This window comes from Pseudomonas sp. B19125, assembly GCF_044218855.1.
Taxonomy (GTDB): Bacteria; Pseudomonadota; Gammaproteobacteria; order Pseudomonadales; family Pseudomonadaceae; genus Aquipseudomonas; species Aquipseudomonas edaphica.
On sequence record NZ_CP162589.1, the window covers coordinates 5,713,624 to 5,828,966 of the forward strand.

Sequence of the window (115,343 nt, forward strand, 5' to 3'; positions counted from 1 at the left end):
TGCGCTACGGCGGCGCCGACACCACCCGCAGCAGCGCCGGTAAACTGGAAGCCGGCAACGGCACCTTCGCCTTGCACCTGGACGCGAACGCGCGGGAATTCAACGACCTCAAAATCCCAGGCCAGGCCCGCAGCCGCCATGCCCCGGAGACCGAGGATGGCCCCGGCAAAAATGGTCGACTGGGCAACAGCGACGGGCGTCAGGATGGCGGCGCGGTCGGCGGTTCCTACACCTGGGACGACGGTTATGCCGGGCTGTCCTACAGCAACTATGACAGCAACTACGGTTCACCCGCCGAGCAAGATGTGCGCATCCGCATGAAGCAGGATCACTACGCCTTTGCGTCCGAGATCCGCAACCTGCAAGGCCCGTTTAGCTCGGTGAAACTTGACGCGGGCTACACCGATTACGAGCACCGTGAAATCGAAGGCGGCGAAACCGGCACCATTTTCAAGAACAAGGGCTATGAAGCCCGCGTTGAAGCGCGCCACCAGCCGCTCGGCCCGTTCGAGGGTGTGGTCGGCGCCCAAGTGACGCGCAATGAGTTCTCGGCACTGGGTGAAGAGGCCTTTGTACCGCAGACCGACACCAACGCCGGCGCGCTGTTTATTCTCGAAGAGATGCAGGCCACCGAGCGTCTCAAGCTCAGCCTTGGCGGGCGTGTGGAACACACCAATGTCGACCCGAATGCCAAGGGTAATGCGCGCTTTGCCGGTGCCGATAAATCCAATGACTTTACCGCCGGCAGCCTGTCGTCCGGCGCGGTATACAGCCTCACGCCGGTCTGGTCGCTGGCCGCGACACTGGGCTACACCGAGCGCGCACCGACTTTCTACGAGCTGTACGCCAACGGCGCCCACGTCGCCACCGGCACTTACGAGTTGGGTGACGCCAACCTGAAGAAAGAGAAAGCCGTGTCCAGCGACCTGGCACTGCGCTTTGACAACGGCACGCACAAAGGCAGTTTCGGCGTGTTCTACAGCCGCTTCTCCAACTACATCGGCTTGCTGGGCACAGGGCGCACGCTGAACGATGAAGGCGAAGAAGACGCGGGCGGTATCCCGGAATACAAATATTCCGGTGTGCGCGCACGTTTCGCCGGCTTCGAAGCCCAGGATCACTGGAAGTTGGGCGAAAGCGCCTACGGCAAGTTCGCCCTGGAGCTGTCGGGCGATTACACCCGCGCCACCAACCTGGACACGGGCGAAGCCTTGCCGCGTATTGCGCCTCTGCGCTTGAACAGCGGCTTACTGTGGGAACTGGACCGCTGGCAGGCGCGGATCGACGTGGAACACGCAGCGGGCCAAGGGCGTGTGCCGGATAACGAAAGCGGCACCGACGGCTACACCACCTTGGGCGCCAGCGCCGGTTATCACTTCAATGTGGGTGGCAGCCAGTGGTTGGCGTTCGTCAATGGCGAAAACCTCACCAACCAGACCGTGCGCTATGCCAGTTCGATCCTGCGCGATATCGCCCCGGCGCCTGGGCGCAGCGTACAGTTCGGCGTGCGCACCACCTTCTAAACAGCAGCACAAATCCCCTGTGGCAGCCGGCTTCTGTGGGAGCCGGGCTTGCCCGCGATAGCCATAGGTATCTACACACTTTTTAAGGCTGCCAATTTCTCCTGTGGCGAGCAGGCTTGTCCTGCGTTGGGTTGCGAAGCAGCCCCCAGACCCAGACGCTGAGTTCCTTCAGGAAAGTTACAGTGCCTTTACCGGGGCCGCTTCGCGCCCCAACGCAGGACAAGCCTGCTCGCCACAACTGCTATCGCAGGCGAGCCAGCTCCCACAGACACTAGCCGCTACAAGCATTCTTGCAGCGACGTTCTGTCACTGTTACCAGATCTGAAATGATGCATCTCTCTAATTACGCTTTCTCAAAATGAGAAGGCGCTTTATCCTTGCCGCAACAAACTGAAACGTTTCACGCCTGCGGTCGATCCCATCTTGCCGAATATTCCCTGCCTTAAAGACAGCGCTGTCTTAAACCGACCCGCGCGTGGGGTTCAATCGCCCGCCTGTGGATAACCGACTTATCCCCAGAAAAACCCAATTTAACGCTGAACCAAGCCCGCGCCGAATCGTCATCTACAGTGAAGCACGGGGTTACATAATTCCAACGTCACGGAGAAACACACTATGAGCACTGATGGTGCTTCAAGCCCAAGCCGCCTGCTGCCCAGGCTGCTAGGCGTCTTGCTGCTGATCATGGGGCTGGCCTTGCTGGCTGGCGGCGTCAAGCTGAGCATGCTCGGCGGGTCGCTGTACTACCTGCTGGCCGGTATCGGCATCGCCCTCACCGGCGTGTTGCTGCTGGCCACCCGCCGCGCAGCGCTGGGCCTGTACGCACTGGTGCTGTTCGCCAGTACCGTGTGGGCACTGTGGGAAGTCGGCCTGGACTGGTGGCAATTGGTGCCGCGCCTGGCCCTGCTGTTCGCCTTGGGCATCGTCCTGCTGCTGCCGTGGTTTCGCCGTCCGTTGCTGCGTGGCCAACCTGCGCCGCTGGGCACTGGCGCGCTGAGCGTAGCCGTGGTGCTGGCGGGCGCTGCCGCCCTGGCCAGCCAATTCACCAACCCGGGTGAGATGGTCAAGACCGGCCAACTGGACCGCGACGCCGCGCCTGGCATGGCCAGCACTGCACCGGCCCAGGCTGATGGCGACTGGAATTCCTATGGCCGCTCGGCCTTCGGTGATCGTTACTCGCCTCTGGCGCAGATCACCCCGGAAAACGCCCACAAGCTGGTGCCGGCGTGGACCTATCGCACCGGTGACATCCCTGGCCCAGGCGATCCCGGTGAAACCACCGCAGAAAACACCCCGCTGAAAGTCAACGGCATGCTCTATGTGTGCACGCCGCACAGCCAGGTGATTGCCCTGGACCCGGACACCGGCAAGGAAATCTGGCGTTTCGACCCGAAGATCAGCAGCCAGGGTGCCGCGAACTTCAAAGGTTGGGCGCACATGACCTGCCGTGGCGTGTCGTATCACGATGACGCCGTCTACGCTTCCGCGCAAAGCCCTACCGGCAGCGCCAGCACTGCACCTGTCAGCGCTGTCTGCCCTAAACGCATCTTCGTGCCGACTGCCGACACCCGTCTGATCGCGCTCGACGCCGACACCGGCAAGATGTGCGAAGACTTCGGTGACAAAGGCCAGGTCGACCTGCGTGCCAACATCGGCAGCTTCGCTCCAGGCGGTTACTACTCCACCTCGCCACCGGCCGTGACCAAGAACCTGGTCGTGATCGGCGGTCACGTGACCGACAACGTCTCCACCGACGAGCCTAGCGGCGTGATCCGCGCGTTCGACGTACACACCGGCAAACTGGTGTGGAACTGGGACAGCGGCAACCCGGACGACACCACGCCGTTGGCCGAGGGCAAGACTTACACCCGCAACTCGCCGAACATGTGGTCCATGTTCAGCGTCGATGAAAAACTCGGCATGCTCTACCTGCCGATGGGCAACCAGATGCCTGACCAATACGGCGGCGACCGTACCGAAGACTCGGAAAAATACAGCGCCGGCCTGACCGCTCTGGACATCGACAGCGGCCACGTGAAGTGGACCTTCCAGTTCACTCACCATGACCTGTGGGACATGGACGTGGGCGGCCAGCCTTCGCTGATCGACATCAAGACCGCTGACGGCGTCAAGCCAGCAGTCATGGCCTCGACCAAGCAAGGCAGCATCTACGTGCTGGACCGCAGCAACGGCAAGCCGGTGGTGCCGATCAACGAAATCCCTGTACCGCAAGGCGCAGTGGCCGGTGATCACACCTCGCCGACCCAGCCGAAGTCCGACCTCAACTTCATGCCGCCGCCGTTGAAAGAACGCGACATGTGGGGCGTGACCCCGTTTGACCAGATGCTGTGCCGTATCGATTTCAAATCCATGCGCTACGACGGCCCATTCACCCCGCCATCGCTGCAAGGCTCGATCGTTTACCCGGGTAACTTCGGCGTATTCGACTGGGGCGGTATCTCGGTTGACCCGGTTCGCCAGATCGCTTTCGTGAACCCAAGCTACATGGCGTTCAAATCGAAACTGATCCCGGCGGCCGAAATTGCCAAGCAAGGCCCACGCGTCAGCGAAACCGAAGGTGTGCAGCCGAACAAAGGCGCGCCGTATGGCGTGATCCTCGAAGCACTGCTGTCGCCTTTGGGCCTGCCGTGCCAGGCGCCAGCGTGGGGTTATGTGGCGGCGGTCGATCTGACCAACCACCAGACCATCTGGATGCACAAGAACGGCACCGTGCGCGACAGCTCGCCGGTTCCGATCCCGCTGACCATGGGCGTGCCTAGCCTGGGCGGTACGTTCACCACCGCCGGTGGCGTCGCGTTCCTCAGCGGCACCCTCGACCAGTACCTGCGTGCCTATAACGTGAAAAACGGCAAGCAACTGTGGGAAGGCCGCCTGCCTGCAGGCGCGCAGACCACACCGATGACTTACACCGGCAAGGACGGCAAGCAGTACGTGCTGGTCATGGCCGGCGGTCACGGCTCGCTGGGCACCAAACAGGGTGACTATGTGATGGCGTTCAAACTGCCGGATTAAGCTGAACCGGCGGTAAAACAAAGGCGGCTACCTGATGGGTAGCCGCCTTTTTTATGCCCTGCTGGAAACCATTTTGACCGAGCACGGCTTCAACACTCAGGTCGTCTGCCCAACCGCCATCGCAGGCAAGCCAGCTCCCACAGGAATGCCTGGAGATCACGATTTACAACACCATCCGCTCGCGCCGCATCCACATTTCAAATGCCATGGCATTCAACGGCCGACTGATCAAGTACCCCTGCGCCGTGTCGCACCTCCACTGCCTGAGCAACTTCAGGCTGGGCTCAAACTCCACGCCCTCCGCCACCACCTTGAGTCCCAGGTTGTGGCTCATTTCAATGGTCGAACGCACGATCACACCGTCGCCACTGGCGCTGTCGAGGTTGCGGATAAACGACTGGTCGATCTTCAATTCCTGCACCGGCAAACGCTGCAATTGCGCCAGCGATGAATAGCCTGTGCCGAAGTCATCCACCGACAGGCTGATGCCGCAGCCACGCAGTTGCTCCAGCACACTGAGGGCCTGTTGCGGGTTATGCATGATCGCGCTTTCGGTGATCTCGAAAATCAGTTGGTCGGCCGAGACCTTGTACTGCATCAACAAGGCGGTGACGCGTATGGCCAAGTCATCATCAGCCAAATCATCCACCGAGATATTGACCGAGAGTTGCAGGTGCAACCCCCGTTGCGCCCACTCGGCCATTTGGCGGATGGCTTCCTCGATTGCCCACAAGGTCAGGCTGCCCATGCTGCCGGTGCGCTCGGCCAATGGAATGAATTCGGTGGGCGACACCTGCCCAAGGGTCGGATGCTGCCAGCGCAGCAAGGCTTCTGCCTGACGCACATGGCCGTGCCTGAGGTCGAGCTTGGGCTGGTAACACAGGAACAATTCGCCCTCGACCACCGCCCGGCGCAGGTCGCGGATCAGGGTGATCTGGCGCTGGTGTGCAAGGTCGCGGTCTTGCTGGTAGATCTGCAAATGCCCAGGCAGGCTCGCCGCATCATGCCGGGCAATGGCCGCGCGGCTGATCAACTCTTCGACCTGTTGGCCGTCGGTGGGGTACGCGGCGATGCCGATGCTGACTTCATGGCGCACTTCGTCATTGCCGATACGCTGGGGTTCGGTAAGCAGCCCGTAAAGGCGATCGGCGCGGGCCACGGCGCGGTCGATCTCGGTGTTTTCCAGCAACAGCAGGAACTCACTGCCGGCGATGCGCGCCGCGGTGTCGCTGGCCAACAGGCTCATGGACAAACACCGGCTGGCTTCACGCAGCATTTCTTCGACGCCCTGAGGGCCAAACCCTTCGTTGATCACCCGGTAGTTTTCGATCCCCACGTACAGCAACACAACTGGCCGCCGCGCACTGATCGCACTGCCCAGGCGCTCCATGGCCAAGGCGCGGTTGGGTAAGCCGGTGAGCGGATCATGCAAGGCGTTATGCGCCAGTTGCCGCTCGCGCACAGCGATGCCGCTTTGCATGGCGTTGAAGGCGCGGGCCAGCAAGCCGAATTCGTCATGACTGCGCACCCGCACTGGCGTGCGGTAGTCACCGGCGCCAATGCGTTCAGCGGCCTCCACCAAGGCAGTGAGCGGGCGCGACACACGGCGCGCCAGCAACAACGCCGCCGCCAATGACACCAGCAGCACCGCCAGGGCAATCCCGAGGAACTGCCGGTCCAGCGGCGCAAAGGATTCCAGCGCATGGTCCAGCGGGCTTTGCAGCAACACGCGTACTTGATCGCCATCGCCGGTGTTGGCCAGCGGCAGCACCTGGCTCAGTGCACGTTGCCCGTGAAACACATTGATCTGCGCCTCAGGGTTGGGAGGGCTTTCGCGCATCAGGCTGATGACGGTGTCTTGATAGGCTTCAGGCTGGGTGCTGAACAACTGGCCGACAAGGCCGTCCTGCTCACCAAGGAACGACACTTCAAGGTTGCTCATGGAGCGCAATTCATTGGCGAACAACTTGTCCATGGGGAAACCCATGACCACGCGGGCAATGGGCTCCGGGTCGAGTACTTCATCCTGCACCAGCAAATACGGCTGCCCGTCCATGGCGACGATGAACATTTGCTGGCCACTGCGCCGCGCATGGCGCAAGGCCTGCTCATAAGGAAACACCGCGCCCTGTACCAACACCGGCAAGGTGCTGATCATCACCTTGCCATCCAGGTCGAGGACAAACACCTCGGTGGAGTGGATACCGGTGCCATGCCGGCGCAGCGCAGTCAGGATCGAATCAGCCTTGGCGTCGATCACTGCGTGTTTGAAAGGGCCGTCCGCCGTCAGCCAGTCCAGGCCGTATTGCAGGCGACGCCCGCGCAGGTCCAACAGGCGCTCAAAGACCTGGATGCCGGTACTGAGCTGAACCTGGGCCTGGTTCTCCACGGCACGAGTGGTAGCAGCCTTGACCGCAAAGTAAGTGGCCGCCACCACCACCAGCAACAACAGCGCCAGCACCCCGGCGATACGGGTCTGGAACGTGTGGCGCCACTGCATGGCCGAACCCTGCGGCCGCGTTCGCCTCTCTGTGCCACTGGGTTCCTTGGTCATACGCATCCCTGACGAGGCTGATCTGGCGTCAAAAAAACATCCATTTAAACTGAATATTTGGTTTTAGCAGATTAGCTGGGACTTGGGATAAGTACACCCAATTGGAGCGGGGACTTGAATGTCATTTTATTGGCGGAAAAGGCGTGCGTAGCGTCCGGGACGGCACTCCCACGCGGAGCGTGGGAAATATCCGGCTTAAACACTGCGCGCGCGCATAAAGTCCCCCCAACGGCGCACCAGGTAGTTGTGCTCATCCATCACCGAGTTCCACACCGCGATATGCCCCATGCGTTGCTCGTAGGAACCGCCATCGCGCACGTCACCGATGTCGATCAACGGCAACCCATCGCTGCCCGGCAACTCCTCGCGGGCCGGAAGGCCCGCGTACCAGTAATCCCACTCGGCGCTGCTCAAATGGTCGCGGGTGCGCGCCGGGTTGCCGATGTAGTAACCCTGGCGCGCCATCACCGCGCCCGGCCAGCCGGACAACCACCAATTGAGATAGGCATACGCCGCATCCAACACCGGGCCTTGGGCATGGCGTGACAACGACAAGCCGCCAAACCAGGCGCGATAGCCTTCACGCGGCACCGCCAACCGGTACTTCACCCCCGCACGGTGCAGGCGCATCAAGGTCGGCGACCACAGGCTCTGGATATCGATGCTTGGGCTGAGCATCAACTGCGCGGCTTCTTCATCATCGGACCAGAACGCGGCGAAGTGCCCTTCCTTCTGCTTGCGCACCAGGATGTCGGCCAGCACATCGATCTCTTCGATGCTCATGTTGCCGATGTCCTTGAACTGCGCCAGCCCCGCGCCTTGCACGGCCAGCGCGGCATCCAGCGCGCCAATCGCCGCGTCACTTTGCAACGCGGTACGCGCGCGCCAGGCCGGGTCGAGCAGCCAGCCCCAGCTTTCATTGCCGTGGCTGAAGCCATCGGGCAAACGCTCGGGGCGGTAGGCAAAACTATCGGCGTTGTGGGTCAGCGGCAGCATGCTGATGCGCTCGGTCACCGTGCTGCCGAGGCTGCCGTCGTGCTGCACGAACAGGCGGTCGCTGGCCGACAGCCGGCCGCGCTTGGGCAGGTCATTGATCTCATGCCACAACGCAATACGCCGTGTGTCGATAGGCTGGATCGCCCGCGCCGGCCACACGAAGTCAACGTTGTGAAACCACTGGTCGTACAGGTCGTAACTCTCGGGTTGCATCACCGCAATGCGCTGGGCCTGCGCTACATCGTGTACCTGGTACACCAGGCGAATGCCCAGCTCTTGCTCGGCGCGCGCGCGCAGGCATTCCAGCAAGGTCACGGAAGTGCCGAGGACACGCAATGTGATCATGCCGCGAACCGCCGTGAGAACACGTCAAAGGAGCGCTGCAACAGCGCCGGGTCGAGACCGCGCAGGATAAACACCAGGCGTGACTGGCGGTCGGTGCCTGGCCATGCAGGCAAATGCACCGGAGCATGCAGGCAATGCTGCACGCCATGGATAACAATGGGGGCCGAGCTTGCGTTCACGTTAAGCAGTCCTTTGACGCGAAGGATTCGTTCGCCGTGGCATCTTAACAGCATCGACAACCACACCCCGAAGCCCACCCAATCCAGCGGCTGCTCAAAGGTCAGGCAGCAGACTTGGGCAGCGCCGTGGCTCGCCGTGGTGGTGTGGTGCAGTTGCCAGCGGCTGACTTCAACCGAAGGCTCGGCGCTGCGCAACCCCTCACCGAGCAACAGTTGGTCGCCGCTGTGAACCGCATGGGTATCGAGGATTGGCGTGCCGGCATTCAATGCCCGCAAGTGCGCCCGTAGCGCGGTGCAATCGCCGGCCAGGTCGGTTTTGCTCAGCAGCAAACGATCCGCCGCCGCCACCTGGGCCAGCCATTCCGGGTGCAGGCGCTCTTGCAATTGGGCGTGGCTGGCATCCACCAAGGTGATCACCAGGCCAATATGAAAACGCCCACGCAGTTGCACATCGTTATTCAGGGTGGCGAGGATCGGCGCCGGGTCGGCCAGGCCGGTGGTTTCCAGGATCACGCGCTTGAACGCCGGGATCTCACCGCGCTCACGGCGTTGCAACAGGCCGAGCAGCGCGTCTTTCAACTCGCCGCGAATCGAGCAGCACACACAGCCGCTGGGCAGCAACACGGTGTCTGGCGCGACCTCTTCCACCAACAGATGGTCGATGCCGATATCACCGAATTCATTGATCAAGAGGGCGGTATCACCGAGGCTTTCGCCTTGCAGCAAACGCTTGAGCAAGGTGGTTTTACCGCTGCCGAGAAAGCCGGTGATGACATTAAGGGCGATGCTCATGACGACTCCAGATGATCGAGCAAACGCGGGTCCAGCGGGTCCAGCGGGCGCCCGAGCATGGTCTCCGCCGCCTGCCACAGTTGATCCAGGCCACTGGCCAATGCCTGTTTGCCGGTCGCGCCCAACAACAGGTAGGACGCGCCCTGGAAGTCTTCGACCTTGAGTCGGAACACCGCCAGCACTTGATTGATCGCCGCAATGCGGCGCAGACGCTCACGGCGCCTGGGCAGCTCATCGCCCAAGGGGTCGCTCCAGTGCAAGTCTTCGCCGAGCAAGCCGCAGAGTCCGCACATGCCTACACCTCACTCATGGCATGACATCGCCGGAATTCGGGCCGAGTGTCTGGCCGACAAACAGGTTGCCACCCGGCTCGCTGGCGAGCAGTACGGCGGTCGGCGCCACTTCATCGGCCTGGCCAAAGCGGCCCAGGGGCAACTCGGCGGCTTTGGCGCGCTTCCAGTCTTCGCTGATGCCGCCCACCAACGGCGTCTCGATCGGGCCGGGCGCAATGGCATTGACCAGCACGTTGTCCTTGGCCACTTCCAGCGCCAGGGATTTGGTGAAGCCGATCACCCCAGCCTTGGCCGCGGCGTAGTGGGTCAACTCGGCGCCGCCCTTGATACCCAGTTGCGAGGCCACATTGATGATGCGGCCCCAACGCTGCGCCAGCATGTGCGGCAAGGCGCGCTGACTGGCGACAAATACACTGGTGAGGTCGACGCGCAGCATGTCGTTCCACATCTCGATGGAAAGGTCGACGCAGCGTGCCTGGGTGAGCATGCCGGCATTGTTGACCAGAATATCGATGCCGCCGAAGTGCTCGACGCAGCGGTCGACACTGGCCTGGGCGCCTTCAACGCTGCCGACATCGGCCAGGCACTCGACCACCTCGGCGCCGAGGTTGCGGCAGGTGATCGCGGTTTCAGCGAGGCTGACGGCGTTGCGGTCGGCCAGCAGCAGGCGTGCGCCTTCAGCGGCGTAGGCACGGGCGATGGCGGCACCGATGCCGCTGCCGGCACCGGTGATCACGGCACGACGGTTAACGAGTTGGGACATACAAGTCTCCTTGGACAAACACAGTTCCAATGTGGGAGCGGGCTTGCTCGCGAATACGGTGGGTCAGTAACACATGCATTGACTGACACGGCGCATTCGCGAGCAAGCCCGCTCCCACATTTGGATTGGATGCATTCAGTCGGGCCAGCGCACGGTTAAACCACCGTCGATGACGATGCTTTGGCCAGTCAAATAGCTCGACGCCTCACTGGTCAAAAACTGTACCAGCGACGCTACCTCATCCGCCCGCCCTACCCGGCCCAACGGAATTGCCCGGGCGGCCTTGGCCAAGCCTTCCGGCCCCAAAGAATTCTTCGCATCCAACGACTGCGGCGTCTCGATCAACCCCGGAATCACCGCATTGCAACGAATCCCCAACGCCGCCAACTCCACCGCCAGCGAACGGCACAACCCCGGCACGCCGGCTTTTGCCGCCGCGTAATGGCTGTGTTCCTGCCAGCCATACACACCGCCGGCAATCGATGAAATCGCCACCAGCGCGCCGCCCTCTTTCATATGCCGGCTTGCAGCGCGGAAGGTGCGCATCACCCCCGTGAGGTCGATATTGAGCATCTCGTCCCACAGCTCATCGGTCATCTCCAGCAACGGCGCGCGGCGCAGCAAACCGGCGTTGGCCACGGCGTAATCGAGGCGGCCGAAGTGCTGCACGGCGGCCTCGGCCAGGGCGTTTACCGAGGCACTATTACCCACGTCCAGCGGCAACATCAGGCATTCGCCGCCGGCTTCTTTCACCAGGGCCACGGTGGTATGCGGGTCATGGGGATCGGCCGGGAAATACCCGCCGACCACCGCCACGCCGCTGCGCGCATACGCCACGGCGAGGGCTTGGCCAATGCCGCTGGCGGCACCGGTAATCAAGGCAACTTTACGGCTCATCTAACACTCCTTACTGAACGGTTTCCGGACGCACATGGCGTGCGGCAAACATCAGCGCACCGGACAAGAAGCACGGCAGCGCGCCGAACCACAGCGCGGCGGTCTGCCAGTCACTGCCGGCGGACAACACCTGGGTGGCGCCAAACCCTGCAACCACTGCACCAATCGGGCCCATGGCATGGATGATCGCGCCGCCGGTGGCGCGGATGCTGGTGGGGAAACTCTCACTGATAAAGAACAGTGCCGCCGAGTAAGGCCCGATCAGGAAGAACAAGCCCAGGCTGTACAGCCCGACCACCATCGGCATGTTGCTTGGGCCAAACAGCATCCCGGCAAATGCCAGGCCACCGAGCATCCAGCCCAGGCCGATCACGTTGCGGCGGCCGATCTTGTCGCCCATCCAGCCGTGGGTCAGGTAGCCGCAGTAACCCACCAGGTTCGACAGCACGAGGATGATCAGCGAGTTCTCGAACGAAATATGGTGCACGCTGACGATCACCGAGGTGCCGAGCACGCTGAACACCTGGATGGCCGCCCAGTTGAGCAACAGCGCGGCGCCGATTACCAGCGTGGCGCGCCGGGCCGGGCCACGGAAGGCGGCTTTAAGGCCAGCCTTGCTGTGTTCGTCGTAGTCGACACCGTAAGTCACAGCGACGTTTTGCGCTTCTTTTACCGCGCCGCTTTTACGCAGTTCGCTGATGCGCTGATGGATCTGGAACTGCGGGCTCTCCTTGAGCTTGCGCGCCATGATCGCGATCACGATGGCCGGGATCGCTGCAAAAATGAAACACCCCTGCCAGCCGATGATCGGCAGCAACAGCGCGGTCAACCCGGCAGCGATCAACGCGCCCACCGGCCAACCGCCCTGCACCAGGCTGTAGATAAACCCGCGGCGCTTGGTCAGTCGTGGGTCTTCCGAGGCGCCATACAGCTCGCTCAGGTACGTGGCATTGACGGTTTCCTCGGCATAGCCCAGGCCGCCCAGCGAACGAATCAGAATCAGCGGCGACTTGCCCCACGCACCGCCAATCGCGGTAAGTGCCGAGCACAGCGCGGAACCTGCCACGGTAAAAATAATGCCTTTGCGTCGGCCCAACTTGTCCACTACCGGGCCAATCGCAAAGGCGACCACCGCTGTGCCCACCGCCACCCATGTTGCGATTTCAGCTTGCTCCACTTCACCCCAGCCAAAATGCCGGCCGATCTCCGGCAGCAAGGTGCCGAAGAGGATGAAGTCATACACCGCAAACACCCAGGCGAAAAACGCGATCCAGGTGGCAAAGCGCACCTCTTGCGACGTCAGTTGCCGGGGTTTCCAGCCAGTCAGGTCAAGCTTGTTGTAGATGGACATAAATCGCGCCTCGCAGGGTTGGGGCAAATGCCGACTAGCCAAGGTGGAACCTGAACCACAGGTAACGGATGACTCAGATCAGGTACGCGGTTGGCGGCGGATAAAATCGTCGGCAATTTCGTCAAAAGTGACAAAGCGCACGCCGGCATGGCTCTGGATGTGTTCGATCAGGCGCTCGAGCATCAACAGCACTTGCGGGCGGCCGGACACGTCGGGGTGGATGGTCATGGTGAACACCGCGTGTTCGTGTTCGCGGTAAACCCAGTCGAACTGGTCGCGCCACATCTCTTCCAGGTGGCGCGGGTTGACGAAGCCGTGGCTGTTGGGGGCTTTTTTGATGAACATCATCGGCGGCAGGTCGTCGAGGTACCAGTTGGCCGGGATTTCCACCAGGTCGGTTTCTTCGCCGCGCACCAAAGGTTTCATCCAGGTATCCGGGTGCTGGCTGTAATCGATCTTGGTCCAGCTGTCGCCCTTGCGCACGTAGTACGGATGGAAGTCGTTGTGCATCAGGCTGTGGTCGTACTTGATGCCTTTTTTCAGCAGCAACTCGTTAGTGACCTTGCTGAACTCCCACCAGGGCGCGACATAACCGGTCGGGCGTTTGCCGGTGACCTGGGTAATCAGCTCGATCGACTTATCGAGGACGATTTCTTCCTGCTCGGCGGTCATCGCGATCGGGTTTTCGTGGCTGTAGCCGTGCACGCCGATTTCGTGGCCGGCGTCGGCCACCGCTTTCATCTGCTCGGGGAAGGTTTCCATTGAGTGACCGGGAATAAACCAGGTGGTGCGCAGGCCGTAGCGTTCGAACAGTTTGAGCAGGCGCGGCGCGCCAATTTCACCTGCGAACAAGCCGCGGGAGATGTCGTCCGGCGAGTCTTCACCGCCGTAGGAGCCGAGCCAGCCGGCGACGGCGTCTACGTCGACGCCAAATGCACAGAGAATGTCTTTAGCCATGGTATGTCTCCTTAAAAATTCAGGGTGGTTTCGACCGACAGTGCGGCCCTGAGCAGACGTGCGTCTTCGCCGCTTGGGGCGCTGAGCAGCAGGCCGGTGGGTAAACCCAGGGCATCACGGCCGTTGGGCAGGCTGACGCCAGGCATGTCGAGCAAACTGCCGGGCATGGTCAGGCGCAGGGTGGCGAGGTTGGTTTTGACGAACAGCTCGTCATCGGCTTGCAGCGGTGCAAGGGCCGGGGCGACATGGGCGACCGTCGGGGTAATGAGAACGGCACCGTCGAGTTCATCGACCAGTTGGAGTTGCAAGCGGCGACGCGCGTCGATCAGGTGCAGTAATTGGCTGGCAGGCAATTCACGCGCGGCCTCCAGGCGGCGACGTACACGCGGGTCGAGTTGCTCGGCATCGCTGCTGTCCAACAGGCCTTCGTGCAGGGCGAAGGCTTCGAATGAGCCGAGCCAGCCGTCCTGCTTGATCAGGTTGAGGGTGGCCTGGAAGGTGGCTGACGCGCGCACCTCGATCAGCGCACCGGCAGCCTTGAGCTGGTCCACCGCGCGCAGCAGGTTATTGCGCACGGCGGGCTCGATGTCTTCCAACGTGCCCTGCTCAAGGACGAAGTGCTGGCCCTTGAGGCTACGGGCGACGTGCTGTTGCGTGCGGCCGTTGAGCAGGTCGTCGATGGCCAGCGCATCGCGCACGCTGCGGGTCAGCGGGCCGAGGCTGTCGAGGGTGTGCGCCAGCGGGAATACGCCGTCGCGGCTGTAGCGCCGACAGCTGCTGCGGTAGCCCACCACACCATTGAGCGCTGCGGGGATACGGATCGAGCCGGCGGTGTCGGTGCCCATGGCGATGGGCACTATCCCCGCCGCCACAGCGACCGCCGAGCCCGACGACGAGCCGCCGGGAATGCGCGGTTGATCGCTGCCATTGGGGTTATGGGGCGTGCCGAAATGCGGGTTCAGGCCCAGGCCGGAATACGCCAGTTCACTGAGATTGGTCTTGCCCAGGCTGACCATTCCGGCGCGGCACAACAGCCCGACACTGGGCGCATCGACCAAGGCCGGCGCAGCCTTGCGGCGATAGGCGGCGCCTGCGGTGGTGATGCTGCCGGCCACGTCGAACAAATCTTTCCAGGCCAGTGGCACGCCATCGAATGCGCTCAAAGGCTGCCCGGCACGCCAGCGCGCGGCGGCAGCCTCGGCCTCACGGCGTGCGCGCTCTGCGGTCAGGGAAATAAAGACACTGGGCGCCATGCTCGCGTGGACGAGTGCCTGCTCCAGTGCCTGCACCGGGTCGTTGCGACCGCTGGCGAACGCTTGGGCCATTGAGGTGGCGTCTGACATCAAGATGACCCTCACAAAACGTACATATTAATAAAATGTACGTTTTACAAAGGCAGATTTCGTGCCAGTCTCTTTGGACGTGTTGTGATGTTCCTAAGCCATAACGTCAACACCAGCGGGATAGAAGGTTTTGCAGGCTGCAAAAAATATCGGCGCACGTGCATGGCCTGGCCCGAATTGAAATAATGTATCTTTTATTAATAAATACATTTTGGTGCAAAAAGTAACGTTTCTCTCTTGGCGGCCCCAAAAAAGTGCCACCGCTGTAGCGCAGAGTGACAGGTGCATCTATGAGAGAATCCCCGACCACTTTCCTACACGCCCAAGAGAACACGATGAAAGCAGTGTCCGCCTCGGCCTCCCGTTACGCGATGATTCACCAACTGTTGCGTGATGCGATCGTTAACGGCACTGCGCGCCACGGGCTGGTGTTGCTGGAAGCGCCGCTGGCCGAGCTGTTCGGCACCAGCCGCGTTCCAGTCCGCAAGGCTTTGGACCTGCTGCATGACGAGGGCTTGATCTGCCGTTTCAATGGCCGAGGTTACTTGATCAACCCCAAAGGCCTGGTCATGGAGCCGCTGCGCTTGCCCCTGAGCCATGCGCACCTGGGCCTTGATGGCGAAGCTGAGTTGGTGGATACGCGGCCGCTGGGTGAGCGGATCGTCGAGGAGATCGGCGCGGCGCTGTCCACATGTATCGCTTTTGGCCACTACCGCCTGGACGAGCAAGCCGCCGCTGACCACTACAGCGTCAGCCGCGCAGTGGTGCGTGAAGCGCTGATGCGCCTGCGCGACCGTGGCCTGGTGGAAAAAGAACCCTACTCCCAGTGGCTGGCCGGGCCGTTGACCGCGCGGGAAGTCACCGAAGACTACGAACTACGCGCCTGCCTGGAACCCGAAGCGCTGCGCCAGAGTGCGCCGAACCTGGACCGCGAGATGCTCGAAGCGATGTTGCAGCGCGTGCTGGATGCCCAGCAAAGCCCACACTGCAGCCTGGAAACCATCGAACAGATCGAAGAGGACTTGCACCAACGCTGCCTGGCCGGCCTGCAAAACCGCAAGATCGCCGCGCTGATCCGCCAGGGCCAGAGCCCGATGATCATCAGTCGTATTTTTTACCGTTTACTTGGAATCGGCGCAGATCCCGCCATGCTCGCCGAACATCGCTTGATTCTGGAGTTGTTGCTGCATGGGGCATTTGATGCGGCGGCGCTGAATTTGCGCGAGCATTTGCAGCGGGCGCGGCAGCGGATGTTGCAGCGCCTGAAGGTGCTGTCGGTGTTACCGGAGCAGCCGCTGCCGGCTTACCTGCACAAAATCAGCTGACGCCACTCGGTCTGACATGTGGGAGCTGGCTTGCCTGCGATGGCGGTGTATCAGTCACCCGATGTATCAACTGGCACACCGCTATCGCAGGCAAGCCAGCTCCCACATGGACTCAGCGTCGTTTTAGAAATTTCATGCAATATGTTGCTATCTCACGCCCACCATTGAAACCACCGCTACCCCGCCCCATCTAACCTGCATACTTCCTTATGCAGGTGCCCCATGAGCGACCAGCAAGAATTCCCGGACATCGACCTGAACGATTACGCCGACCCCGAAAACGCTGAGCACGAAACCTCGTCCAACACCGGCCTGGCCCTGCCTGGGCAAAACCTGCCGGACAAGGTCTATATCATCCCGATCCACAACCGGCCGTTCTTCCCGGCGCAGGTATTGCCGGTCATCGTCAACGAAGATCCGTGGGCCGAAACCCTGGAGCTGGTGAGCAAATCCGACCATCACTCGCTTGCGCTGTTTTTCATGGACACACCACCCGAAGACCCGCGCCACTTCGACACCTCCAGCCTGCCGCTGTACGGCACGCTGGTGAAGGTGCACCACGCCAGCCGCGAGAACGGCAAGCTGCAGTTCGTCGCCCAGGGCCTGACCCGCGTGCGCATCAAGACCTGGCTCAAGCACCATCGCCCGCCATACCTGGTGGAAGTCGAATACCCGCACCAGCCCACCCAGCCGACCGACGAGGTCAAGGCCTACGGCATGGCGCTGATCAATGCGATCAAGGAACTGCTGCCACTCAACCCGCTGTACAGCGAAGAGTTGAAGAACTACCTCAACCGCTTCAGCCCCAACGACCCGTCGCCGCTCACCGACTTCGCCGCCGCGTTGACCTCGGCAACCGGTAACGAGCTGCAGGAAGTGCTGGACTGCGTCCCCATGCTCAAGCGCATGGAAAAAGTATTGCCGATGCTGCGCAAGGAAGTTGAAGTCGCGCGCCTGCAGAAGGAAATCTCCGCCGAGGTAAACCGCAAGATCGGTGAGCATCAGCGCGAGTTCTTCCTCAAGGAACAACTCAAGGTCATCCAGCAAGAGCTGGGCTTGACCAAAGATGACCGCAGCGCCGACGTCGAACAGTTCGAGCAACGCCTGGTGGGCAAAGTGCTGCCGGCCCAGGCACAAAAACGCATCGGCGAAGAGATGAACAAGCTGTCGATCCTGGAAACCGGTTCGCCGGAATACGCGGTCACACGCAACTACCTGGACTGGGCCACTTCCGTGCCGTGGGGCGTATATGGCGAGGACAAGCTCGACCTGAAACACGCGCGCAAAGTGCTGGATAAGCACCATGCGGGCCTGGACGACATCAAAAGTCGCATCCTCGAATTCCTCGCGGTCGGTGCTTACAAAGGCGAAGTCGCCGGTTCCATCGTGCTGCTGGTCGGCCCGCCGGGCGTGGGCAAGACCAGTGTGGGTAAATCCATCGCCGAATCCCTGGGCCGGCCGTTCTATCGGTTCAGCGTTGGCGGCATGCGCGACGAGGCCGAGATCAAGGGCCATCGCCGCACCTACATCGGCGCCCTGCCGGGCAAGCTGGTGCAGGCGCTTAAAGATGTGGAAGTGATGAACCCGGTGATCATGCTCGACGAGATCGACAAGATGGGCCAGAGCTTCCAGGGCGACCCGGCGTCTGCGCTGCTGGAAACCCTCGACCCTGAGCAGAACGTCGAATTCCTCGATCACTACCTGGACCTGCGCCTGGACCTGTCCAAAGTGCTGTTCGTGTGTACCGCCAACACCCTGGACTCGATCCCCGGCCCGTTGCTGGACCGTATGGAAGTGATTCGCCTGTCGGGCTATATCACCGAAGAAAAAGTCGCCATCGCCAAGCGTCACCTGTGGCCCAAGCAGCTGGAAAAAGCCGGCGTGGCGAAAACCAGCCTGAGCATCAGCGACGGCGCCCTGCGTGCGTTGATCGACGGTTATGCGCGGGAAGCCGGGGTGCGCCAGTTGGAGAAACAGCTGGGCAAACTGGTGCGCAAGGCCGTGGTCAAGTTGCTGGATGAGCCGAACTCGGTGATCAAGATCGGCAACAAGGACCTGGAAAGCTCATTGGGCATGCCGGTGTTCCGCAACGAGCAAGTGCTGTCGGGCACTGGTGTGATCACTGGCCTGGCCTGGACCAGCATGGGCGGCGCGACCTTGCCGATTGAGGCGACGCGCATCCACACGCTCAATCGCGGCTTCAAACTCACCGGGCAGTTGGGTGAAGTGATGAAAGAGTCCGCCGAGATCGCCTACAGCTACATCAGCTCGAACCTGAAGTCGTTTGGCGGCGATCCGAAGTTCTTCGATGAAGCCTTTGTACACCTGCACGTGCCGGAAGGCGCCACACCCAAAGACGGCCCGAGCGCGGGTGTCACCATGGCCAGTGCGCTGCTGTCGCTGGCACGCAACCAGCCGCCGAAAAAAGGCGTGGCCATGACCGGCGAGCTGACCTTGACCGGGCATGTGCTGCCGATTGGCGGCGTGCGCGAGAAGGTGATTGCGGCGCGCCGCCAGAAGATTCACGAGCTGATCTTGCCGGAGCCGAATCGCGGGAGCTTTGAGGAGTTGCCGGAGTACCTGAAGGAAGGCATGACGGTACACTTTGCCAAGCGCTTTGCGGATGTGGCGAAGGTGCTCTTCTAAATTTCACTCCAACCCTGTGGCGAGGGAGCTTGCTCCCGCTGGACTGCGCAGCAGTCCCAACAAAGCCGGGGCCGCTTCGCGGCCAGCGGGAGCAAGCTCCCTCGCCACAAAGGTTTCTGTCACTGTCTGCTTGTCACACCTTGTCTCATCTTCGGTTATGCTCGCCCTTCGTCGCCACACAACGGAGCCTCCATGACCGCTGCCCGCCTGCTTCTCCCCTTGAGCCTTGCCCTGCTGGCCGGATGCGCCAGTGCCCCCAAGCAAAACGTCACTGTGGACAACCAGAGCGCCTGCCCGCTGCAGCTTAAAACCGGACAAAACCTGATCCTCACCCTGCCGAGCAACCCCACCACCGGCTACCGCTGGGCCATCCAGGATTCCGCGGGCGGTGTGCTGCGTGCCTTGAGCCCGGAGGTCTACAGCAGCGCGGAATCCGGTGTGATCGGCGGTGGTGGCCACTCCACCTGGCGCTTCCAGGCCTTCGCGGCCGGCCAGGGCCGTTTGCGCCTGACATCCCAGCAACCCTGGGAGCCGGAAGCCGAACCGGCCGAAACCTTCGACTGCGCCATTACGGTGAACTGATATGCCATGGCTGATCCTTGCGTTGATGGGCGCCGGCACCTTTATCTACGGCCTGACCACCCACGCCACCTTGTTGTGCCTGCTGGTCAAACCACTGCCGGTGCTGGCACTGCTGGGCTGGCTGCATGATGCGCCGCCCACTGACTATCGACGCTGGATCAGCCTGGGGCTGATTTTTTCCCTGGTCGGTGATGTGCTGCTCGCTTGGCCGGGCGACCTGTTTATCTTTGGCCTCGGCGCGTTCCTGTTTGCGCACCTGGCGTATCTGAAAGCCTATTTCAGCGATTGCCGCCGCCTGGCGGTGTTGCCATTGGTATTGGCGCTGGGTGTGGGGGCAATCCTGCTGAGTATTTTGATTTCCCACGGCCTCGGCGACTTGCTGATTCCAGTGGTGGTTTACGCCCTGGTGATCAGCGCCATGCTCTGGCGTGCGCTCGCACGGCTGGGCAGTGAAGTGCCCAAACGCTCGGCATGGCTTGCGGCAGCGGGGGCGGTGTCGTTTGTGTTTTCCGACACGCTGATCGGCATCAACCGGTTTGTGTTGGCCTTCGATGCGGCACCGTATTTGCTGATCACCACCTATTGGCTGGGTCAGTGGGGTATTACCGCTTCGGCTTTCCATCAGACAACCCGCGCACATGAGGGCCAACTTGGCTAAAATGCCGGCCTTTCCCCCCTCGTCGCCGGAACAACCGTGAGCAAAGAACCCGATCGCCTATTCGCCCAGCCCCTGCCCCAGGTGCCGGACTTCGCCTTTAACGAGGACGTGGTGCGGGTGTTCCCGGACATGATCAAGCGCTCGGTGCCGGGTTACCCGACCATCGTCGAGAACCTCGGCGTGCTTGCGGCGCAATTTGCCCAGCCGGGCAGCGTGCTTTACGACCTCGGTTCGTCCCTAGGCGCTGTGACCCAAGCCTTGCGTCGCCACGTGCGCACCGACGGCTGCCGGGTGATTGCAGTGGATAACTCCGCCGCCATGGTCGAGCGCTGCCGCGAATACCTCAACGGTCAGGACTCGATGTTCCAGGAGTTGCTGCCGGTTGAGGTGATTGAGGGCGACATTCTCGCGCTGCAATTTAAGCCTGCTTCGGTGGTGGCGTTGAACTTCACCCTGCAATTTATCGCGCCTGACCAACGCCTGGCGTTACTCGGGCGTATCCGCCAGTCGCTGCTGCCAGGCGGGGCGTTGATCCTTTCGGAAAAGCTGCGTTTCAACGATCCCGAAGAACACGCATTGCTCACCGACCTGCATATCGCGTTCAAACGCGCCAACGGCTACAGCGAACTGGAAATTGCCCAGAAGCGCAGCGCCATCGAAAACGTCATGAAGCCCGACAGCCTCGAAGAACACCGCGAACGCCTGCTGGCGGCCGGGTTCTCGAAAGTCGTGCCGTGGTTCCAGTGTCTTAACTTTGCCTCGTTGATTGCCTTGCCATGATTGATTTGTCCCCCCTCGCCCGCCACTTGGTCGGTACTCCTCTGGCCGTATGGGCCCAGGGCCTGCAAGCGCAGCTCGACAGCAAAATGGAAAAGGGTCACGGCGACCTGGAGCGCTGGCAAAGTGCGCTGGACGCACTGCCGCAGATCCAGCCCAGCGAAGTCGATTTGCTCAATGGCCTGACGCTTGATACCGATTGCGACGAGGCTACCCGCGCACAAATGCACACCGCCCTGATGGGCCTGAGCCCGTGGCGCAAAGGCCCGTTCAACCTGTTCGGCGTGCACGTGGACACCGAATGGCGTTCGGACTGGAAGTGGTCGCGGGTTGCACCGCACCTGGACTTGAAGGGCAAGCGCATCCTCGATGTGGGTTGCGGCAACGGCTATTACATGTGGCGCATGCTCGGCGCGGGGGCCGACAGCGTCATTGGCGTGGACCCGAACTGGCTGTTCTTCTGCCAGTTCCAGGCGGTGCAGCGCTACTTGTCCGAGCCAAAGGCCTGGCACTTGCCGTTCCCGTTTGAGGACCTGCCGTCGAACCTGGAAGGCTTCGATACGGTGTTTTCCATGGGCGTGTTCTATCACCGCCGCTCGCCGATCGAGCACCTGCTGGCGCTCAAGGACACACTGGTCAAAGGTGGCGAGTTGGTGCTGGAAACCCTGGTAGTGGACGGCGATCAGCAGCAAGTACTGGTGCCGGAAGACCGCTACGCACAGATGCGCAACGTGTGGTTCCTGCCGTCGGTGCCGGCACTGATGCTGTGGCTGCGCCGCGCGGGTTTCAGTGAAGTGCGTTGTGTGGATGTGAGCGTGACCACGGTTGAAGAACAACGCGGCACCGAGTGGATGAAGTATCAGTCGCTGAGTGATTTCCTGGACCCGGATGATCACAGCAAGACCATCGAAGGGCTGCCGGCGCCGATGCGGGCGGTGATTATCGCCAAGAAATAAACACTGATTTCCCTGACTAAATGGGGATCAAAATGTGGGAGCTGGCTTGCCTGCGATGGCGGCCAGCCCGACAACTCATCAGTGACTGATGCACCGCTATCGCAGGCAAGCCAGCTCCCACATTGGCTCCTCGGTGTTCTTTAGAGTGTGGGCTTGGCTCTGCGGGCCTTGAAGAATTCACTCAGTACCGTGCCGCATTCCTCGGCCAACACCCCGCCTTCATACAGCACCCGATGGTTGAGAAAGTCCTGGGTAAAAAACTGCCCCTGGCTTTGCACAATCCCGGCCTTGGGCTCCAGCGCGCCGTACACCACCCGCGCGATACGCGAATGCACAATCAAACCAGCGCACATGCTGCACGGCTCCAGCGTCACGTACAGCGTGCTGCCCACCAGACGGTAGTTGCTGATCGCCTGCGCAGCGGCGCGAATGGCGACCATCTCGGCATGGGCGCTGGGGTCGTTGCCGCTGATCGGGCAGTTAAAGCCACGGCCGATGATTTCACCGCCTTGCACCAGCACCGCGCCCACGGGCACTTCGCCAAGTGCCGCGCCCTGGGCGGCAAGGGCCAGGGCTTCGCGCATGAAGTGCTGGTCGCGGCTGCGGTCGATAATCGCTGCGGGGCGAATCTGGCGCATCACGCCACCTCGATGGCGGCCATCAGGCCGGTTTCCATATGGTCGATCACGTGGCAGTGAAACATCCACACGCCTGGGTTATCGGCCACCAACGCCACGCGCGCACGCTCGTTCTTGCCCAGCAGGTAGGTGTCGGTGAAATACGGAATCACCTTGTGGCGGTTCGAGGCGATCACCTTGAAGCTCATGCCGTGCAGGTGAATCGGGTGCTGGTACTGGGTCATGTTCTTCAATTCAAAAATGTAGCTCTTGCCCTTCTCAAGCCTGGCAATCGGGCGGTCGGCGCAGGTCTTGTCGGTGATGTCCCAGGCCTTGCCGTTGATCTGCCACAGGCTCGGCGGTTTGCCGTCATCCACCGACACGCTGCCGACCCACTCGAAATTGAAGTTGAGTTTCTCGGCATTGGCCAGGTCCGGCTCGGCAATCGGGTTGGCGGGCAGTGCTGGCGGCCATTCGCTCGGCGCGTCGGTATTGGCGACTGAACGGAAAGTGCCGAGACGCACCGGGCCGTTACGGATCGACAGCTCTTCACCCGCCGGTGGCGCCTTGATCGCCAGGCAAATGCGCATGCCCGGGCCCAGCCAGTATTCTTTGCCCAACGGGCGCGGCTCGATGGGGTTGCCATCCAGTGCGTAGATCTGCGCTTCAACGTCGGGGATGTTGAGGCGATACGTCAGGGTGTTGTCGAGGTTGAGCAAGCGCACGCGGGTGATCTGCCCGGCAGGCAGATCGATCACCGCCTGGGGCACGCCATTGATGGTCGACAACCGCCCGGCCGTGCCACCACGCGCCGCTTCACGGGGCACGCTGAAGGCGACAAAAGCGCCCTCTTCGTCCACGTGCCAGCTTTTCAGGCTCAAGGTGCATTCGTGTTTGAAACCGGTGGGCTCGCGCTCTTCGACAATCAGCGGGCCGACCAGGCCACGGCCAAGTTCTTCGCTGCTGTTCACATGGGGGTGATACCAGTAGCTGCCGGCATCGGGCACGCGGAATTTGTAGTCGAAATATTCACCGGGCAGTACCGGCAGTTGCGAGACGTAGGGCACGCCGTCCATTTCCAGCGGCAGGCGGATGCCGTGCCAGTGAATGGTGGTGGCGACCGGCAGGTGGTTGATAAAACGTACCCGCAGCCACTCGCCTTGGCGCACACGCAACTCGGTGCCTGGCGCCGAGGGGCCGAACGCCCAGGCTTCGGTCTTGTGGCCGGGCACCAGTTCCACGTCCAACGGTGCGGCAATCAGCTCGTAATCGTGGCCCGCGTTGGCCTCGGCGACTTTCCCCAGCCAGTAGCGATAGGCGCCACCGGCACCGACGCCCACGACGGCCAGGCCTGCCAGGCCACCCAGGATTTGTCGACGGGAAAAGGATCGGGACACAACAACCTCACGTATCTGCCGCAGGCCAGAGGCCCGCAAAGGGCAGATACGATACACCTGCATCGGCTAAACAGTAAGGCTTCGCATTGCCGCATGGCGAAAACGCCGATGAAGACTCTGAAGATTTCCTGTAGGAGCTGGCTTGTGTGGGAGCCGGGCTTGCCCGCGATACAGGCGCCTCGGTTTTTCAGTTTTACCGAGGTGATGCTATCGCAGGCAAGCCAGCTCCCACACAAGCCCGCTCCACAGGAGATTTCCAGTGTCTGATCAGTGCTTGGCAGCCGCCAGAATCAGGGCTTTCATTTCGGCAACCGCGCCTTTGAAACCGACGAACAGCGCATGCGCCACCAGCGCATGGCCGATGTTCAGCTCGTTGATGCCCTTGATTGCGGCCACGGCTTCGACGTTGTGGTAGTGCAAGCCATGGCCGGCGTTGACGATCAGGCCTTCGTTGAGGCCGCACTTGACGCCGTCGATGATGCGCTGCAGTTCCTCAGCCACTTCGGTGGGCGTGGTGGCATCGGCGTAACGGCCGGTGTGCAGTTCGATCGCCGGCGCGCCGACGCGACGCGACGCTTCGATCTGGCGCTCGTCGGCGTCGATGAACAGTGACACTTCGCTGCCGATCTTCGACAGGCGCTCCACCGCCGCCTTGATCCGCGCTTCCTGGCCGGCCACGTCGAGGCCGCCTTCGGTGGTGAGTTCCTGGCGGGTTTCCGGCACCAGGCAGATATGCGCCGGGCGGATGCGTTCGGCGAACGCCATCATTTCTTCGGTGACGCCCATCTCGAAGTTCATGCGGGTTTGCAGCACGTCCTTGAGCACCAGTACATCGCGCTCCTGAATGTGGCGACGGTCTTCGCGCAGGTGCACGGTGATGCCGTCGGCGCCCGCTTCTTCGGCGTCCAGCGCGGCCTTGACCGGGTCGGGGTAACGGGTGCCCCGGGCCTGGCGCAGGGTGGCGACGTGGTCGATGTTGACGCCAAGAAGAATGCGATTGCTGGTGGTCACGGAAGCGCTCCTGAAAAGGGAAAGAAACGCTGCACAGCATACACGGGCTTGTCAGGGCTTTCGAAACAACTCGCGACTGACCAGCGGGCGCCCGCCCAAATGCACGGCCAGCGCCTGGCGCATCAAGCGCTTGGCGGCGGACAAGGCGCCAGGCGCGGTCCAGTCCGCTTCGCTCATGGCCAACAGCTCGGTGCCCTGGAACAGGCCCGGTTGCAGCAGGTATACGCGCTCAAGGCCGGCGTCGACTTGCAGGCGGTACATACCGTCGGCGGCGATGGGGTCGCCGTGCAGGTCGTTGCTCAGTTCGAAGCCGTAGCCCAGATCGTCAAGCAAACGCCATTCGAAGGCGCGCAGCAGTGGTTCCAGCGGGCGACCTTCGGCCAGGGCCACAAGCGTGGCGGCATAGTGATCGAAGACGGCGGGGTGCGGGTCTTCGGCGGGCAGCAGGCGGATCAGCAGCTCGTTAAGGTAAAGCCCGCTGAACAGCGCTTCGCCATTGAGCCAGGCCGAGGTGCCGACGCTTTCCAGGCGGCCGACGTTTTTCAGCTCGCCCTTGCCACGAAACTCCACGTCCAGCGCCACAAACGGCCGTGCCAACGTACCCGCTTTGCCCCGCGCACTGCGCAACACCGCGCGCAAGCGGCCTTGGGGCGTGAGGAAATCCACCAAAGCGCTGGTCTCGCGGTAGGCGCGGCTGTGCAGGACGTAGGCGAGTTGGCTGGGGGGTGGGGTTTGGGACATGAGACGGGGAATCTCTAAAGAAGGAGAGCGCTTTTGTGGCGAGGGAGCTTGCTCCCGCTGGGCTGCGAAGCAGCCCCTATACCAGCCATAGAGTTACGTCAGGTAAAACGCGCCGACCTTGTTGGGGCCGCTTCGCGGCCCAGCGGGAGCAAGCTCCCTCGCCACAACAAGCCCACCCGCCATCAGGCGGAGGGTTACAGGTCGCCGTAGCCCAGGGAACGCAGCGCGCGCTCATCATCGGACCAACCACCTTTAACCTTCACCCACAGGTTAAGCATGATCTTGGAATCAAACAGCAATTCCATGTCCTTGCGCGCTTCGGTGCCGATGCGCTTGATGCGCTCGCCCTTGTCGCCAATGATGATTTTTTTCTGGCCGTCGCGTTCGACGAGGATCAGCGCGTGGATATGCAGGGTTTTGCCCTGCTGCTTGAACTCTTCGATTTCAACGGTGATCTGGTACGGCAGCTCGGCGCCCATCTGGCGCATGATTTTCTCGCGTACCAGTTCGGCGGCCAGGAAACGGCTGCTGCGGTCGGTGATCTGGTCTTCCGGGAAGAAGTGCTCGTTCTCCGGCAGGTGCTCGGCGATCACACGTTCCAGAGCGTCGAGGTTGTGGCCGTGCTGGGCCGAGATCGGGATGATCTGGGCGTTCGGCAGTTGCTCCTGCAACCAGCTGAGGTGCGGCATCAGCTCAGCCTTGTCTTCGATACGGTCGGTCTTGTTCAGCGCGACGATCAACGGGCCAGTGACGTACTGCACGCGCTCCAGAACCATTTGGTCTTCGTCGGTCCACTTGGTGCGGTCGACCACGAAGATCACCACGTCGACGTCTTTCAACGCCGCCGAAGCGGTTTTGTTCATGTAGCGGTTCAGCGCCTTCTCGCCACCTTTGTGCATGCCTGGGGTGTCGACGTAGACCGCTTGCACATTGCCTTCGGTCTTGATGCCCAGCATGTTGTGGCGGGTGGTCTGCGGCTTGCGCGAGGTGATCGCCAGCTTCTGGCCGAGGATGTGGTTCAGCAGCGTGGACTTGCCCACGTTCGGGCGGCCGACGATGGCAACATAGCCACAGCGTGTTGCGGTTGAATCAGTCATGGCCATTCTCCACGCCCAGGGCAATCAGTGCTGCAGCGGCCGCTACCTGTTCGGCAATACGACGGCTCACACCCTGACCTCGGCTTTTTTCATTCAATAAGGTGATTTCACATTCCACGAAGAACACGCGGCAATGGGGTTCACCCTGGATATCCACCACTTCGTAACGTGGCAGTTCGCAACCACGCGACTGCAGGTATTCCTGCAGGCGGGTCTTGGGATCTTTGTTGGTGTCGACCAGCGTCAGGCTCTCGATCTCCGACGCCAGCCAGGCGACTACGCGCTCCTTGGCGGTCTCCATGCCTGCATCCAGGTAGATCGCACCGATCAACGCTTCGAGGGCATCGGCCAGGATCGACTCGCGGCGAAAGCCACCGCTTTTCAGCTCGCCGGACCCAAGGCGCAGGTACTCACCCAGGCCGAAACCACGGGCCAGCACGGCCAGGGTCTCGCCTTTTACCAGGCGTGCACGCAGGCGTGACAGCTGGCCCTCGCGCGCTTGCGGGAAACGCTCGAACAGCGCCTCACCGGCGGCAAAGTTGAGGATGGCATCACCGAGGAATTCCAGGCGCTCGTTATTGCGCCCTGCAAAGCTGCGGTGTGTGAGGGCAAGGACCATCAATTCCTGATCCTTGAAGGTGTAGCCGAGCTGGCGCTCGAGACGGCTTAGAGAAACGCTCACGGTTTACCCATTTCTGTTTGGTGGCACCGGCGGCCATCGACGATTGACGCAGTGTTCAAATTCAAATCCTGATTGGTACAGCAAGGAGTTGGGCCAATAATTGTCCCAACCCCAGAAAAGCATTCGGCGCTGTGTTCACAGCGCCGCCTGTATTACTTGATCAGCCCGACCCGCGAGAAGTTCGGCAGGTGGCTGAGCTTGGGTTCCGGCCAGCTCATCCAGACCGCAAAGGCCTTGCCGACAATGTTCTCGTCGGGAACCATGCCCAGCAGGTCCTTGGGGATATTAGGGTCATCCCAATACCGGCTGTCGTTGGAGTTGTCACGGTTGTCGCCCATCATGAAGTAGTGCCCGGCAGGCACTTTCCATTCGGTGTCGGGCGGCGAGCGGTAGCGGCTCATTTCCTTGCGGATCTGGTGCTCTACTGCGCCGAGTTTTTCCTGATACAGCTCAGCGCTGCCCAGGGTGTTCGGCTCGGTGCCGATCAACTTCTCGGCTACCGACTCACCATTGACGAACAGGCGCTTGTCGCTGGTGTAGCGAATCACGTCGCCCGGCAGGCCCACGACACGCTTGATGTAGTTGACGTTCGGGTCGCTTGGGTAGCGAAACACCATCACATCGCCGCGCTGCGGGTCACCGACCGGGATGACTTTCTTGTCGAGCACCGGCAGGCGGATCCCGTAGGAGAACTTGTTCACCAGGATGAAGTCGCCCACGTCCAGGGTAGGTTTCATCGACCCCGAAGGGATCTGAAACGGCTCCACCAGGAACGAACGCAGCACCAGCACGATGAACAACACCGGGAAGAACGACTTGCCGTATTCAACCAGCAAAGGCTCTTTGTTCAGTTTCTCGATTGCCACCGCATCGGGCTGGCTGACGCTGCCCTGATACGAGGCGATCGCCGCCCGCCGACGCGGGGCGAAGAACACCAGATCGAGCAACGCCAGGAGACCGCAAACGGCAACGGCGATGACCAGCAACAGCGGGAAATTTAGTGACATAGGACCTAACTATCCAACCTGAGCACTGCAAGGAAGGCTTCTTGTGGAATTTCCACGTTGCCCACTTGCTTCATGCGTTTCTTACCGGCCTTTTGCTTCTCAAGCAGCTTGCGCTTACGGCTTACGTCACCGCCGTAGCATTTGGCCAGTACGTTCTTTCTGAGTGCCTTGACGGAGGTCCGTGCAATGATCTGCCCGCCAATGGCGGCCTGGATCGCGACATCGAACATCTGGCGCGGAATCAGTTCTTTCATCTTTTCGGTCAACTGGCGACCTTTGTAGTGCGCGTTGTCCTTGTGCACGATCAGCGCCAGTGCATCCACCTTGTCGCCGTTGATCAGCACATCCAGTTTCACCAGATTAGCCGATTGGTAACGGTCGAAATGGTAATCCAGCGAAGCATAGCCGCGACTGGTGGATTTGAGACGGTCGAAGAAGTCCAGAACCACTTCGTTCATCGGCAAATCGTAGGTCACTTGCACCTGGGTACCGAGGAACAACATGTCGTGCTGCACGCCACGTTTTTCGATACACAGGGTAATAACGTTGCCCAAGTGCTCTTGCGGAACCAGGATATTGGCCCGCACGATCGGCTCGCGCATGTCTTCGATGGAGGACAGATCCGGAAGCTTGGACGGGTTGTCGACGTAAATCGTTTCACCGGTTTTCAGCGCCAGCTCAAAAATAACCGTCGGCGCCGTGGTGATCAGGTCCAGGTCGTATTCGCGCTCGAGGCGCTCCTGGATGATCTCCATGTGCAGCATGCCCAGGAAACCGCAGCGGAAGCCGAAGCCCAGGGCATCGGAGCTTTCCGGGGTGTACTGCAACGACGAGTCGTTGAGGGTCAGCTTCTGCAGCGCTTCGCGGAAGTCTTCGAAGTCGTCGGAGCTGACCGGGAACAGGCCGGCGTAAACCTGCGGCTGGATGCGTTTGAAGCCCGGCAGCACGTCGACGTCAGGGGTGGAGCTCAAGGTCAGGGTGTCACCCACTGGCGCACCGTGAATGTCCTTGATACCGGCGATGATGAAGCCCACTTCACCGGCTTTGAGGTCGGTGGTGGCGGTGTGTTTCGGGTTGAATACACCGACGCTGTCCACCAGGTGGATCTTGCCGGTGGATTTGACCAGGATCTTGTCGCCCTTCTTCACACGGCCGTGGCGCACGCGTACCAGGGAAACAACGCCCAGGTAGTTGTCGAACCAGGAGTCGATGATCAACGCTTGCAGCGGATCTTCGTAGTTGCCGGTAGGCGCAGGAATGGTCTTGACCAGGCGCTCGAGCACTTCGTCAACGCCCAGGCCGGTCTTGGCGCTGCACTCGACGGCGTCGGTGGCGTCAATGCCGATGATTTTTTCGATTTCTTCTTTAACGCGGTCAGGATCGGCCTGGGGCAGGTCGATCTTGTTCAGTACCGGCATGACCTCAAGGCCCTGCTCGATCGCGGTGTAGCAGTTGGCCACGGACTGGGCTTCAACACCCTGGCCGGCATCGACCACCAGCAAGGCACCTTCACAGGCGGCCAGCGAACGGCTGACTTCGTAGGTGAAGTCAACGTGGCCAGGGGTGTCAATGAAGTTCAGCTGGTACTTGATACCGTCTTTTGCGGTGTAGTACAGGGTAACGCTGTGGGCCTTGATGGTGATGCCGCGCTCGCGCTCGAGGTCCATGGAGTCCAGGACCTGGGCTTCCATTTCACGCTCGGCAAGGCCGCCGCACATCTGGATGAATCGATCGGCCAGCGTCGACTTACCATGGTCAATGTGGGCGATGATGGAGAAATTGCGGATATGACTCAAATCACTCACGGATCAACACTCAAAAAGGCTGCAGGCAGATTGCCCGCTGAAAAATAGCCGGGAATTGTACCTGATGCTCGGGCCGGGCGTCATCTTTGCTGACCAGAACAAAAATGCCCCGGTCATATGAGCGGGGCATTTTTTGTGCATAAGCGCGGTATCAACCGGCCCGGCGCAACAGCCAGAACCCGGCCACGGCGCAGACCGCCGTCGGTACCAGCACCGCAAACAGCGGCGAGAAACCGAATACCAGGCTCGATGGGCCAAGCAGGTCCTGGGCGATGCGGAAGGTAAAGCCCACCAGCACGCCGGTAAACACACGCTGGCCAAGCGTTACCGAACGCAGCGGGCCGAAGATGAACGAAATAGCCATCAGCACCAACGCGGCGGTGACCAGCGGCTGCAACACCTTGACCCAAAATGCCAACCAGTAACGGCCATTGTTCAGGCCCTGATCCTTGAGGTAGTGGATGTAACTCCACAAACCGGAGATCGGCAGGCTTTCCGGGATCATGACCACGGTATTGAGCAGTTCCGGCTTCAGGGCAATGTCCCACTGTTCAGACGGCACATTGATCACTTCGGTGTAGGCCTTGATGCCCTGCCCCACATTACGGAAATACGTCGTGGTGACATCGTACAGCTCCCATTTCCCCTCGTCGTACTGCGCACGCTTGGAGAAACTGGAGGTCAGCATATGCCGCTCTTTGTCGAACGTATAACGCGTCACACCCACCAGCAAACCGCCCGGTTGCACGGCGTTGATGTGAATAAACTCATCACCCTGGCGGTGCCACAGGCCGTGCTTGGCGCTCTGCGCATCCCCCGAACCCTGGGCCAGGGCTCGATTGGCCTGGGCCGTGGCTTCGGTCGGTGGTGCTACGTACTCGCCGATCAGCACACTGCACGCCATCAGCAACAGCATGGGTTTCATGACGGCCCAGACGATGCGGCCGATGGAAACGCCCGCCGCTCGCATAATGGTCAATTCGCTGCTGCTGGCCAGGCTGCCCAGGCCGATCAGGCAGCCGATCAGCGCCGCCATCGGCATCATGTCGTAGAGGCGACGCGGTGCGGTCAGCGCCACGTAGCTCAATACGTGGGTGACGGTATAGGTGTCGGTGACGTTGCCCACTTCATCAATAAAGGCAAACAGGCACGCCAGGCCAAGGATGATGCCCAATACCGCCAGGATGGCGATCAGTACGCTGCTACCAATGTAGCGGTCGAGCTTAGCCACGAGCCAACTCCTTCAGGCCACGACGGCTCTTCATTTTCAAACGGATAGGTTCCCAGTAGAGCAGCCCCAGGCCGATCACCAGGAAGATCCCGTGCACCCACCACAGGCCCAGGGTTGGCGACAGCTTGCCCTTCTCCAGGGAGCCACGGGCGGAAATCAGGATGGTCAGGTAAGCCATGTACAAAAGGATCGCCGGCAACAGCTTGAGGAAGCGGCCCTGGCGCGGGTTGACGCGCGACAGCGGCACCGCCATCAACGTCACGATGAACACCAGCAGCGGCAGGGAGAGTCGCCATTGCAGCTCGGCAACGGAGCGCAGCTCGGGATTACCGATCAGCGATAGCGTCGGCAGTGCATCGCGGTCGGTGACCTCTTCACTGATGTCAGGCTTGGCCAGCATTACGCCATAAGTGTCGTATTTGACCGCCCGGTATTCCGCCAGCCCAGGGCTGCCGTCGTAGCGGTAGCCATTTTCCAGGATCAGGTAGCGGTTACCGTCAGGGCGTATTTCCTGGCGCCCGCTGTTGGCTACCAGAATCGAAATACCGCGGTCCTTCTGGTTCAGGCCGAGGTTTTTCTGCGAGATGAACACACCGCCAAGGTTAGAGCGGTCGTCGGTCATGGTTTCGGTATAGGTGACCCGCGTGCCGTCGTTGAGCGCCTGGAAGCGCCCGGGCTCCAGGGTATCGAACTCGGTCATCGCGTCCTGCTTGTTCAGCAGCAGCTGGAACTGCATGGCGCCCTGGGGCGCCAGGCTCATGCTCAACCAGGCCACCACCAGCGCAACGCCGGTGGCCGGCACCATGGTCATGGCCAGCAGACGCTGCTGGCTCATGCCGGTGGCCGAAAGCACGGTCATTTCACTTTCAAGGTAAAGCCGGCCATAGGCCAGCAGGATGCCGAGAAACAGGCCAAGCGGCAGGATCAGCTGCAAAAAACCCGGCAGGCGAAAGCCCATGATCAGGAACAACGAGCCCGGATCCAGGGCGCCCGAGGCCGCCTGGGCGAGGAATTTGACGAAACGACCACTCATGGTGATGACCAGCAATACCGCACTCACGGCACTCAGGGTCAACAGGACTTCGCGGGACAGATAACGGAAGACGATCAAACCAGACACTCCAGGGTTGTCAGGCTAAGGCGGCCAAACAAGCAAGCATACCGAGTCGACCCACATGCACGGGCCGGCTAAAAAGATTGCGCATTATCCTGTGATTGACCGCGCCTGTCACGGTGCTTGCTCATACGCGCGCACAAAGCGTGCTGCAAGGGTTGTCAGGCTGCTCTGGCGAGGTTCAAACTGCGGCCTTTGTCGCGGGCGGTTTACAAAGCTGCCAAGCATCAAAGCCTGCGTACAGACGCCAGGCTCACAGACCTTAAATAAGGGACCCGAAAATGGAATTGGTTGTAAAAAGCGTTAGCCCCGAAACGTTGAAAACCGCCACCCTCGTGGTCGCCGTCGGCGAAGGGCGCAAGCTCGGCGTCGCCGCCAAGCAACTGGACGAACTGAGCGGCGGCGCCATCAGCGCGGTCCTCAAGCGCGGCGACCTGGCCGGCAAAGTCGGCCAAAGCCTGCTGCTGCAAAGCCTGCCCAACCTTAAAGCCGACCGTGTATTGCTGGTGGGCGTGGGCAAGGACGCCGAACTGGGCGACCGCCCGTTCCGCAAAATCATCAGCGGTATCCTCACCACTCTTAAAGGCCTGGGCGGCACCGATGCGGCACTGGCCCTCGATGAAATCGTCGTAAAAGGCCGTGACAGCTACGGCAAGACCCGCCTGCTGGCCGAAAGCCTGGTGGACGGCGGTTACGTCTTCGACCAGTTCAAGAGCCAGAAGGCCGAACCGCGCGCCATCAAGAAAATCACCCTGCTGACCATCAAGGCCGCCCAGGCTGAAGTCGAGCGCGCCGTCACCCACGCCACCGCCATCGCCAACGGCATGTCGTTTACCCGTGACCTGGGCAACCTGCCGCCGAACATCTGCCACCCAACCTACCTGGGCGAACAAGCCAAGGCGCTGGGCAAGGAGTTCAAGGGCCTGAAGGTTGAAGTGCTGGACGAGAAGAAGATCAAGGAACTGGGCATGGGCTCGTTCTATGCCGTGGGCCAGGGCAGCGACCAGCCGCCACGCCTGATCGTGATGCAATACAACGGCGGCAAGAAGTCCGAGAAGCCTTACGCGCTGGTCGGCAAAGGCATCACCTTCGACACCGGCGGCATCAGCCTCAAGCCGGGCGCCGGCATGGACGAAATGAAATACGACATGGGCGGCGCCGCCAGCGTGTTCGGCACCCTGCGTGCCGTGCTGGAACTCAAGCTGCCAATCAACCTGGTGTGCATCCTGGCCTGCGCCGAGAACATGCCGAGCGGTGGTGCTGCACGCCCGGGCGACATCGTCACCACCATGAGCGGCCAGACTGTCGAGATCCTCAACACCGACGCCGAAGGCCGTCTGGTGCTGTGCGATGCCCTCACCTACGCCGAACGCTTCAAGCCACAGGCCGTGATCGACATTGCCACCCTGACCGGTGCCTGCGTGGTCGCCCTGGGCGCTCACACCTCGGGCCTGCTGGGTAACAACGACGAGTTGATCGAGCAACTGCTCAGCGCCGGCAAGGCTGCCGACGACCGCGCCTGGCAACTGCCGCTGTTCGACGAGTACCAGGAACAACTGGACAGCCCGTTCGCCGATATCGCCAACATCGGCGGCCCTAAAGCCGGCACCATCACCGCCGCCTGCTTCCTGTCGCGCTTCGCCAAGAACTTCAACTGGGCGCACCTGGACATCGCCGGCACGGCCTGGACCAGCGGCGGCAAGGACAAGGGCGCCAGTGGCCGTCCGGTTCCTCTGTTGACCCAGTACCTGCTGGATCGCGCCAAAGCCTGAAACTGAAGATTCCGGGGCGGCCTTCACGGCGCCCCGGTCTCAGGAACCGCAATGACCCAAGTCGACTTCTATATATTGCCCAGCGCCGATCCCTCTGCGCGCCTGGACTTTGCCTGCAAACTTACCGAAAAAGCCTGGCGCATGGGCCACCGCATCTACCTGCATTGCAGCGATGCCGCTCAGCGTGAAGACCTTGACGCCCGCCTGTGGCGCTTCAAGGGCGAAAGCTTCGTGCCCCACGGCCCCGCCGAGTCCGAACCCGAAGGCCTGATTGTGCTGGGTTTGGGCGACAACTGCGGCGATCACCAAGACCTGCTGGTGAACCTCGACCTGAAAGTACCGGCCTTTGCCAAGGCTTTTGCCCGCGTGGCGGAAGTGGTGGTCGAAGACCCGGCTATTCGTCAGGCCGCGCGGGAGAGTTTCCGTTTCTACCGCGAACAGGGCTATCCTCTGCAAGATAACCGGCTACAACGACTTTGAGCACACGATGGACACTCCAAACCCGCTGAAAAAAGACGACCACTTGCTGGACGACCTGGAGTCGATCCGTCAATTGCTCGGTGATGATGAGTTGCAACCGCCGCTGCTGACCGAATCGGTCGAGGGCGAGGTACAGATTCCGCTGTTGTTCGACATGGTCGGTGGCAAACCTGCCGCACCTGAACCTGTCACACCAGCCCCCACTGCAGAACCGGCACCTGCCGCAGAAAAAGCGCCCGACGCGTTGCTGCTGCACCTGGACAATGAACTGCGTGCCGCCGCGCAACTGATCATGCAGGATGTGATCGACGACTTTGCCCCGCATATTGAAGCCGAGATCAAACGGCGGATGGATGCGCGCATGGAGCGGTTGCTCAATCAATACCAGTCCTGAGCCAGGATGCCTGTCCAGAATGCCTATGTCGCGATGCGGTCGGTGCCAAGGAGGGCATGCACCCACTCACATCATGACATGACCACCTGTCGTAACTGGTATTTCTAACAGTAGATGCACCAGCGATTTTGGACAAAGCTCATCTGAAATTATCCCTCGTCGGAGATTTACATGATGGGCGTTCCCACTCTGTTCTATCCAATTACCGAATGGACACCTGTGCGCTTCCCGATTTTCTTCGGCGAAGGAACTCCAGGCCAACCTGTCTCCATATGTCAATCAGGTACCGGTCTAGTCGTTGCACAAACAACCGTCGATGAAAACGGTAACTGGCTGACTCAATCCGATATAGCGCTACCTTTGGGCCCCTATTCTGTCTCCGCCTATTACGACCTGAGCCAAGGGTATGCACCCAATCTTGCCTTTCACGTTGGCGACCCTTCTCCAATGGCAGGAAACGGCCCCTCCGAGTCAGATAACTCCCCCGTTCTCACCAGCCTGACTATCGTTGACTCCCTTCGCCCGCGGCTTACAGGGACGGCACCACCGAATGCGACTGTGGTGATTGCCCATTCGGGTGGCAGCGTTTACTACGCTTCAGAGGGTGCGGACAGTAATGGCTATTGGGAAGCCACGCCGACTACTGACCTTGTCGTTGATGCCAATAACTGGGTAGACCTTGCGTTGATCGCGAATGATGCCGGGGGCAACGCTTTATCGCCTTGGGTGGGTGTTCAGTTGACGGTTTTGTTGACAAGCGGCGCTGGCTCTGCCCTGCCGCCAGGCAGCCCACCCAAACTCACCAGCTCCAGCACTGTCACTTCGCTGCTCCCCACGCTGCAAGGCAAAGCACCGGCCAATGCGAACGTTACGGTGTACCAGTACAACGGCGCGCAACTGGGCAAAACCCTCGCAGACGCTAACGGCGACTGGTCAATGCCATTAACTCTGGATCTCACCGTTGACCCGAGCACTAAACAATCGCGGATTTCGCTTGGGCTGCTCGACGCCAATGGACAGCCTGGCAGTTGGGCGGAGGATGTGTTTTTGACGGTGAATCTTGCCTCGGGTGGCTCTGCCCTGCCGCCAGGCAGCCCACCCAAACTCACCAGCTCCAGCACTGTCACTTCGCTGCTCCCCACGCTGCAAGGCAAAGCACCGGCCAATGCGAACGTTACGGTGTACCAGTACAACGGCGCGCAACTGGGCAAAACCCTCGCAGACGCTAACGGCGACTGGTCAATGCCATTAACTCTGGATCTCACCGTTGACCCGAGCACTAAACAATCGCGGATTTCGCTTGGGCTGCTCGACGCCAATGGACAGCCTGGCAGTTGGGCGGAGGATGTGTTTTTGACGGTGAATCTTGCCTCGGGTGGCTCTGCCCTGCCGCCCGGCAGCCCGCCCAGACTCACCAGCTCCAGCACTGTCACTTCGCTGCTCCCCACGCTGCAAGGCAAAGCACCGGCCAATGCGAACGTTACGGTGTACCAGTACAACGGCGCGCAACTGGGCAAAACCCTCGCAGACGCTAACGGCGACTGGTCAATGCCATTAACTCTGGATCTCACCGTTGACCCGAGCACTAAACAATCGCGGATTTCGCTTGGGCTGCTCGACGCCAATGGACAGCCTGGCAGTTGGGCGGAGGATGTGTTTTTGACGGTGAATCTTGCCTCGGGTGGCTCTGCCCTGCCGCCCGGCAGCCCGCCCAGACTCACCAGCTCCAGCACTGTCACTTCGCTGCTCCCCACGCTGCAAGGCAAAGCACCGGCCAATGCGAACGTTACGGTGTACCAGTACAACGGCGCGCAACTGGGCAAAACCCTCGCAGACGCTAACGGCGACTGGTCAATGCCATTAACTCTGGATCTCACCGTTGACCCGAGCACTAAACAATCGCGGATTTCGCTTGGGCTGCTCGACGCCAATGGACAGCCTGGCAGTTGGGCGGAGGATGTGTTTTTGACGGTGAATCTTGCCTCGGGTGGCTCTGCCCTGCCGCCCGGCAGCCCGCCCAGACTCACCAGCTCCAGCACTGTCACTTCGCTGCTCCCCACGCTGCAAGGCAAAGCACCGGCCAATGCGAACGTTACGGTGTACCAGTACAACGGCGCGCAACTGGGCAAAACCCTCGCAGACGCTAACGGCGACTGGTCAATGCCATTAACTCTGGATCTCACCGTTGACCCGAGCACTAAACAATCGCGGATTTCGCTTGGGCTGCTCGACGCCAATGGACAGCCTGGCAGTTGGGCGGAGGATGTGTTTTTGACGGTGAATCTTGCCTCGGGTGGCTCTGCCCTGCCGCCCGGCAGCCCGCCCAGACTCACCAGCTCCAGCACTGTCACTTCGCTGCTCCCCACGCTGCAAGGCAAAGCACCGGCCAATGCGAACGTTACGGTGTACCAGTACAACGGCGCGCAACTGGGCAAAACCCTCGCAGACGCTAACGGCGACTGGTCAATGCCATTAACTCTGGATCTCACCGTTGACCCGAGCACTAAACAATCGCGGATTTCGCTTGGGCTGCTCGACGCCAATGGACAGCCTGGCAGTTGGGCGGAGGATGTGTTTTTGACGGTGAATCTTGCCTCGGGTGGCTCTGCCCTGCCGCCCGGCAGCCCGCCCAGACTCACCAGCTCCAGCACTGTCACTTCGCTGCTCCCCACGCTGCAAGGCAAAGCACCGGCCAATGCGAACGTTACGGTGTACCAGTACAACGGCGCGCAACTGGGCAAAACCCTCGCAGACGCTAACGGCGACTGGTCAATGCCATTAACTCTGGATCTCACCGTTGACCCGAGCACTAAACAATCGCGGATTTCGCTTGGGCTGCTCGACGCCAATGGACAGCCTGGCAGTTGGGCGGAGGATGTGTTTTTGACGGTGAATCTTGCCTCGGGTGGCTCTGCCCTGCCGCCAGGCAGCCCACCCAAACTCACCAGCTCCAGCACTGTCACTTCGCTGCTCCCCACGCTGCAAGGCAAAGCACCGGCCAATGCGAACGTTACGGTGTACCAGTACAACGGCGCGCAACTGGGCAAAACCCTCGCAGACGCTAACGGCGACTGGTCAATGCCATTAACTCTGGATCTCACCGTTGACCCGAGCACTAAACAATCGCGGATTTCGCTTGGGCTGCTCGACGCCAATGGACAGCCTGGCAGTTGGGCGGAGGATGTGTTTTTGACGGTGAATCTTGCCTCGGGTGGCTCTGCCCTGCCGCCCGGCAGCCCGCCCAGACTCACCAGCTCCACCACCGTAGACTCGCTTCGCCCATTACTCACCGGCAAAGCGGCAGCCAATGCCATTGTTTATGTTTACCTCAGTGGTGGCTCCGTTCTGTTTGGAAAACCCAAAGCAAACATCAATGGCGATTGGCAACTGCAATTGAGTCAGGATCTTTACCCCGAGTCGACATCCCTCGCTATTGCAGAGTTTGATGCCAACGGTACACAGGTGTCAGGCTGGGAGGGCGTCACCCTGACCGTGCGCAAGACATAAACCAGTCTGGTCGCACGGTACCTGGTGACGCGCGAAGCGCAATGACTCAGCGTGCGATACCAGCGACCAAGCGCCCATTTCACGGGGCTAAAGCGGTCTGAACGGCAGCGTATTGCCAGAATGGGCTTACGTAACAATTACCCCCGCTCAAAAACATAGTGCCAGCCTATGTAAACCACATCGAGTTCAACTGGGTGATGCAGTTTTTTACATCGCCCATCACCTCGCCCTACGCGCGCTGGCTCATCCCCGCTATACTTCCCGGCTTTTCCTGAATAAATGCCAATAGGGTCCCGCCGCGCATGGATAAGACCTACCAGCCGCACGCCATTGAAACTTCCTGGTACAACACTTGGGAGTCCGAGAACTATTTCGCCCCGCAAGGTGCGGGCGAGTCCTACACCATCATGATTCCGCCACCGAACGTCACTGGCAGCCTGCACATGGGCCATGGCTTCAACAATGCGATCATGGATGCGTTGATCCGTTTCCGCCGCATGCAGGGCCGTAACACCCTGTGGCAACCGGGCACCGACCACGCCGGTATCGCCACGCAGATGCTGGTGGAACGCCAGCTCGAAGCCACCGGCCAGAACCGTCACGACCTGGGCCGCGAGAAGTTCCTGGAAAAGATCTGGGAATGGAAGGATCAGTCCGGCGGCAATATCAGCCGTCAGATCCGTCGCCTGGGTTCGTCTGTGGACTGGAGCCGCGAGCGCTTCACCATGGACGACGGCCTGTCGGAATCGGTGAAAGAAGCCTTCGTGCGCCTGCACGAAGACGGCCTGATCTACCGCGGCAAGCGCCTGGTCAACTGGGACACCAAGTTGCACACGGCCATTTCCGACCTCGAAGTGGAAAACCACGACGAGAAAGGCTTCCTGTGGAACCTCAAGTACCCGCTGGCCGATGGCGCCAAGACCGCTGAGGGCAACGACTACCTGATCGTCGCCACCACGCGTCCGGAAACCATGCTCGGAGACGCCGCCGTGGCGGTTAACCCGAACGATGAACGCTACCAGGCACTGATCGGCAAATTCGTCGAGCTGCCATTGGTCGGCCGTCGTATCCCGATCATCGCGGACGACTACTGCGACCCTGAATTCGGCACCGGCTGCGTGAAAATCACCCCGGCCCACGATTTCAACGACTACGAAGTCGGCAAGCGCCACAACCTGCCGCTGTTGAACATCTTCGACAAAAACGCCGCCGTATTGCCGGCCTGTCAGGTGTTCAATCTGGACGGCACGCTGAACGACAGCATCGACGGCAAGATCCCGGCCGAATACGCCGGCCTCGACCGTTTCGAAGCGCGCAAGCAGATCGTGGCCGCCTTTGACGCTGCCGGCTTGCTGGTGAGCGTTGACGACCACGGCCTCAAAGTGCCGAAGGGCGACCGTTCCGGCACCGTAATCGAGCCGTGGCTGACCGACCAGTGGTACGTGTCCACCAAACCATTGGCCGAGCCTGCGATTGCTGCCGTGGAAGACGGCCGCATTCAGTTCGTGCCCAAACAGTACGAAAACATGTACTTCTCGTGGATGCGCGACATCCAGGACTGGTGCATCAGCCGTCAGCTGTGGTGGGGCCACCGCATTCCGGCCTGGTACGACGAGTCGGGCAAGGTGTACGTAGGCCGCGATGAAGCCGAAGTGCGTGCCAAGCACAACCTCGGCGCGGACATCGCCCTGCAACAGGACAACGACGTACTCGACACCTGGTTCAGCTCGGGCCTGTGGACCTTCTCGACCCTGGGCTGGCCGCAACAGACCGAGTTCCTGAAGAAATTCCACTCCACCGACGTGCTGGTTACCGGCTTCGATATCATTTTCTTCTGGGTTGCCCGGATGATCATGCTCACCATGCACTTGGTGAAGAACGAAGACGGCACGCCGCAGGTGCCGTTCAAGACCGTGTACGTACACGGCCTGGTGCGGGATGGCCAGGGCCAGAAGATGTCCAAGTCCAAGGGCAACGTCCTTGACCCGCTGGACATCATCGACGGCATCGACCTGGAAACCCTGGTGCAGAAACGCACCTCGGGCCTGATGCAGCCAAAACTGGCCAAGAAGATCGAGAAGCAGACCCGCGACGAGTTCGCCGACGGCATCGCCAGCTACGGCACCGACGCCCTGCGTTTCACGTTCTGCTCGCTGGCGTCCACCGGTCGCGACATCAAGTTCGACATGGGCCGCGTCGAAGGCTATCGCAACTTCTGCAACAAGATCTGGAACGCTGCACGTTACGTGCTGGATAAAGGCGAAGACTGCGGTCAGAACGGCGAAGCAGTCGAACTGAGCCTGGCCGATCGCTGGATCATCTCGCAGCTGCAACGCACCGAAGCCGAAGTGACCCGCCAGCTCGACCAGTTCCGTTTCGACCTCGCCGCACAGGCCTTGTACGAGTTCATCTGGAACCAGTATTGCGACTGGTACCTGGAACTGTCCAAGCCGGTACTGTGGGACGAAAACTCGCCGATCGAGCGCCAGCGCGGCACCCGTCGCACCCTGGTGCGCGTACTGGAAGTGGCACTGCGCCTGGCGCACCCGTTCATGCCGTTCATCACCGAAGAGATCTGGCAACGCATCGCGCCGCTGGCCGGTATCGAAGGCAAGACCATCATGCTGCAACCTTGGCCAGTGGCCAATGAAGCACGCATCGATGAGGCGGCCGAAAGTGATATCGAATGGCTCAAGACCCTGATGATGGGCACGCGTAACATCCGTGCCGAGATGAACATCGGGCCGGGCAAGCCGTTGGCGGTGTTTGTAAAGAACGCCAGCAGCGAAGATCAGCGTCGCCTCACTGAGAACGACGCACTGCTCAAGAAGCTGGCGAAGCTGGAGTCGATCACTGTATTGGCGGCTGGCGAAGATGCGCCGCTGTCTGCGACCGCATTGGTTGGCGAGATGGAAGTGCTGGTGCCGATGGCAGGTTTGATCGACAAAGGCGCGGAACTGGCGCGTCTTGATAAGGAAATTGCGCGCCTGCAAGGGGAAGTGCAGCGGGTGGGCGGCAAGCTGTCTAATGCGGCGTTTGTCGACAAGGCGCCGGCTGAGGTGATCGATAAGGAACGTGCAAAATTGTCTGAGGCTGAACAAACATTGGCCAAGTTAGGGGAACAATATGCACGTATTGCCAACCTATAAGAAACTCACCACCAAAGAGAGGCTTTCGGACCTAACGCTGGTCTGTTAGCCCTCTCGGTTGACCATTAAGCGCAAGAAACGAAAGTCCGATACTCTTAGTGGTATCGGACTTTATTTTACTCTAGAGACTGAAACTGCAGAAATCTTCACCTGCTGTTATTCGAGGGTTTCCTATCCGGCACTTTGCTGAGAGATGCTGAAGATAATAAAAAGTCGCGTACCGCGCAACACTCATTACTACTGGCATAATCCGAATCATATGTCTAGGCTTTTTCTTCAGTAACAGCGAACAATGAACGCCTGTCGCACACTACTCGCCGAACAAAGCAAACCCTCCCTCACGACTCATTTCCAAAAAACCATCACTAATAAAGAAACGGGCGTCATGCTCTCACTTGCCTATGCATCGTGCGTTCAGCTTATAACCACAATAGGCAGGCCCATTTCTGTTTGTCGCCACCTCAGAAAACGATTCGAAATAAAGAACTAACCAAAAAAATATAAAAAACTGTCAATCCTGACAGTATCCGATGCAAAAAGGCACGCGGTAACCTGAAATTACTTTGCGATGAATATCGCCCCCCCAAAGAGTAAATTTCTGGAGCCTGTCCTAAATGACAACTCAAACCGATAGTCGGCAAATCCCTATCTACTCCCGGCCAGACATCCATGGCATCGACCCGCTAACTGGATATTTTTGCTCAAGCATTTTCGTCGCAACACTAGTTGGAAATAACGGCCTTGGCCCGGTATTAGATCTAAAACTCCATTATTTGCCCAACCAGAATGGTGAGGGTTGCGATGCGGGTTTTGGAGATTGGCGCTTCAGATTCAGCCATGCTAGGAAAGAGCCGCACAACGAAGAAAAAACTGGAAAAATCTTTCTAAACGATGCCGAAGTTTGGAAATGGGACGGCCAATCAAATATTTACTTACCCACAGCAATTATTAAAAACAACGCATCAGAAAAAAAATTATCGATTGCGTATAAAAACGGCCAAACTGAAATACTAGACGGAAGTTTCAGCACGCGCTTAATGGGGGGCATAGACTTCAATATTTATTTGCCCGAAAGGATAATTTCCCCCCTAGGCAATGAACTCATTATAAAATGGGAGACACCTACCGGCCCTCAAAATGCTTTCCCTAGACTCAGTTCAATTAGCGACGAATCAAAAACCTTATTAAGCGCAACATACACACAGAAAGAAAACAAACTTACAGCCACTCTTACCGTCTTTCCAGACACCCTAGAAAGCTATACCGTCACATTTGAGACTGATACGGAAACAGTCGGCCTTTCGCCTAACACGCCCGTCCACCTAAAGAAAACATATAACAGTAAAACAGACAGCACAACCGAATACTCACATGAAACCGTCGTAGCATCAAAGTACCAAAAAAGCGCATTAATAAAAAAAATAACTTACAACTCTTCCGCGACAGAAGACATCACTTATACTGAAGGAAAAGTTTCAAAACACATCATTACAGATAGCAATAAAATCCTAGTACAGTCCAATGCATATACTTACAAAAGCAACAATGGGACCCTGATAACATCCGTGACAGATCTTGATAAAAAAACAGTAGACCACCACTACACTTCCAATGGCCTCCCTATTAAAGAAGCCACTTTTCTCAATGGTTTGCTGGTCAAAGTTGTTGAAGTCGAACGAGCAGAGGTGATAGATAAGGCTCTCCAGACGAGCGCATCAAAGGACGTCATTCCTGTAGGTTTGCAAGTCACTACTACTACCACGTATTCAAATGCCTCACCGTTTACTCGAACCGAACGCAGCGTCATCCGCTTTGACACGCTAGGCAATATTATTTCCAAGACAGAAAATGGAATAACTACCGAATGGACATACTATCAAGGCATGCCGAAAGAAGAAGATCTTGTCACAACAAAACACATTCAGAGCAAAGGTTTTTTTTCTACTGTTGCAGCGATATTTGAATACTCCAGCCCTATAGGTTGGGGATTTTTACTTTTTGCAAAAAGAGGATTAACTTGGGGAACAGCAGAACATCACACGCTAACTCTATCTCCTGTACTTACCGACAACGGGAAAGAAAAATTCAATCTTCCTGTCAAAATTTCTTGCCCCGGCGACCCCAATTATTTTCGCGTTTATCTTGAGTCCGAGAGAACCTATACATTAGACAGCAACAATAATCGCTCATACTTAAGCTGCACTTATTACGGCTACAGTGCCTTACCAGTCAAAGGTAAGATGGTTAGAGGGCCGGCGGTAAAACCTTCACTAAAGTTGACTATACACAATCCTCTAGCAGATAAGGACGGCAAGCTAAATTCCTGGCAAGATAGCAAAATGCTCTTAGAACAAACTAAATACATCAATGACCCCACATCGACTGAACATGGCCGGGTATCATCAAGCGACCAGAGTATTCTTGACGCGTCCGGCCAGATTATCCCTCTTTCAGTTTTGGCAACAACGTTCTGCTATAGCCTATTTACAGGCGATAGTGTGCAACTCATCACCACTACGACAATAAACATAGGAGGCACTCTTACCACTACGCAAAAAGATTCTCAACTGGCACTTACAGGTCAATTAATTTCATCTACTGACCCGTATGGAAACACCTCAAGCTATCAGTATGATAAACGCGGCCGTCTAATTCAAAAGAAGAATGGTGCTCCAGGGACCACAACAGAAAACACTACAACTTTCTATTATCAAAAAAATCCAGATGGAACGACCGTTGACAGAACTAATACTGTGGGGGAAAAAACTCGGGAGTTTTTCGACAGCCAGGATCGTCACATCAAAACTGAGCGGATACACCCCACAGGAAAGCAGAATAAGGTCACCGAATTAACACAAATTAAAAAGACTTATGGGCGCATGGGGCGTATTGACTCCATTACCGAAAACGACTATCGACCTGATGGAACATTGCTTTTTACACGGACACGTACCATTGATTATGACGGCTGGGGAATGGCATCCGGAGTCACGTGGTCCGACGGTGCTAAAGAAGGTTACAGCCATAATAATGTGTGGGAACAGTACACACACTGGAAATCTTTGGGATCTCAATCCAGCTCAATAACAACCGTCGAATCAGGGCTACCGCATGGCGAGACCCAACAGGAAATCTTTCATTCTGCAAACGGGCAGAGTTTACGCACTCGGAGTAGGACCTACGACGCCAATAGAAGACTCATTAAGGAGTCTTCATCCGACAGGCCCGAACTGGCGTTCGCCTACGACCCTTTTGGCCGGCCGACACGTATTGCAGTCGGCAATGAGATAATGATCAATAAATATGCTAACCATACAACAGCGACAACTGCCAGTCAGGCTCAAGTAGAAGACAATTTGACAAAGGCTGCTTTCACCTTGGGTTCTCGCCAGGTTGATAGATTAGGGCGCGTGGTCCAATCAAGTATTGGTGGTCGCAAGTCCCAATTTACGTACAAGGGCAATACTCACTGGGGCAAGTCTGACTCTAAGCTCAGTAACTTTAAGCAACCCCATCCCTGCATCCTGACAGTGACCCATGATCCAATCAAAAATGAAACTATCGAAACAACCATAGGGGATGCCAAACCTGATGGCAAAAATACTACACGCAGTATTAGCTACATTCGATCCATGCGTGGTCTTTTGCTGAGCGAAACCGACGTATGGGGTACTAACACCGCATTCATCTATGACGACTCTGGGAGATTAACGGGGTCATCCAGCGCGTTATGCAAGTTGGAGCTCAGCTATAATATTAATGGTCAATTAACAGAAGAAACTCTGACCGACCTTGGCGGCTGTGAAACGATGTACACGAAATATACTTATGACATTCATAATCGCGAAATCCAACGCACCTTTGAATGCGAAGGCTTTGCCAAACTAACGCTCACGCTGGAGTACGACAAGAAAAATAAAATTAGTAAAATGGGACTTTACCAAGATATTCACCTCCTGCGCCTTGAAAAATTTACTTATGATACGCAAGAAAAATTATCTACCTACACCTGCGAGGGCACTCGTAAACCTGTTAATCCAGAGGGTGTCACACTTGAGGCCCAAGCGTACACGTATGACACACTCGGCAACTTATCGAGCTGCACAAATACATACAATAAAGAAAAACTCATCAACTCTTTTACCTATGACACTACCGACCATACACGTCTAAACAAGTCTTCTCGCACTCGACTCGACAAGAGCAATAGCACTTGCATATTTTCATATAATGACAATGGTTATCTCATCGATAACAATGGTGAAAAACTAACATACAATGACACAAATCAACTTGGGAAGCTTTCTAACTCCGAAAACGAATACACTTATTTTTACAACAATGTTGGCCAGGTGGTCGGGTGCCAAGGCAAAAATTACTTTGAAAATTTCTTTTACAAAGGAGATATACAATACGCTAGAGAAAGCACCTTTAAGATAAATGAAAAACAGATTAACTGCACTTCCACTGTGCTTAATTCTAGCGCCAGCTGCTTATTAAAAATAGACGTACAAAGCATCGATGATGCGCCTCCCACTACCAACTCAAGTTTCGAAATCAAAGACTTAAAAGGCACAGTAATTGCTAGCTACGACCTGCAGCGCCAAAGCATCACCTTTTTTGACTACACACCGTTCGGTTATCGCCCACTCCTTTGGGAAAACAATTCTTGGATTGGCTTCAATGGTCAACCCATTGACAGAGTCAGTGGCTGTTATCACTTGGGTAATGGTGTTAGGGTCTACGACCCTTTCCATGAACGTTTTCAGTCGCCAGACGACAAATACAGTCCATTTGGTGAGGGGGGTGTGAACAATCGCAGCTATTGCCACAACGACCCGGTGAACTATACAGACCCAAGTGGGCATGCCGAAATTGTTAATCAATACACTGTAATTACCCACGCCCCCGCAATAGAGGACCCTGTCGTCCAAGCGGCGTTGGTCGGGATAGTCGGTATCGTACTGGCACCATTTACCGGCGGCGCATCGGTCGGTTGGGCTGTTGCGGCTACAGGCCTTGCTGTAGCGTCGGCGGGGTTTGGAATTGCATCGGCGGCATTACAAAAAAGCGACCCTATGCTAGCAGATGCTTTCGATACGCTCTCGTTAGGGACGGGATTCGTCAGTGCTGGCGTCTCGGGCTTGGGGGCCAAACTAGGATCAAGAACAGCGCTGACTGCGGGCACAAGATATGTAGAAAACAGTGTGCCGCTGTCACAACGTATCGTACGACGAGCAATAACTCGCAGAGGAAACGTGCCTGCTGGCCAGATACTAGGGGGAACAGTAGATTCGGTACAGGGCGGAATGGCTGTCAGCTCCACATTCGAACTTTACAGTGGTGGGGTAAATAGTAGGATTTTGTATATCGATGCTCACGGCACTGCAATGCAGGCTCAACACCTGCTTCCCCCTCAGACTGCTGAGTTTCAATTTCGCTCTGCACTAGGTGTCAAAGCCGCCGATGTTGGTACCAACTGGCAGGAGCGTGTATTAGGCCGTACTGCTTTCCGACATGCACCAGGTGCATCAAACATACCCAACTACATATTGGATGAATTCACTATAGCGGAGCACTTGCACGTCGGCTCAATCCCCGCAAGTTCTACTCTAACACCCCAGGCCATACTATCTAGTCTAGCGCAACAACTGGAGGCGGACTTACTACGCCCCACTAGCACAGTGCTTCTCAGCGATCTGCTTAACGAACTCACTCGTCAAGGATTCAGTTATGATCGAATCGTAGGAAACTTCTGCCGAGGTAATATGCCTTACAACACATCCGAATTCGAACAAATCATTCGAAGAACTTTGGGGATTTTTTAAAACTTACAAGAAGATAAACGATTAAAAATCTCGTGACGGCTACCAAGGCAGTTAATAGTTGAATTGGCTTATCGAAACCGTACACAAACTGGCGCAACGATTAAATCTCAACACTTACCGCTGTGAGGGAGCATCGATTTCGCCATTCCATATGTCGCGCAGTTTAAATTCTCGATATTTGACAATGCCATTCTTCGCCGGGGCACTACGAAGCGTGTATCGAAAAGCGCCCTAAAAGCGATATCGACTAGCTCAAGAGCCTGATGAGGGGAACCACGAAGTTCGCGTCAAGATTAACGTCGGCCTTAGTAAGCCACTGGCAGTGCCAGTGAAGAACACGAGTCGCGAGGAACAGCACAGGTCAACCGAGAATGGGGCGTAAATCAAGAAACTGGTGAAACTGGAGTCGATCACCTCGTTGACTGCCTGCGAGATGAAAGTGCTGGTGCCAACGGCCGGTTTAATCGATAAGAGCACGGAACCCGCGCGTATTGATAAGGAAATTGCGCGTCTGCAAGGCGAAGTGCAGCGAGTGGGCGGCAAGCTGTCCAACGCGGCGTTCGTCGACAAGGCGCCGGCGGAGGTGATCGATAAGGAGCGCGCCAAGTTGGCTGAAGCTGAACAGGCTCAGGGCAAGTTGGCGGAGCAACGCAGTCGGATTGCCAGCTTGTAAGTCAATGCTGGAATAAAAAGAGAGACCTTCGGGTCTCTTTTTTTGCGCAAAATTAACTGGTCTAACTATGGAGACACTTAAGCGCGAAAAGTTATAAAAAACTGTCAACATTGACAGTATCAACCCACTGGAAAGCGGCATTACTCTGAAACAAAGCTCTCTGCCGTGCATCATTTTGAAGCACGGAGGCAGCCTACTTTTTAAGGAGTTTCCAGATGGCTAATTCGACAGCTGTTAAACAACGTGTCGTTGACGAAGGTAGCCCGAATATTCATGGGGTCGACCCCTTTTCGGGCGCATTTTGCACATTTATCCCGATAGCTGAATTAGTTGGAAATAATGGGTTGGGCCCGACTTTGGATCTGAAGGTTTACCACACGTCGGGCCGCGGCACTTACTACCTCGAAAATTGTAGTATCCGATTTAACCATGCTTATTTTTACAAAGACCGTCTACAAGAAATTCGGGACAACAATTTCGGCAAAATTTACTTAGAGAACGGAGCCAGTTGGACATGGGACGGAAAAAGCGATATTGCCTTACCCCACGTCGTTATCAGCCGGGATAGCGAGCAACTTAAATTCACACATAAAAGTGGAAAACAAGAACGTCTTACCAAATTCCGAGCCCCCTCATCCAACCTGCAAATAGAGGAAGGCTATTATCTTCCAACTACAATAAGTTCACCCTCTGGGCATAAAATTTACCTCCAATGGGATTTGATTAAAGAAACCAACTCACTCATAAGCCTGTGGCTCCCACGCCTACAGTCAGTATCCGACGAGTCAGGAACCCTATTGACCGTTGGTTACACCATGCTCGGCAGCATAATGCAGGTCACTTTCGATGTATGGCCAGGAACCAACGACAATTACACGATGGATTTTCAATTTACCGAGGGCTTGTTGAGTACAGTACGGCAGAGCAACCAGATAGACACGACAGCGTTCGAGTACACCGGCTCTATCAGCAAAATAAAACACAGCAGCGGACTCACGGAGGCAATTAGTTATCAGAACGGCAAAGTTTCCAACCACCTTATTACCGACAACAACGCGACCATCATACAAAACAATCAATATATTTACACCACCTCAAAAGGCAACCAAATCACCTCAGTAACGGAGATAGGCAATAAAAAAACTGAATATCAGTTTTCGACCAACCGCCTACCGACAAAAGAAACAACTTGGGTAGATGGCTTATTATTGAAAACCGTTGAGTTAAGTAGAACCGTGAAAAACGGAGGGACTGTCCTCACGGGTGCCGCTAATGACCCCCTCCCAGACCGTATTGAAAGCACCACTAGCACGACCTACACCAACCCCGACCTGACCGCTCGCACGGAAGTCGTCGTTATCACAATGGACACCTTAGGCAACATCATTTCAAAGACAGAAAACGGCGTAACAACGGAGTGGACTTATTATCGGGGAATGTTGGAAGAAGACATACTCGTCAAAACAGAAAGAGTTAACACTCCCACAACGCCTTTGAGTGTTATTGCGGCCATAGGTGATTACGCAAACCCTATCGGCTGGGGATACCAGCTGTTCGGTAAAGCCGGGTTGACCTGGGGTACACGTGAGCTGCGCCAAAAGGTTATTTCGCCTTACGTCACCAGTAACGGTCAACAGACCTTCAACCTCCCGGTGGCCATTCGTTGCCCTGGCGACCCAAATTACTTCAAGGTTCACGTCGAATCCGAAAAGGTCTATACCCTGAACAACGGCCAACGGACTGACTTGCAGTGGACCTTCTACAGTTACGATGGGCTGCCGGTCAAAGACGCCCTGGTAAAAGGTCCAACCCTCAAACCTTCGAAAAAATTGACAATCTATAACCCGGTTGGGGATGCCAATGGCAGGCTCTCATCATGGGCGAACGGCAACATGGTGCTTGAAGAGAATACTTATGATACTGACATTAATTCACCTCACCATGGGCGGTTATTGAACAGCACACAATCTATCCTTGACGCCGCCGGCAAGGTCGTTCCGGGCTCTGTAGTCAGTACTGCGATCGGCTACGGGCTTTCCAACAATCAACTCACTACAACCACTTATGTGACCGCGGGCACTGCACCTGCAGTCACCGGAACTCAAGTCATTCAAACGCTCACCGGCTTGCTTCAGGCCCACATTGATGCCCAAGACAATACGACCCTTTATGAATACGACGCGCAGCGCCGTATAATCCAACAAACCGTATATGCCGGCGAGCCCGAGCTCAAAGGCACGACCACTTTCACCTACGTAGACGCTGGCACCGAAACTCAAGTAACGCGTACCAGCCCGTTCGGAGAACAAAGCAGAGACGTATTTGATACGTTGGGCCGCCCCATCCGAAACGAGTGGCTACACACTGATGGTTCATGGCTGAAGTTATACGAAATAACTTACGACGCCCAAGGTCGAGAGGCGTCCACGACACAATTCGACTACACCGCCAATAAAACGCAATTGCCCCCGCAAACACGTAACTTCAGCTATGACCGCTGGGGGCAGCTCTCAGAAATCAAGTGGGCCGCGAGTGGTGAGACCGAGAATTTTTCGTACGACCCGGTCAACCGCAAGACCTCAACCTGGGTAGCACAAGGCAGTGAAACGGGCGGGCGCACCATACAGGTATTCGACGAACCCGGTGGAGAACAACGCCACGAGTCGTATCTTCATGCCAATGGTAAGTTCGTGAGCTCACAGACGTATCGCTACAACGCCCTAGGTCGTCTGACCACCGAGACTTCAAGCGAGGCATATGCGACTCACCGTAATTACGACGCTTTTGGTCGCGTAAGCCGTGCGGAAACCGCCGGTATCACAACGATTAATGACTTTCCTGCCCATATCCAAGCACCCGTAGCGACAGCTGCCAAGCTGGAATCCAGCGGCCAAACAGTTTCACTGGGCACCCAGACAGTAGATGGCCTGAGCCGCGTGACGGCTACCGTACTCGGCGGCACTAAAGTGAACTATGCCTATATCGGCAGCGGGAATTGGGGCAAAGCAGATACTCAACCCAGCGCAACGAACACCTCATCTACTCGCATTAAGCTGAGCAATGCTTGGGACGCGCAAACCCGTACCCTTACTGAAACCATTACCGGAGGCATTCACCGAGGTAGTGATTCAACTACCTCTCAAGCAAGATACGAATACTCCATTCAAGGCCTCTTACTACGATCAACTGATGCGTTCGGTAACAGCACTCAATACACTTACGACACCCAAGGCCGTCTACTGAACAGCGCCAGCGCAACGCTGACCGTAGACTTTATATATGGCCCGCTAGGTAGACTGGAATCCGAAACATTGAATGATCTAACCCATGGTAAGACCATGACGACTGCGTACACTTACAACGCATCCGGTCAAGAAATTCAACGTCAATTCAATGCCACAGGTTTTCCACCCCTTACATTAAAAACAACGTATACCACCTCTTTAATCGCTGAAATGGAAATACTGCAAGGTGCATCACTGTTGCGCAAGGAAGAGTACCGTTACGATTTCAGAGGGCAACTCGAAACCTATCTGTGCAGCGGCCCCCATAAACCCTCCACGCCTGACCGCTATGTGATTGACCGACAGGATTTTATATACGACATGGCCGGCAACCTGATTCAATGTACCGTGACAAGCAATGGCAGTACGTTTATCGATAAATACACATTTGGGGCTGCAGACCCCTGCCAACCTCAATCCACTACACTTCAGAGAGGTACGACTCAACAAACCCATTCTTATAAATATGACAGCCTTGGTTATGTTATAAATAAAGACGGCTTCCCACTCACTTACAATATCCAGGGTCAATTAACCGTTCACAGTGACGCACAACAACGTTTCGACTACCATTACGACAACATTGGCCGACTCGCTGGGTGCTCAGGTACGGGCCACTACGACCAGTACTATTATAAAGATGACTTCCAATACGCTCGGAAAGGTGTATTTAGCAGCAATGGAGTTTTTAGCTACCGCACTTCTATTTTGATGAACCAGAGCACTTCCTGCTTATTGCTGCAGCAGAGTATCAACCAAGACAGCAACATGCCAACAACAAGCCGCAGTTTCGAGATAAAAGACATCAAAGGCTCGGTGATTGCCAGTTACGACCTGTCTACCAATTCAATTTCATACTTTGTTTACACGCCATACGGCTATCGCCCTCATACCATCGATCAGCGCTCGTGGGTTGGGTTTAACGGCCACCCCATGGACAGCGTTACCGGTAATTATCCTCTGGGGAACGGAGCGAGAGTCTACAATCCCGCGAAACAAAGCTTTGACGCTCCTGACCCTATCAGTCCGTTTGGTGCAGGTGGATCAAATCGATATCGGTATTGCAGCAACGACCCGGTCAATAAAAGTGACCCCTCTGGGTTCGCGGAGGTCTTGAACCAATACTCTGTCATTACCCACGCGCCAGTGATCGAAAACCCGGTTGTAGCCGCTGTGGGGATCGGCGTAATCGGTATCGCACTGGCACCCTTTACCGGCGGTGCTTCAATAGGGTGGACGGTAGCAGCGGTAGGTTTAGCTACTGTGTCCGCGGGCTTTGGTATCGCCTCTGCGGCACTACGAGAAAGTGACCCTGACCTCTCAGAAGCATTAGGTTGGGCTGCACTCGGGACCGGTCTGCTCGAAGCAGGCGCAGGCGCCGGGCTAGCTTTGCGCGCTGCAAGAGCAGGGGCAAAGGGGGCAGCCAGGGAAACCAGTCTCGCGTATCAACACAGCAGCATAGCCAAAGGCCAGATGGGCGTTGAAACGCTGACCGTTAAGACACGGAGTCTTGGTTTTCACAATGGACCCGCTTCATATGAGCTTTACAGCGGAGGTCCGAACGCTACTAAAGCGTATATTTACAGCCACGGAGCGTCGCGTGCCGAGAAGTTCCGATTCGCTCTTCCATCAGGAGTGGACCTTCATTTTTTCGCACCTAAAGGCGCGTCAATTGCGACAGATGATAGCCGATTGCTACAGCATCTTTCGGGAAGGCTGAATGGAAACTATATAAGCAAAGCACACAATTCACTTAACCCCAAATTAGCACCCGACTATATCTTGACCGAGTTCAAGCCTAAATACATGGTAACCAACGATATTCTCAAAACGCCGCAAGACCTGGACAAAGTAATGAAACAATTAGCAGCGGCCCATAGTATCGATATTATTCGCCCAAAGGGTCAGATACCGCTCAGCGAATTGATCACGTCACTTCAAGCGCAGAACTACAAAAAAATATATGGCTCGTTTTGCCGGGGTCCTATTCGGGATTTCGTTGGCGTCGCAGAAATCAAAAGAATAAGACACTCAAAATGGCGCATGTTCGTACTGGACATGGACGCCTCATTGGCTAATCGAGTTTAACCAAGCAACATCTCCTACTCACGATGGAGACCTCGCTAACACCGCGCTCCCGATGCACTCGGGAGCCGGCATCGGCCTGATACACGCCGCCACCAAGTTGAAAGTGCACCCCCTAAGGAAGGTCTGAAGTACCCACCGTTTTTTGATCCGCTCTTTGCGTGAGGTTCAAAAAGCGCTGATTCGGTCGAATCATTAGACCTTTCCACTTCTTAATTCATGATTTTCCTCTAAGTCGCGCTGTTTCAGGGCGATTAGCCCGCATTACAGGCGCACCTCTCCAGTATTCAACAATCGTTTTCGCACCATCCACAAGTTCGACAAGGCGAACAACGTCGTCTGCTGAGCACTGCTTTTCGTCAGACCACGAAAGCGCACTTTCGTATAGCCAAACTGGCGCTTGATCACCCGAAACGGATGCTCAACCTTGGCTCTGACTTGCGCTTTCGCATACTCAAACCCGCGTAGCACACTGCCGATTACTATGTCTTTGCCATGCTCTTTGTACGAGCTTGGCCGTGCAGCAAGTGGACGGCAAGCTGTCCAACTCGGCGTTTTTGGACAATGCGCCGGCTGAAGTGATCGAGAAGGAACCCGCCAAGTTGGCCGAGGCTGAGCGGGCGTTGGGTAAGCTGGCCGAGCACATGTGTGGATCTCCAGTCTGTAAGCTGGAAACCATGTAAAAAAGAGACCTTCTCAGGTCTCTTTTTTATGGGCGCTTTTTGATCAATATGGCAACTATCAACTTGCCACGAGCGAGCAGCAGGTTGAGGGCGGGCTTATTGCGATACAGGCGGAACATTTACCTGGCCCGTACCCGGATCGCCCACTTTCCCATTCGGCCTGACCTCCTTAGAAACCCATTTGCCCGAAGTAACAGTAAACTGGACATTTGATCCCGCTGGAAGATTCAGCGGAGAAGCAAGGGTCGTATTCTGGACGTTAATATTAGTCGCCTTTGAACCATTATTTTCAATATAGAGGCTTTTACCTTCTCTGAGTGAAGACCCAGCCACTCCAATAGTGAGTGGATCGGCAAAGTCGCCATCACTGACCCGAAACGCAGACGCGCCTGCTGACTCTACAATAATAGTCCCGGCGGCTTTACCATTCATCGTATTCGCCGAAGGAGACTCCTCAGCCGCCCACGCATTCATCGCCAGCAACATCGATCCAACTAAAATTACAGAAAAGTGCTTATTCATTGTGTTATCACCTTAAGTAGATTGAGGCCAACCTGATATTTCAATAAAAAACTAACACACTGAAAAACCATCAATCTACTGTCAGAAGTAACAGGTCAACTAATCATTAAAGAATAAGTCGTCACGTTATAATTACGATTACACGCACATCCAGGTTACTCCCCCAAAAGATAGATATTCCTGTTTTCAGTCAGGAATGTGTGACAATGCCCACCACTTTGAGCCAACACCAGAATCAACATGACCGCCCCCAGCACACCCAAACCACCGCGCAAGAAGCCTAAAACCGCAGCCCCGGCCAAGCCCGTCGCGCCGCGCAAAGAGGCTACCTTGCACCCGCGCAACCGCCACACAGGCCGTTACGACTTCCCGGCGCTGATCAAGACCACGCCGGAACTGGCGAAATTCGTGATCATTAACCCGTATGGCAAAGAGAGCATCGACTTCGCCAGCCCGGACGCGGTGCGGGTGTTTAACCGGGCACTGCTTAAATCGTTCTATGGCATCCAGCATTGGGATATCCCGCAGGATTACCTCTGCCCGCCAGTGCCGGGGCGTGCCGACTACGTGCACTTCCTCGCCGACCTGCTGGCCAGCGTCAACGACGGCAAGATTCCGCGCGGCTCTATCGTCAAGGTGCTGGACATCGGCATGGGCGCCAACTGCGTCTACCCGCTGATCGGCTATATGGAGTACCGCTGGAATTTCCTCGGCTCCGAGGTCGACCCAATCGCTGTGGCCGCCGCCAAGGCCATCGTGCAGTCCAATGACCTGAGCAAGGTCATCCAGTTGCGCCAGCAACCCAACCCCAAGCAGATCCTGCTGGGCTTGCTGGAGCCGGGTGAGCGCTTTGACCTGACCATGTGCAACCCGCCCTTCCACGCGTCCATGGACGAAGCCACCAAGGGCAGCGAGCGCAAATGGCGCGCCCTGGGCAAGGCCGACCCCAAGCGCAAGCTGCCGGTGCTGAACTTCGGCGGTCAATCGGCGGAGCTGTGGTGTGAAGGCGGCGAAGCGCGTTTTGTGACGCAGCTGATCGCCGAGAGCGCGCATTTTGCCCACAAGGTGCTGTGGTTCAGCACGCTGGTGTCAAAAGCGTCGAACTTGCCCGCGATCGAGACAGCCCTGAAAAAAGCCGGCGTGCTGGAAAGCCAGGTGGTGGAGATGTCCCAGGGCCAGAAGCAAAGCCGTTTTGTGGCCTGGACCTTCCAGACCAAGAATGAGCAGCAGATCTGGCGCCAGCGCTGGGTGCGCGACTAACCCAAGAAAGCCCAGCACAAATCGCAGGCAACAAAAAACCGTGCCCGGATCGCTCCGAGGCACGGTTTTTTTTGCTGCGTCTTACTTGTTAACAGCGTCGGTCAGGCCTTTGGCCACAACCAGCTTGATAACTTTCTTGGCAGCGATTTCGATGGCAGCGCCAGTCGAAGGGTTACGGCCAGTACGGGCTGGACGCTCGGTCACTTTCAGTTTGCCAACGCCTGGCAGAGTGATTTCGCCGCCGTTTTCCAGCTGATCAGCAACAACTTGGCTCAGTTGGTCCAGCAGAGCGCGCACGGTGGTTTTCGGTGCGTCTACTGCTTCAGCCAGGTCAGCGATCAGTTGGTCTTTAGTAATAGCCATTGTGGTGTTCCTTCCCTATCAAATTCATATGGATTGCAGAGTGCAGTGTCAGCCGTCGAGCCCGACCGTCATGGCCTGGCACCCCCGGCCATAACCACGGAGATCGGGGTTATAGATGCTTGAAACGGGGATTGGTTCGACCTGACAGATGCTGAATGCACGCTTAACGCCGAGACTTGGCGTAAGACGGGGCAAAACTAGCACAGAGACGGGGAAATATCCGCCTCAACATACCCATTTGGTCAGCTTTATCGCTCTAAACCGTGAAAAAAAGGCATATGGGCCGTCGGAAGTCGTCCAAAACCGCCTTCCAGGCGCGTCTTAGCCAATGGGTGCGGTACACTGGGCGACTTTTGGGGGAGGCCCACCGCTCCCCTTCAACCAGCCGAGAAGCCTATGCCGATCCGTCATTGCATTGTTCACTTGATCGACAAAAAACCCGACGGCACACCTGCAGTTCTGCATGCCCGCGATTCTGAGTTGTCCGAATCGGCCGCCATCGAGAACATGCTGGCCGACCTCAACGAGAGCTACAACGCCAAACAAGGCAAGGCCTGGGGTTTCTTCCATGCCGAATCCGGCGCGCACCCGTTCAGCGGCTGGTTGAAGGAGTATTTCGACGGTGGCCAGGATTTCACCACCTTCAGCCGCACGGCGGTTGAGCACCTGCAAAAGCTGATGGAGGAATCCAACCTCTCCACCGGCGGCCACGTGCTGTTTGCCCACTATCAACAGGGCATGACCGATTACCTGGCCATCGCCCTGCTGCACCACAGCGAAGGCGTGGCAGTGACCGATGAGCTGGACGTGACCCCGTCGCGGCACCTGGACCTTGGCCAACTGCACCTGGCGGCGCGCATCAACGTCTCCGAGTGGCAGAACAACAAGCAGTCCAAACAGTACATTTCGTTTATCAAAGGCAAGAACGGCAAGAAGGTTTCGGAGTACTTCCGCGACTTTATCGGCTGCCAGGAGGGCGTCGACGGCCCGGGCGAGACCCGCACCCTGCTCAAGGCCTTCAGCGACTTTGTTGAAAGCGAAGACCTGCCGGACGAATCCGCCCGCGAAAAGACCAAAACCCTGGTGGACTACGCGAGCAGCCAGGCCAAGCTCGGCGAGCCGATGGGCCTGGAAGAGCTGTCGGGCTTGATCGATGAAGATCGGCCAAAAGCGTTCTACGACCATATCCGCAACAAGGACTACGGCCTGTCGCCGGAAATTCCGGCCGACAAGCGCACGCTCAACCAGTTCCGCCGCTTCACCGGCCGCGCCGAAGGCTTGTCCATCAGCTTTGAGGCGCACCTGCTGGGTGACAAGATCGAATACGACGAAGCCGCCGGCACCTTGATCATCAAGGGCCTGCCGACCCAACTGACCGACCAGCTCAAGCGCCGTAACTGATGCTGGGCGGGGTACTCAAGAAAGTCCTGTTGGTGTTGCTGGTGGTGGTGGTGATTCAGCACTGGGGCAAGATCGAGCGGCTGTTCAACCCCTCGCAGGTGGTTTCGGAGCAGGTACGCGCCTCGGCGCGCGTGGTGCTCTACTCCACCGAGTGGTGCGGCTACTGCAAGCAGATCCGGCGCTTTCTGGATCAGAAAGGTGTGCCGTACCAGGCGCTCGATATCGAGAAGGATGCCCAGGCGCGCAAGGCGTATGAGGCGCTGGGCGGCGGCGGGATTCCGTTTGTGGAGGTCAATGGCACGCTCATTCGCGATTACAACCCGGATGCGATCATGGCTGCCCTGAAGTAACCCCACCGTTGCAGCATCTCGCTTGTGTGGGAGCTGGTTTGTAGGAGAGCTGGCTTTTGTGGGAGCTGGCTTGCCTGCGATAGCATCAGCGCGCAGTAACTGACAGACCGAGTTACCTGCATCGCAGGCAAGCCAGCTCCCACAAAAAGCCAGCTCCCACATAAGCGAGCTCCCACATTCAGTTCTGCAGCGTCTTTAGAAGTTAGCTTCCAGCGACACCATCGCCGTGCGCTCTTCACCGACGTTGTAATACGCCGTACTCGGCGCCAGGCCGTTTACCGGCGCCGAGTTAAACGACACGGTACGCGCCGAGCTCAGGTATTCCTTGTCGAAGACGTTAAGCATCGACAGCCGCAGGGTCGCGGATTTGATGACTTTCTTGTCCACCGGCAAATAGATACCCGCGTTGAGGTCGACCACGGTACGCCCGGAGATTTTTTCGTCGTTGGTCAAATCGCCGTAGAAACTGCCGACGTATTTGCCGGCAACGTTGCCGTAGAAGCGCGAGTCGTCGTAGCCAAACACCAGGTTGAACATGTTTTCCGGCACGTTGGCCAGCTGCTTGCCGGCGGTGGGCAACAACACGTTCTTGCTGAGCAGATTGTCTTTCTGTTCAGACTGGGTGTAGGTGTAGGACGCGTAGTAGTTGAAGTGATGCGGCAACAGCCCGCTCCACTCCAGCTCCAGGCCTTTGTTGTCGACCTTGCCGACGTTGATTACGGCGTAGTCGCCGTTGAGGTCGGTGGTCGACAACTGGCGGTCCTTGAAGCTGATGTAGAACAGCGTCGCGCTCAGCGCCACATCGTCTTCGGTGAAGCGCCAGCCCAGCTCCTGGTTCCAGCTCAACTCAGGCTTGAGGCTTACCGAATCGCCTTTGTTGTACAGCACGTAGTTCGGCGGTGTGCGCATGTTGCGGGTGACGTTGTAGAACGCCTGGTTGCTCTCGTCGATCTGGTACTTGGCGCTGAAATTCGGCAGGAACTGGTGGTAACGGGTGTTACGTTTTTCCGGCTTGTCGTAGAGGCTACCCAGGTTGTTGCCGTCCCGCTCGACGTACTGATAGGCCACGCCGCCGACAAAACTCAGGTCTGGCGTGGCTTGCCAGCTGTCCTGCACCCAGAGCTTCTGCGCCGGCGTGACGGTGTAGTAATGACGGCCTTGTACCGTCGCGCCGTTCTTGTCGACTACTTGGCCGCCGCCGTTGTAGTCGCCCCACACGTCATCGGGTGCGCCTTCGCCGTTGATGCCGATAAACGGCTGGCTCTGGCGCTGGCGTGCGCGCTCATACCAGTAGCCGTAGTCCAGGCTGTGCTCTTCGTTGATGTCCCATTTCATTTTGGCGGTAACGCCTGGGCGCCAGGTTTCGGTCCACGAAGGGCGGTAGTAGTTGAGCGATTTGAGGTTGCTCAGGTCGTAGTTGCCAGCCTTGTCGGACTTCGGCCCCAGGTTCGATGCGGTCTGGCCGCTGAAACTGCCACCGTTGGCCCAGTAGTAATAGGGCGTGACCGTCAGCGCCAGGTTGTCCTGCAACTGCCAGCGCTGGGTGAGCGTGGCATTCACGCTTTCGAAAGGGTTGCGATTGAGCTTGTAGGAAGACGACAGTAAACCGGATTTGTACACCGGGGTTTCCGAGTAGTCCTTGCGCCGCCCATCCGTGTCGAACTGCGACTTGCTCAAGGAGTTGTAGTTGTAGTTTTCCTGGTTGTTGTACTTGATCGTGGCCAGTGTGGAGTTGCCGCTGCCATCTTCAAACAGGCTGCTCCACTCGACCTTGTCGCTGCGCAGGGTGCCTTTGCCACGCCACTTGTCGCCTTCCAGGTGCGACGCCGAGACCCAGGTCTTGAGGCCGCCGAAATCGCCGGTATTGACCCGCACGAACGTCTTGCGCAAGTCGTTGGCGCCGACGATCTGCTTGGCGAACAATCCGGCCTCTTTGGTCGGCCGAATCGTGATCATGCCGATGTTGCCGCCACTGGAACCGATGTGCGGGCCGTCTGCTTCCGAAGATCCCTGGGTTGCGAATACTTCCGCGAGGTTTTCGGGGTCGCCCAACTGGCTTGAAAACACGCTGTAGTTGCCTGAGTCGTTGACTGGCACACCGTCGACGGAAACCCCGATCTGGTCGGAGTTCATGCCGCGCATGGTGAAGTTGGTGCCGCTGGTGCCACTGGCGTCATCACTGGAAACGTTGATGCCCGGCGTGTATTTGAGCTTATCGATGGCGTTGGCAGTCGACGACATCTGGTCCATGGCTTCCTTGGTCACCGTCGACCGCGCCTTGGCACTTTCTTCGCGGATCATATGGCCGTTGCCCAGGGTCTGTTTACCCGCGATGTCTACCGAACCAACGTCCTGCGTGGTGTCTGCCAAAACCAATGGCGCAAAGCTACCTAGGCCCGATGCAAACAGCAGGGCAGAGAGTGTGTTGATCTTCACAAGTAGATCCCTTACGTGCATCTATCTGTTGTTATGGAGGGCGGTACTGGCTGTCAGAACCGGGTGAACGGCGACGCCAGCCTTCCTGACCATCTGCTCAGGAATCCGAGGATCATCCTTGGCACGTGTAACGGTTTGGTGACAGGTTTTGGCAATTGCGATGAAGGTTAAGTGAAGGATCTACAGGCAGCGTGATACTTGGCCGGTAACTGCCGGCAGGAAATGATCGCGAGGGAAACAGTTGTAAAAGAAGGTGGCCAGCAAACCGTTCGTGTCTAACGCAACACAATCATTCGGCCTAATAGTGTGTGCTGTTCAAAACCCAGCACCGCCTGCAGGGCATTTAAAACCGCCACAGGGTCCTTGCTCGGAAAGCTGCCACTGACACGCTTGGCGCCCATCTCGTCGTTCAGCAACAGAATGCGCCCCGGATAGTAACGGCTCAGGTCCTTGACCACGTCAGCCAACGGCGCTTTGTAGTAATTGAGCCAACCGTCACGCCAGGCCAGGCGGGATTCACTGTCGACCGCGTGCATCGCTTCGGCCACACCGTCGGCGTAAGCCACTTGCTGGCCTGCGGTCAGAATTTGCTGTTGGCCTTGCCAGGATGGCGTCACGCCAACCCGACCGGACAACACCGTCACTTGCGCGCCCGCCGGTTGCAGGCGCACTTCGAACTGTGTGCCCAACACCCGCGCTTCACCGCTGCCGGCCTCGACCACAAAGGACTGGCCGGTGTGGGTCACGCTAAAAAAACCGGCACCGCGACGCAGCTGGATATGCCGCTCACCGTGGCTGAAATCCACGGCGATGGCGCTGTCGGCATCCAGGGTCACTTGGGACTGGTCGGCCAGGGTCACGGTCTTCACTTCCCCCGGTGCGGTCACGTAATCGGCGCCGAAGTCATCAACCCAACGCGACGGCTGCCACCCGGCGCCCATCGACACCATCACCAGCAGGCACGCGGCCATGGCCAAGGCGCCGGACCAGCGAACGCCGCGCGAACGTTTCGAGGTGTTCATCGCGTTGAGGTAACCCTGCAAGGCCAGGGCGTCTTCGCCCGCCAGTGTGCGCGCCGGTACTTCGCTCAGCTCCCACAGCACCTGAGCCTGGGAATAGGCCTCGACGTGGGCAGGATCGGCCCGCAACCAACGGCTGAAGGTGGCCTGGTCGCCACTGCTGGGCTGGTCGTGTAACAGGCTCAGCCAGTCGAGTGCGGCCTGCTCCTGGGCGGGCGTGGGGGTGACGTTCACGGTGCTTTCCCTGGCGTGCGTGGGGGCGATGGTTCGCGAAGGCTGGCCTTGCAGGCTTCAAGGGCACGCATCATATGTTTTTCCACTGCGCTTTGGGACAAGCCCATGGCCTTGGCGATTTCGGCGTACTTGCGGCCATGAATACGGTTGAGCAAAAAAATCTGCCGCGTGCGCTCCGGCAGGCTGCGCAAGGCGGCTTCGACATGGCGCAGATCATTGCCCGCTTCGAGTGCCGCCTGGGGTTCGCAGCCCTGATTGTCCTGTTGCTCCGGCAGCCAGCCTTCGCTGCTGCGTACGCGGGCGCCTTCGCTGCGCAAATGGTCGATGGCAATGTTGCCGGCGCAGCGCAGCAAGTAAGTGCTGAGTTCTTCGACCTGCACCAACGGGCGGCGCCAGAAGCGCAGGAATAAATCCTGTACCAAATCAGCCGCCGTGGCGCGGCACCCCACCCGGCGACTGACCAAGGCTTCCATTTGCGAACGCTGTGACAAAAACACCTGCAAAAAATGCGCACGTCCACCGGCCGCATCGGTGTGCGGGCTGTCCTGGGATTCAGGTGGCGTGCTGATCATCATCACTGCCTCAGCATAAGGCGAAGGCCGCCACAGGGCTGACCAGCAGGCCGGCGCCCGCCAGGATCAGGACCAGCCTTGGCCGATACGGCAACAGCAACACCAGCAGCAGCGCGCTGAGCATCAACACCGCGCACCACTCCACCAACCCTTGAGCCCAACCTGAAGCGGCGACGGCGGGCCAGATCGACACGCCCAGCAACAACCAACCGGCCATGCGCAGGCTTGAGCGCCGCGCGGGCGACGGCTTGCTGTGCAGCAACTCGCCGTGATGGCGGTCGGTGGCCAGGCACAACGCGGTAAACCCGGCGTAGCACATCAACAGGGCGAGCAGCATTCAGTGCGCCTCCTGCTTGAGCGTCATTGCCCGCACACGTTCGGCCTTGGGTTGCGTGCGGTGTTGCATCTTCCACGCCGCCCAGGTGAGGAACAGGCCGCTGGCCAGGCAGGTCAGGTCGAAGCCGGCCATGGCCCAGTCACCCTTGGCCAATGACGTACCCAAGTGCTGTGAGGTGGTCAGTGCGTTGAGCAGAGGGATCGCCACAAACAGCAGCGCAGCGAAGCTCAGTTGCTCGACCCAACCTTGACGACCGCGCCGCAACAGGGCGTGCAACAGGCTCAGGCCCCAGGCGATAAAGAAGGTTTGTATTTCCCAATCGGAACGCTCGGCGAAGCTGACCGGCAACAGGCGGTTGGCCCAGAAAAACGCCGCGATGGCGATCATCAAGCCAGACATGCTGGCGATGTTGAGCACCTCCACCAGCCGCAGCTCAAACGGCATCGCCCCGGTTTTAGCGTGCCTGAGCTGGCGCTTGCCCAGCCAGATCACCAGGCCGGTGCCGATCATCGCCGTGCCCGCCAGGCCACAGATAAAGTACAGCCAGCGCAGCACCGGGCCGGCGAAATGGCCCATGTGCAGGCCATAGAAACTGCCGCCAATCGCCGCCGGCAGCGATTGTTCGCCACTGACCCGCAGCAACTCGCCGGTGGTGCCGCTGAATGACACGCTGCTGCCAAAGTCATGCACCACACGGTCGGAACCGGCGCGCACCACATTGACCGACGCGTTCACATCGCCAGGGTTGTTAACCACCAAACGGCCCACATGCCCACCGGCCCATTGCGTGCGCGCCTGCTCGTACATCGGCAGTAATGGCAGCAACTTGCCCGGCTGGCCGAGCGCCGGCGCATTGTTGGTATTGGGGAACACTTCATTAAAGAACGCACGGTTGTCGTCGCCATACGAGGCAAGGATCGGCGCAGGCATCACCATGTTCATGAAGATCACCAGGCTGCTGTAGGTGATCATCAGGTGAAACGGCAGCACCAGCACACCCACCGCGTTATGCCCGTCGAGCCAGGAGCGCTGGCCCTTGCGTGGGCGGAAGGTGAAGAAGTCCTTGAAGATTTTCTTGTGGGTGATGATCCCGGTGATCAGAGCGACGAACATCACCATCGCGGCGATCGTCGACAGCCAGCGGCCCCATGGGTAAGGCATTTGCAGCTGGAAGTGGAAGCGGTAGAAGAAATCGCCGCCCATGCTTTCGCGAGCCTGGACCGGTTGAGCGCTGACAGGGTCAAGGACTTTCTGGATGAAGTTGCCGCGTTTGCCGGGGTCGATCTTGTCTTGCCACATCACCGACAGGCCAGGGTCACGGCTGTTGGGCAGGGTGATAAACCAGCGCGCGGCGTTGGGCGCCTGTTGCTGCAGATAGGTTTGCGCGGCGGCGAGGCTGCGCGCTTCATCCAGCGGATGGGCCTGCACTTCGGGCTGCATCCAGTGGGTAATTTCGTCTTTGAAATAGGCCAGGGTGCCGGTCAGAAAAATCGCAAACAGCAGCCAGCCGAAGATCAGGCCGGCCCAGGTGTGCAACCAGGCCATCGCCTGGCGAAAGCCCTCTTTCATGTGCGTGCCATCCAAAAACCCACGCCCGCCAGGGTGGCAAATAACGCGCTCGGCAGCATCACGCCAAACCAGGCGCGCGAGGCTGTGCGGCAGGCGAAGCACCAGATGACGGCCAGCAGATAGAACACAAACGAACTCATCATCCCGGTGATCACCGCGTCGGCGCGCGAGGTGGGCATCCACAGCGCCATACACACGGCCGCCAGCGACGCCATCAGATAGCCGCCGACCACAGCGGCCAATGCACGCGAGGTGACGGCGAGGCGGTAAGAGACGGCCAGTGAGGGTTTGCTTTTCATCGGGGAGACGCCAGATTCATCAGCGCGCAATATTAATGATAAATATTCTCATAAGCAAAAGAGAACGGATGAATCACCTGCCCGCATGGATTGCCGAACGCGTATCACGCCCCTTACAATGCGAACAATTCTTGTTCTCTAAAGTGCATAGATACTTTCGGAGTGAACGCGTTGCAGCCGTCCAACACCGTCGAAGTCCTGTACCACGACCATCACCTCTGGCTTACCGGCTGGTTGCGACGCAAACTCGGCTGCCCGCAAAGCGCGGCGGACCTGGCGCAAGACACCTTCATCCGCGTGCTCACGGCCCGCGAAGCCCCCACGCTGATCGAGCCACGCGCCTTCCTCACCACCGTGGCCAAACGTGTGCTGTTCAACTTCTACCGCCGCCAGGACCTGGAGCGCGCCTACCTCGATGCCCTCGCGCAGATGCCCGAACACGTGGCGCCCTCGGAAGAAGACCGCGCCATCATCCTGCAAACGCTGGTGGAGCTGGACCAACTGCTCGACGGCCTGCCCGTGCAGGTCAAGCGCGCCTTTCTGCTGGCCCAGCTCGACGGCCTGACCTACGCGCAAATCGGCGCCGAACTGGGCATCTCCATTGCCACGGTCAAACGCCATCTGAATAAAGCAGCGATGCGCTGCTACTTCGCCCTATGAACTTTTCTACCCAGGTTGCGGAACAGGCTGTGCACTGGCTGATGAAAATGCAGCAAGGTACGCTTAACCCGCGCCAGCAAGCGGCGTGGCAGCACTGGCTGAATGCCCACAGTGAACATCAGCGCGCATGGGACCATATCCAACGCGTCAACCAGCGCCTGCGTGGCATGCCCTCGCCTCTCGCTCACGCAGCGCTGAACGCGCCGCAATCGAGTAGCCGACGCCAGGCCCTGAAGCTGTTGCTGATTCTCGGCGCGGGTTCAGCCGCCGCATGGGGCTTGCGCCAACAGCATATTTTGCCGCCGCTGAGCGCCGACTACCGCAGCCCCATTGGGGAACGTCGCAAGGTGCAATTGGCCGATGGCAGCCAGTTGCAGCTCAATACCGGCAGTGCGGTGGATGTGCATTTTGATCGGCAGCAGCGCCTGATCCGCGTGCTCGAAGGCGAGATATTGCTGACGGCGCGCGCAGGTGATACGCCGCTGCGCGTACTCACCGGCCAGGGTTTGCTCAGCAGCCAGGCGGCCCGGCTGAATGTGCGCCAGTTCAACGACCATACTCAACTGGCGGTGTTTGACGGCCATGTCGACGTGATGCCCAACAGCTACAGCGGTTTGCCGTTGACCGTCGAGGCCGCGCGCCAGGTCAATTTCACCCGCAAAGGCTGGGACACGCCGCGCCCGAACGACGCCAACAGCGGCGCCTGGGCCGACGGCATGCTGGTGGCGGCGCATATGCGCCTGGACGATTTCCTCGCAGAGCTTGGCCGTTATCGCCGGGGCCAGCTCAACTGCGACCCGCAAGTGGCCAACCTGCTGTTGTCCGGCAGTTATCCATTGGCCGACAGCGAACGCATTCTCGACCTGCTGGAAGTCAGCCTGCCGGTCAAGGTGCGGCGCTTTACGCGCTACTGGGTAACCGTTCAGGCCCGCGCCTGAAAAATTATTTTCAAGAACAGTGAGCCGTTTTCCACACCTCGCGTGACAGAGAAGGAAAGCCCCCTTGATCCTTCCTTCTCAGGACCGCACGTCATGCCCCAGCAGCCGACCCCTCTCGCCCGCACCTTGCGCCAACTGTTACTGGGCGCCAGCCTCAGTTTTACCGTACTGCCTCAGGTGGTGGCGGCCGAGGCCAAGCCGTATCACATCGCACCGGCCTCGCTGGAAGCCGCGCTGAATCAATTTGGTCGCGAAGCTGGCGTGTTGATTTCGTTCGGTTCGCAAGTCACGGCCGGCCTGCAGAGCCGTGGTTTGTCGGGCAATTACAGCGCCGACGAAGGCCTGCAAAAACTGCTGGAAGGCACCGGCCTGCAAGCCCGCGCCGAGGGCGACAAGGCCTACAGCCTGCAACCGGCCAGTGCGTCTGCGACCGTGGAGCTGCAAACCTCCAGCGTGGTCGGCGACTGGCTTGGCGATGCGGCGCAAACCAATGTGTTCGAGCACCCTGGCGCCCGTGATGTGATCCGCCGCGAAGAATTCGAACGCCAAGGCGCCACCCAGGCCCGCGATGTGCTCAACCGCATCCCCGGCGTCAACGCCCCGGAAAACAACGGCACCGGCAGCCATGACATGGCGTTGAACTTCGGCATTCGCGGCCTCAACCCACGCCTGGCCTCGCGCTCCACCGTGTTGATGGACGGCATTCCGGTGCCGTTCGCGCCCTATGGCCAGCCGCAGTTGTCCTTCGCGCCGATCAGCATGGGCAACATGGACGCCGTAGACGTGGTTCGCGGTGGCGGTGCCGTGCGCTACGGCCCGCAGAACGTCGGCGGCATCGTCAACTTCGTGACCCGTGCAATCCCGGATACGCCGACCGTCAAAGGCGGTTTGCAGACCGAGACCAGCCCGTCCTCCAGCCATGACGGCTTCAAGACCACCGGTAACCTGCTGGCTGGCGGCACTGCCGACAACGGCCTGGGTGGCGCAATCCTGTACTCCGGCACCCGTGGCGGCGACTGGCGCGAAAACAGCAACACGCGCATCGACGACCTGATCCTCAAGGGCAAATACCAGCTGGACGACGCCAACAGCTTCAACGCCATGGCGCAGTACTACGAAGGCCAGGCCGATATGCCCGGCGGCTTGAACGTCAAGGACTACAAGGCTGACCCGTACCAATCCACCCGCCCTTACGACAAGTTCTGGGGCCGCCGCACGATGTTCAACGCTGGCTACCGTTACCAGGAAGACCGCCGCGAATTCACTGCCAACACTTTCTTCACCACCACGTTGCGTAATGGCTACCTGGACCAGGGCAACTTCCTCTCGTTGTCCCCGCGCGAATACTGGGTACGTGGCCTGGAAACGCGCTTCGCCCAAGGCTTCGATCTTGGCCCTACCAGCCATGAAGTGGGCGTTGGCTACCGCTACATCAGCGAAGCCGGCCATGAGATGCGCTACCGCACGCCGATCAGCGCCAACCAGCAACTGCCCAACACCAACAGCCGCAACGACCGCGACACCCGTGGCGCCACCGAAGCCAACGCGTTCTTCATCGACGACCGCATTGACATCGGCAAGTGGACCATCACCCCGGGCGTGCGCTACGAGATGATCGAGTCCCAGCAGACCAACAACTTGAGCAACGTCAAATACAAAGGCGACTACAACACCGCGCTGCCGGCGTTGAACGTGCTCTATCACCTCACCGAAGACTGGAACCTCTACGCCAACACCGAAGGTTCGTTCGGCAGCGTGCAATACAGCCAGATGCCCAACCGCGTGAGCAGCGGCGAAGTGAAACCGGAAAAAGCCCGCACCTGGGAACTCGGCACGCGCTACGACAACGGCAGCCTGCGTGCGGAAATCGGCGCGTTCCTGATCAACTTCGACAACCAGTACGACAGCAACCAGACCAACGATACGGTGATCGCCCGTGGCGAAACGCGCCACCAGGGCATCGAGTCGAGCATCAACTACGCCCTCGACGGCTTGAGCCCGGCGCTCGCGGGCTTTGACGTGTACGCCACCTACGCCTATGTGGACGCGACCATCCGCGAAGACGGCCCGAACAAAGGCAACCGCGTGCCCTTCTCGTCCAAGCACAAAGGCACGTTGGGCGTGGGTTACACCGAAGGCCGCTGGAAGCTCAATGTCGACAGCAGCTACCAGAGCAGCCAGTTCGCCGACAACGCCAACACCCAGGCCGAAACTGCCGACGGCGCCAACGGGCGTATCCCCGGCTACATGCTGTTCAGCAGCCGCGCAGCGTATGACTTCGGCCCGCAACTGTCGGACTTGAACGTGGCGGTCGGAGTGAAAAACATCTTCAACAAGCAGTACTTCACGCGCTCGTTCGACGACAACAACAAAGGCAAATATGTAGGCGAGCCGCGCACGGTGTACGTGCAGACCTCCATCGCGTTTTAGGTACCGGCGAGGCTGCGAAGGCGGCGGCACTGGCGAAACATAAGCTGCCTGACCCACCGCTTTCGCAGCCTCGCTAAAGCTCGACAGCTCCCACAGGGGATCGGCTGTGTTGGTTAGATCTCAGTTCGTAGGGCCATCGCGTCATACACAAATCCCGCCAGCGACAAAGATCCAATGTGGGAGCTGTTGAGCCTCAGCGAGGCTGCGAAGGCGGCGGCACTGGCAAAACATAAGCTGCCTGACCTACCGCTTTCGCAGCCTCGCTAAAGCTCGACAGCTCCCACAGGGGATCGGCTGTGATGGTTAGATCTCAGTTCGTAGGGCCATCGCGTCATACACAAATCCCGCCAGCGACAAGGCTCAAATGTGGGAGCTGTCGAGCCCCGGCGAGGCTGCGAAGGCGGCGGCACGGGCGACACATAAGTTGCCTGCCCCACCGCTTTCGCAGCCTCGCTAAAGCTCGACAGCTCCCACAGGGGATCGGCATTGTCGTTTAGATCTGCATTGGCCGACTCTAACTGCCTGCCAGGCAACTCGGGGTGCCGGCCACCAAGGCGTCGATGGCGCAGCGCGTCTTGGCTGGCATGTGTGCGGCCGTCGGCCAGATCACGTGGATTGGCGCAGGCTGGTCGCGGTGGCTTGGCAGTACCGCTTCCAGTTGCCCGCGCAGCACGTAATGCGCAATCAACCAGCTCGGCAACCAGGCCAGGCCCACGCCCGCAATCGCGGCATCGGCCACGGCCTGGAGGTCGTCGAGCATCAACAGCGAAGGCACACCGGGGCGCTGCGAGGTATTGCAACGGTAGGCAATGCCTCGGTGGGCGGCGAGGTCGTCGATAGCGTTGATTGGCCCGACCCGCTGCAAATAGGCCGGTGAAGCTGCCAGCCCAACAGACTGTTCGCCCAGGCGACGCGCACTCAGGCGGTCAGTGTCCGGCAGCGGACCAATGCGCACGGCCACGTCGAAGCCTTCCTGTGCGAGATCGATCAGCCGGTCAGAAAACGAAATCTCGATCTCCAACGCCGGGTAACGATCCATCAACCCCCACAACGCTGGCGCCGCGTAATGATGACCGAAAGCCAAAGGCAAGCTCGCCCTTAAACGCCCGCGTGGCTGTTGCCGGCCGCTCTCCAACACCGATTCGGCAGCTTCCAGCTCTGCCAGCGCACGCAAACAATGTTCGTAGTACGCCTGCCCATCCTCAGTCAGACGCTGGCGGCGGGTGGAGCGCTGCAACAGGCGAGTGCCCAAGCGCGCTTCGAGGCGCGCCAGGCCTTTACCCACGGCCGAACGCGTAAGGTTCAGTCGTTCGGCAGCCTCGGTCAGGTTGCCGCTCTCGACGACTTGCAGAAAGAGCTCAACACCATCAAAACGCGGAGTGGCCATGCTTAATTGTCGCCCTTAATTCCCTTATCAAAGGAAAACTTATCACGAATAAAGAATTCTGCTCCCGCGAGAATAGCGCTCTCCCCCAAGCAAAAGGAATATCCCATGCCGCCCGCCGCCACCGTATCCGCCGTCAGTGCCCCGCGCACCGCCAGAGATGGCCTGGCACTCACCGCCGTGTGCCTTGTGGCATTGATGTTCGGCCTGGAGATCTCCAGCGTGCCGGTCATCCTGCCAACCCTGGAACAGCAGTTGGGCACCGGTTTTCAGGATGCGCAATGGATCATGAACGCCTACACCCTGGCCTGCACCAGCGTCTTGATGGCCGCCGGCACCCTGGCCGACCGCTTTGGACGGCGGCGCATGCTGGTGTTGTGCCTGTGGCTGTTTGGATTGGCTTCGTTGGCCTGCGGGCTGGCCAATGAGGCTTCCACACTGATCGCCGCGCGTTTCGTGCAAGGCATAGGCGCCGGGGCGATGATGATCTGCCAGTTCGCCATTCTGTCGCACCAGTTCCGCGAACCGGCGGCACGCGCGCGGGCCTTCGCGGTATGGGGCGTGATCGCGGGCGTGGGCCTGGGCTTCGGGCCGATGGTCGGCGCTTTGATTCTGGCGGTCGCGGACTGGCGCTGGGTGTTCCTGGTGCATGTGCCGCTCACGCTGCTGACCTTGCTGCTGCTGCGCATCAGTGTGCAGGAATCCCGTGACCCGGCCGGCCATCGGCTGGATATCGCCGGCATGCTGACCTTGACGCTGTCGGTGTTCGCCCTGGTGTATTTCATTACTCAGGGCAGCGAAAACGGCTTCGGCAGCCCGGCGATGCTTGGCTGGGCCGGTTTGTCGCTGGTCGGGCTGCTGCTGTTCATCGTGGTTGAGCGACGCAGCGCGCACCCGATGTTCGATTTTTCGGTGTTCCGCATCCAGCGCTTCAACGGCGCGCTGATGGGGTCGATCGGCATGAATTTCAGTTTCTGGCCCTTCATGATCTACCTGCCGCTCTACTTCCAGGCGGGCCTGGGCTACGACACGCTGACCACCGGCGCGGCCTTGCTGGCCTACACCCTGCCGACCTTGCTGGTGCCGCCGCTGGCTGAACGCCTGGCCCTGCGCTTCGGCGCCGAACGTATTATCCCGCTGGGCCTGGGTTTGATGGGCGCAGGTTTTATCGCCATGGCGGCGATCAATGCGGCGCAGCAACCGAGTATCGTCTTAGTGCTGTTGAGCTGTGTGTTAGCAGGCGTGGGACTGGCGCTGACCAACTCACCGACCACCAACACCACCACCGGCGCCGTCTCGGCCGACCGCGCAGGCATGGCCTCGGGTATCGACCTCAGCGCGCGGCTGATCACGCTGGCGCTGAACATCGCCTTGATGGGGCTGGTGCTGCTGCTGGGCATCGGCCATCACCTTTCCAGCCTGCTGCCTGCCACCACGGCGTTGGATTGGCCCACCATCAGCCAGAACATTGCAGCAGGCAAGCTGGATATAGCAGGACTGGAACCTGCGCAAGCCCAGGCCGCGCTGCGCCATGGCGCCGGCTGGGCCATGCTCTTTGCCGGCCTCGGTGCTTGCGGATTGGCAGGCTTGAGCCGGTACTTCTTCCAGCAGCGCCGCTAAACGAAAACGGGCCTGCAGATGCAGGCCCGTTTATTGGGGTTGAAAAAACACTCAGCTATCAGCTGTTAAGCGCAGCCTGTTCGTTTTCCAGAAATTCCTCTTCCAGCTCGGCCTCGTCAGCCTTGGTATCAGGCAGGCTCTGCCCTGCGGCGCGTGGTTTGCCGCGCAGTTTGCCGTACAAATGTTCCAGCGCATGCTCAAGCTTAGTGGCGGCGCCATCGATCGCCTGTTCCAGCGTATCGGCCTTATGCAGGACCGACAGTGGTTGATGGCCCTTTGGCCGTGCTTCCAGACGGCAACTCAGATCGTGGGGGCCGGGCTTATCGCCGTTTTCATCTTTCAGATAGACCTCAACGCGGGTCAGGTCTTCCTCATAACGTTCGAGCGTGCTCTCAATGGTAGTACGTACCCACTCCTCCAGTCGGATGCTGCTTTCAATATGGTTATCGCTATTGACTTGGATTTGCATAGTTCTTCCCTTATTTCAGCTAGCTCGCGAGAGGTCACAACTGCGACACCGGGGTGGTGAAACCATGACCTCTTGATTACACAATTGAGCAGTCAGAAGAACATTTCAACCCCTTTGCAAAGATAAATCCCACATTACAAATTAACCCTGACGACGAGCAAAAACGCTGTTAGGGTGGGGAGTTGGTTACATCTTCTTACGCTCAGCGAACCTTACAATTGCCCCTCTCCCAACGGGTGCAATCCGCGAAAAATCCCTGCTTCCTCTACCAGCCAGTCATGCACCGCACGCACGCCCGGGTGGCTCAACGCGCCCGGTGCATACAGCAGCACATAACGTTTGTGGTTGGGCACAGCCAGGCCAAAGGGCACGATCAAGGTGCCGCGCTCCAGCTCATCGTTGAGCAAGGTACGCCGCGCAATCGCCACGCCCATACCCGCGATAGCCGCCTCGATGGTCAGGTGGTTGCGGTTGAAGGTGTGGCCGCGCCGCACGTCGGCGTCGTGGTAGCCGATAGCATTCAGGTAAAACTCCCACTCGGCGTATTCATAACTCCCACGCCACGCGGTGATGTCGTGCAACAGCGGGAAATGCACCAGGTCCGCCGGGCCATGCAGCGGCGGCCTCCCGCGCAGCAGGCTCGGCGCGCACACCGGAAAGATCTGTTCATCGAGCAGGGCTGTGGATAACAGGCCGGGGTAGCTGCCGTCGTTCAAATCGATGGCCAGGTCGAAGTCGCCCTCGTGCAGGGCGATGCTGCTGTCTTCGGCGACCATGCGCAGTTGGATATCCGGGAAGCGCTGCTGCAGACGCGGCAAACGTGGGGTCAGCCATTTGCCGAGAAACGACGGGATTGAACGCAATCGCAACGTACCGCTGATCATCCCCGCGTCCAGCCGCTGCAACTCCGCATCGATGCTGCCGTAAGCCTCGCCCACCGTCGCCGCCAGCCTCTGCCCTTCGGCACTCAACTCCACGCCACGGGCGCGCCGATGAAACAGCCGAAAGCCCAGGCGCTCTTCCAACTGGCGAATTTGCTGGCTCACCGCCCCCGGCGTGATGTGCAGTTCTTCGGCGCAGCGGGTGAACGACAAATGCCGCGCGGCGCAAGAAAACACGTGCAGCCAGACATAGGTCTGGCCATGGAGAGGGCGAGTCATAGCGTTTAGTCCTGCTAAAGGGTGTCTTAGGATAATTCGTTGGTCAGTGCCGATCCAGAGGCTCAGTATCGCGCCAATTCCGCCTGCTCTACAAAACATGGCAGCGATTTCTACTCCATTGCTTGTAAGGCTTTAGCATGGCTATCAGTGTTTTCGATCTATTCAAAGTGGGCATCGGCCCGTCCAGCTCCCATACCGTCGGCCCGATGCGCGCAGCGGCGACCTTCGCCCAAGCCCTGACCGACCAGCATTTGCTCAGTGAAACGCGACGTATCGAAGTGCGCCTGTACGGTTCGCTGTCCGCCACTGGCGTGGGCCATGCCACCGACCGCGCCACCGTGATGGGGCTGATGGGCGAATGGCCAGACAAGGTCGACCCCACCTCGATCAATGCGCGTATTCAGCAATTGCGCGAATCCGGCCGATTGCTGCTCGCAGGCTCGCAGGACATTGCCTTCAACTGGCACACCGACCTCCTGCTGCTCGACGAGAGCCTGCCCTACCATCCCAACGCCATGTCCCTGCACGCCTATGGCGAAAACGGCCTGCTGAGTGAACAAACCTATTATTCGGTAGGCGGCGGTTTCATCATCGAAGCGGCTGAAGCAGCCTCGGGCATCGCGCCTACCAGCGATGTTGAATTGCCCTACGACTTTTCCAGCGCCGTCGAACTGCTGGGCTTGTGCAACAAGCACGGCCTGCGGGTTTCCGAGCTGATGATGGCCAATGAACGCGCGTGGCGCAGCGATGAAGAAATCCGCAGTGGCCTGCTGCATATCTGGTCGGTGATGCGCGAGTGCGTGGAGCAAGGCCTGCGCGATGAAGGCATCTTGCCAGGCGGCCTGGACGTGCCACGCCGGGCGGCGAAATTGCACCGCAGCCTGTTGGAAATCGGCAAACCCAACGTGATCACTTCCACCTTGTCGGCCATGGAATGGGTCAACCTGTTCGCCCTCGCCGTCAACGAAGAAAACGCCGCCGGTGGGCGCATGGTCACCGCGCCGACCAACGGCGCAGCAGGGATCATCCCGGCCGTGCTGCATTACTACATGAAGTTCAACGCCGATGCGTCGGATGACGATGTGGTCAATTTCTTCCTGGCAGCCGCTGCCGTGGGCATTCTCTGCAAGAAGAACGCTTCGATCTCCGGTGCCGAAGTCGGCTGCCAGGGCGAAGTCGGCTCGGCCTGCGCCATGGCCGCTGCCGGCTTGGCCGACATCCTCGGCGCCACACCGGAGCAATTGGAAAACGCTGCCGAAATCGGCCTGGAACACAACCTCGGCCTGACCTGCGACCCGGTCGGCGGCCTGGTGCAAGTGCCGTGCATCGAGCGCAACGCCATCGCGGCGGTCAAGGCGATCAACGCCACGCAAATGGCTCTGCGCGGTGACGGCAAACACTTTATTTCCCTGGACCGGGTAATCCGCACCATGCGCGATACCGGCGCCGATATGCATGACAAATACAAAGAAACTTCACAGGGCGGCCTGGCGGTCAGCTGGGTGGAGTGCTGATCGGAGCACTTCTACCCGCCCCCTACGTGAGCCCGCGCAAAAATAATAACGAGGCAATATCGATGACTGATGTACGTACACCTGCCGCTGAAAACCCTGCTGTCGCTGTAGATAACGTTTTAGATAACACCGTAACCACCGGCTGGACCAAACACGACACCACCTGGATGCTCGGCCTCTACGGCACGGCCATTGGCGCGGGCACCTTGTTCCTGCCGATCAACGCCGGCGTTGGCGGTTTCTGGCCGCTGATCGTGCTGGCGTTGCTGGCCTTCCCCATGACCTTCTTTGCTCACCGTGGGCTGACGCGCTTTGTGCTGTCGGGCAAATCCGGTGATATCACCGAAGTGGTCGAAGAACACTTCGGCGTGGGCGCGGGCAAGTTGATCACGCTGCTGTACTTTTTCGCGATTTTCCCGATCCTGCTGGTGTACAGCGTGGCGCTGACCAACACCCTCAGCAGCTTCATGGAACACCAACTGCACATGGCCCCGCCGCCTCGGGCGATTCTGTCGCTGGTGTTGATCCTCGGCCTGATGGCCATTGTGCGCTGCGGCCAGGGCGTGATCGTCAAAGCCATGAGCGTGCTGGTTTACCCCTTCGTCGCCGCCCTGCTGTTGCTGGCCGTGAGCCTGATCCCCAACTGGAACGGCGCGTTCTTCGCTTCCGCCAGCGAAGGCATGCCGTTGCCGCTGTTCTTCAAGACCCTGTGGCTGGCGATCCCGGTGATGGTGTTCTCCTTCAACCATTCGCCGATCATTTCCGCCTTTGCCGTTGACCAGAAGCGCGTCTACGGCCCACAAGCCGAACGCAAAAGCAGCGGCATCCTCGCCACCGCCCACGGCATGATGGTGCTGACGGTGATGTTCTTCTGCTTCAGCTGCGTACTGGCCCTGTCGCCGGCTGACCTGGCGGCTGCCAAGGCGCAGAACATTTCGATCCTGTCGTACCTCGCCAACCACTTCCAGACGCCAGTGATTGCTTACGCCGCGCCGTTGATCGCGCTGGTGGCCATCACCAAGTCCTTTCTCGGCCACTACATCGGCGCCAGCGAAGGCTTCCAGGGTTTGATCGTCAAATCCCTGCGTGGGCGCAACCGCTCGATGTCGTCCAAAGGGCTGGAACGCTGCACCGCACTGTTCATGGTCCTGACCTGCTGGGCCGTGGCGACCTTCAACCCGAGCATCCTGGGCATGATCGAAACCCTGGGCGGGCCGATCATCGCGTGCCTGTTGTTCCTGATGCCAATGTACGCGATCCGCCGCGTGCCATCTCTGCGCCAGTATTCGGGTCAGGTGTCGAATGTGTTTGTGGTGCTGATCGGGTTGATTGCGCTGTCTGCGATCGTTTTTTCGGTTTTGCCCTGAAATCGAACACAACCCACACCCCCTGTGGGAGCGGGCTTGCCCGCGATAACGGTCTGTCAGTCAGAAATTATTTAGCTGATACACCGCAATCGCGGGCAAGCCCGCTCCAACAGGGGTCAGGCGCAGTCAGGCAAGTCGCTATACGGCACGCCCCTTGCTCTACAGCTACCGAGGCAAACGGACCTTGTGAAACCTCAGCGACGGAGTGGCCGGTGGTCAGGCAACGCGAACTAAACCAGACACCGGTCGTCAATGACTGCATGTTCTTATCAGGCGGTAACGCACCATGGACAATCCTTTTCAGATCATCACTGACACCTTCACGCCCACCTACCGCGTCAACCTGAGCATCCAACGGCTCGACGGCAGCATCATGCTCACCCTCTCGGACGAGACGGGCGTGGTGGCCAAACGCATGATCAGCGCCGAACAACGCAACGACCCAGAGCGGCTCAAGCGCCTGGTGCAAAGCATTCAGTTCGGCATCGCCATCGAGCAGGGTCACAGCGCCATGGAGATTCTGGCGGTGATGACGGATGGCGACAGCCACAAATTATTGCAGCCGCCGCCCGCCCGCACCCTGCCCTTCAGCGTCGGGCTTTAAAGCTCGCCTTTCTCGGTTTCCAGGCTCGCCTCGCCCTTGCGACGCGGGCCTTCGACCTTCACCGACGGGAACGCCGACGAGGCATAGCGCACCACCAGAATCGAGAACGCCAGCAACAGAATGCCGCCACACAGGTAGATGATGCCGATGTCCGGCGGGTTGTGGTGCGACACGTTGGAGATCAGCAGGCGCGTCAGCGCGGTGATTGCCACGTAGATCAGGAAGCGCACGGGCATGTGGTTGGTCTTGAAATAAATCCCGACCATTGCGCCCAATTCCAGGTAGATGAACAGCAGCAAGATATCATCGATCTTGATGTGCCCCGTCTCCAGCATCCCCAGAAACTCCATCACCGCCGCCCAGGCCGTCACCGCACCAATGGCGAACAACGCCAGGTAGTGGAACGTCTCGACAAACAGATTGCCCAGCGACTCGGCCAGCCCATGGACTTGCTGACGCAGCTTTTCGGCCCAGTTAATTTTCACGATGAAGCTTCCTTAGGTCGATTCGACCGGATATTGCGGGTTAGACGTGACGGTTGTTCTGCATGCAGAAAAAAGGCCAGCGGCAGGTATAAGATGATGGCGGGGTGACATGAGGCACTGCAAACCCCTATTTACCGGCTACATTAAAAAACTGCTACCCAAACCTCGTGGTTTGGCTTACCCTTTTTACTGTATATGAATACAGTAGTCGCATAAGACAACTATCGTGAAGGCATGTGAGGTGGTGAATGGCCGTCGAAGTGGTATACCGCAGCAGCCGAGATCTGGAGCGTTTGTTCATGGATAAAGCCGAAGCTGATCGTCATGACAAGATGCTTGAACTCGCTGAGTTGCTGGCAGAAGTGTTGCAAAAAGCCGTGCCGTCCCTGAGCGAGCAGCAGGTGGAGGAAGCCGGGATCTACATGGCGAAGAATCGCGATGTGTTTGCCAAGGCGTTCAAGAGCCAGCCGGATGCATTGTCCGAGTTGCTGAACCCGGTGGCAGAGTAAAGCCCGAATTGAACAGGCCCTGAATCATTGATTCAGGGCCTTTTTAATGCCTGGATTATTTGTAGAGCAGGCGCTCGGCCAGTTCATCGGCCACCCGTGCAGGGGAGCGTTTTTCGGCCTGGGCGTGGGCAAAGATCTCGGTGAGGCGTGTGCCGATATTTGACAGGTGCGCGGTGATACCTGGCAGCTCGGTGCCGGCGTGTTTGAGGGCGACGTAGATCAGGCCGCCGGAGTTGATCACGTAGTCCGGGGCGTAGAGGATGCCGCGTCCCTCTAACTGGTCGGCGATGTCCAGGTTGCTCAGTTGCGCGCTGGCGGAGCCCGCCACGGCAGCGCAGCGCAATTGGCCGACCGTGTGGCGGTTGAACACCGCGCCCACACCGCACGGCGCCAGGATGTCACAGGGTGTGCTGAGCAACGCATCGTTGGCGATAGGGTGTGCGCCCAACTGCTCCATGGCCAATTGCACCTTGCCGTGATCGATGTCGCTGACCAACAGTTCGGCGCCCGCCGCGTGCAGCTGTTCGGCCAGGGCATAACCGACATTGCCCAGGCCCTGGATCGCGACGCGCAAACCTTCGAGGTTATCGCTGCCCAGGCGCGCCATGGCAGTGGTGCGGATGCCGGTGAACACGCCCATGGCGGCATGCGGTGCCGGGTCGCCGGCGGCTGTGGTGCTGGTGACAAAACGGGTGTGTTGGGCGATGCAGTCCATGTCGGCAACGCTGGTGCCGCTGTCGATCGAGGTCACAAAACGGCCGTCGAGTTTTTCAATGCAACGGCCAAACGCTTCAAACAGCGCGGCGCGGCTTTCCACGTGCACGGGGCGGATAATCACCGCCGTGCCACCGCCCACCGGCAAGCCGGCCAGGGCGGCTTTGTAGCTCATGCCTTGGGCCAGGCGCGCGGCATCGGCTACGGCACTTTCATCGTCGGGGTAAGCAAGATAACGGCAACCGCCCAAGGCAGGGCCGAGGCGGCTGTTGTGGATGGCGATGACGGCCTTCAACCCGGTGACCGGGTCGATGCTCAGGTGCAGCGATTCAAGGCGGGTGCTGTGCATAAGCGCAAACATCGTCAGGCTCCCGAATCACTTCTGCTAGAGGCCCCAGTATAGGCTTGCGGTAGAAAACTGCTGAATCACGCTGGAATAAGCCGCCAGGTTTCGTAGGCATCACGACATAAGCACGCAGGACATTTCTTAAGTTACTGGACGAAAATTCACAGCAAGGCTAAAACGTGGGCATCCGCCGGAGAATGCAATGAATCCCCGCAAAGCCTTTTTCGCCTGCCTGGACCGCTCACCGCCTTCGCTGTTTGAAGCCGCGTTGTGGATGGCGGCTGAACACGATCCGAGCGTGCAACCCGTGCTGATCCTGCAAGACCTGACCTTGCTGCAACAACAGGTCAGCGTCGGTATGCCCATGCTGCCAGCGGATGAGCTCGGCCAGCCGTTGCTGCGGCGCATGAATGACTTGGGGTTTGCCCAGGATGACTCCACACCGCTGCGCCCCGCCGCCGCGCTGCTCGACAAGGTACTGCAGCGCAAACGCGGCCAGCCCTTGGCCATGGGCCTGATCGCGCTGGAGCTGGCGCGGCGCCTGGATATCCCCATGGTGGGGGTTAATTTCCCCGGCCATTTCCTGCTGCGAGTGCCCGGTGCCGACCACCTCTTGGACCCCTGCGGCGGCCGACGCCTGTACCCCAACGACTGCCGCGAGCTGTTGCACCGCCAGTACGGGCCAAACCTCAAGTTGCAGGCCGAGCACCTGCTCACCGCCGAACCGCGCGCGATACTGCAACGGCTGTCACGTAACCTGCGCCAACTGCACCTGGCCAATGACCACCCGCTGTCGGCCCTGATTGATGCCGAGCGCGTGCTGGAGTTGGGCAACGCCAGCGCTGCGGATTACCTGGCGCGGGCCAGCCTTTACCAGCGCCTGGACTGCCCGAGCGCCGAGCGCTTTGACCTCGAACACGCACTGCTGCTCAGCGAAGACCCGATCCAGCGCCTGCGCCTGACCGAGCGGCTGGGGCATTTGCCACCCAACACCGTGGTGCATTGAACTACTTATTTTTGGCGATCAGGATTTATTGTGGCGAGCGGGCTTGCCCCGCGTTGGGCTGCGCAGCAGCCCCAAGACAGTCACCGCATTTCTCCAGACACACCGCAGTGGCAGGTTTTGGGGCCGCTTCGCAGCCCAACGCGGGGCAAGCCCGCTCGCCACAACAAGCCAGCTCCCACATTTGATCTGCGTTGAATCAATGATTGGCCGGCGCCTTGAGAATATCGCTGTGCAACGGGCCCTGCGGCGCGTTGGAGCCAGGCGAGCGCACTTGAATGATCAGCAGCGCCGCAATCACCGCCGGAATCGCGCAGAAGAAGAAAATCTGCTCCACCGGAATATGCATCGCCAGCAACATGCTGCCAAACAACGGCCCCAGGATTGAACCAAAGCGCCCCACGCCCAACGCCCAGCCGGTGCCGGTAGCACGCACATGCGCCGGATAGAAGTTGCTGGCGAAGGCGTTGAGGGTCAGTTGCCCACCAATAATGCAGAAGCCGGCCGCGAACACGCAGGCCACTAGATAACGCGGGTTGTCATGGTTCAGCCCGAGCAAAATCGTGCACACCGCAGCCGCCGCCAGCACGCCGGATAGCAGCCGCACTTTGCTTTTCAGGCGGTCGGCAAACCAGGCCATGCCGATGGCGCCCAAAGTGCCGGCAAACAGGAACATCGAGGTCACAAGGTTTGCTTGCTTCAACGTCAGGCCGCTTTCCAGCAACAGCGTCGGCAGCCAGCTGATCATGAAATACAGCAGGATCAGGCTGACAAAAAAGGTGGCCCAAATCAGCATGGTCGGACGTGCATAGCCGTTGCGAAACAGCTCCACCACCGTGAGTTTGCTGCCCTGCTCCTGAAGATTCTCTGCCTCGCTCGCCAGCGGCGGCTGCCAGTCGGGCAGCATGCGCGCCGTAACCTTTTGCAGTCGCGCATACGGCGGCGCATCCCGCAGCAAACGCGGCAAGGATTCCGGCAGCAACCACACCAGGAAGGGGAACAGCAGCAACGGCGTCACCCCGCCTGCCAGAAACACCGCCTGCCAGCCGTAGCCTTCGATAAAACCTGCGGCTACAAACCCACCCGCCGCGCCACCGAACGAGAAGCCGCAGGCGGCCAGGGTCACCATCAAGGTACGCATGCGCGGCGGGGAATATTCCGACATCAACGCCATGGCGCTGGGCATCGCGCCGCCCATGCCAATGCCGCAGATAAACCGCGCGGCCATCAGTGTGGTCAGGGAGTTGGCGAACACCATCAGCACGGTGAGGCTCGCGTAGATCAGCACGCAGGCGAGCAGGATACGGCGCACACCAAAGCGGTCGGCCAGCGGCGTTACCAATAACGAACCTAGGGTCAGGCCCAACAGGTTGGCGCTGAATACCGGGCCGAACGCGGCTTTTTCCAGCCCCCAATCCTTGGCCAATGCCGGCACTACGTAACCCAGCACCTGGGCGTCATAGCCGTCGGTTACCAGCAGCAACGCCAGCAACAGGAGAATCAACCACTGGTAGCGCGACACCGGACGGGCGTCGAGTGCCGCGCGAAAGCTGGCAATCTGATTGTGCATCGCAAGGTACCTGTTATTTTTATAAGGATGACGCGGATCGAACTGTGGGAGCTGGCTTGCCTGCGATGACGGTGTGTCAGCCAGCGAATGATCAACTGATAGACCGCTATCGCAGGCAAGCCAGCTCCCACATTGATTTAGGGGGTGTCGGGCTGGTTGGCCGGATGCGCTTGCACAAACGCCGGATGCTGCGCCGCCAGCGCCGCCACGCGTCCAATGCGTGGGTACGCGCCCAACGGCACCTTGAAGCGCTCAGCCGCGTACAACTGCGGGATCAGAAACGCATCCGCCATCCCCGGCTGGTCACCAAAACAAAAGCCTTCATCCCCAATCAACTGCTCCACCGCGCCCAGGCCCTGGCTGATCCAATGCCCGATCCACTCGAGCACTTGCGCCTCGTCATGCCCCCATTTACGCAGCAGGTTTTGCGTGCTGGAGTTGTGCAGCGGATGGATATCGCAGCCAATAATCGACGCCACCGCGCGCTCATGGGCGCGGGTCGCCAAGTCCTTGGAAAGCAGCGGCGCCTGTGGATAACGCTCTTCCAGGTACTCGATGATTGCCGGTGATTGAATCAACAGTTCACCCTCATCGGTACGCAGCGCCGGTACACGGCCCTGCGGGTTAATCGCCAGGTATTCGGGCTGGCGATTTGCACCACCCGGCGGCACCAGCAGGTTCACTGGCACGGCGGTAAAGTCCAGCCCCTTGAGCGCCAGGGCGATACGCACCCGGTATGACGAAGTAGAACGGTAGTAGGTATAGAGTTCCATCGCCCTGCCCTCTTAGCGTGCTGCGATCACAGTGCCACGGCATTCGCCGAAACCGATGGAGGCAAACCCCTCACGGCTGCAACGGGCGCGCAGGATGATTTCGTCACCATCTTCAAGGAACTTGCGCACCTCGCCGGAGGCCAGTTCAATCGGCTTTTTACCGCCTTCGGTGATCTCCAGCAGGCTGCCGAATTGCCCCGGCTGCGGCCCGGACAAAGTGCCCGAACCAAACAGGTCACCGGCCTGCAACTGGCAGCCATTGACGCTGTGGTGAGCAACCATTTGCGCTACGGTCCAGTACATGTGCTGGGTGTTGCTCAGGGTCAGGCGGTGTTCCGGCAAGTTTTGCTCGCGCATCGCGGCGGTGGTCAGCAGCACTTCCAGTTCGATGTCGAAACCGCCAGCGGCCTGGTCACGCGTGTCCAGCAGGTAAGGCAGCGGCTGCGGGTCACCTTCGGGGCGTGCCGGTTGGGCCTTGCGGAACGGCTCCAGCGCTTCGGCGGTGACCACCCACGGCGAGATGCTGGTGATGAAGCTTTTCGACAGGAACGGGCCGAGCGGCTGGTATTCCCAGGCCTGGATATCCCGTGCCGACCAGTCGTTGAGCAGGCAGAAACCGGCGATATGCTCGGCGGCGTCGCCAATGGCAATCGAGTCGCCCATGGCATTGCCCTGGCCGATCCAGATGCCCAGTTCCAATTCGTAATCCAGGCGCGCGCACGGGCCGAAGGTGGGCTCGGTGTGGCCGGCCAGCAGCGTCTGGCCTTTAGGCCGACGTACGTCCGTGCCCGAGGGGCGAATGGTCGAGGCGCGGCCGTGATAGCCAATCGGCACGTACTTGTAGTTGGGCAGCAACGGGTTGTCGGGACGGAACAGTTTGCCGACGTTTTGCGCGTGTTCGATGCCCACATAAAAGTCGGTGTAATCACTGATTTTTGCCGGCAGATGCATCTGGCAATCAGCCGCGCGGTGCAGCACCTGCGCCTCACGGGTGTGCAGCTTGCTGCCCTCGGCGAGCAGCTCCAGCAGGCGCTCGCGCAAGGCTACGCGCGGGCCACGGCCGAGTTCAAAAAACGCGTTCAGTTGACCACCGGCAGTGGCTTCAACGGCACGCCGTGCTTCACCTTCGAACTCATCCAGCGCGGCGTGCAGGTCGAGAATCGAATCGCCAATCGCCACGCCACTGCGCGGCGCCGAGCCATTGATGCTGAACACGCCCAGCGGCAGGTTCTGCAAGGGGAAATCGCGGTGGCCGTTGGCGGAGGCTACCCAGCTGCGGGTAAAGGTTGGCTGAGTCATCGGTTATCTCCGGTTCGGGTTGAAGGTGGCGGGCAGCGAGGCCCAGCACGCATCGTAGGAAGGTTGCAGTTGTGGGCACTCAAGGGCGAACTGTGTCGGGCGCAGCACCTGGCTAGTCTCAAACATGAAGGCCATGGTGTTATCGATCTTGTGCGGCGCCAGGTCCGCGTTGATGGCTTTGGTGCAGGTCTCGCCGTCCGGACCGTGGGCGCTCATGCAGCTGTGCAGCGACGCACCACCCGGCAGGAAACCCTCGGCCTTGGCGTCGTAGGCGCCCTGGATCAGGCCCATGTATTCGTTCATCAGGTTGCGATGGAACCACGGCGGACGGAAGGTGTTCTCGGCCACCATCCAGCGCGGCGGGAAGATCACGAAGTCGAGGTTGGCCAAGCCGTGCACACTGGTGGGCGAGGTTAATACGGTAAAAATCGACGGGTCCGGGTGATCGAAACTCACCGTGCCGAGGGTGTTGAAGCGGCGCAGGTCGTACTTGTACGGCACGTTATTGCCGTGCCAGGCGACTACGTTCAACGGCGAATGGTCCAGTTCGCAAGCCCAGAGTTCGCCGAGGAATTTCTGCACCAGCGTGGTCGGCTTTTTGCTGTCTTCGTAGTGCGCAACCGGCGTGAGGAAGTCACGCGGGTTAGCCAGGCCGTTACTGCCGATCGGCCCAAGGTCTGGCAGGCGCAGTGGCGCACCATGGTTTTCCGCGACATAGCCGCGAGCCTGCGCATCCAGCAGTTCGATGCGAAATTTCAAACCACGAGGCAGCACCACGATTTCCAGTGGCTCGACGTTCAGCACCCCCAATTCGGTGGCGATACGCAGACGGCCCTGCTCGGGGACGATCAACAGTTCGCCATCGGCGTTGAAGAACACCCGCTCCATGGAACGGTTGGCGCGGTAGTTGTAGATGCTGATGCCTGAGGGTTTTTCCGACCCGGAGTTAGCGACCATGCCTACAAGGCCGTCGACAAAGTCGGTCGGCTCACTTGGACTATCCAGCGGGTTCCAGCGCAAGCGATTCGGCGTCACCGCGCCCAACGGCCCACCGGCCAATTGCCGTTCCAGCTTGATAAACGCCGGGTGGTTGGCTGATGGCTGAATGCGGTACAGCCAAGTGCGGCGGGCTTCGCTGCGCGCCATGGTAAAGGCGGTGCCGGAGAACAATTCGGTGTACAGGCCGTAGGGGGCTTTTTGCGGGGAGTTCTGGCCGACGGGCAGCGCGCCGGGCAGGGCTTCGCTGGCGAATTCATTGCTGAAGCCCGACAGGTATTCGAGGTTCATGGATCATCCTCTGTGCGGAAGTTGTTTTTATCGTAATCCAGTTACGCATAACGTAATTTGATCACTATCGACCGTCAAGCTATAAAGACGCCCATTCATCTCTCGGATTCTCGCCCTTCCATGGAAAAGCCCCGCGACACCGGTAAACAGAAAGTCCGCTCGGCCGAAGTGGGCACCGATATCCTCAAGGCGCTGGCCGAGCTGTCCCCGGCCACTTCGCTGTCGCGCCTGGCCGACCATGTGCAGATGCCGGCGAGCAAGGTCCACCGCTATTTGCAGGCACTGATCGCCTCGGGCTTCGCCGAGCAGAACGCCGCCACCAACCATTACGGCTTGGGTCGCGAGGCCTTGCGCGTAGGTTTGGCAGCGCTGGGCAGCATGGATGTGTTGAAAGTCGGCGCGATGCCGCTGGCAGAGCTGCGCGATGAATTGAATGAAACCTGCTTTTTGGCGGTGTGGGGCAACCAGGGCGCGACCGTGGTGCAGATCGAGCCGGCGGTGCGCGCCGTCACCGTGGTGACGCAGCTGGGTTCGGTGCTGCCGCTGCTCAGCTCGTCCACCGGGCTGGTGTTCAGCGCCTATTTACCGTCGCGGGAAACCGTGGAATTGCGCGAACGCGAGATTCAGGCCGGGACTGCCCATGCCCTGGCGGACGACGAGGCTTACGCCAGCGCCTGCGAACAGATCCGCAGCCGTGGCCTGCACTTTGTGCATGGTTTGCTGATGCCCGGCGTGGATGCATTATCGGCGCCGGTGTTCAATGCGGTTGGGCACGTCGCGGCGGTGATGACCGTGGTCGGCCCCACCTCACTGTTCCATGCCGATGAAGACGGCCCGGCGGCGCAGCACTTGCTGGCGGCGACTCGGGCCGTGAGTTGGCGCATGGGCTATCAGCCCTGAATCACTCGTCCCAGCCTGACAAAGCCAGCGCCACGCGGTTTTCCACGGCTTTGACCTGCGCGCCACCCACCACGTAGTTGTTGCTCAGCATCGAGAACACCAGCTTGCGCCCCTTGCTATCGGTGATGTAACCGCTCAAGGACGACACGCCGCCCATGGAGCCGGTCTTGGCATGCAGGTTGTTCTCGGCCGGTGTACCGCGCAGGCGATACCGCAGGCTCCCGCCGGTCATGCGGTCGGTGTTGCCGGCGATCGGCAGCGCGTTGTACCAGGCGTTGAACCACGGCTGTTTACTCGCGGCCAGCAGCAGGTCGGTGAGGTTTTGCGACGACACCAGGTTACGCCGCGACAGCCCCGAACCATCGACCTGGCTCAATGTCGCCGTATCCAGCCCCTGGCGCTTGAGAAACCCGGCCACCGCCACCGCACCCGCCGCCGCCGTGCCGCTGTTGGCCGTCTGGCGGCCCATGGCCTTGAGCAAGGCTTCGGACATGTTGTTGTTCGAAAGTTTGAGCAGCGGCGTAATCAATTCCTGCAACGGCGCCGACTTGTGCTCGGCCAGTACCGTCACCGCAACCGGGCTGGCACCGCCCATCACTCGACGGCCAAGCACTGTGATGCCTTGCTGCGCCAGCGCTTGCTCGAACAGGTTGGCCACCAGTTGCGTTGGCTCCCAGACACTCACCAGTTGCTCGCTCTGTCGCCCCGGCGCCACGGCCCCACTGAGCTGCAGCAGGTTGGTGCCATGGCGACGGTTGATCCCGTAGGTGTTGCCCGGCCCGCTGACCGCGCGGTTGCTCAGTTGCAGGTAGTTGGTTGGCGGGAAGATGTCGACACTCACAGGCTGCCCGGCCCGCGCTGGCGCCTTGGCGGTGACCAGCACGCTGCCAGCATCGAAATCGGTATTGGGCGACACGGTCAGCGCCGAAATCTGTGCGCCGTAGTAGGTGGTTTCATCGTCATGGGACCAGTCGACACCCAGCCGCTCGGCGTCAAACCAGGTGTCGTCAAACACCAGGTCGCCCTGCACCTGACGCACGCCCTGGCTGGCCAACTGCGCCGCCAACGCCTGGTAATCGGCGAACTGAATGGTCGGGTCACCCAGGCCGCGCAGGTACAGGTTGCCGGTCAAGCGGTCGCCCTGGCGAATGCCGTTGCTCAGCAGTTGCGTGGCGAAACGGTACTGCGGCCCAAGCACATCCATGGCCGCGGCCGTGGTCAGCAGTTTGAGGTTGGAAGCCGGCACCAGCCGCGTGCGCGGGTTGTGCTGATACAGCGTGGCGCCACTGTTGGCGTCCCGCACCATCAGCGAGACCGAGGCGCCGTGCAGCGCCGGGTCGGCCAGCAACTGGTCGAGGCTGTGCCCGGTGGCCGTCTTCGAAGGCGTGGCGCAACCGCCCAGTAACAAACTCAAGCCCACCAGCATCGCGCTGGTGTGTATCCATCGACCCAACTGCATCAGTACCGTTTTCCCGCAAAGCCTTCAGTGGCGGCAACGCTACCAGCTCATTGCCGTTGTGGCGAGCGTGGCTGCTGTGGGATCGGGGCCGTTGTGGCGAGCGGGCTTGCCACAACAAGCTCCCTCGCCACAAGAGGTCGCTTGCCTTAAAACTGCAGCGTGCTGGAAACCGACACCTGCCGCGCATCGCCGATGGACACGAACTGCGTGTTCACCGACGAGGTGTAGTAGGTGCGATCAAACAGGTTCTTCACGTTGAGCTGGAACTTGACTTTCTGCCCATCGATTTTGGTGTCGTAGCTGGCAAACGCATCGGCCACGGTGTAGCTCGGCAGCTCGAAGCTGTTGGCCGCGTCCCCGGCCCGTTCGCCCACGTAACGGGCACCGGCGCCCACACGCAATTGATCGCCGCCGAGAATGCTGCCGAAGTCGTACACGGCCGACAACGAAGCGGTGTTTTTCGCCACGTTTTGCAGGCGATTGCCCTTAAGCGTCGGGTCTTCAGTCACCTCGGCATCGGTGTAGGCATAGCTGCCGATCAGGCTCCAGTTGTCGGTCAACTGGCCGCTGGCGTCCAGCTCAAGGCCACGGGAACGCACTTTGCCCGCCACGCTGTAGACCGCTGCCAAACCGTCGCCGACCTGCACCAGCACGTTGCGTTTTTCGATATTGAACAGCGCCGCACTGGCGGTTATACGCCCCGGTATGTCGAGTTTGGTGCCCAGCTCCCAGGCTTTGGACTGCTCCGGTTCCAGGCTGCCATCCAATACGCTTTTGTTCGCCAACGGCGCGATGGTGGAGTTGGGTTTGAACGACTCGGTGTAGCTGCCATAGAACGACAATTGATCGGTGTAGCGATACACCAGGCCGGCACGCGGCACCCACTTCTGGCCGTTGCCATCGGTGTTGGCGGTGAACGGCACGCCTTTGCCGGCGTATTGGTCGTACATCTGGTAGCGCGCACCGCCGACCAGAATCCACTGGTCATTGAGGTGGATGGCGTCCTGGAAGAATAGCGAATCGCTGCGCAGCAGGTCGGTCTGGTTACTGTCCGGCGCGCTGACTTTGGTGCCCGCGACTTCGTTGCCGTACACCGGATCGTTATAGTTGAAGACACCACGCGGCGCCTGGCGAATCAGGTCGGCGCGGTAGATCTTGCGGTACTCGTCGTCGAGCCCGAACACCAGGTCGTGCTGCATGCCGCCGACATTGACCTTGCCTTCCAGGCTGGTGGTGGCGAAGCGGTCGGTGGTCAGCGCACCCTGGGTGCCGTCCATGCTGCGGGTCAGGGTGCCGTTGGTGTTGACCTTGACTACGCGCACCTGGCTGGCGTCGTAGGTCTCGCGGTTCCAGCTGTAGCCGAAGTGCGCTTTCCAGTCGTCGTTCAAGTCGTGGTCGACTTCCAGGCGATACAGGTCGGAGCGGCCTTGCATATTGTTGAACGGCTCATCCAGCCGACGGGTCGCGGGGATGTTCAACGGGTGGTTGGTCTTGGGGTCGATGGCGGTGCCACGGTCGAACGGCGAGAGGAATTCGCGGTGCTCATAGGCGAACACCACTTTGGTGGTGTCGCCGTACCAGGCCAGCGACGGCGCCACCAACGTTTCGCGGTGGGTGCCGAAGTTGCGCCAGTAATCTTCGTCTTCGTGGTCGACGATCAGGCGATAGGCCAGGCCGCTGTCACCAATCGGGCCGGTGGTGTCGAGGTTGCCGCCGCTGCCGTTCTTGCCGTCACCGAAGGTCGAGCCGCGCGCGGTCAACGAGGTGGACTGCACCAGCTCGGGCTTCTTGCTGACGATATTGACCACGCCGCCCGGGTCCTGGATGCCATACAGCAAAGACGACGGGCCTTTGAGCACTTCGACGCGCTCGGCGGTGGCGTTCAGCGCCCGGCCCTGCACCACGGGCATGCCGTCCTTCATGATCGAGCCGTTACGGTTGTCACCAAAACCGCGCAGCATCACCGCGTCCTGGGTGCTGCCGAGGGTGTTGGCCTGGGTGATGCCACTGATATTGCCCAGGGCGTCATCCAGGTTGCGCGGCTGTTGGTCACGCAGCACTTGGGCCGGCACGACGTTGACGGTTTGAGGGGTTTCCAGCAGCAGGCCGTGGGAGCGCATCACCGAGCTGGTGGGCGGTGGCTGATAGCTGGTGGTGTCCTGGGCTTGGCTCGCGCCGCTGATGGTGGTGGCGCCCAGGTTGACTGCGCCATCGGTGGGCACAGGCTCAAGCGCCAGAGTGCGGGCGTCGATCTGGCGAAAGGTAAAGCCTGAGTTGCCGAGCAGCCGTTGCAGGGCCTGGGTGGCACTCATCTGCCCGCTGACGGCCGGGGCGCTAAGGCCATAGGGCGCTTCGTCGGTGTAGATCACGCTGATGCCGGTGACCCGGCTGAAATCGCTCAGCGCCTGGGGCAGCGGCTTGGCTGCCAGGGCAAAATTGAACTGCGCGCTTTGTTGCTCCTGCGCCTGCGCAATCGCCAGAGGCAGCAACGCCAGGCCTGATGCCGCCAATACCGAGGCTCCCAGCCACTGTTTTACCCAACCGCCCGCCGTCGACTTCATGCTGTGAGAACCCGTGTAGAAAACGCTGTTAATGCGAATAGCTCGCAGTTTCAAACACTACACGGATGGGCGGGCGATTTACCTCACCTTTGTTTGCAATTATTTTTATTTATTGCGCCTGAATGCGAAAGCCCATGCGTGGGAAGTGCACATGCACAGTGCCAGCACGCTCGTCGGTACGGCGCAGGATCAGCTCTTCACGGCCAGCGAACAGCAGTTCACCCGCCACCGGGTCGGTGCCGTAGTCAGTGGCCGCAATGGTCACCTGCTGGCCGGGCTTGAAGCCGTTCAAATCCTCGAACAGCTCATTCGGCAAAGCCGCAGGCGCGGTATTTCGCGCCACTTCCAGGGCTTGCTCGGCACTCATCTCGCTGAAAGTGCCATGCCCAAAGCCCAATACGCGGTCCAGCCAGGCAGCCACTGCCGGGTAGGCATCGACCAACGGCGCCGTCACCGATGAACCTTTGAGGAACCACAACGGGTGGGCCAGGGCAAAGTCAGCGATCGAGGCTTCACCGAACAGGAAGTCGCCGGCCTGGTGCTGCAGTTGTTGCTCAATACGGCTGACAATCGCCGGCCATTGGTGCTTTGCCTGCTCCAATTGCACGCGAACTGCCGTGCCACCACTGAACAATTTGGCGCGGTCGGCCACCAGCACCTGGATCATTTCCGGCGGCACCTTGGCAAATTTCACCGCCAGGGATTCCGGCTGGAACACCAGCGCCACGGCATGGGAGAACACCACCGAATCCGCCCAGGCAGCGAAACCTTGGGTCACCAGTTCCAAGCCTTGGGGAAACAGTGCCGGCGCGGACTTTTCCTGCTCCAAACGGCGGGCGATCAAAGCCGTGTCACAGTATATATCGGCGCCGACCTGCAGCACCGGGGTCTTGCGATAGCCACCGGTCAGCGGCATCAGGTCAGGTTTGGGCATCACCGGCGCGATACGCACCGAGCGCCAGGACAAGCCCTTGAAGCCCAGCAACAGGCGGGCTTTTTCAGCAAAGGGCGATTGCGGGTAATGGTGCAGGATCAACTCAGACATGCCAGGCTCCGCTCGATAGGTGAGCCGCCAGCTTAGCCTGCAAAACCGTGCGTGGGGACGATGAGAACCTATCAATCAAATCAATGAGCCACTCGCCGCCAGGCATTCCTTGGCGCTTTTCTTGAGTTTTTTGATCAGCCGCTCCTGACGCAGCGCCTCTCCCTTGGAAGCACACTGCTCGGTGTACACCAGCGCCACGGCCGGGCTGGACAGAAAAAACCGTGCGCCCTTGCCGCTCTGGTGGGAGGCAAAGCGGCGCACCGGGTCATTGCTGATGCCGCAATACAGCGAACCATTGGCGGCACGCACCAGGTAGACGAACCAGGGTTTGGGTTCAGGAAGTTCAGTCACGGGACGATTGCTGCAAACCAAAAGAACGCCAATCTTATCAACGACCGGCCTGAAATGCCTTCAAGCCTTTAAGCGCCTGGGCACGCACGGCGTTCTTCAATGCCGGCGACCAGCCCAGCAACAAGCCCTTCAAGCCCAACGCCTGGCGCGACCAACGCCACAGGTCGAAGTGGTCGTGGTGCTCGCAGATTTTGCCATCGCGAAACACAAACCGCGCACCGATATCGTTGACCACCGTATTGCCCGTGGCGCTGAACAGGTAGGTCGCCACCCAATGCGCACTGCCCGTGCTGTCATCACTGCGCACATGGTCGAAGGTCAGGGAGAAATCCTTGGCCCGCGTGGTGAGCATGCGCCACATGTCCCCGGCGTCGCGCCCGCGCAACTCACCAAAGGCCGGGTCGCTGAACACCACGTCGTCGGTGTAGCAGGCGGCCATGGCTTCGGCGTCCAGGCGCTGGAAAGCACTGTAGAACTCGGTGATCAGGGCGTTATGGGCATCACTCATGGGCAGGCTCCGCAGGCGTCGAAAGAATAGCCGCACGATAAGCTGCCCACGCTGCGCTGGCTACTGACATTCGCCACGCAAATGATGAGCCTACGGCACCATCCCAACACTGCGAGCATAGGCGAACAGGTCAACATCGGTGGAAATACTCAGCCGTTGCATGGCCGTGCTTTTCTGCTTGCTGATCGTGGAAATGCTGCGATTGACCTGTGCCGCGATCTCGCTGACGGTCATGCCGCTGGCCAGCATGCGCACCACCTCGCGCTCCTTGCCGGATAATTGCGGCTCCTGGGACTGATCGCCCGTGCCCGCCTCGACCATTTGCACCCGCAGGGATTCACTGGCGAACGTCTGGCCGGCACACACGGCCTTGATCGCCAGGGGCAGCTCCTTGGCCGAAGCACTTTTAGCCACCACTGCCTTGGCACCATGGGCGAAGGAAGCGCGCAGGGTGGCGACGCTGGCGAACATGGTCACCAGAATCACCGGCAACTTCGGATACTGGCGGTGCAGCAGGCTCAACAGCCCGTAGCCATCGGCCTGCTGACCGCCGGGCATGGCGAAGTCGGTGATGAGCAAGTCGCACGGCGTCGTACTTAACACGTCGAGCAATTGATCGGGTCCATCGGCCTCCGCGACCACTTTGCAGCGGCCATGCGCCTCAATCACGACTTTCTGCCCGATACGAACAATGGGGTGATCGTCAGCAATAATTACTCGAAGCATAAATTCCCACGAATGATGGCAACTTGAATCCGCGCAAAATACCCCCGCCGGCGCTCATCAACAACCGCTAACAAACAGCCGCTTACAGCCAACCCCAATGTTCACTCGTTCACATTTTTTTGCCTACATAACAACAGGAAAAAACCTACAGCCAAAACTAGATCGTCGGATTGCAAACGCTCAGTGAAAACACCACTCCTCAGACATCGGACAGGTACTCGAGATAGACGTACAACCGAGCCAGGAACAACTCCAATTGCACCTTGTGCGCAGCAACGCCCTGGGACCGGACCTGCTCAATCAGCCTCACCGCCATGGGTTCAAGGCCGGTGCCGCCCAAAAACACCAGGCTGCCCACCAAGCGATGGAGGCGTTCAGCTGTCAATGATGCGTTCAACGTCGCACAGGCATGGCGTAACAAACGATGGTCCTCCCACGCCTCGAACAGCAGGGTTTCCAACAATTGATCGACGACAGGCTCGCTGCCAAACGTCGCGACCAACGTGGCACGCGTTGGCCAGCCGGCGAGCGGTACAATGGCCGCCTGTTCGACATACCGATCATCCACGCCAGGCAACCAGCGCACCAACACCGCATGCAATTGTTCAAGGGTCAAGGGTTTGAGCAACCAGGCATCCATGCCGGCATCGCGGCAACGCTTGGGACTGTCATTTTGCAGGTTAGCGGTCAAGGCAATGATCGGCACTCGCCTCATCCCGGTATCGCACTCATGCTGGCGAATGGCGCGGGCCATGCTGTAACCGTCCATGAAGGGCATCTGGCAATCGCTGATTACCAGGTCGAAGGGTCGGGTGGTAAAGGCCACCAGCCCGAGGTAGCCGTCGGCGGCCGTCTCGTGCCCCAGCCCCAGTTTCTGCAACAAACCACCCAACAACAGGCGGTAGGCAGAATGATCATCCACAACCAGCACACTCAACTGCCGCCAATGAAACGGGGGAAGGGTTGGCGGCTTCAGGTTGTGGCTCGCTCCTGCTGTTGAACCTACCAGCGAACCCATCAGTACCTCTATCGCAACTATTGATCCAGCAGCAATCCGCAGCACTGATGCAATAGCTCTTGAGGCCTATCATGCAGCAATGGTCGACGCATTCTTCTGAATGCTATCGGCCAAAAACAAATAACCTTTCGAGTTAACCAAAGCCCATACAACAACTACGAAAATCCCCCCTGAATCATCGCCTTCACACCGCCCTGCCAATGTCGTATTAGTTGTATTTCCCCTGCTCGCCCCCCTCGCTAAATTGTGCCCACCCCAAAGAGGGTCGGCTTGCCACTCCCAGGCAACAGCCAATAAACACCGAGACCGCCGCTTGGCCAACCACCCGTTCATACCGGGTCGGGCGTGGCCCCGCACGCGCCTCAATCTGCCAGCCTGTAATGGAACAAATGAAATGAAGATCTCTGTATCCCTGCTGAGCAGTGCCCTGCTGCTCGCCATGAACTCATCGGTGTTCGCCGCCAGCAGCGTCGACCTCAGCGTCAAGGGCATCATCACGCCCAGCGCCTGCACACCCAACCTGCCAGGTGACGTCGATTTTGGAAAAATCGCGGCAAAAGACCTGAGCCTAGACAGCTATACGCCGCTTGAGAGAAAGACCCTGCAACTGAGCGTCAATTGCGACGCGGCGACACTGTTTGCAATCCACCCCCTCGACAATCGAGCCGGTTCCGCCGCTCACGGCGCCGCCTTTGGCCTGGGTTTGATCAACGGAAACCAGAAGCTCGGCGTATATCAGCTGACGTTCACCAACCCCACCGCCGAAACGCCCTCCACTCTGATTGCGATGTTCAACTCCGAGGGCCGATGGACGGAGATCCTTACAGATGACGCCATCGCCCCCAACGATCTGGTGGCGCTGGGCAGCCGGGGCGACAGCGGTTGGGCACCCCACCCGATAAAAGACGCGATCATGGACATGACGCTGTACACCTCAATTGCACCGGCAAGAAACCTGACCTTGACCAGCGAAGTGGTAATCGACGGCTCTGCGACCTTTGAAATGAAGTACCTGTAAATGGATATTTCCCAAATGAAGACCTGCCTGCCCCTGTTGAGCAGCGCGCTGTTGCTCGCCATTACCTCATCCGCCTTCGCCGCCAGTTCCGTGGACCTGACCGTCAAGGGTTTGATCACCCCCAGCGCCTGCACTCCCAACCTGCCGGGCGCCGTGGACTACGGAAAAATCGCAGCAAAAGACCTGAACCCCGACAGCCACACCTGGCTTGAGGACCAGACATTGCAGTTGAGCGTGAACTGCGAGGCGGCGACGCTGTTTGCCATCAACCCCGTCGACAATCGAGCCGGTTCCTCAACCATTGGCCGAGGCTCCTACGGCCTGGGCCTGGCCAACGGCACAGAAAAGCTCGGCGGGTATCAACTGATGTTCAGCAACCCCGTCGCCGAAACGCCTTCGACCTTGCTCTACCAGTACGAACAGCGCGACTGGGCGCCGCTCTATCCAGAGGACCCCGTAGAAGACGATATGTTGGTGGCCCTGGGCAGCCGTGGCGATTCCGGCTGGGCCCCGCACCCGGTGCAGGACGCGCTCATGGACATCACCGTGCACACCGCCGTTGCGCCTGCCAACGGCTTGAGCCTGGCCAACGAAGTGGCGCTGGACGGCTCCACAACGTTTGAAGTCATGTACCTGTAAATGGAGACCTTTGAAATGAAGACCTCGCTGTCCCTGCTCAGCGCTGCGCTGTTGCTCACAAGCGCCTCGTCAGTGTTCGCCGCCAGCAGTGTGGACCTGACCGTCAAGGGGCTGATCACACCCAGCGCTTGTGCCCCCAGCCTTTCAAGCGGCGGGGTCATCGACCACGGCAAAGTAGCCGCCAAAGACTTAAGGCTGGACGGCTACACGTTGCTTGGCAATCACACGCTGCAACTGGCGATCACCTGCGATGCACCCACCCTGCTGGCCCTTAAGGGCATCGACAATCAAGGTAGCGCCTACGACTCGAGCAACGCCTACGGCCTGGGCTTGGTCAGCGGCAAAAAACTCGGCGGGTACACCCTGGCACTAGATAACCCAATGGCGGATGGCGCGGTGATTTCCGTGATTGGGTCCCGGGATAACGGCCTCAGTTGGCGCGAAATTTACCCAGGAGACGTCTGGCCAGCCGCCGACCTCGCTTCGTTTGGCGATCGCTCGACCGGCAGTTGGGCGCCGGCACCGGTCCAGCAAGTGACTGCGGGGCTTGGGGTGCAAACCATTATCGCTCCAACTGCCGGGATGGACCTGACCACTGAGGTCCCCATCTATGGCTCCGCCACAATTGAAGTGAAATACCTGTAACCCCCCTCTAACATCACAGGATGTGACCCATGGCTAGCCTCCTCACTCCCATCGCCGCGACATTGCTGCTGATCTGCGCCGGCCCAGCATTCGCCGCCAGCAGCATCGATCTGACCGTCAAGGGGCTGATCACACCCAGCGCTTGTGCCCCCAGCCTTTCAAGCGGCGGGGTCATCGACCACGGCAAAATCGCGTCCAAGGATTTAAAGCCGGACAATTGGACGGTCATCGGCAATCACACGCTGCAACTGGCGATAACCTGCGAGGCGCCAACTCTGGTGGCCCTCAAGGGCATCGATAATGTAGGCGACTCCCATGACCCGATGAACAGGTATGGCCTGGGCCTGGTCAGCGGCCAAAAATTGGGCGGGTACTCCCTGACCTTCGGCAATCCTATAGCCGACAACGCAGCGATCTCCGTGATTGAGTCCTCCGATAACGGCCTCACCTGGCAGGAAAATATCCCAGGTGACACTTGGCCAGCCGCCTACCTCGCTTCGTTTGGCGATCGTTCGACCGGCAGTTGGGCGCCCACCCCAGTCCGGCTGGTGACGGCCGATCTCAAGGTGCAAACCCTTATCGCTCCAACTGCCGGGATGGACCTGACCACTGAGGTCCCCATCTACGGCTCCGCCACAATTGAAGTGAAATACCTGTAACCCCCTCTAACATCACAGGATGTGACCCATGGCTAGCCTCCGCACTCCCATCGCCGCGACATTGTTGCTGATCTGCGCCGGCCCAGCATTCGCCGCCAGCAGCATCGATCTGACCGTCAAGGGGCTGATTACCCCCAGCGCCTGCACCCCGGCACTGGCCCAAGGCGGTGTTGCCGACTACGGAAAGATCGCCGCCAAGGACCTGCAAGAAAACCAGGCTACTCCGTTGCCGCCCACTACCTTGCCATTCAACCTCAGCTGCGAGGCCGCCACGCTGTTTGCACTCAATGGTGTGGATAACCGCGCCGGCTCAGCCAGTAGCCCCAACGATTACTCGTATGGCCTGGGGTTCATCAACGAAACAGAGCGGGTCGGCGACTACGTGATCATTATCACCAACTACCTCGCCGACAACCTGCCGGTCAGCAAGCTGGCCTCCCGTGACAACGGCGCCACCTGGAGCGAAAACAGTGAGGACGCCATCTGGATGCGCGGCAGGCTCGCCGCCTTCGGCAACAACGCAAGTGGCACCTGGGCGCCCATCGCGATCAAGGCACTGACCAGCAACCTGGTGGTTCACCCCACTATCGCCCCTTCCAGTGGCCTGACATTGACCCAGGAACAACCTGTCGATGGCTCCGCCACGTTGGAAGTGATGTACCTGTAACCCCTCATCCTCTTACTAAGGAAGGTTTAAACGATGACTTACTTAAGAGCGGCGCCCCTGGCCGCCCTGTTGTTGGGCACCTCGTCTCTCACGCTGGCCGCCAGCAGCCTGGACCTTACCGTCAAGGGCATCATCACGCCCAGCGCCTGCGCGCCAGTGGTTTCCGGCGGCGGCAATGTCGACTTCGGCAAGGTGTCGGTCAAGGACCTCAACGCTGATACCTACACCGACCTGCCCAGAGAAACCATGCTCTTGAGCGTGCGCTGCGAAGGGCCGACGTTTTTTACCTTGAACACCATCGACAACCGCGCCGGCACCACCGCCAGCCACTTCAGTTGGCACGGCCTGGGCCTGACCCCCAGCGATGAAAAACTCGGCGATGCCGGGCTTGGTCTCTACCAGCCGGTGGCCGACGGCGTACCGGTGCGCACCATCACCTCACGGGATGGCGGCGTCACCTGGATGCCTTCAGTGATGCTCAGCCATACCGTGTTGACGGCGGTCGCCGACAACGACGGCGTGGTGCCGATTGCGATCCAGGAACTGGACGCCGAGATACGCCTGATCACCCACATTGCGCCCGCCAGCAGCCTGACGCTGACCGACGATGTGCCTATCGACGGTCACGCCACCGTGCAAGTCAATTACCTCTAAGGAACCTCCCGATGAACACTCGATTGACCACCCTGGCCGTCAGCGCACTGCTGCTCAGTTCGGCCAATGCCTTTGCCGCCAGCAGCGTCGACCTGACCGTCAAAGGCCTGATTGTGCCCAGCGCCTGTACGCCCAGCCTGTCCGGCGGTGGCATGATCGACCACGGCAAAGTGTCTGCCAAGGACCTGAACCCGGACCGGGGCACCGCGATTGGCGTGCATACCCTGTCGATGACCGTCGACTGTGACGCGCCGATCCAGTTTGCTCTGCACCCCATCGATAACCGCGCAGCCTCAGGTCTAACCACGGACTTCGGCCTGGGCTTTATCAACGAAACCCAGAAGCTGGGCCACTTCTCCCTCACTTGGCGCGGCATGGTTGCCGACGGCGTGACCGTTCAACCCATCGCATCGATGGACCAGGGCAAAACCTGGTACTCCGAAAAATTCTGGGAGCCGAGCATGTACATGGCGGCAGCGTCGATGAGCGACGACACCCAGCCGCTGCCGATCCAAAACCTGAGCGTCGATCTGGAAGTGCTCACTATCATCAATGCCGCCGCCAGCCTGGACCTCAGCAATGAGGTAACCATCGATGGCTCGGCCACCGTTGAAGTGAAGTACCTGTAACCCATGGCCGCCCATCCCTTGACTACCGCCGGGCATGGGCTGCGCCTACCTGTGCCGGTACTGAACACCGTTGGCCGTTGCGTGGCTGCGCTGCTCCTCTGCCTGGCCACCTTAGTCAACGCCCACGCGGCGTCGACCGTCGACCTCACGGTAACCGGCCGGATAACGCCGGACGCCTGCCATGTCGAGCTGACTAATGAAGGCACCGTCGATCACGGCAAGATTCCTTCCCATAGCCTCAACGCCGACGAATTCACCGTGCTGCCTATCCAGATGCTCGATCTGCGCGTGCAGTGCGCCAGGCCCATGTTGTTTGCGCTGGTAGGTATTGATAATCGCGCCGACTCCTCGTCGGCACCCGATTATTTCTACGGGCTGGGCAGGAACATCCACGTCCCAGAGGAGCGCCTGGGATCCGTGGCATTGTCCTATCGCAACGCAGTGGGCGATGCGCAGCCCATGCAGGTATTGGCGTCCAACGACAACGGCGAAACCTGGTCACAGGAGCCCAACGCTTACCCGCGCGCGCATATGGCCTTTGCGCCAGTCGGGGACCGCCAACCGGATTTCATCGGCCAGTTGACCGTCCAGGTTCAGGTGAGCACCGCCATCAATTTTTCGCAGTACCTGACCCTGGACCAGGAAGTCCCGCTCGACGGCGCCATTGTCCTGGACCTGCGCTACCTCTGACCGCCCCCCTTTTGGCCTAATGGAAACCCCATCATGACGACGTCATTCTCAAACACCGTGGTGGGCCTTGTCGCCCTGCTGCTGATCCTTGGCAATCAAGTCAAAGCCGACGGCATGGTCCCGGACACCTCCGTGGTGATCGTGCATGAAGCCGAAGGCGAAGCGGCGGTGTCGGTGACCAATACCGACAGCCAGCTCGCGCTGCTGCATGTGACCTTGCAGGACATTCCTGAAGACACCGAGCCGCTGTTGGTGGTGACACCGCCGCTGTCACGGGTAGAAGCGTCCAAAACCCAGCTGGTGCGCTTCATTCTGCAAAACCAGAAGCCGTTGCTGACCCAGCGGCTTAAACGGGCAGTGTTCGAAGGTATGCCCCAAGGTCGCGCCGCCACCGCCGCCGGTCACGCCCGTGTGGGCGTGACCGTGCGCCAGAACCTGCCCGTGATCGTGCACCCCAAGGGCCTTGCGCCGAACCGCACCCCTTGGACCGACCTGACCTGGACGCTGCGCGACGGCCAATTACAGGTGCGCAACGACACGCCTTATGTGGTGCGCCTTGCACAGGAGCTGTTGCTGTTGCCCGGTGACGGCAGGGCAATGCTGCCGCGTACCTATGTGCTGCCGGGCGAAGCTTTGAGCGTACCGGCCAGCGGTGGCCAGGCCAGAACGGTGCGTCTGCAGCCGGCCACGGTGTATGGGTTTGCGGTCAAGGCCTACGACGCCCCTATCACCCTCTGACTGACAACCACAGGTGTCGTGACAGACCGGCACCTGGATAACGAAGTGACGGCTTATTGACCGTCACCAGAGCGCCTGGAATCCCCGACACAACGGGGGCCAGTGCACTCACTACTCGAGTACCTTGCGTGAAAACAGTATTGAGTTACCGTGACGGCGAAGCCGTGTCCGATACCCCCGTCTGCCAGACCTTGCCGCTGGTGTTGTTACTGTGTGCCCTCGTGCCCGACAAGGCTTGGGCCGACGATTCCAGCCCGGTTGGCTTCGACGCCCAGACCTTGCATCAGCGTGGCATTGACCCACAGCTGGCCAGCCTGTTGCTGGCAGCACCGCGCTTCGCTGCCGGGCGGCACACCGTTAACCTGCGGGTCAACGGCCAACGCCGTGGCCGACAGGATCTGACCTTCGATCAACAGGGCAACCTGTGCCTGGACCGCGCCTTGCTGGACGCCGCTGACCTGGTGACGCCCAGCGAGACGCCAGGCTGCCGGGATTTTCTCGCGCAGTATCCACAAACCCTGGTGGAGCCGGACCCGGCGACACTGACGGTGTCACTGGTGGTGCCCACCGAAGCCCTGCGCCCTGTGCAGCAGGATATCTCGGGGTACGAAACCGGCGGTTTTGCCGGGCTGCTCAACTATGACCTCAGCGGTTTTTACAACCGCTTCGGCGATGACGCCAGCCGCTTTGGCTCGGCCAATACCGAAGTCGGGTTCAACGCCGGCGACTGGATCGTGCGCAGCCGCCAGGTGCAGACCTGGCAGGATGGCCTGTCGCGCAGTACGCATCTGGAGGCCTACGCGCAACGCACCTTCGCCAGCCACCAGGCGGTGCTGCAGGCCGGGCAGATCAACCTCTACAACCCGGTGCTCTCCGGTGCGCAGATCAGCGGCGTGCAGGTGCTGACCGAACATGCACTTCAAGAACAGGGTCAGGGCGCGCAGATCCAAGGTATCGCCAACAGCCCGGCGCAAGTGGAAGTACGTCAGAACGGAGCACTGATTCACTCCACCGTGGTGCCTGCCGGGCCTTTCACCTTGAACGATGTACGTCGGTTGAACACGCGCTCGGATGTCGAAGTCACGGTCAAGGAAAGTGTTGGCGGTGAGCGACGTTTCACCGTGCCCGCCGCCATGCTTGGCCTCGGGTTGCCGGCACCGGGCTACTCCGTGGCCGCAGGCCGAGTGCGCAATGTGGGTGACGCCAGGGGTGATGATCCTTGGGTGGTGAGTGCCGGCTGGACCGGCGCCTTGCACCCGCAACTGACACTGGGGAGTGGCGTGCTGGCCGCCAGCGAATACCGTTCGGTAGGCGCCAGCCTGGGCTGGTTGCCGTGGCTTGATAGCCAGATCCAGCTGTCAACCCAACTGTCCAACACCCAGGGCTGGGAAAAAGTCTCGGGTGTACAGACCGACCTGTCATGGTCCCAGCGCTTGAGCGAACAGTGGTCGGTCAGCGCCGCCAACTCCTGGCGCAGCATCGGCTACCGCGAACTCGAAGAAAGCACCTATGAGCGCGACCACAGCCATGAGAGTAATGACAGCCGTCGCAACTCCCGCTATCGCGACCAGCAAAGCCTCAACCTGGGTTGGTCGCATCCGCTGCTGGGCGCCTTCAGTGCCGGGGTTTCGCGCTCATCCAACTTTGCCGGTGACAGCAGCAGCCGCGCGCTGGCGTCCTGGGGTACCAGTATCGGCGCCGTGTCGTTGTCGGCCAGTGCCGAGTGGCAAATGGGCGGCCGCGAGCAGCGAGACAACGCCGTCTATCTCAACATCAGCGTACCGCTGGGCGAGAGCCGCAGGCTACGCAGCTGGGTGCGCAATTCCGGCGGTGAAAACCGTACCGGCCTGGGCCTGACCGAACAGATCGACGACCAACTCAGCTACCGCGTCAGCGCCGAACACGACAGCAGTGACCATCAGGTGGAAACCTCCGTAGGCGTCTCGGCACTGCCGCGCTACAGCCAGCTCGATTTCAGCTACAGCCGCTCCGACGCCGAGCGTTCGAGCTACCAGGGCGGCGCTCGTGGCGGTGTGGTGCTGCACGGCGACGGCGTGACCTTTTCGCCCTACCCGGTGCGCGACACCTTTGCCGTGGTGTCGGTCGGCGACATGAGCGGCATTAAGCTCAGCACCCCCAGCGGCCCGGTGTGGACCGACTGGCAGGGCCAGGCCGTAGTGCCGCAAGTGGCCGCATACGGGCGCAGCCCGGTTGAAGTGCAGACACGCTCACTGCCGCGCAATGCCGATATCAATAACGGCCTGGCGATGATCTCGGCCGGGCGTGGCGCGGTGGACCGCGTCGAATTTGGCGTCGGCCTGACCCGTCGCGTGCTGCTTACCGTCAGCAACGACCAGGGCGCGCCGCTGCCTGCGGGCGCCTCCGTCAGCACTGCCAGTGGCGAATTCGTCACCTTGGTGCAGGACGGCAGCCAGGTGTTTCTGCCCAATGTGCTGGAACAGCCGACGTTGTGGATCACCACGCCGCAAAGCGGGCGTTGCGAGTTGCGCTACGAACTGCCGGAAAAAGCCGACCCGGCGGTGTACTTCGAAACCGCTCCCGCACGTTGCAACCTGCCTTGAGGATGACCGCCATGCCCATCACACCTTATATGCGTCAACTGTGCCTGTGGCTGCTGGTCGGCGTAGCCGGCACTGCCCAGGCCTTGGAAGAATGCCAACTCAATGTGAGCGAACCGCTGGTGGATTTCGGCCTGATGAGTCGCCTGGCGCAAGCCGACAGCGCGGCGCAACGCCTGCTCGGCGAACGGCGCCTGAGCGTGACAGTCAATTGCCCGCAGGCTGAAGACCTCAGCCTGTTCTACCGCGCCCTGGCCGCCAACCCGCAACGCCTGCAATTTACCGAGCACGGCAGCTATGCCATCGAAGTCGGCAACGCCGTGCTCGACGGCCGCAGCGTAGAACTGGGTTTGCTGCCCGCCGCCGGCCTGGCGCCCGTTACCAATGGCAACGTGCTGGAGTGGCGCCCCGGCCACGGCATAGCACCGGTCGAACAGGGTGCAGTGCTCACGGGTAAAACCCTGTCGCTGCAACTGACCCTGCGCGCCTGGGCCGACCTCGCCGCCACGCAGGTGCGCGATGCCACCACCTGGGAAACCACCGGGACGTTGTACGGCGCAAAGCACGGGCGTTACCGGGAACTGACACTGCGCGCGCACTTTGCGCCCATCGCCTGCCTGCCGACGCTGTCCGACCACGGCGTGGTGGACTACGGCACCTTGTACGCCAAGGACTTGAGCGCCACCAACGAGACACCGTTGCCGACCCGCTCCCTGCGCCTGAGCGTGACCTGCGACGCGCCGGCACGCTTTGCCCTGCGCATGTTTGATAACCGCGACGGGTCGGCCACCGGTGGCACCGATGAAACCGCCTATGGCCTGGACCTGGATGCCAGCCGCAACAAAATCGGGCGTTTTTACCTGACTGTCGACCCGGCGGAATTCAGCGCCGATACCTGGCCCACGTTGTACCGCACCGACTCCACCAGCAACGGCGTGGCGTGGAGCAGTTCCACAGCCCGGCAAATCCCCATGGCTGCCAACAGCCTGCTGGGCTTTACCGACAAAACCGGCGTCACCACAGGCCCTGTCGCCATCCAGGCCCTGACCGGCACGGTACGTATAAAGACTTACCTGGCACCCATGCAAAGCCTGGACCTGCGTGAGGTGGTGCTGATCAATGGTTCCGGCACCCTCGAGATCGTGTACCCGTAACCGTCACTGCAAGGAGTCCGTCCCATGAAACGCCCTATGAAAACCCGCATTTTTTCCGGCCTGCTGTTACTGGCCTGCGCGCCCTCGGTGCTGGCCGCATCGGCGGTGGACCTGACCGTCAAAGGCCTGATCGTTCCCGCCGCTTGCTTGCCGCAGTTCCCCGGCGGGGCACTGATCGACTACGGCAAAATCGCCCAACAAGACTTGAACCTGGGCACCGCGACACGCCTGCCGGCCAAGCCCCTGCTTTTCGCCATCGCCTGCAGCGGTCCCACCCGCTATGCCCTGCGCATGCGCGATAACCGCGAGGGCTCGGCCATGGTCAACAGCGAGATTTACTATGGGTTGGGGTTCGATATCAGCGGTAATCGCCTGGGGGTTTACTCCATGACCTTCGACCCGCGCCAGACCCAGGCCAACACCACCGCGCAGATCTACGGCACCGAGTCCACCACCGGCGGCGTGGCGTGGCGCACGTCCAACCTCAACCCCATCGACATCGGCTCCAGGAGCTACCTGGGTTTTACCGAGGTGGAGGGCAGCGTCAGCGGGCCTACGGCCATCGGCACGCTGACGGGTACAGTCACAGTGCAGACCGTGATCAATGCCCGGCAGAATCTGGACTTGAGCGTGGAAACTCCACTGGATGGCTGGGCAACGCTTGAGGTGGTGTATCTCTAGAGTTTCTCGCTGGTCACTTGTACATAACGCGCCCGCCCGGCGCCGAGACCCGCGACAATCGCACCGAGGCCGATCACGGCGAAGATCCAGCCGATGGCCGTCCAGCCGCCGGTCCAGTCATGCACCAGGCCGACCGCAAACGGCCCCATCGACGCCAGGGTGTAGCCAATACCCTGGGCCATGCTCGACAGGTTGGCGGCGACATGGGAATCACGCGAGCGCAGCACGATCAGGGTCAGCGCCAGGCTGAAGGTGCCGCCCTGCCCCAGGCCGAGCAGAATCGCCCAACCCCACAAGCCGTCCAGCGGCGCATACAGGCAACCGAACAGGCCGCCAAGGGTCAGCAGCATCACCACCACAATCGCCAGGCGCTGGTCCTTGCCGCGGGTGGCCAGCCACGGTGCGGCCAGGGAACTGAGCAGTTGCACGATGATGGAACCGGACAACGCCAACCCCGCCTCGGTGGCGCTGAGCCCCCGGCCAATGAGGATTGACGGCAACCAGCCAAACACAATGTAAGCCAGGGACGATTGCAGGCCCATGTACAAAGTCACCTGCCAAGCCAGTGGGTCACGCAGCAAGCCCTTGACCCGGTAAGCCACCTGATGGGCGCCGTGTTTTGGTCCGACTTGCGGCAACCAGAACAACGCCGCCAGCAACGCCGGAATAACCCAGAACCCCAGTCCGACGGCCCAGCTGTCTGCAAAGTACTGACTCAGGGGCACCGTGGCCCCGGCTGCCAACGCGGCGCCCAGACACAATGCCATGGTGTAGACGCCAGTCATGGCGCCCGCCTGCCTGGCAAAATCACGCTTGACGATACCCGGTAGCAATACACCGATGATGCCGATGCTCGCGCCAGCGATCAGGCTGCCCGCGAACAACCCCACTTCACCGAACGAACTGCGCAGGATGATGCCGCCAGCCAGGGTGAGCAGAATCCCCAGCACCACGCGCTCAGCGCCAAAACGCCTGGCCAGGATCGGCGCAGTGGGCGCGAACAGGCCCAGGCACAACACCGGCAAGGTAGTCAGCAAGCCCGCCTTGGCAGCGGACAACCCCAGGCTGCTGGACACTTCTGCCAGCAATGGCGCCATGCTCGACAGCGCCGGGCGCAGGTTCAATGCCACCAGCACCAGGCCCAGCAGCAAGAGCCACGGGCGAGCCACCAACGGAGGGGCCTGCTGGACGGCTTCGTCATCGGCTTCGGCGTCAATCAACAGTTCTTCGAGTTCAGTCGTACGTTTGGCTTCAAGGTTCATTGATCAACTGCCGGCAGAGGGATTTGGCACGTTCGGGGTCTTGGTTTTCCACCGCGTCGAGCAAGGCGATATGCAGGTCGAATACCGCCTGGCGACGTGGTGAGATGTTCAGGGTCTGACGCAACTGGGCGCCGACGATGCTGGAGAAATACTGGTACAGCTCGCTCAGCGCCGGGTTGTGCGCTGCATCCACCAGGCGCTTGTGGAACACCAGGTCGGCGCTGATATAGGCCTCCAGGTCACCGTGGTACAACTCGCCGCTGCGCTCAAGGGCTTCACGCAACCCTTCGAGATCGTCCTCGGTACGACGCAACGCCGCCAGGCCGATAGCCTCCACTTCGAGAATCTGCCGCGTCTCCTGCGCCTGCGCCAACGTGCAGTGGGACAGTGCGCGCATCGTCCCCAACGGGTCGGTCATCGAGCGCAAGTAACTGCCGTCGCCCTGGCGGATTTCGATCAGACCCGAGAACGCCAACACACGCATGGCCTCACGCACGGTATTGCGGCTGATGCCCAGCTCGGCGGACAACTCCGGCTCGGTGGGCAGACGCTCACCGATGGCCCATTTGCCTTCGGTTATACGCCAGCGCAGTTGCTCCAACGCTTGATCGACCAGGGAGCGTTTGATCAGGGGGGCGATGTCTGTCATGAGTTTTGCACTTTCGTCCAATCATAGGATGAATTTTCCTACAGCCTATTCAGACTTACCCACAAAGGCAACGCACTAGGGTTCATAGGCAGCAAAAGGAGCAGTATTTTCGATTGGTAAAATTACCCTTTAAGGGTAATTATTGGACTCAGGTGTCTTATGGAAAAGTACACACCTCACTACGATCTGGCGGTGATCAAGGCGGATGTCAGGCGACTGGGTGCCAGGGCATTCACCCGTGCAGCCAAGGAGGCGGGAAAGCAACTCGACCTCGACATCAGCGAGATGCAGGCAGTCGTTTTCAAACTACAAAACAGGATGCTGTACAAGTCGATGACCACCTATGCCGATCACCGCGTCTGGCAGGACGTCTACCACATCCATTCACACGGTCTGGAGATTTACATCAAGGTCACTTACTGCTCCGGCGGTAACCCACCGGTGATCTCCTTCAAAGGGATGAACCTATGAACACCCAACATTGCTTCATATGCGGCGCCCCCGACGCCATGGTGCGTTTTGAGGGCCGCAGTGAAACCCTGCGCATCAAAGGCATGGAACAGCACATTGAGGACCTGTCCGGCTGGGAGTGCCAACTGTGCGAGGACGGCATGTATGACCCCGACAGCAGCGAACGCCATGCCAAGGCAAGTGATGACCTGCTGCACGCCGCGCGACGGATGATGGGCGCCGAACTCAAGCGTATCCGCCGCAAACTGCACCTCACGCAAAAAGAAACCGTGCAGTTGTTGTCCGGTGGCGGGCACAACGCATTCTCACGTTACGAACGCGGAGAAATAACGCCGCCCAAACCGTTGATGGTGTTGATGCGCCTGCTGGACCGTTACCCGCATTTGCTCGCCGACGCCAAAGAGCTGGCCGAAGGCGCAGACCTGCGCAACGCCTTTACTTGCACGACCCATAACCAAACACAAGAAGCCCTCAAAGCGTCTTGAGCAGGCAAAAATAAACCCGGCACCAGCAGGCTTTTTATGGGTGTTCTGCAGAGCAATGGCGATCAAATGTGGGAGCCGGGCTTGCCCGCGATGGCGGTGGGTCAGCAGCAGATGTACGCACTGCTGTACCGCTGTCGCAGGCAAGCCAGCTCCCACATTGGTTTGTGTTCGCCAAAGGTTATGCAGCCTGCAGGCTGGGTTTATGGGTTCAAGCTTCGATCAATGCAGAATCTGGCTCAAGAACAACTTGGTCCGGTCATTCTGCGGGTTGTCGAAGAAGTCATTGGGCGCCGCCTGTTCAACTATCTCGCCCTTGTCCATGAAGATCACGCGGTTGGCCACGGTGCGCGCAAAGCCCATTTCGTGGGTGACGCACAACATGGTCATGCCGTCTTCGGCCAGGCCGATCATGGTGTCGAGCACTTCCTTGACCATTTCCGGGTCGAGTGCCGAAGTCGGCTCGTCGAACAGCATGATTTTCGGTTTCATGCACAGGGCACGGGCGATGGCCACACGCTGTTGCTGGCCGCCGGACAGTTGCCCCGGAAACTTGTGCGCCTGCTCCGGAATGCGCACGCGCTCAAGGTAATGCATGGCAATTTCTTCGGCCTTGCGCTTGGGCATCTTGCGCACCCACATCGGCGCCAGCGTGCAGTTCTGCAGGATGGTCAGGTGTGGGAACAGGTTGAAGTGCTGGAACACCATGCCGACTTCACGGCGGATCGCTTCGATCTGCTTGAGGTCGTTGGTCAGTTCCACGCCATCGACCACGATGCGGCCCTGCTGGTGCTCTTCCAGGCGGTTGAGGCAGCGGATGGTGGTGGACTTGCCCGAACCCGACGGGCCGCACAGCACGATACGCTCGCCCTGCTTGACGTTGAGGTTGATGTCTTTCAACACGTGGAACTGGCCGTACCACTTGTTGACGCCCTGCATCTGGATAATGCCTTCAGGGCTCACAGGCTGTTTGATCGCTTCGCTCATAACAACAACTCCTAACGCTTGTGGCCAGTGTCGAGCTTGTGTTCCAAATGAATGGAATAGCGCGACATACCAAAACAGAAAATCCAGAACACCAGGGCGGCGAACACGTAGCCTTCAGTGGCCATGCCCAACCATTTAGGGTCGGCAGCGGCTTGCTTGACGCTGTTGAGCAGGTCGAACAGGCCGATGATGATCACCAGGCTGGTGTCCTTGAACAACGCGATAAACGTGTTGACGATGCCAGGGATCACCAGCTTCAGGGCTTGCGGCAGAATCACCAGGCCCATGCTTCGCCAGTAACCCAGGCCCATCGCCGCAGCCGCTTCGTACTGACCCTTGGGAATCGCCTGCAAGCCACCGCGCACTACTTCAGCCACGTAGGCCGACTGGAACAGGATCACGCCGATCAATGCGCGCAACAGCTTGTCGATGCCCATGCCTTCAGGCAGGAACAGCGGCAGCATCACTGAGGACATGAACAGCACGGTGATCAACGGCACGCCGCGCCAGAACTCGATGAAGGTCACGCAGACCACCCGAATCGCCGGCATGTTCGAGCGTCGCCCCAGCGCCAGCACAATGCCCAACGGCAAGGCGCCAGCGATACCGACAGTGGCGATCACCAGGGTCAGCATCAAGCCGCCCCATTGGCTGGTGGCCACGTTGGTCAGGCCCAGAACCCCACCGTGCAGCAGGCAGTAGGCGATGATCGGGTACAGCACCAGGAAACCCAGGCCATACACAGCCTTGCGTTGAAACCGCGAGATGAACAACGGCGCCACGCCCACGATAGCCAGCCACACGGTCAGGTCCACGCGCCAGCGCAGGTCGCCGGGGTAGTAGCCATACATGAACTGCCCGAAGCGCTGTTGGATAAACACCCAGCAGGCGCCCTCTTTGGTGCAATCGGCGCGCGTGGTCCCGACCCAGTTGGCATCCAGGATGGCCCAGTGCAGGATGGGCGGCACGATCAGGTAAATCAGGTAGAACGCCAACAGCGTCAGCAAGGTGTTGAGCCAGCTGGAAAACAGGTTGGCGCGCATCCAGGCCATCGGTCCGAAGACTTTGTTCGGCGGCGGCATATCGGGTTTGAAAGTATGCGAACTCATGTGCGTTTCCTCACCGCTCGATCAGCGCAATGCGCTTGTTGTACCAGTTCATCAGCAGGGAAATGCTGATGCTGATCGCCAGGTACACGCTCATGGTGATGGCAATGACTTCGATGGCCTGGCCGGTCTGGTTGAGCACCGTGCCGGCAAACAGCGAAACCATTTCCGGGTAACCGATACCGGCGGCCAGCGAGGAGTTTTTCGCCAGGTTCAGGTATTGGCTGGTCAGCGGCGGAATGATCACCCGCAAGGCTTGCGGGATGATGACCTTGCGCAACGTCGGCCCAGGGCGCAGGCCCAGGGAGCGCGCGGCTTCGGTCTGGCCGTGGCTGACGGACTTGATGCCCGAACGCACGATCTCGGCAATAAACGCCGCCGTGTACACGGTCAGCGCCAGGGTCAACGCCAGCAGTTCAGGGATCAATACCCAGCCGCCGACGAAGTTGAAACCTGAAAGCTTGGGCATTTCCCAGTGCAGCGGCGCCCCGAAGACCAAGGCACACAATGTCGGGATCACAATAAACAACGCCAGGCCCGCCCAGAACTTATGGAACGGTACGCCGGTGGCCTCAAAGCGTTTGTTGGCCCAGCGCGCCATCAGCACGATTGCCACAATAGCAACCACCACACTGGCCACAAACGGCCAGAACCCATCGGCAGCAATCGCCGCCGGCATGTTCAAGCCACGGCTGCTGACGAAGAAAGTGTCACCGAAATTATGGCTGTTGCGCGGCCCCGGCATGGTCAGGAATACCGCGAAGTACCAGAACAGGATTTGCAGCAGCGGCGGAATGTTGCGGAACACTTCCACATACACCGTCGCCAGCTTGTTGATCATCCAGTTGGGCGACAAGCGCGCCACGCCAATGATGAAGCCAAGGATAGTCGCCAGGACCACACCGATCACAGTCACCAGCAAGGTATTAAGCAGCCCGATCACGAAGACGCGGGCATAGCTGTCCGATTCGGTGTAGTCGATCAGATGCTGAGCGATACCGAAGCCGGCACTGCGCTCAAGAAAGTCGAAACCCGAGGTGATACCCCGGTGTTGAAGGTTGGTCTGCGTATTGTTGAAGAGGTACCAGCCCAGCGCGACCACCGCCACAATCGTGATGATCTGGAAGAGCCACGCACGCACTTTGGGATCGCTGAAGCTGAGCTTCTGCTTGGGTGCGCCGATTTGATTTTGCATGAAGTGCCCCGGAAAGAATGGAACAGAACATCACCCGGTGGTTGGCCCACCGGGTGATAGAACCATCAGCGATCAGCGCACAGGGGGTGCGTATTGAATGCCACCGTTAGTCCACAGTGCGTTCAGGCCACGGTCGATTTCCAGTGGGGTGCTCTTGCCCAGGTTGCGCTCGAACACTTCACCGTAGTTACCGACCTGCTTGACGATCTGTACAACCCAATCTTTTTTCACTTTCAGGTCTTTGCCGTATTCGCCGTCAGAACCGAGCAGACGAGCAACGTCCGGGTTCTTGGTGGACTTGGCTTCAGCTTCAACGTTTTTCGAGGTGATGCCGGCTTCTTCAGCGTTGAGCATGGCGTAGCCAACCCAGCGCACGATGGCCAGCCACTCGTCGTCGCCGTTACGCACGACTGGGCCCAGTGGTTCTTTGGAGATGGTTTCCGGCAGAACTACGTAGTCCTTCGGCGAAGCCAGTTTGCTGCGCTGTGCGTAGAGCTGGGATTTGTCCGAGGTCAGCACGTCGCAACGACCGGATTCCAGCGACTTGGCGCTTTCATCGGAGGTGTCGAAGGTGATCGGGGTGTACTTGAGGTTGTTGGCGCGGAAGTAGTCGGAAACGTTCAGCTCAGTGGTGGTACCGGCCTGGATGCAGATGGTTGCACCGTCCAGTTCCTTGGCGCTTTTAACGCCCAGCTTGTTGTTCACCAGGAAGCCAACACCGTCGTAGTAGGTGATGAAGCCTGGGAATTTCAGGCCCATGCCCGCATCGCGCGAACTGGTCATGGTGGTGTTGCGCGACAGTACGTCGACTTCGCCGGACTGCAGCGCGGTGAAACGCTCCTTGGCGTTCAACTGGCTGAATTTGACCTTGGTTGCGTCACCGAACACGGCAGCGGCCACAGCGCGGCAAACGTCAGCGTCGATCCCGAGGATCTTGCCGCTGGCATCCGGCACCGAGAAACCCGGCAAGCCATCACTCACGCCACATTGCACAAAGCCTTTCTTCTGCACGGCGTCCAGGGTGGCGCCAGCTTGGGCAAAACCACTGACACCCAATACAGCGGCCGCGGAAACGATGGCCAGGGTGGATTTCAATACCTTCATTCAAACCTCCAGTTGCTCTTGTTGTGTCGGAGCTAAAACCCCAGCGCACCCTTATGAGGCGATATCGACCCGTGTTGGCTTTTTTTGGGGTCAAGCGGCATGAGGTTTTCGCGGTAATTCCAGTTGCTATCCCACAAGCGGCAGTCACTGATAGTGTTACCGTCACAAGATAGTTCTGACATCGACCTACACATAGCAAGGCGCGTACCAGAGTGGTGGCTGAGTCGTTTCAGCCCTTGGTCAATAGAAAAACATTCAACGTTGCGACATTCTCTTAACAGATCAACCCGTCGCGCACCGTTCCGACGCACCCAATCGGAGCGCACGCACATATATGGAGCAGACATGACCGAACCCTTGATTCTTCAGCCCGCCAAGCCCGCAGACGCCTGCGTTATCTGGTTGCATGGCCTGGGTGCTGATCGCTACGACTTTTTGCCGGTGGCGGAAGCGTTGCAGGAAAGCCTGCTGAGCACCCGCTTCGTTTTGCCCCAGGCACCGACACGTCCGGTAACCATAAATGGCGGTTACGAGATGCCGAGTTGGTACGACATCAAGGCCATGAGCCCGGCTCGCTCGATCAGCCTGGAAGAGCTGGAAGCCTCGGCCAAAATGGTCACGGATTTGATCGAAGAACAGAAGAGAACCGGAATAGACGCTTCGCGAATTTTCCTCGCCGGTTTTTCCCAGGGCGGCGCCGTGGTTTTCCACACCGCCTTCCTTAAATGGCAGGGACCGTTGGGTGGCGTAATCGCCCTCTCGACTTATGCACCGACCTTCGGGGATGAGCTGGAGTTGTCCGCCAGCCAGCAGCGCATTCCAACGCTGTGCCTGCACGGCCAATACGACGACGTGGTGCAGAACGCCATGGGCCGCAGCGCCTACGAGCATTTAAACAGCCGTGGTGTCACCGTGACATGGCAGGAATACCCAATGGGTCACGAAGTGTTACCTCAAGAGATCGCCGATATCGGTGCCTGGTTGACCGCCCGGCTGGGCTGAAAACCACAGTTTATGTAGCCGTATGACAGACGCACTACGCCGCGCCCGTTTCTTGCATTACACTGGCCGGCGTACATTCCTTAACCAATTAATGAGATCACCGTGCTCAAAGCACTTAAGAAGATGTTCGGCAAAAGCGAGGCTGAGCCGCTCGCGCCAGTTCCCAGTGCTCCTGTGCCCTCCTCCGGCAGCCGCAATGACGGCCAACAGCCCGGCCGGACCGCACCTGCCGCACAGCCGCAGAAGCCAAAGGTGACCGCGCCCGAACAGGCCCAACCTGTAGAGGCAGCCCCCGCGCCGGCGCCGAAAGCGCCCCGTCGTGAACGTGCACCGAAGCCGCCCGTGACCCCGTGGAAACTCGAAGACTTCGTGGTTGAACCCCAGGAAGGCAAGACCCGCTTCCATGACTTCAAACTGGCCCCGGAACTGATGCATGCCATCCAGGACCTGGGCTTCCCGTACTGCACGCCGATCCAGGCGCAGGTGCTGGGCTTCACCCTCGCCGGCAAAGATGCCATTGGCCGCGCGCAGACCGGTACCGGCAAGACCGCCGCGTTCTTGATCTCGATCATCACCCAGTTGCTGCAAACGCCGCCGCCCAAAGAACGCTACATGGGTGAGCCGCGCGCACTGATCATCGCCCCGACCCGCGAGCTGGTGGTGCAGATCGCCAAGGACGCCGCCGACCTGACCAAGTACACCGGCCTCAACGTCATGACGTTCGTGGGCGGCATGGACTTCGACAAGCAGCTCAAGCACCTCGAAGCCCGTCACTGCGACATCCTGGTGGCCACGCCAGGCCGCCTGCTCGACTTCAACCAGCGCGGCGACGTGCATTTGGACATGGTTGAAGTGATGGTGCTGGACGAAGCCGACCGCATGCTCGACATGGGCTTTATCCCGCAAGTGCGCCAGATCATTCGCCAGACCCCGCCGAAAAACGAGCGCCAGACCCTGCTGTTCTCTGCGACCTTCACCGAAGACGTGATGAACCTCGCCAAGCAGTGGACAACCGACCCGTCCATCGTCGAGATCGAAGCGCTGAACGTTGCCAGCGAAAACGTTGAGCAACACATCTATGCCGTGGCCGGGGCCGACAAGTACAAGCTGCTCTACAACCTGGTCAACGACAACGGTTGGGAGCGCGTGATGGTGTTCGCCAACCGCAAGGACGAAGTACGCCGCATCGAAGAACGCCTGGTGCGTGATGGCGTCAATGCCGCGCAACTGTCCGGCGATGTGCCGCAGCACAAGCGTATCAAGACCCTGGAAGGTTTCCGCGAAGGCAAGATCCGCGTGCTGGTGGCCACCGACGTGGCCGGGCGCGGTATTCACATCGACGGCATCAGCCACGTGATCAACTTCACCCTGCCGGAAGTGCCGGACGACTACGTGCACCGCATTGGCCGTACTGGCCGTGCCGGGGCGGCGGGTGTTTCGATCAGCTTTGCAGGGGAAGATGACTCGTACCAGCTGCCGTCGATTGAGACGCTGCTGGGTCGCAAGATCAGCTGCGAAACGCCGCCGACGCACCTGTTGCGGGCTGTAGAGCGCAAACGCCCTTAATAGCTGAAATGCAGTAGGAAATGTGGGGGCTGGCTTGTGTGGGAGCTGGCTTGCCTGCGATAGCATCTCCTCGGTGCAACGGAAAAACCGAGGTGCCTGTATCGCAGGCAAGCCAGCTCCCACACAAGCCCAGCTCCCACATTTGGATCTCCATCGATCTTCAGCAGATGCTCACTTCCAACGCTCCGCCGCCGCGTGATCACTGCCCCGCCCTTCCACCCAGCGCGGGCCTTCAGGCGTGTTTTCCTTCTTCCAGAACGGCGCCCGCGTCTTCAAGTAATCCATCACAAACGCACAGGCATCAAACGCCGCCTGGCGATGCGCGCTGGCCGCCGCAACAAACACAATCGGCTCGCCCGGCTCCAGCGCGCCAATGCGGTGCAGCACTTCCAGCTTGAGCAACGGCCAGCGCTGCTCGGCTTCCACGCTGATCTTGGCCAGGGCTTTTTCGGTCATGCCGGGGTAGTGCTCCAGGAACATCCCGGACACATCGCGACCGTCATTGAAGTCGCGTACATAACCGACAAAACTCACCACCGCGCCCACGCCAACATTGGCGGCGTGCATGGCGTTGACCTCTGCGCCGGGGTCAAATGCCTCGGCCTGTACGCGAATGGCCATGCTCAGCCTCCAGTTACGGGCGGGAAAAACGCCACTTCATCACCGGCCTGCACCGGCTCGTCGAGGTCGCACAGTTCCTCGTTACGCGCGCACATCAAGCTGCTTTCGGTGAGGACTGCAAACGCAGGGTCTGCCGCCAACGCCAGTCGCACCGCATCGACGGTAGCGAACTCGCCTTCCATCTCCAGCGAATCGAAGCCTGTCGCTTCGGCGTAACGCGCAAAAAACAATACGTTGATGCTCATGCCTGGTCCGCCTTGAAATGCCCGCTTTTGCCGCCAAGCTTTTCCAGCAGGCGAATACTTTCGATGGTCATGCCACGGTCCACGGCCTTGCACATGTCGTAGATCGTCAGCGCGGCGACACTGGCGGCGGTGAGCGCTTCCATCTCCACGCCAGTCTGGCCGCTGAGTTTGCAGCGCGCGAGGATATGCACGGCGTCCACACCGTCGGCGCGCAGTTCGACCTTGACGCCGGTCAGCATCAGCGGATGGCACAACGGGATCAGGTCGCTGGTTTTTTTCGCCGCCTGGATCCCAGCGATGCGGGCTACGGC

96 protein-coding genes and 3 pseudogenes (2 of these 99 only partly in view) are annotated in these 115,343 nt (G+C 59.5%); 46 read left to right on the forward strand and 53 right to left on the reverse strand.

Features of this window, described 5'->3' with window-relative positions; all coding sequences use genetic code 11:
* Nucleotides 1-1,523: the 3' portion of a TonB-dependent receptor gene (locus tag AB4P96_RS26180; RefSeq protein ID WP_099548494.1), read on the forward strand. The gene continues 496 nt to the left of window position 1, outside the view; 1,523 of the gene's 2,019 nt are visible here — the last part of the coding sequence; the start codon falls outside the window, past its left edge; it ends in the stop codon at nucleotides 1,521-1,523.
* 615 nt (nucleotides 1,524-2,138) lie between these two features.
* A complete protein-coding gene (locus tag AB4P96_RS26185) occupies nucleotides 2,139-4,556 on the forward strand; it encodes a glucose/quinate/shikimate family membrane-bound PQQ-dependent dehydrogenase (protein WP_395600278.1) in 2,418 nt (805 codons plus the stop codon).
* Nucleotides 4,557-4,719: 163 nt separating this feature from the next.
* Here AB4P96_RS26185 and AB4P96_RS26190 read toward each other — a convergent pair whose 3' ends face one another.
* The 9 genes from AB4P96_RS26190 to AB4P96_RS26230 all read right to left on the reverse strand — a co-directional run bounded on the left by AB4P96_RS26190 (nucleotide 4,720) and on the right by AB4P96_RS26230 (nucleotide 15,026).
* On the reverse strand, nucleotides 4,720-7,056 hold the full coding sequence (locus tag AB4P96_RS26190; protein ID WP_169985296.1) for a bifunctional diguanylate cyclase/phosphodiesterase: 2,337 nt from the start codon (nucleotides 7,054-7,056) through the stop codon (nucleotides 4,720-4,722).
* Nucleotides 7,057-7,305: 249 nt separating this feature from the next.
* Nucleotides 7,306-8,451, reverse strand: coding sequence for a PotD/PotF family extracellular solute-binding protein (locus AB4P96_RS26195; protein ID WP_395600279.1), 1,146 nt, complete (start codon nucleotides 8,449-8,451; stop codon nucleotides 7,306-7,308).
* A complete protein-coding gene (locus tag AB4P96_RS26200; RefSeq protein WP_169985294.1) occupies nucleotides 8,448-9,422 on the reverse strand; it encodes a GTP-binding protein in 975 nt (324 codons plus the stop codon). The genes AB4P96_RS26195 and AB4P96_RS26200 overlap by 4 nt, the downstream gene beginning before the upstream one ends.
* A complete protein-coding gene (locus AB4P96_RS26205) occupies nucleotides 9,419-9,715 on the reverse strand; it encodes a hypothetical protein (protein ID WP_017136312.1) in 297 nt (98 codons plus the stop codon). Before AB4P96_RS26205 ends, AB4P96_RS26200 begins: the two co-directional genes overlap by 4 nt.
* Before the next feature lie 13 nt (nucleotides 9,716-9,728).
* Entirely contained in the window at nucleotides 9,729-10,478 is a 750-nt protein-coding gene (locus tag AB4P96_RS26210; protein WP_176991326.1) for an SDR family NAD(P)-dependent oxidoreductase, read from the reverse strand.
* Between the two features lie 135 nt (nucleotides 10,479-10,613).
* Complete coding sequence (locus AB4P96_RS26215) at nucleotides 10,614-11,375, reverse strand: SDR family NAD(P)-dependent oxidoreductase (protein ID WP_176991327.1); 762 nt, start codon at nucleotides 11,373-11,375, stop codon at nucleotides 10,614-10,616.
* A 10-nt stretch (nucleotides 11,376-11,385) separates the two neighbouring features.
* Nucleotides 11,386-12,726 (reverse strand): MFS transporter, encoded by a 1,341-nt coding sequence (locus tag AB4P96_RS26220; RefSeq protein WP_069786160.1) that lies wholly within the window; start codon nucleotides 12,724-12,726, stop codon nucleotides 11,386-11,388.
* 78 nt (nucleotides 12,727-12,804) lie between these two features.
* The gene (locus AB4P96_RS26225; RefSeq protein ID WP_003234086.1) at nucleotides 12,805-13,683 is read right to left on the reverse strand and encodes a polysaccharide deacetylase; all 879 of its coding nucleotides are present in this window, start codon (nucleotides 13,681-13,683) and stop codon (nucleotides 12,805-12,807) included.
* An 11-nt stretch (nucleotides 13,684-13,694) separates the two neighbouring features.
* On the reverse strand, nucleotides 13,695-15,026 hold the full coding sequence (locus AB4P96_RS26230) for an amidase (RefSeq protein WP_395600280.1): 1,332 nt from the start codon (nucleotides 15,024-15,026) through the stop codon (nucleotides 13,695-13,697).
* A gap of 335 nt (nucleotides 15,027-15,361) precedes the next feature.
* Here AB4P96_RS26230 and AB4P96_RS26235 point away from each other — a divergent pair, with 335 nt between their 5' ends.
* The 6 genes from AB4P96_RS26235 to cmoB all read left to right on the forward strand — a co-directional run bounded on the left by AB4P96_RS26235 (nucleotide 15,362) and on the right by cmoB (nucleotide 21,970).
* Complete coding sequence (locus AB4P96_RS26235) at nucleotides 15,362-16,351, forward strand: GntR family transcriptional regulator (RefSeq protein WP_017136306.1); 990 nt, start codon at nucleotides 15,362-15,364, stop codon at nucleotides 16,349-16,351.
* 222 nt (nucleotides 16,352-16,573) lie between these two features.
* Nucleotides 16,574-18,997 (forward strand): endopeptidase La, encoded by a 2,424-nt coding sequence (lon, locus tag AB4P96_RS26240; RefSeq protein ID WP_017136305.1) that lies wholly within the window; start codon nucleotides 16,574-16,576, stop codon nucleotides 18,995-18,997.
* 192 nt (nucleotides 18,998-19,189) lie between these two features.
* The gene (locus tag AB4P96_RS26245; RefSeq protein ID WP_017136304.1) at nucleotides 19,190-19,579 is read left to right on the forward strand and encodes a protease inhibitor I42 family protein; all 390 of its coding nucleotides are present in this window, start codon (nucleotides 19,190-19,192) and stop codon (nucleotides 19,577-19,579) included.
* Nucleotide 19,580: 1 nt separating this feature from the next.
* Entirely contained in the window at nucleotides 19,581-20,237 is a 657-nt protein-coding gene (locus AB4P96_RS26250) for a lysoplasmalogenase (RefSeq protein WP_099548485.1), read from the forward strand.
* A 36-nt stretch (nucleotides 20,238-20,273) separates the two neighbouring features.
* Nucleotides 20,274-21,017 carry a carboxy-S-adenosyl-L-methionine synthase CmoA gene (cmoA, locus tag AB4P96_RS26255; protein ID WP_017136302.1) on the forward strand — a complete coding sequence of 248 codons (744 nt, stop codon included), beginning with the start codon at nucleotides 20,274-20,276 and terminating at the stop codon, nucleotides 21,015-21,017.
* Nucleotides 21,014-21,970, forward strand: coding sequence for a tRNA 5-methoxyuridine(34)/uridine 5-oxyacetic acid(34) synthase CmoB (cmoB, locus tag AB4P96_RS26260; RefSeq protein WP_170036338.1), 957 nt, complete (start codon nucleotides 21,014-21,016; stop codon nucleotides 21,968-21,970). The genes cmoA and cmoB overlap by 4 nt, the downstream gene beginning before the upstream one ends.
* 140 nt (nucleotides 21,971-22,110) lie before the next feature.
* On the opposite strand, the gene tadA is transcribed toward cmoB, so the two are convergent.
* From tadA to lptF, 10 genes are all read right to left on the reverse strand, one after another.
* On the reverse strand, nucleotides 22,111-22,608 hold the full coding sequence (gene tadA, locus AB4P96_RS26265) for a tRNA adenosine(34) deaminase TadA (protein WP_170036336.1): 498 nt from the start codon (nucleotides 22,606-22,608) through the stop codon (nucleotides 22,111-22,113).
* Complete coding sequence (locus AB4P96_RS26270) at nucleotides 22,608-23,984, reverse strand: multicopper oxidase family protein (RefSeq protein WP_170036334.1); 1,377 nt, start codon at nucleotides 23,982-23,984, stop codon at nucleotides 22,608-22,610. The genes tadA and AB4P96_RS26270 overlap by 1 nt, the downstream gene beginning before the upstream one ends.
* 267 nt (nucleotides 23,985-24,251) lie before the next feature.
* Entirely contained in the window at nucleotides 24,252-24,995 is a 744-nt protein-coding gene (pdxJ, locus tag AB4P96_RS26275; RefSeq protein ID WP_017136297.1) for a pyridoxine 5'-phosphate synthase, read from the reverse strand.
* Nucleotides 24,996-25,046: 51 nt separating this feature from the next.
* Entirely contained in the window at nucleotides 25,047-25,736 is a 690-nt protein-coding gene (gene recO, locus AB4P96_RS26280; protein WP_017136296.1) for a DNA repair protein RecO, read from the reverse strand.
* Nucleotides 25,737-25,930: 194 nt separating this feature from the next.
* Nucleotides 25,931-26,833, reverse strand: a complete 903-nt coding sequence (gene era, locus AB4P96_RS26285; protein ID WP_016978271.1) for a GTPase Era — start codon at nucleotides 26,831-26,833, stop codon at nucleotides 25,931-25,933.
* Nucleotides 26,826-27,515, reverse strand: a complete 690-nt coding sequence (rnc, locus tag AB4P96_RS26290) for a ribonuclease III (protein ID WP_017136295.1) — start codon at nucleotides 27,513-27,515, stop codon at nucleotides 26,826-26,828. The genes era and rnc overlap by 8 nt, the downstream gene beginning before the upstream one ends.
* A 152-nt stretch (nucleotides 27,516-27,667) precedes the next feature.
* The gene (gene lepB / locus AB4P96_RS26295) at nucleotides 27,668-28,522 is read right to left on the reverse strand and encodes a signal peptidase I (RefSeq protein WP_017136294.1); all 855 of its coding nucleotides are present in this window, start codon (nucleotides 28,520-28,522) and stop codon (nucleotides 27,668-27,670) included.
* Between the two features lie 5 nt (nucleotides 28,523-28,527).
* Nucleotides 28,528-30,327 (reverse strand): translation elongation factor 4, encoded by a 1,800-nt coding sequence (gene lepA / locus AB4P96_RS26300; RefSeq protein WP_003210439.1) that lies wholly within the window; start codon nucleotides 30,325-30,327, stop codon nucleotides 28,528-28,530.
* A gap of 151 nt (nucleotides 30,328-30,478) precedes the next feature.
* Nucleotides 30,479-31,558 carry an LPS export ABC transporter permease LptG gene (lptG, locus tag AB4P96_RS26305; RefSeq protein WP_017136293.1) on the reverse strand — a complete coding sequence of 360 codons (1,080 nt, stop codon included), beginning with the start codon at nucleotides 31,556-31,558 and terminating at the stop codon, nucleotides 30,479-30,481.
* Nucleotides 31,551-32,669, reverse strand: coding sequence for an LPS export ABC transporter permease LptF (gene lptF / locus AB4P96_RS26310; protein ID WP_017136292.1), 1,119 nt, complete (start codon nucleotides 32,667-32,669; stop codon nucleotides 31,551-31,553). Before lptF ends, lptG begins: the two co-directional genes overlap by 8 nt.
* A 284-nt stretch (nucleotides 32,670-32,953) precedes the next feature.
* Here lptF and AB4P96_RS26315 point away from each other — a divergent pair, with 284 nt between their 5' ends.
* The 8 genes and pseudogenes from AB4P96_RS26315 to AB4P96_RS26350 all read left to right on the forward strand — a co-directional run bounded on the left by AB4P96_RS26315 (nucleotide 32,954) and on the right by AB4P96_RS26350 (nucleotide 53,847).
* Nucleotides 32,954-34,444, forward strand: a complete 1,491-nt coding sequence (locus AB4P96_RS26315; protein WP_395600281.1) for a leucyl aminopeptidase — start codon at nucleotides 32,954-32,956, stop codon at nucleotides 34,442-34,444.
* A gap of 51 nt (nucleotides 34,445-34,495) precedes the next feature.
* Entirely contained in the window at nucleotides 34,496-34,924 is a 429-nt protein-coding gene (locus tag AB4P96_RS26320; RefSeq protein ID WP_395600282.1) for a DNA polymerase III subunit chi, read from the forward strand.
* A 7-nt stretch (nucleotides 34,925-34,931) separates the two neighbouring features.
* Nucleotides 34,932-35,318: a DNA polymerase III subunit chi gene (locus tag AB4P96_RS26325; protein WP_395600283.1), complete on the forward strand. Its 387-nt coding sequence runs from the start codon at nucleotides 34,932-34,934 to the stop codon at nucleotides 35,316-35,318.
* A gap of 561 nt (nucleotides 35,319-35,879) precedes the next feature.
* Nucleotides 35,880-38,825 (forward strand): hypothetical protein, encoded by a 2,946-nt coding sequence (locus AB4P96_RS26330; protein WP_395600284.1) that lies wholly within the window; start codon nucleotides 35,880-35,882, stop codon nucleotides 38,823-38,825.
* A 302-nt stretch (nucleotides 38,826-39,127) separates the two neighbouring features.
* Nucleotides 39,128-41,974 (forward strand): valine--tRNA ligase, encoded by a 2,847-nt coding sequence (locus AB4P96_RS26335; RefSeq protein ID WP_395600285.1) that lies wholly within the window; start codon nucleotides 39,128-39,130, stop codon nucleotides 41,972-41,974.
* 614 nt (nucleotides 41,975-42,588) lie between these two features.
* On the forward strand, nucleotides 42,589-47,802 hold the full coding sequence (locus tag AB4P96_RS26340) for an RHS repeat-associated core domain-containing protein (protein ID WP_395600286.1): 5,214 nt from the start codon (nucleotides 42,589-42,591) through the stop codon (nucleotides 47,800-47,802).
* Between the two features lie 268 nt (nucleotides 47,803-48,070).
* A pseudogene (locus AB4P96_RS26345) lies at nucleotides 48,071-48,475 on the forward strand (valine--tRNA ligase); the annotation flags it as partial.
* A 215-nt stretch (nucleotides 48,476-48,690) separates the two neighbouring features.
* Nucleotides 48,691-53,847 (forward strand): RHS repeat domain-containing protein, encoded by a 5,157-nt coding sequence (locus AB4P96_RS26350; protein WP_395600287.1) that lies wholly within the window; start codon nucleotides 48,691-48,693, stop codon nucleotides 53,845-53,847.
* A gap of 261 nt (nucleotides 53,848-54,108) precedes the next feature.
* On the opposite strand, the pseudogene AB4P96_RS26355 reads toward AB4P96_RS26350, so the two are convergent.
* Nucleotides 54,109-54,372: pseudogene (locus AB4P96_RS26355) on the reverse strand (transposase); the annotation flags it as partial.
* Here AB4P96_RS26355 and AB4P96_RS26360 point away from each other — a divergent pair.
* A pseudogene (locus AB4P96_RS26360) lies at nucleotides 54,363-54,511 on the forward strand (hypothetical protein); the annotation flags it as partial. The pseudogenes AB4P96_RS26355 and AB4P96_RS26360 sit on opposite strands and share 10 nt — an antisense overlap.
* A 112-nt stretch (nucleotides 54,512-54,623) precedes the next feature.
* On the opposite strand, the gene AB4P96_RS26365 reads toward AB4P96_RS26360, so the two are convergent.
* Nucleotides 54,624-55,049 (reverse strand): hypothetical protein, encoded by a 426-nt coding sequence (locus AB4P96_RS26365; protein WP_395600288.1) that lies wholly within the window; start codon nucleotides 55,047-55,049, stop codon nucleotides 54,624-54,626.
* 240 nt (nucleotides 55,050-55,289) lie between these two features.
* Between AB4P96_RS26365 and rlmF the strand changes: the two genes are divergently transcribed.
* Nucleotides 55,290-56,309 carry a 23S rRNA (adenine(1618)-N(6))-methyltransferase RlmF gene (rlmF, locus tag AB4P96_RS26370; RefSeq protein ID WP_069551850.1) on the forward strand — a complete coding sequence of 340 codons (1,020 nt, stop codon included), beginning with the start codon at nucleotides 55,290-55,292 and terminating at the stop codon, nucleotides 56,307-56,309.
* An 81-nt stretch (nucleotides 56,310-56,390) separates the two neighbouring features.
* Here the strand turns inward: rlmF and AB4P96_RS26375 are convergent, their stop codons facing one another.
* Entirely contained in the window at nucleotides 56,391-56,672 is a 282-nt protein-coding gene (locus tag AB4P96_RS26375; RefSeq protein WP_003188840.1) for an HU family DNA-binding protein, read from the reverse strand.
* 396 nt (nucleotides 56,673-57,068) lie between these two features.
* Here AB4P96_RS26375 and yejK point away from each other — a divergent pair, with 396 nt between their 5' ends.
* Both yejK and AB4P96_RS26385 read left to right on the forward strand, forming a co-directional pair.
* Entirely contained in the window at nucleotides 57,069-58,073 is a 1,005-nt protein-coding gene (gene yejK, locus AB4P96_RS26380; protein WP_003171997.1) for a nucleoid-associated protein YejK, read from the forward strand.
* Complete coding sequence (locus AB4P96_RS26385; RefSeq protein ID WP_177032811.1) at nucleotides 58,073-58,423, forward strand: glutaredoxin family protein; 351 nt, start codon at nucleotides 58,073-58,075, stop codon at nucleotides 58,421-58,423. Before yejK ends, AB4P96_RS26385 begins: the two co-directional genes overlap by 1 nt.
* Nucleotides 58,424-58,618: 195 nt before the next feature.
* Here AB4P96_RS26385 and AB4P96_RS26390 read toward each other — a convergent pair whose 3' ends face one another.
* The 6 genes from AB4P96_RS26390 to AB4P96_RS26415 all read right to left on the reverse strand — a co-directional run bounded on the left by AB4P96_RS26390 (nucleotide 58,619) and on the right by AB4P96_RS26415 (nucleotide 64,889).
* Nucleotides 58,619-60,859: a TonB-dependent receptor gene (locus AB4P96_RS26390; RefSeq protein ID WP_395600289.1), complete on the reverse strand. Its 2,241-nt coding sequence runs from the start codon at nucleotides 60,857-60,859 to the stop codon at nucleotides 58,619-58,621.
* 275 nt (nucleotides 60,860-61,134) lie between these two features.
* On the reverse strand, nucleotides 61,135-62,112 hold the full coding sequence (locus AB4P96_RS26395) for a FecR family protein (RefSeq protein ID WP_017135157.1): 978 nt from the start codon (nucleotides 62,110-62,112) through the stop codon (nucleotides 61,135-61,137).
* Complete coding sequence (locus AB4P96_RS26400) at nucleotides 62,109-62,687, reverse strand: RNA polymerase sigma factor (RefSeq protein ID WP_017135158.1); 579 nt, start codon at nucleotides 62,685-62,687, stop codon at nucleotides 62,109-62,111. Before AB4P96_RS26400 ends, AB4P96_RS26395 begins: the two co-directional genes overlap by 4 nt.
* A 7-nt stretch (nucleotides 62,688-62,694) precedes the next feature.
* Nucleotides 62,695-63,021: a DUF3325 domain-containing protein gene (locus tag AB4P96_RS26405; protein WP_017135159.1), complete on the reverse strand. Its 327-nt coding sequence runs from the start codon at nucleotides 63,019-63,021 to the stop codon at nucleotides 62,695-62,697.
* Nucleotides 63,022-64,590 carry a PepSY-associated TM helix domain-containing protein gene (locus tag AB4P96_RS26410; RefSeq protein WP_395600290.1) on the reverse strand — a complete coding sequence of 523 codons (1,569 nt, stop codon included), beginning with the start codon at nucleotides 64,588-64,590 and terminating at the stop codon, nucleotides 63,022-63,024. It abuts the gene before it with no gap.
* Nucleotides 64,587-64,889: a DUF3649 domain-containing protein gene (locus AB4P96_RS26415; protein WP_026013535.1), complete on the reverse strand. Its 303-nt coding sequence runs from the start codon at nucleotides 64,887-64,889 to the stop codon at nucleotides 64,587-64,589. The genes AB4P96_RS26410 and AB4P96_RS26415 overlap by 4 nt, the downstream gene beginning before the upstream one ends.
* Nucleotides 64,890-65,060: 171 nt before the next feature.
* Here AB4P96_RS26415 and AB4P96_RS26420 point away from each other — a divergent pair, with 171 nt between their 5' ends.
* The 3 genes from AB4P96_RS26420 (at nucleotide 65,061) to fecA (ending at nucleotide 68,917) form a co-directional block, all read left to right on the forward strand.
* The gene (locus tag AB4P96_RS26420) at nucleotides 65,061-65,549 is read left to right on the forward strand and encodes a sigma-70 family RNA polymerase sigma factor (RefSeq protein ID WP_099548693.1); all 489 of its coding nucleotides are present in this window, start codon (nucleotides 65,061-65,063) and stop codon (nucleotides 65,547-65,549) included.
* A complete protein-coding gene (locus tag AB4P96_RS26425; protein WP_169986964.1) occupies nucleotides 65,546-66,487 on the forward strand; it encodes a FecR domain-containing protein in 942 nt (313 codons plus the stop codon). Before AB4P96_RS26420 ends, AB4P96_RS26425 begins: the two co-directional genes overlap by 4 nt.
* Nucleotides 66,488-66,580: 93 nt before the next feature.
* A complete protein-coding gene (fecA, locus tag AB4P96_RS26430; protein WP_395600291.1) occupies nucleotides 66,581-68,917 on the forward strand; it encodes a TonB-dependent Fe(3+) dicitrate receptor FecA in 2,337 nt (778 codons plus the stop codon).
* A gap of 514 nt (nucleotides 68,918-69,431) precedes the next feature.
* Here the strand turns inward: fecA and AB4P96_RS26435 are convergent.
* Complete coding sequence (locus AB4P96_RS26435) at nucleotides 69,432-70,304, reverse strand: LysR family transcriptional regulator (RefSeq protein ID WP_017135165.1); 873 nt, start codon at nucleotides 70,302-70,304, stop codon at nucleotides 69,432-69,434.
* A gap of 105 nt (nucleotides 70,305-70,409) precedes the next feature.
* Here AB4P96_RS26435 and AB4P96_RS26440 point away from each other — a divergent pair, with 105 nt between their 5' ends.
* Entirely contained in the window at nucleotides 70,410-71,921 is a 1,512-nt protein-coding gene (locus AB4P96_RS26440) for an MFS transporter (RefSeq protein ID WP_395600292.1), read from the forward strand.
* Nucleotides 71,922-71,979: 58 nt separating this feature from the next.
* Here the strand turns inward: AB4P96_RS26440 and AB4P96_RS26445 are convergent, their stop codons facing one another.
* Nucleotides 71,980-72,390, reverse strand: a complete 411-nt coding sequence (locus AB4P96_RS26445; protein WP_017135168.1) for an HPF/RaiA family ribosome-associated protein — start codon at nucleotides 72,388-72,390, stop codon at nucleotides 71,980-71,982.
* Nucleotides 72,391-72,602: 212 nt separating this feature from the next.
* The gene (locus AB4P96_RS26450; RefSeq protein ID WP_017135169.1) at nucleotides 72,603-73,550 is read right to left on the reverse strand and encodes a LysR substrate-binding domain-containing protein; all 948 of its coding nucleotides are present in this window, start codon (nucleotides 73,548-73,550) and stop codon (nucleotides 72,603-72,605) included.
* Between the two features lie 137 nt (nucleotides 73,551-73,687).
* Between AB4P96_RS26450 and AB4P96_RS26455 the strand changes: the two genes are divergently transcribed.
* The 3 genes from AB4P96_RS26455 to AB4P96_RS26465 all read left to right on the forward strand — a co-directional run bounded on the left by AB4P96_RS26455 (nucleotide 73,688) and on the right by AB4P96_RS26465 (nucleotide 77,035).
* Nucleotides 73,688-75,064, forward strand: a complete 1,377-nt coding sequence (locus AB4P96_RS26455; protein ID WP_170036320.1) for an L-serine ammonia-lyase — start codon at nucleotides 73,688-73,690, stop codon at nucleotides 75,062-75,064.
* 62 nt (nucleotides 75,065-75,126) lie between these two features.
* The gene (locus tag AB4P96_RS26460) at nucleotides 75,127-76,431 is read left to right on the forward strand and encodes a serine/threonine transporter (protein WP_017135170.1); all 1,305 of its coding nucleotides are present in this window, start codon (nucleotides 75,127-75,129) and stop codon (nucleotides 76,429-76,431) included.
* Between the two features lie 286 nt (nucleotides 76,432-76,717).
* On the forward strand, nucleotides 76,718-77,035 hold the full coding sequence (locus AB4P96_RS26465) for a DUF3509 domain-containing protein (protein WP_058419385.1): 318 nt from the start codon (nucleotides 76,718-76,720) through the stop codon (nucleotides 77,033-77,035).
* Here AB4P96_RS26465 and AB4P96_RS26470 read toward each other — a convergent pair.
* Nucleotides 77,032-77,520: a phosphate-starvation-inducible protein PsiE gene (locus AB4P96_RS26470; protein WP_017135172.1), complete on the reverse strand. Its 489-nt coding sequence runs from the start codon at nucleotides 77,518-77,520 to the stop codon at nucleotides 77,032-77,034. The genes AB4P96_RS26465 and AB4P96_RS26470 overlap by 4 nt on opposite strands.
* Nucleotides 77,521-77,768: 248 nt before the next feature.
* Here AB4P96_RS26470 and AB4P96_RS26475 point away from each other — a divergent pair, with 248 nt between their 5' ends.
* Nucleotides 77,769-78,029, forward strand: a complete 261-nt coding sequence (locus AB4P96_RS26475; protein ID WP_138451819.1) for a YebG family protein — start codon at nucleotides 77,769-77,771, stop codon at nucleotides 78,027-78,029.
* Nucleotides 78,030-78,084: 55 nt separating this feature from the next.
* On the opposite strand, the gene AB4P96_RS26480 is transcribed toward AB4P96_RS26475, so the two are convergent.
* A complete protein-coding gene (locus AB4P96_RS26480) occupies nucleotides 78,085-79,104 on the reverse strand; it encodes a Glu/Leu/Phe/Val dehydrogenase dimerization domain-containing protein (protein WP_017135173.1) in 1,020 nt (339 codons plus the stop codon).
* Nucleotides 79,105-79,291: 187 nt separating this feature from the next.
* Between AB4P96_RS26480 and AB4P96_RS26485 the strand changes: the two genes are divergently transcribed.
* Nucleotides 79,292-80,095: a SirB1 family protein gene (locus AB4P96_RS26485; RefSeq protein WP_177033616.1), complete on the forward strand. Its 804-nt coding sequence runs from the start codon at nucleotides 79,292-79,294 to the stop codon at nucleotides 80,093-80,095.
* Between the two features lie 196 nt (nucleotides 80,096-80,291).
* On the opposite strand, the gene AB4P96_RS26490 is transcribed toward AB4P96_RS26485, so the two are convergent.
* The 4 genes from AB4P96_RS26490 to hmgA all read right to left on the reverse strand — a co-directional run bounded on the left by AB4P96_RS26490 (nucleotide 80,292) and on the right by hmgA (nucleotide 85,021).
* Nucleotides 80,292-81,662 (reverse strand): aromatic acid/H+ symport family MFS transporter, encoded by a 1,371-nt coding sequence (locus tag AB4P96_RS26490; RefSeq protein ID WP_169986954.1) that lies wholly within the window; start codon nucleotides 81,660-81,662, stop codon nucleotides 80,292-80,294.
* A 137-nt stretch (nucleotides 81,663-81,799) separates the two neighbouring features.
* On the reverse strand, nucleotides 81,800-82,435 hold the full coding sequence (gene maiA, locus AB4P96_RS26495) for a maleylacetoacetate isomerase (RefSeq protein ID WP_395600293.1): 636 nt from the start codon (nucleotides 82,433-82,435) through the stop codon (nucleotides 81,800-81,802).
* Between the two features lie 12 nt (nucleotides 82,436-82,447).
* Complete coding sequence (gene fahA, locus AB4P96_RS26500; RefSeq protein ID WP_099548460.1) at nucleotides 82,448-83,734, reverse strand: fumarylacetoacetase; 1,287 nt, start codon at nucleotides 83,732-83,734, stop codon at nucleotides 82,448-82,450.
* A 3-nt stretch (nucleotides 83,735-83,737) separates the two neighbouring features.
* Nucleotides 83,738-85,021, reverse strand: coding sequence for a homogentisate 1,2-dioxygenase (gene hmgA, locus AB4P96_RS26505; protein ID WP_395600294.1), 1,284 nt, complete (start codon nucleotides 85,019-85,021; stop codon nucleotides 83,738-83,740).
* 120 nt (nucleotides 85,022-85,141) lie between these two features.
* Between hmgA and AB4P96_RS26510 the strand changes: the two genes are divergently transcribed.
* Nucleotides 85,142-85,921: an IclR family transcriptional regulator gene (locus AB4P96_RS26510; RefSeq protein WP_017135179.1), complete on the forward strand. Its 780-nt coding sequence runs from the start codon at nucleotides 85,142-85,144 to the stop codon at nucleotides 85,919-85,921.
* A 1-nt stretch (nucleotide 85,922) separates the two neighbouring features.
* Here AB4P96_RS26510 and dacB read toward each other — a convergent pair whose 3' ends face one another.
* The 7 genes from dacB to AB4P96_RS26545 all read right to left on the reverse strand — a co-directional run bounded on the left by dacB (nucleotide 85,923) and on the right by AB4P96_RS26545 (nucleotide 93,589).
* On the reverse strand, nucleotides 85,923-87,380 hold the full coding sequence (gene dacB, locus AB4P96_RS26515) for a D-alanyl-D-alanine carboxypeptidase/D-alanyl-D-alanine-endopeptidase (protein ID WP_026013537.1): 1,458 nt from the start codon (nucleotides 87,378-87,380) through the stop codon (nucleotides 85,923-85,925).
* Nucleotides 87,381-87,526: 146 nt separating this feature from the next.
* Nucleotides 87,527-89,941 (reverse strand): TonB-dependent receptor, encoded by a 2,415-nt coding sequence (locus AB4P96_RS26520; RefSeq protein WP_176991334.1) that lies wholly within the window; start codon nucleotides 89,939-89,941, stop codon nucleotides 87,527-87,529.
* Between the two features lie 109 nt (nucleotides 89,942-90,050).
* Nucleotides 90,051-90,986: a glutathione S-transferase family protein gene (locus tag AB4P96_RS26525; RefSeq protein WP_017135181.1), complete on the reverse strand. Its 936-nt coding sequence runs from the start codon at nucleotides 90,984-90,986 to the stop codon at nucleotides 90,051-90,053.
* A gap of 75 nt (nucleotides 90,987-91,061) precedes the next feature.
* Nucleotides 91,062-91,337 carry a GIY-YIG nuclease family protein gene (locus tag AB4P96_RS26530; RefSeq protein ID WP_017135182.1) on the reverse strand — a complete coding sequence of 92 codons (276 nt, stop codon included), beginning with the start codon at nucleotides 91,335-91,337 and terminating at the stop codon, nucleotides 91,062-91,064.
* A gap of 37 nt (nucleotides 91,338-91,374) precedes the next feature.
* Complete coding sequence (locus AB4P96_RS26535; protein WP_010212931.1) at nucleotides 91,375-91,845, reverse strand: nuclear transport factor 2 family protein; 471 nt, start codon at nucleotides 91,843-91,845, stop codon at nucleotides 91,375-91,377.
* Nucleotides 91,846-91,935: 90 nt separating this feature from the next.
* Nucleotides 91,936-92,571, reverse strand: a complete 636-nt coding sequence (locus AB4P96_RS26540; RefSeq protein ID WP_017135183.1) for a response regulator transcription factor — start codon at nucleotides 92,569-92,571, stop codon at nucleotides 91,936-91,938.
* Nucleotides 92,572-92,770: 199 nt separating this feature from the next.
* Entirely contained in the window at nucleotides 92,771-93,589 is an 819-nt protein-coding gene (locus AB4P96_RS26545; protein ID WP_017135184.1) for a response regulator, read from the reverse strand.
* Nucleotides 93,590-93,983: 394 nt separating this feature from the next.
* On the opposite strand from AB4P96_RS26545, the gene AB4P96_RS26550 reads away from it, so the two are divergent.
* From AB4P96_RS26550 to AB4P96_RS26605, 12 genes are all read left to right on the forward strand, one after another.
* On the forward strand, nucleotides 93,984-94,607 hold the full coding sequence (locus AB4P96_RS26550) for a DUF1120 domain-containing protein (protein WP_099548450.1): 624 nt from the start codon (nucleotides 93,984-93,986) through the stop codon (nucleotides 94,605-94,607).
* A 15-nt stretch (nucleotides 94,608-94,622) separates the two neighbouring features.
* Nucleotides 94,623-95,246 (forward strand): DUF1120 domain-containing protein, encoded by a 624-nt coding sequence (locus tag AB4P96_RS26555; protein WP_099548692.1) that lies wholly within the window; start codon nucleotides 94,623-94,625, stop codon nucleotides 95,244-95,246.
* A 15-nt stretch (nucleotides 95,247-95,261) separates the two neighbouring features.
* Entirely contained in the window at nucleotides 95,262-95,891 is a 630-nt protein-coding gene (locus tag AB4P96_RS26560; protein ID WP_171045790.1) for a DUF1120 domain-containing protein, read from the forward strand.
* A 29-nt stretch (nucleotides 95,892-95,920) separates the two neighbouring features.
* Nucleotides 95,921-96,550 (forward strand): DUF1120 domain-containing protein, encoded by a 630-nt coding sequence (locus tag AB4P96_RS26565; RefSeq protein ID WP_099548446.1) that lies wholly within the window; start codon nucleotides 95,921-95,923, stop codon nucleotides 96,548-96,550.
* Nucleotides 96,551-96,578: 28 nt separating this feature from the next.
* A complete protein-coding gene (locus AB4P96_RS26570; protein WP_138449602.1) occupies nucleotides 96,579-97,217 on the forward strand; it encodes a DUF1120 domain-containing protein in 639 nt (212 codons plus the stop codon).
* Nucleotides 97,218-97,250: 33 nt separating this feature from the next.
* Nucleotides 97,251-97,871 carry a DUF1120 domain-containing protein gene (locus AB4P96_RS26575; RefSeq protein ID WP_017135189.1) on the forward strand — a complete coding sequence of 207 codons (621 nt, stop codon included), beginning with the start codon at nucleotides 97,251-97,253 and terminating at the stop codon, nucleotides 97,869-97,871.
* An 11-nt stretch (nucleotides 97,872-97,882) separates the two neighbouring features.
* Nucleotides 97,883-98,500 carry a DUF1120 domain-containing protein gene (locus AB4P96_RS26580; protein ID WP_017135190.1) on the forward strand — a complete coding sequence of 206 codons (618 nt, stop codon included), beginning with the start codon at nucleotides 97,883-97,885 and terminating at the stop codon, nucleotides 98,498-98,500.
* A gap of 3 nt (nucleotides 98,501-98,503) precedes the next feature.
* Nucleotides 98,504-99,190: a DUF1120 domain-containing protein gene (locus AB4P96_RS26585; RefSeq protein ID WP_017135191.1), complete on the forward strand. Its 687-nt coding sequence runs from the start codon at nucleotides 98,504-98,506 to the stop codon at nucleotides 99,188-99,190.
* Between the two features lie 33 nt (nucleotides 99,191-99,223).
* Entirely contained in the window at nucleotides 99,224-99,928 is a 705-nt protein-coding gene (locus tag AB4P96_RS26590; RefSeq protein ID WP_099548442.1) for a fimbria/pilus chaperone family protein, read from the forward strand.
* Between the two features lie 128 nt (nucleotides 99,929-100,056).
* On the forward strand, nucleotides 100,057-102,510 hold the full coding sequence (locus tag AB4P96_RS26595; RefSeq protein ID WP_225933032.1) for a fimbria/pilus outer membrane usher protein: 2,454 nt from the start codon (nucleotides 100,057-100,059) through the stop codon (nucleotides 102,508-102,510).
* 11 nt (nucleotides 102,511-102,521) lie between these two features.
* Nucleotides 102,522-103,661 (forward strand): DUF1120 domain-containing protein, encoded by a 1,140-nt coding sequence (locus AB4P96_RS26600; RefSeq protein WP_225933031.1) that lies wholly within the window; start codon nucleotides 102,522-102,524, stop codon nucleotides 103,659-103,661.
* 36 nt (nucleotides 103,662-103,697) lie between these two features.
* Nucleotides 103,698-104,342, forward strand: a complete 645-nt coding sequence (locus AB4P96_RS26605) for a DUF1120 domain-containing protein (RefSeq protein ID WP_395601001.1) — start codon at nucleotides 103,698-103,700, stop codon at nucleotides 104,340-104,342.
* Here the strand turns inward: AB4P96_RS26605 and AB4P96_RS26610 are convergent.
* Complete coding sequence (locus AB4P96_RS26610; RefSeq protein ID WP_017135196.1) at nucleotides 104,339-105,604, reverse strand: CynX/NimT family MFS transporter; 1,266 nt, start codon at nucleotides 105,602-105,604, stop codon at nucleotides 104,339-104,341. The two genes, AB4P96_RS26605 and AB4P96_RS26610, sit on opposite strands and share 4 nt — an antisense overlap.
* A complete protein-coding gene (locus AB4P96_RS26615; RefSeq protein WP_017135197.1) occupies nucleotides 105,594-106,253 on the reverse strand; it encodes a FadR/GntR family transcriptional regulator in 660 nt (219 codons plus the stop codon). Before AB4P96_RS26615 ends, AB4P96_RS26610 begins: the two co-directional genes overlap by 11 nt.
* 159 nt (nucleotides 106,254-106,412) lie before the next feature.
* On the opposite strand from AB4P96_RS26615, the gene AB4P96_RS26620 reads away from it, so the two are divergent.
* Both AB4P96_RS26620 and AB4P96_RS26625 read left to right on the forward strand, forming a co-directional pair.
* Nucleotides 106,413-106,724, forward strand: a complete 312-nt coding sequence (locus tag AB4P96_RS26620; protein WP_138449597.1) for a type II toxin-antitoxin system MqsR family toxin — start codon at nucleotides 106,413-106,415, stop codon at nucleotides 106,722-106,724.
* Complete coding sequence (locus AB4P96_RS26625) at nucleotides 106,721-107,209, forward strand: type II toxin-antitoxin system MqsA family antitoxin (RefSeq protein ID WP_138449595.1); 489 nt, start codon at nucleotides 106,721-106,723, stop codon at nucleotides 107,207-107,209. The genes AB4P96_RS26620 and AB4P96_RS26625 overlap by 4 nt, the downstream gene beginning before the upstream one ends.
* Before the next feature lie 219 nt (nucleotides 107,210-107,428).
* On the opposite strand, the gene AB4P96_RS26630 is transcribed toward AB4P96_RS26625, so the two are convergent.
* The 4 genes from AB4P96_RS26630 to AB4P96_RS26645 form a co-directional block, all read right to left on the reverse strand.
* Nucleotides 107,429-108,193 carry an amino acid ABC transporter ATP-binding protein gene (locus tag AB4P96_RS26630; RefSeq protein WP_003171943.1) on the reverse strand — a complete coding sequence of 255 codons (765 nt, stop codon included), beginning with the start codon at nucleotides 108,191-108,193 and terminating at the stop codon, nucleotides 107,429-107,431.
* A gap of 11 nt (nucleotides 108,194-108,204) precedes the next feature.
* Nucleotides 108,205-109,302, reverse strand: a complete 1,098-nt coding sequence (locus AB4P96_RS26635; protein WP_017135200.1) for an amino acid ABC transporter permease — start codon at nucleotides 109,300-109,302, stop codon at nucleotides 108,205-108,207.
* Nucleotides 109,303-109,312: 10 nt separating this feature from the next.
* The gene (locus AB4P96_RS26640) at nucleotides 109,313-110,494 is read right to left on the reverse strand and encodes an amino acid ABC transporter permease (RefSeq protein WP_017135201.1); all 1,182 of its coding nucleotides are present in this window, start codon (nucleotides 110,492-110,494) and stop codon (nucleotides 109,313-109,315) included.
* Between the two features lie 72 nt (nucleotides 110,495-110,566).
* Nucleotides 110,567-111,598: an amino acid ABC transporter substrate-binding protein gene (locus AB4P96_RS26645; protein WP_017135202.1), complete on the reverse strand. Its 1,032-nt coding sequence runs from the start codon at nucleotides 111,596-111,598 to the stop codon at nucleotides 110,567-110,569.
* Nucleotides 111,599-111,943: 345 nt separating this feature from the next.
* On the opposite strand from AB4P96_RS26645, the gene AB4P96_RS26650 reads away from it, so the two are divergent.
* Nucleotides 111,944-112,600: an alpha/beta hydrolase gene (locus AB4P96_RS26650; RefSeq protein WP_017135203.1), complete on the forward strand. Its 657-nt coding sequence runs from the start codon at nucleotides 111,944-111,946 to the stop codon at nucleotides 112,598-112,600.
* A 96-nt stretch (nucleotides 112,601-112,696) separates the two neighbouring features.
* Nucleotides 112,697-114,166, forward strand: coding sequence for an ATP-dependent RNA helicase RhlB (gene rhlB, locus AB4P96_RS26655; protein WP_026013543.1), 1,470 nt, complete (start codon nucleotides 112,697-112,699; stop codon nucleotides 114,164-114,166).
* A 171-nt stretch (nucleotides 114,167-114,337) separates the two neighbouring features.
* Here rhlB and moaE read toward each other — a convergent pair whose 3' ends face one another.
* The 3 genes in view from moaE to moaC are tightly spaced (at most 2 nt apart) and all read right to left on the reverse strand, a layout consistent with a single transcriptional unit that may run on beyond the window.
* A complete protein-coding gene (gene moaE / locus AB4P96_RS26660) occupies nucleotides 114,338-114,787 on the reverse strand; it encodes a molybdopterin synthase catalytic subunit MoaE (protein WP_056858940.1) in 450 nt (149 codons plus the stop codon).
* Nucleotides 114,788-114,789: 2 nt separating this feature from the next.
* Nucleotides 114,790-115,032: a molybdopterin converting factor subunit 1 gene (gene moaD, locus AB4P96_RS26665; RefSeq protein WP_099548429.1), complete on the reverse strand. Its 243-nt coding sequence runs from the start codon at nucleotides 115,030-115,032 to the stop codon at nucleotides 114,790-114,792.
* A protein-coding gene (gene moaC / locus AB4P96_RS26670; protein ID WP_017135207.1) for a cyclic pyranopterin monophosphate synthase MoaC crosses the window boundary here: on the reverse strand, nucleotides 115,029-115,343 show its 3' portion. The gene runs 159 nt beyond the window's last position; the window shows 315 of its 474 coding nt (coding positions 160-474); the start codon falls outside the window, past its right edge; the stop codon is at nucleotides 115,029-115,031. Before moaC ends, moaD begins: the two co-directional genes overlap by 4 nt.

Excerpts from the sequence above, each read along its gene's own strand:
- AB4P96_RS26185 (WP_395600278.1), top strand. The coding sequence starts at position 2,139 with ATGAGCACTGATGGTGCTTCAAGCCCAAGCCGCCTGCTGCCCAGGCTG.
- AB4P96_RS26190 (WP_169985296.1), bottom strand. The coding sequence starts at position 7,056 with ATGCAGTGGCGCCACACGTTCCAGACCCGTATCGCCGGGGTGCTGGCG.
- AB4P96_RS26195 (WP_395600279.1), bottom strand. The coding sequence starts at position 8,451 with ATGATCACATTGCGTGTCCTCGGCACTTCCGTGACCTTGCTGGAATGC.
- AB4P96_RS26200 (WP_169985294.1), bottom strand. The coding sequence starts at position 9,422 with ATGAGCATCGCCCTTAATGTCATCACCGGCTTTCTCGGCAGCGGTAAA.
- AB4P96_RS26205 (WP_017136312.1), bottom strand. The coding sequence starts at position 9,715 with ATGTGCGGACTCTGCGGCTTGCTCGGCGAAGACTTGCACTGGAGCGAC.
- AB4P96_RS26210 (WP_176991326.1), bottom strand. The coding sequence starts at position 10,478 with ATGTCCCAACTCGTTAACCGTCGTGCCGTGATCACCGGTGCCGGCAGC.
- AB4P96_RS26215 (WP_176991327.1), bottom strand. The coding sequence starts at position 11,375 with ATGAGCCGTAAAGTTGCCTTGATTACCGGTGCCGCCAGCGGCATTGGC.
- AB4P96_RS26220 (WP_069786160.1), bottom strand. The coding sequence starts at position 12,726 with ATGTCCATCTACAACAAGCTTGACCTGACTGGCTGGAAACCCCGGCAA.
- AB4P96_RS26225 (WP_003234086.1), bottom strand. The coding sequence starts at position 13,683 with ATGGCTAAAGACATTCTCTGTGCATTTGGCGTCGACGTAGACGCCGTC.
- AB4P96_RS26230 (WP_395600280.1), bottom strand. The coding sequence starts at position 15,026 with ATGTCAGACGCCACCTCAATGGCCCAAGCGTTCGCCAGCGGTCGCAAC.
- AB4P96_RS26235 (WP_017136306.1), top strand. The coding sequence starts at position 15,362 with ATGAAAGCAGTGTCCGCCTCGGCCTCCCGTTACGCGATGATTCACCAA.
- lon (WP_017136305.1), top strand. The coding sequence starts at position 16,574 with ATGAGCGACCAGCAAGAATTCCCGGACATCGACCTGAACGATTACGCC.
- AB4P96_RS26245 (WP_017136304.1), top strand. The coding sequence starts at position 19,190 with ATGACCGCTGCCCGCCTGCTTCTCCCCTTGAGCCTTGCCCTGCTGGCC.
- AB4P96_RS26250 (WP_099548485.1), top strand. The coding sequence starts at position 19,581 with ATGCCATGGCTGATCCTTGCGTTGATGGGCGCCGGCACCTTTATCTAC.
- cmoB (WP_170036338.1), top strand. The coding sequence starts at position 21,014 with ATGATTGATTTGTCCCCCCTCGCCCGCCACTTGGTCGGTACTCCTCTG.
- tadA (WP_170036336.1), bottom strand. The coding sequence starts at position 22,608 with ATGCGCCAGATTCGCCCCGCAGCGATTATCGACCGCAGCCGCGACCAG.
- recO (WP_017136296.1), bottom strand. The coding sequence starts at position 25,736 with ATGTCCCAAACCCCACCCCCCAGCCAACTCGCCTACGTCCTGCACAGC.
- era (WP_016978271.1), bottom strand. The coding sequence starts at position 26,833 with ATGACTGATTCAACCGCAACACGCTGTGGCTATGTTGCCATCGTCGGC.
- lepB (WP_017136294.1), bottom strand. The coding sequence starts at position 28,522 with ATGTCACTAAATTTCCCGCTGTTGCTGGTCATCGCCGTTGCCGTTTGC.
- AB4P96_RS26315 (WP_395600281.1), top strand. The coding sequence starts at position 32,954 with ATGGAATTGGTTGTAAAAAGCGTTAGCCCCGAAACGTTGAAAACCGCC.
- AB4P96_RS26320 (WP_395600282.1), top strand. The coding sequence starts at position 34,496 with ATGACCCAAGTCGACTTCTATATATTGCCCAGCGCCGATCCCTCTGCG.
- AB4P96_RS26325 (WP_395600283.1), top strand. The coding sequence starts at position 34,932 with ATGGACACTCCAAACCCGCTGAAAAAAGACGACCACTTGCTGGACGAC.
- AB4P96_RS26335 (WP_395600285.1), top strand. The coding sequence starts at position 39,128 with ATGGATAAGACCTACCAGCCGCACGCCATTGAAACTTCCTGGTACAAC.
- AB4P96_RS26340 (WP_395600286.1), top strand. The coding sequence starts at position 42,589 with ATGACAACTCAAACCGATAGTCGGCAAATCCCTATCTACTCCCGGCCA.
- AB4P96_RS26350 (WP_395600287.1), top strand. The coding sequence starts at position 48,691 with ATGGCTAATTCGACAGCTGTTAAACAACGTGTCGTTGACGAAGGTAGC.
- AB4P96_RS26365 (WP_395600288.1), bottom strand. The coding sequence starts at position 55,049 with ATGAATAAGCACTTTTCTGTAATTTTAGTTGGATCGATGTTGCTGGCG.
- rlmF (WP_069551850.1), top strand. The coding sequence starts at position 55,290 with ATGACCGCCCCCAGCACACCCAAACCACCGCGCAAGAAGCCTAAAACC.
- AB4P96_RS26375 (WP_003188840.1), bottom strand. The coding sequence starts at position 56,672 with ATGGCTATTACTAAAGACCAACTGATCGCTGACCTGGCTGAAGCAGTA.
- yejK (WP_003171997.1), top strand. The coding sequence starts at position 57,069 with ATGCCGATCCGTCATTGCATTGTTCACTTGATCGACAAAAAACCCGAC.
- AB4P96_RS26385 (WP_177032811.1), top strand. The coding sequence starts at position 58,073 with ATGCTGGGCGGGGTACTCAAGAAAGTCCTGTTGGTGTTGCTGGTGGTG.
- AB4P96_RS26400 (WP_017135158.1), bottom strand. The coding sequence starts at position 62,687 with ATGATGATCAGCACGCCACCTGAATCCCAGGACAGCCCGCACACCGAT.
- AB4P96_RS26405 (WP_017135159.1), bottom strand. The coding sequence starts at position 63,021 with ATGCTGCTCGCCCTGTTGATGTGCTACGCCGGGTTTACCGCGTTGTGC.
- AB4P96_RS26410 (WP_395600290.1), bottom strand. The coding sequence starts at position 64,590 with ATGAAAGAGGGCTTTCGCCAGGCGATGGCCTGGTTGCACACCTGGGCC.
- AB4P96_RS26415 (WP_026013535.1), bottom strand. The coding sequence starts at position 64,889 with ATGAAAAGCAAACCCTCACTGGCCGTCTCTTACCGCCTCGCCGTCACC.
- AB4P96_RS26425 (WP_169986964.1), top strand. The coding sequence starts at position 65,546 with ATGAACTTTTCTACCCAGGTTGCGGAACAGGCTGTGCACTGGCTGATG.
- fecA (WP_395600291.1), top strand. The coding sequence starts at position 66,581 with ATGCCCCAGCAGCCGACCCCTCTCGCCCGCACCTTGCGCCAACTGTTA.
- AB4P96_RS26435 (WP_017135165.1), bottom strand. The coding sequence starts at position 70,304 with ATGGCCACTCCGCGTTTTGATGGTGTTGAGCTCTTTCTGCAAGTCGTC.
- AB4P96_RS26440 (WP_395600292.1), top strand. The coding sequence starts at position 70,410 with ATGCCGCCCGCCGCCACCGTATCCGCCGTCAGTGCCCCGCGCACCGCC.
- AB4P96_RS26445 (WP_017135168.1), bottom strand. The coding sequence starts at position 72,390 with ATGCAAATCCAAGTCAATAGCGATAACCATATTGAAAGCAGCATCCGA.
- AB4P96_RS26450 (WP_017135169.1), bottom strand. The coding sequence starts at position 73,550 with ATGACTCGCCCTCTCCATGGCCAGACCTATGTCTGGCTGCACGTGTTT.
- AB4P96_RS26455 (WP_170036320.1), top strand. The coding sequence starts at position 73,688 with ATGGCTATCAGTGTTTTCGATCTATTCAAAGTGGGCATCGGCCCGTCC.
- AB4P96_RS26460 (WP_017135170.1), top strand. The coding sequence starts at position 75,127 with ATGACTGATGTACGTACACCTGCCGCTGAAAACCCTGCTGTCGCTGTA.
- AB4P96_RS26465 (WP_058419385.1), top strand. The coding sequence starts at position 76,718 with ATGGACAATCCTTTTCAGATCATCACTGACACCTTCACGCCCACCTAC.
- AB4P96_RS26475 (WP_138451819.1), top strand. The coding sequence starts at position 77,769 with ATGGCCGTCGAAGTGGTATACCGCAGCAGCCGAGATCTGGAGCGTTTG.
- AB4P96_RS26480 (WP_017135173.1), bottom strand. The coding sequence starts at position 79,104 with ATGTTTGCGCTTATGCACAGCACCCGCCTTGAATCGCTGCACCTGAGC.
- AB4P96_RS26485 (WP_177033616.1), top strand. The coding sequence starts at position 79,292 with ATGAATCCCCGCAAAGCCTTTTTCGCCTGCCTGGACCGCTCACCGCCT.
- AB4P96_RS26490 (WP_169986954.1), bottom strand. The coding sequence starts at position 81,662 with ATGCACAATCAGATTGCCAGCTTTCGCGCGGCACTCGACGCCCGTCCG.
- maiA (WP_395600293.1), bottom strand. The coding sequence starts at position 82,435 with ATGGAACTCTATACCTACTACCGTTCTACTTCGTCATACCGGGTGCGT.
- fahA (WP_099548460.1), bottom strand. The coding sequence starts at position 83,734 with ATGACTCAGCCAACCTTTACCCGCAGCTGGGTAGCCTCCGCCAACGGC.
- hmgA (WP_395600294.1), bottom strand. The coding sequence starts at position 85,021 with ATGAACCTCGAATACCTGTCGGGCTTCAGCAATGAATTCGCCAGCGAA.
- AB4P96_RS26510 (WP_017135179.1), top strand. The coding sequence starts at position 85,142 with ATGGAAAAGCCCCGCGACACCGGTAAACAGAAAGTCCGCTCGGCCGAA.
- dacB (WP_026013537.1), bottom strand. The coding sequence starts at position 87,380 with ATGCAGTTGGGTCGATGGATACACACCAGCGCGATGCTGGTGGGCTTG.
- AB4P96_RS26520 (WP_176991334.1), bottom strand. The coding sequence starts at position 89,941 with ATGAAGTCGACGGCGGGCGGTTGGGTAAAACAGTGGCTGGGAGCCTCG.
- AB4P96_RS26525 (WP_017135181.1), bottom strand. The coding sequence starts at position 90,986 with ATGTCTGAGTTGATCCTGCACCATTACCCGCAATCGCCCTTTGCTGAA.
- AB4P96_RS26535 (WP_010212931.1), bottom strand. The coding sequence starts at position 91,845 with ATGAGTGATGCCCATAACGCCCTGATCACCGAGTTCTACAGTGCTTTC.
- AB4P96_RS26540 (WP_017135183.1), bottom strand. The coding sequence starts at position 92,571 with ATGCTTCGAGTAATTATTGCTGACGATCACCCCATTGTTCGTATCGGG.
- AB4P96_RS26545 (WP_017135184.1), bottom strand. The coding sequence starts at position 93,589 with ATGGGTTCGCTGGTAGGTTCAACAGCAGGAGCGAGCCACAACCTGAAG.
- AB4P96_RS26550 (WP_099548450.1), top strand. The coding sequence starts at position 93,984 with ATGAAGATCTCTGTATCCCTGCTGAGCAGTGCCCTGCTGCTCGCCATG.
- AB4P96_RS26555 (WP_099548692.1), top strand. The coding sequence starts at position 94,623 with ATGAAGACCTGCCTGCCCCTGTTGAGCAGCGCGCTGTTGCTCGCCATT.
- AB4P96_RS26560 (WP_171045790.1), top strand. The coding sequence starts at position 95,262 with ATGAAGACCTCGCTGTCCCTGCTCAGCGCTGCGCTGTTGCTCACAAGC.
- AB4P96_RS26565 (WP_099548446.1), top strand. The coding sequence starts at position 95,921 with ATGGCTAGCCTCCTCACTCCCATCGCCGCGACATTGCTGCTGATCTGC.
- AB4P96_RS26570 (WP_138449602.1), top strand. The coding sequence starts at position 96,579 with ATGGCTAGCCTCCGCACTCCCATCGCCGCGACATTGTTGCTGATCTGC.
- AB4P96_RS26575 (WP_017135189.1), top strand. The coding sequence starts at position 97,251 with ATGACTTACTTAAGAGCGGCGCCCCTGGCCGCCCTGTTGTTGGGCACC.
- AB4P96_RS26580 (WP_017135190.1), top strand. The coding sequence starts at position 97,883 with ATGAACACTCGATTGACCACCCTGGCCGTCAGCGCACTGCTGCTCAGT.
- AB4P96_RS26585 (WP_017135191.1), top strand. The coding sequence starts at position 98,504 with ATGGCCGCCCATCCCTTGACTACCGCCGGGCATGGGCTGCGCCTACCT.
- AB4P96_RS26590 (WP_099548442.1), top strand. The coding sequence starts at position 99,224 with ATGACGACGTCATTCTCAAACACCGTGGTGGGCCTTGTCGCCCTGCTG.
- AB4P96_RS26600 (WP_225933031.1), top strand. The coding sequence starts at position 102,522 with ATGCCCATCACACCTTATATGCGTCAACTGTGCCTGTGGCTGCTGGTC.
- AB4P96_RS26605 (WP_395601001.1), top strand. The coding sequence starts at position 103,698 with ATGAAAACCCGCATTTTTTCCGGCCTGCTGTTACTGGCCTGCGCGCCC.
- AB4P96_RS26610 (WP_017135196.1), bottom strand. The coding sequence starts at position 105,604 with ATGAACCTTGAAGCCAAACGTACGACTGAACTCGAAGAACTGTTGATT.
- AB4P96_RS26615 (WP_017135197.1), bottom strand. The coding sequence starts at position 106,253 with ATGACAGACATCGCCCCCCTGATCAAACGCTCCCTGGTCGATCAAGCG.
- AB4P96_RS26620 (WP_138449597.1), top strand. The coding sequence starts at position 106,413 with ATGGAAAAGTACACACCTCACTACGATCTGGCGGTGATCAAGGCGGAT.
- AB4P96_RS26625 (WP_138449595.1), top strand. The coding sequence starts at position 106,721 with ATGAACACCCAACATTGCTTCATATGCGGCGCCCCCGACGCCATGGTG.
- AB4P96_RS26630 (WP_003171943.1), bottom strand. The coding sequence starts at position 108,193 with ATGAGCGAAGCGATCAAACAGCCTGTGAGCCCTGAAGGCATTATCCAG.
- AB4P96_RS26635 (WP_017135200.1), bottom strand. The coding sequence starts at position 109,302 with ATGAGTTCGCATACTTTCAAACCCGATATGCCGCCGCCGAACAAAGTC.
- AB4P96_RS26640 (WP_017135201.1), bottom strand. The coding sequence starts at position 110,494 with ATGCAAAATCAAATCGGCGCACCCAAGCAGAAGCTCAGCTTCAGCGAT.
- AB4P96_RS26645 (WP_017135202.1), bottom strand. The coding sequence starts at position 111,598 with ATGAAGGTATTGAAATCCACCCTGGCCATCGTTTCCGCGGCCGCTGTA.
- AB4P96_RS26650 (WP_017135203.1), top strand. The coding sequence starts at position 111,944 with ATGACCGAACCCTTGATTCTTCAGCCCGCCAAGCCCGCAGACGCCTGC.
- moaE (WP_056858940.1), bottom strand. The coding sequence starts at position 114,787 with ATGGCCATTCGCGTACAGGCCGAGGCATTTGACCCCGGCGCAGAGGTC.
- moaD (WP_099548429.1), bottom strand. The coding sequence starts at position 115,032 with ATGAGCATCAACGTATTGTTTTTTGCGCGTTACGCCGAAGCGACAGGC.